We start from the raw sequence: 115,343 nt of genomic DNA on the forward strand, positions 1-115,343 counted from the left end.
AGCAGTAATCGGGGCATGGCAAACTCGTGTTGGATCGGTGTGAAAACCTTAACAATACGAGTTTGCCTTTCTTTTTCAAAGGCTTACGTTCAAACGTCAACAGACCCTAATATCTGTGAACGATGAGAAAAAATTTCATCTGTTTTGATTCCAACTCATTCTCAAAGTAATCCGATTATTTTCAGTGAATTTTTCAGTTCTTTTATATTTCCCTGTTCCGGCCAGCCGGTAACCTTGCTGCTGAGCTTTCCATTTTTAAAAAAATAAAAAGTCGGCGTTCCCCAATGGTCAATGTCTTTCCATTCCTGCCTTTGATAAACCATGGTCATTTGAAAGTTGGGAAAAGAACGATTCCACTTTTGGATGTCGTGAAAGTAACTGTGGCGCATTTGCGGAACCAGCCATTTTCCATGTTCGCGAAACACCGTCATCAAGGCGGGATCTTGCGAAATATCGCGTACCGCATTTCTGGAAAAAGGACATCCTGGGCTGGATACCACAATAATTTTTGAGCCCTGATTGATGTCAACATTTCTTCGTAATAAAGATAAGCTGTTTGCTTAGATCAGCCACTCCGTTGGCATCTGAGCGGATAAATCAGGTGCTTCCCGATGCGGAGGCAAAGCATCATTCACTAATAGCCTGTGCTGTGCCAGAAGCGCGTCTGCCTCTTTCAACATTCTGACCTGCAAGAGCGCGAAATATAACTGTGTATAGTGTTCTTCAGTGATCAGTTTGCGCTCTTCTAGTACATCGGAAATACGCTGCAGATATTTAACATATTTCGTTTCCTCGGTATAAAAAGCGGTCATGTCTGTCGCGCGAAAAAGAATTTTTAAATCAGATGGCGTGGTTAATTTGATTTTTTCTGCATCCAGGAACGGAAGCATAAGGCGATCGAACGCATTTGCCACTGCGACTGTTTTAATCGATGTTGTTTCCGCCGCAGCATTTGCAATGTTATCCAGTTCGGTGGATTGCTGTTCCAGCGTTTGCGAATACGCACCGCTCGTACTGAGTATCGCCATTAAAAATAGGAGCATCAGCTTGTATAGGAATGAAAACAAATATTGCGTCATAAAATATTGGAAAAAAAATTACTCAACAGTGAAAAGGGAATGCTAGAAAATGATCCGGCAACGATGCTCAGATTTGAGCCTGATTTTGCGTAGCGTAGTGATCAACAGATTTATTCTGGTTGACTAAAGAATATCTGACACGAATAAATTTGTTAACTTTAATTCTCTTTTTTTGGTCGAGCCTTTATCACAAAATTCTTCTTACAGATCGAAAACGAAATAAACGCGTATATCGTGGTTTCTTGCGCACGGGGATGCGGTTAAGATGTGGTTAAATATGTTTTCAGCATTCATTGCCACAGATAAACTTCAGGTATGAAGAAACAAGCGTTTTTCTTTTTTGGATGGTTTTTTGCCTCCCAGGTATTTGCGACGGATTTACGTGTCGCGATATGGGAAAGTGCGGCACCGTACAATGTGAAAACTGAAAGCGGCTGGAAGGGACCATGCATTGATGTTTATCATGCGATAGAGGCGATTGATCCTCAGCTCCATTTTGTGATCGACGATGAGCCTATGCCGATTCGCCGTATCGAATATGAGCTCAGTGCAGGGCGGCGTGACATTATCTGTGGCGCCAGAAAGAATGCATCGCGTGAAGCTGCCGGCATGCAGTTTCTGAAACAGGGTTTACACACGACGGGTTACCGGCTGGCAGTCAGAGCCGGTGATGAAGTTGTTGTGAATAACTGGAATGACGTGAAAAAACTGGGTAAGGCTGGCAAAGTGCTGATCATGCAGGGGCATGCAGAGATAGAACGTTTACAGCAGTTAGGTGTGATCCTCGATAGCGGCACACCGACAGCTGAACAAAATCTGATCAAACTGGAAGCAGGTCGCGGCAGATTTTTTTATCACCGCGATTCTTTTTTTAAGAGCGGAGCCTACTCACCGAAAAATCATCCGAATATCCGGTTACTGCCGGTCGTACTAGACCCCAGCCCGGCGTATATTGCGGGTGGAAAAATGGTTCCGAAAGAAGTGATGGCACAGATTGACAATGCCTTCAGCAAGCTGGTGCGTAACGGCGAATTAAACTGCATCATCAAAGCAAACGCTCTCGATTAAATTTCATTCGCAAACTTGCTGAACGCGTTATCCTGCGCTGATTTTTTCAATGCTCTCCCATATAAATCACACGTGGGCAGGGCGATTGTGGTGATTTCTGCGGGCACCAGAATGACACCGTGATCGACCAGCGCCGACAAGAAATTTCAACCAGATCCGCTGTGCCGCCCATGCCCATATTGCAGGTCGATTGCAATGCTGCATCAAGCGATTTCGCCTGAAAATATCCGTAGGTGCTGATTGTTTGTATTGCTTCCGTTGCGCGTTGCGGTGGCACTGTTCCTGGTCGCACAATCAGCTTACGCGCTTTCAGTGGCACGATTGTTTCCACCTCTGCCGCGCCACAACTCCATTGTTTCCCATCTCGCCCGCATTGGGCAACGTAATATAAAGGCTGGGTCTTGAGTTGCACATGCGGACGGCATTTCACGTCGGCATAATTTGCCTTGTCCGCCTGAGCGCTGAAAGCGCGCGCATCAATCTCGGCAACGCCGACACCGAATGGTTCGCCGCAGACCATTTTTTCTAACAACAGATGTTCGTTGCGACTGAGCCTGACCGGAAAGGTTTGCTCATCTGCGTTTGCATAGGCGTTTGCGGTCAGCATTGTGGCCGATGCCAGTAAAAACAAAAGCATCATCCGACGCCGCCAGCCCGCTGTGTTCATGCGTTTTGTGGCGCAAAAGAGGCCAGACAAGCGCATGAATACGGGGACTTTTTCTTTGAGTGGCATGTAATGACAGAAGCAGGTGCCATCGTCAGATTCGCGCCTGCGCAGCCGGTATCAGCGATAAAACGGCTCGACCTGACCTTTAACTTTGATCATCAGCGGATTACCTTTACGGTCACGCGCCTTGCCTGCCGGCACGCTGATCCAGCCTTCGCTGATGCAATATTCTTCGACGTCCAGACGTTCTTTGCCGTTGAGCCGGATGCCTACTTCGTGTTCAAACACGGCGGCGACGTAATAAGGGCTGCGTGGATCAACCGACAGGCGATCCGGTAATGGGGGGAGTTGTGTAGTATCGTTCATAGCCCGAATTATCCATCAGATGCGCTCTCTGTTCAATGCTGCTGTCGATTTTGCTGACAGCGGCGGATATCTCACGCCAGCTTTATCATGCCATCAGACCTGTGGCGTTGATGCTGACGCCGCCGCCAATGCGCGTAAGCGCTGATGGAATTCGTCTTCCCAGTCCACCTTCAATTGCTGTTTAGCGCGCAGATAATGTTCGCTGAAGACATCCAGATACGCTTCCAGCGTTTGCGCGGCGAATACATCGCCCGCCAGTTGCAGGCATAAACCTGCGACCTCCGATGTGCACAAATGTTCGTCGCGGCGCGAGCGGCGCAGGCGATAGCGCGATAATTGTTCCGGCAGCAGACTTAACACCGGAAACTGTTCCAGATACGGGCTTTTTTTGAATATCTTGCGCGCTTCCGGCCAGGTTGCATCGAGCAGAATAAACAGTGGCCGTTTTTTTGTGCTTGCGGCTGTGGGTTCGTTGGCATCTGCGCCGTCTTGTTCTGGCAGCAGTTGCGTAATCACCCGCTCTGGCGCAACAAATTCACCGGGAAACACCACATACGGTTGCCATTGCGGGTCGGCCAGCACAGCCAGCAAGGCGGGGTCCACTTCGGTACGCGCCCAGCCAAATGCCATCGTATCCGGCACTACATCCGCGATCAGCCAGCCTGTGTTGCTGGGTTTGAGCGCTTCATGTTCTGCCATGATCAGACACACACCGGCACGCGTCGGCACCACAGGACGCAAGGCACAGATGCAATGGCTGAGTATCAGGCGGCAGCCGCCGCAACGTTCACCATGCGGCCCGCCGCGCGCCAGAAAAGGACGCGTGCTGCGAGCCAGACGGGCCGTACGTAAGCGGGAGACAGCATGCGGCGGGTAAGTGGTATTCATTCAGGAAACTCAGACGTGACAGATGATTGTCGCACTATGCATCATTCAGACAGGGCGCGTATCTTGGCATGCCCCACGCGACATTGCAAACCCCGCGTCAAATGGACTTCTGCGGGGTGATGCCGCCAGCAGCGAGTATTCATGAGGAGATGCAGGGGGGGTATCCTGAAACCCGCATCAATACTGGAAGCATTTTTGAGCAAATCTGCCGAAAAGACGTTTTTCCGATAAAAAAAAGCCACGCGGGCTTTGCAGCCGCATGGCACTTTTTTGTTGTACATAGCGCTGATTACATGCCTAAGGAACGCAACAGTTCATCGCTATCATCATTACCTGCCGGCGCAACTGCTAAAGGTTCTGTTTTTGTCTGATCTGCCTGCTGCATATCCAGCAAGGCATCCGGATCGATGATTTCAGTCGTATCGAAATCATGCAATTTGATGAATTCGGTGCGATCGATCGCGAGTTCGAGATAAAAAATATTATTGTTCTCAGTGAAAAACGACACGCGGCGGATTTCAGGGCGATCCAGCGGTGTATCGACACTCAGCATCACTTGCTTATTGAGTACCAGCATTTTTGGCTGGTTCTGGGTGATGTTGGTTTGCAGCTCGCGGCGTATCTTACCGGTGAAATCACCGACGATCTGATTCATCAGTTCGCCCAGTATATTTGCCACTTCATCCGAGCTGAACGACGAGGCCAGTTCAGATTTTGGCATGCCCATGCTGAGCATATATTTTTCATAAATTTCCAGTGCAGCGTTGCCCGCGAAATTCAGCACCACCAGTCCGGAAAATCCACCGTCAAATAAAACAAAACAACCAATATCCGGCTTCAGACCGATTTTGGTGATTCTTTGTACCATCGCAGAGTAATGAATCTTGCTTTGCGTCGCGACGTTCAGCACGCGTGTGACCGAATTACACAAACTGGTCAGCAGATCTTCGGTTCCGTAGACGACGGTTTTTTCTTCTTCACTCATGAACAACTCCTGAAATATATTTCTTGAACATTCTTTTTATCTTATTCGCCGGGTGTGCCATGCCTGATTGTCTGTACTTCAATTTTCCCGGATCACAGTGATTGGTTGGCTGCCATCGTTCGCGGGAGTGCACCTCGTGAGCGGACGAGGATGTGGCAGACAGCGCATAGCCTCTCGCAATATCAGGCATCGTTTCCGCGCATCGCTGTGTGGTGATGAGATGAATCCGGCCATGATTTTCCCCTTTGCATGGCAGTATTGCCTTCCACCAGAGCGGTGCCTGCCTGTATGCTCAGGCAACTTGTCTCATGGAAATACCTAAGAATATTCAATGGTACACGCTGCGTCCAGATGTTTCACGTTTTCTGTGCAATTTGCTACGTTCTGATGTCAGCTTTCATGCAGTTACCAGCAGCAGATCATCGTGCCAGCACAGGTTTTTTGGCTAATACTGTCAGTTGCGCGCCGATAACACGCGCTGTGGAGACAGAATGGCGATGATAATAAGGTTTCCCGTCAACCAACTCTTTTGTCTATACGTTAAGATGCGGAGTGGTTACCATCCACCACTTCACACCGCAGCCGAACAGCAGAACACGCGGATCTGGCTGCTAAACCTCCGGCTTTATAACAAATGAGAGTGAGACGATGAAAAAAATCCTGTATATCCTGAGCCTTGGCATGATCACCACCAGTTTAAGCGCCTGTATTTCTGTCAGCGAAAGCACCGTTGAAGCTGGTAAACAGATCAGCGTGATGTCGCAACAGGCAGTTGCCACCTGTGGTCAGGGCAATGTCGATAAAGTCACTACCACCAGTTTCACTTGCAAACAAAACAGCCGCTGAATAAAGCTCAGCGCGATTAAAAAAGCCGGTATTGCTACCGGCTTTTTTATTATATGGATATGAAATCAGATATGGCATTGTATGGCTGAATCTCTGTGCGCCTGCTGGCAGCAATTTAGCCGGCAGGCCTCATCAGCACTCAGTCCTACATTTTTCGCGGTCTGATTTTTGCTATGTTTTCGTCAGTTGCCGTATTAGCTGGCAAACTTTGCGTAATACGCCTGCACCGCAGGCAAGGCCGCGATGCGCTGATTATGCGCATTCAGCGCCGGTGCCACTTGCGCCACCAGATCGGTCGGCACATGATCCAGACGACCGGCATTCAAACTGCGGATATCCACAAACACCTTCAGATCGGCGATCGTCAGGCGACCATCCGCAAAATATTCACCGCCTTGCGCCAGCAAACGCTGCTCCAGCCAGCGCAGATACACCGGCATAGAACCATTCACCAAAGCCAGACGCGCTGCCTTTTGCTCTTCCCCCGTCATGCGGAAAGTCGGCCCCATTTTGATGCCCGCTTCTTCCACTACAAAGCTCACCTCGTCGCAGTACAAAGCCTGCAAAGGATCTTGCGGATACAGCCCCGCCAGCTTGCCCGCATAACGCAGGATCGCATCACACTGAGTCAGCTGCATACCATCCACCTCCAGAACCGGCACCTGCCCGAACGGCGTCGCTTTGCGCACGTCGGCAAATTCAGGATAACTGAAACGATGATCCTCAAACGCCACCCCACCCAGCGCCAACGCAAGTCGTATCGGCTCACCACGGCCACCATGAAAATCGAAATAGGTCAGTTTAAGTTGCGGCATGCTGTCTCCTGAAAGCGAATAAAAGCGGAACTAAAAAATTGTCAGCTTTGGGTGCGTGATGAACCCAAAACCCGCGCCATCATAGCAGGGTCTGTAAGGGTTGGCAGAATGCCGGATTGTATGTATGTGCATCTGGCGCGTTTGAAACAGGACTCGGATATTGATGCTGTCAGACTGACTAATTCAGTCAGAATGAAATGAGACTCATCGTCCGTAGACCTATAAGTCACATCTCTCCATGATTGCTTACCTGATAACGCGAGGTCAAGCGATGGAGAATCAAGACTTAATTCAATTTGGACTACGTCTCAAAAATTTAAGGATGGAGAGGGGATTAAGCCAAGAGCAACTTGGATTAATTGCGGAACTTGATCGAACCTATATCAGCGGAATAGAGCGTGGAATACGAAATGTTGGCTTAATCAATATATTTCGAATCGCAAGAGCACTGAATATATTGCCTGCTCAGTTATTCTCAATAGAAGAGAAATAGTCATGTCAAATCGAGCGTTTTATGCGGAGAGTTTGACAGCGTTCATAGCAGAGTCGCCGGATGCGATTGTCGGCAAAATCACACAAAACCATACCCAAGAATTGGTATATCAACAAACTGGCGCGTGGATTACTCAGATCGAAATTTTACAAACGGCCCTGTGTGGTTTTGGTGAAGGATATTTATTTTTTGAATTTCAAATACCACGTATGGGTAAACGTGCCGATGTCCTTTTGATATACAAAAACCTTATTTTCATTTTGGAATTTAAAGTTGGTGCGCAAGACTACGCAGCGCAAGATATGCGCCAAGCCCATGGCTATGCGATCGATCTGCATCATTTTCATGAAGGTAGTCATGAAAAAATTCTCATACCAATTTTGGTTGCCACCGCGGCGCCACCTAAGAATAATACTTTGACAGACTGCACTGACGGTGTGTATGAACCACTGCGTGCCAATAGCAATAATCTGGCGAGCGTAATTCAGTATTGTGTTGATGAAATCAATCAACCTTCAGTTATCGAATTACAAGCTTGGCTAAATTCTTCCTACAAACCAACGCCAACCATTATTGAAGCAGCGCAAGCGCTATACGCCGATCACGATGTGAATGATATTGCTCGCAATGATGCGGGTGCACAGAATCTGCATGTGACATCGCAAGCATTGCAAGAAATCATTCACCAAGCACGGTTGCAACGACGTAAAACCATCTGCTTTGTCACGGGAGTTCCTGGAGCGGGTAAGACCTTAGTCGGGTTAAATATTGCCACCAATGTTGGTGCAGATAAAGAAGAGCAAGCTGTTTTTTTATCGGGTAACGGCCCGTTGGTAGAAGTATTAACCGAAGCGTTAGCGCGTGACTCAGTACAACGACATGCACACAAGAACAAAGCCACCGCACTTCGCGCTGCATCTGCATCGATTCAAAATATTCATAAGTTCCGTGATGAATACATTAAAGACTTGTCGGCGCCAAACGAGCATGTCGTTATATTTGATGAAGCACAACGAGCATGGGATCAAGAGAATACGTCAAAGTTTATGGCGATCAAACGTGGTCAAAAAAACTTTGCGCAATCTGAGCCCGAGTTTCTCATTAGTGTTATGGATAGGCACGAGGATTGGTGTGTGATCATTGCCCTCATTGGTGGCGGGCAAGAGATCAATACTGGCGAGGCCGGCTTACAAGAATGGGCTGATTCACTGGAGTTGCACTTTCCAAACTGGGATGTGTACTACTCGGATAAACTCATACAAGTTGAATATGCCGGGCGCGATGTGAGTTTTGATCAGGTCTCTAATGCGCAAGCTGTATCTAGTTTGCATTTGGCGATATCGATGCGTTCCTTCCGTGCGGAGAAACTGTCGCACATGGTCCATCACGTCATTCACAATAATCCGCAAGCAGCCATTGAAATTTATCACACGTTTAAAGACAAATTTCCTATCGTCGCCACTCGCGATTTACAAGCAGCTAAGGCTTGGATCAAACAACGTGGTCGTGCGAACGAAACCAAAGGAGTCATCGCATCTTCAGGTGCAGTACGTCTCAAACCCGAAGGTATCTTCGTTAAAAATCGACTATCCGCGGCAGATTGGTTTTTGAATGAGCAAGACGATATACGTTCATGCCATTTTTTAGAAGATGTGGCGACAGAATTTGATATTCAGGGGCTAGAGCTTGATTGGTGTTTAGTCGGCTGGGACGCAGATTATCGTTATAACAATGGACAATTTGAACATTGGAAATTCACAGGCACAACATGGAAACGCCGGCAGCAAGAAGACCAACAACGTTATCTTGAAAATGCTTACCGTGTTTTGCTCACCCGAGCAAGACAAGGCATGGTAATTTTTGTGCCGCGCGGTGACATACATGATGAAACTCGGCAGCCTGGATATTTTGATAAAACTTTTGAGTATTTACTTCATTGTGGAGTTGAGATTTTAGAGTAAGAGCTTTCAAAGTCACTAGATAATCAGATAAAAAAATTAATCGGAGGTGATACCAAAGATGAACCACGCAATTTTTTACTTGAACTTGACTCTATGACTTTGAACAATTTCACGAAACGCTGGACTCAGCGTCGCCCAATCCACCACATCCACCTTGAACGGCAAATTTGATTCGGAGAAATCGTGTTCGATTGTGGCGAGCAGACTGAGTGTCAACGGGGTATCGCCGATGATGGCGAGATCCAGATCGGAGTACGGTTTTTCTGTGTGGGTTGCTCTTGAACCAAAAGCCCAAACTTCGTTCTCTGGTACGTGTTTTTGTAATATGGCGGAGACGATCAGCCATTGCTCTGGCGTGATGGCGATGTTTGGTTGTGTGTTTGCAGGATTTGTCATCACGTGTTTCACGTCGGAGGCGTACCGCGTTTTTTCAGTTCTGCTAGTAATGCTTGCCCCTCAAGCAGAAAATCCGGCACGATTTGCATGACTTCGATGGCTTTGGATTCGTCATAGGTGTGGCTGGTGATACTCCGTGCTTTACGGTAATCTTTCCAACGATCCCAGCCGTTGCGCAGTAAGCCTTGTTCGCTGCCGGTTCTGATTAAGTCTGCGAATGGTAGTTCATCGATTTCAACCGGATTAGCCGCAGCAAGTTCGAGATAACGCTTGAGCATTTTGTGCGAAAGCTCGTAGCAGAATTCAAAGCGTTGAATACAAGCGTCGCGATAAAGTGAATTGTGTGCATCAGCAGCGTAGGCTTGTAATGCTTCGCTCAGACGTTGCAAGGCATTTTCTAATGAACTTAGATCGAGTCGAATAGCCATGATTTCTCCGCTGGTATTCTGATAAAGAAAAATCTTAATTCAGTGCGGCCTTGTCGCGCAATGTCTATGCGCCTTGCAGGGGCGAATGACTGGAAGTGCGCGTGAATGATATGTGTCTGGCCTTACTGGTTTATATTTTCTCATTCAACAAAAAAGCCCAACCAAATGGCAGGGCTTTTTGTTGTTCGATGTTACTGTAGCATGAGCCATAACCTGAGATTTCTTTTCATTATAAATCAAAACCTTACGACCACACGGAAGCATTTAATGAGATTTTGGGACGAGTAACTTGAGACTTGTCCATTCCGGTGATTAGCTACCTGGTTGTTGAATATCAATGCGACGATGCTGTCCCATTACCTAGTGCATTAGTGGCTATCCCGCACAACAGTTCATGCGTACTCCAACCTTAGCTGTCCAGTGGATGCGAAAACCGCTCTCTTTGATTAAGACCGTTGATATAAAAGAGTACATTGCCGAGCGCGTGCAGGAGGTGGCAAAGTCGACTGTCGACCGTGAGCTCGATTCTCTGCGTTCGGTGTTCACCGTCGCGATAAATATCTGGGAATATCCCCTGACACAAGTTTTTGTAGCGGGATCCATATCCTGAGATTTTTCGCTCGGTCGCGCAAGGCTTTGCGGATAGTGGAGGCATCTCGTAAGATTTTGGGAAACATAACGTTAGAGGTTTCATCTAGCGGTAGTAGTCACTTAATCGCTGAATGCCATACTGATAATCACCACCCATCACCATCGCGTATCCCAAAGCAGGAACTGCAGCGACAAGCCCATCGAGTGGATGCCAATTCTGAAGGAGCTCTTTGCACCCATCCTGACGTCGGCATAGTCTTGTCCACGAGCTAAGTGCGCGTAAAACCTTTTGGATTGGTAAATAAATAGCTTAGCACGAGCGGAGTGTCTTGCAGGAGATTTAACCTAGATTTTGCTTTCGGTTGAGTTGCCCTCGGTTTTTATAGCTACCGTGTACGGTTCATGTGACTGCCGGTAAAATTTGACCAATAGTATAATTTAGCTATTCTAGGATTGCGGAGGCAGCGTGGGTTCTTCTGACATAGCCATAGGTTCGGATTTGGGCTCACGCAACCAGAACGCTGAGAGGTTGGCTCGACTAGTCGGTGAGTTGAATTATGCAATAGCTCGTACCGAACAAGAACACTTGGCGCAGTGGGCCTCAGCCACTGGGAAAAACTTCCTCCAATTTGGCTGGAATCGACTTACTCGAACAGGCAGTCTGGCCAAATTGGGGGTGGCCGGCGTCTACAAGGAGGGACAGGACTTTTTCCGCGCATGGCGGGAAGAGCGCTTGATGGGCCATGTGCAGAACCGCTATAGCGCGTTCTCGGTCGGTACCGTTAACGCGTACCTCGCCACAAAGGAGACCTTTAGCGTTCTGGGCCGTCAGCTTGCAGAGAGTCCACGGCAAGCCGGCGCACGCATCCTCACTATGGTGCTGGCGTCGGTTATTGTGTCTGGCGGTTCGGATGCCGATGGCGGGGCGCCGGACCTAGACCTGATGTTCGGCATAGGAGCTCATCGCTCCATTTTTAGCCATTCCATCATTATGGGTACGTTACTGGAAACCGGCATTGCGGCTACCTTCCAACTTATCGAGGTCATATATAAAAACCTTCCACCAGAACACGACGTGTTTTGGGATGCTGCCATCGAACAGATGGATAGCATCATCGAGCATGCTCGTATAGGCAGTAGCATTGGGATGGCATACCATCTCCTGATAGACGGCACCGCGCAGGCCGCTGCATACAAGGACTTGCCAATTTCGTTGCCCATAGAAGCACACCAATCCATTCTGGTAGCAAATGCCGCAATGGAAGCTGTGAACGCCAAAGCGATTGCAAATACGGTCACGGGCACCTCTTCCCCAATTGCCTTACCTTCTCGACCAGTCATGGCGACGACTTGCACAGCAGGGAATACTGCAACTGAGGAAATTAGCCACGATGTGTCCTTGAAACGCTTTTCGCGGTTCTTTGAAACGCGAAAAGAGGCTGAACGCTTCCGGCTGTTTGTGGAAAAACAAGGGGCAGCGTCGGTTATCTTCGAAGAAATGCCGCCGTACTTAGGCGTACATTACCAAACCACTTCGGAACGACCATTGTGGGGCCACCGCAGTAATTCTCGTTACTCCGAAGCCGAAGTTAAGTTCATGCGTAAGAATTATCTTCTTTGGGTTCCATTGGCTGATATTGCGCGCGCCATCGACCGCAAGGAAGGAAGCGTGCGCAGCCGGTTCAATGAAGCCGGCTGGCATTTTCCAAGTGTTCGCCCAGACTATCGAAGAGGGCAGCTCTTTTCCAGGGACTCCAAGGCTTTGTTTGACGAAATGTACGAGGGGTATGTGAGCCAGACTCACGTTAGCCAGCTGCAAACGATTGGCATCCTTACGACTGAATCCCTGCCGTCTTTGAACTCCAGCGGTGACTATTCGTTAAGGTATTTTCCTGCTGAACAGTTGCAGCGACTGCGCGCGTTCGCAATTGAATATGACCGGACGGATGCTGCTTCGTCCATAGCTCTGTTGCAGGAAGATTTTCAAAACGCTTTTTTCCTGGCAAGGCAAGCGGAAGATATGCCGGCAGCCTTAGCGGCGCTCGATAGGCTCGACTCGCCGCCGCTTTACCTTGCTCGTGTGCGGGAAGTCACGCGGCATTACCTCCGCATGCAGTTTCTTGAACTGCTTCCATCGTTTCTTGAAGAGTGGGTAGAATTGGCCGCATTTCGAAAAAACGATTTCTCTTTTGGTTTGGAATATGAAAGTGAGCGTATTGAGGATTCGCGCATTCTGGCAGGAATGTTAAAGGCCTGCTTGGCTAGCGAGCCAATAACTTGGCCTCCAATCATTCGAGCTTTCTATTACGCGATGTCTCGTACTTGCGCCCCCTCTTACGACGAAGCCTTCCCGAAAGAATTACAGGCTTGGGTTTATGCAGACGCCTACCGCCATGCGATGGCGGATGTCGTTGACCGGGTGTCGGAAACAGATGCCGCCGAACAAGCGATGCTGTTGCTTTCCTGTTTTGCTGCATGCATTGCCAATACCAATGACATCTCAGGCAGTGCGCCATTCAAGGTTGATACGGTTGTTGAATCTTTTAAGATGGCCCTACCTTACGATGAACAAGCGGCCACGCTTGTCAAGACGGCCAGATGGGAGGCGTTGACCTTCAAGCTGAAGTTTGACGCTAACGCCTGAAACGCATTTGCGGTAATCCGGACTCGCGCAGGGCAATGGTGAAGACAGCATTGCATATTATGAAATGAAAGATAATATGGCCGCTGCTAACCGATGTAGTGGTATTGCTAAAAGAGCAGCGAGCCATCGGACCGATATGACTTCAACGAAAGACGTATAAATTTACATCCGGTCGGAAAGTCCGGATGGCTGCCTTGGTTCCCATCGTCCTTTCCTCAGTGTCGATTTTTTCTCGGTGTAGACCCCAATGTGCTGCGCTAGGTTTTCGCCCGCGTCATACCATTCGCCCAGCTCATCCGACGTTAAACCAGCAAAGTATTGGTTGCCGACTTTGTGCAGCAAAGCAGGAACTTCGAATTTGAATTTGCAAGAAAGCCAGCTTGCTCCTCCCGCGAGAACTTGTTTCGCACAGCATGTTTATTGGTTATGGGCGGCCTCGTGCTGGTCAAGAAAGTTATGCTGCCGGCACGAACAGGTCTTCTCCTGCCCTCGCTCCAAGGACGGCAAGCCATCCGAGGTCGGCGATTCGAATCAGCCCGCCGCGCATGGCACCATCTGGCAGCTGTTTCGCACCGACCAGCTCAATCCTTGGCAATGAGCGTGACAACGCTGACGCTTTCTTGCCCATGGCCCGTGCCAGGTCTGCCAGTGGAATATAGCTTTGGCGGAACGCGAGCAGCTGATGTGGCAACACGACGCGGCAGCGCTGGCCACGAAGTTGAATCGTCTCGGACGCGAGCAGCCCTTCGTCCATCCAGTGCGAGATAGACTCCCATTTCCAGCCAGTCGCTTTGGCCAGTTGCTGAATCGACATACCGGCCTCGAGCATTGGCGTGCCGAAATACTGTGCCACGTCAGACCTCAGGAAAGACATTTCGCCCAGGGTTCGAGCACGTGAGACGGCTTTCACATCGCCGTTCGCAATGGCCTTCATCAGCGACTCGATGGCCTGCTTCTCACCCATGCGGCGGCTGGTCAGTTCTGCCCAAGTGAGTGTCGCATCTTCGGCTACTGCAGCGGGTTCAGCCCACCGGTTCACACGCTCATATAAATCCAGCATTGATTGGTGCCCGACCGGACCGCCTTTGAGGAGGTCTTCGCGCCAACGGATGTCTGACTGGATAACGCCGATCGCTTTCATTCGTTCGAGCACGACGGGTGGGATCCTTGCCAGCTCGCAGGCGATGGTGTCGGAAATCCACCCTGCACGTTGTTGTTTGATGCGCTCAACTTCAGTGCACGGAATTTCATACATTTGGCCACGGGTTCCAGTACGTCGCGTGCGGTGCTTGCATTCTCCAGCAAAAATCGAGTCGTGCAAACGTGAGACGCTCACACCGATGACTTTGGCTGCATCCGGCGCTCGCATGTATCCAGTCGCATCCTCGGCCATGGCCTTAGCGGAATCCAAACCTAATACGCAATCTGACTTTTCCGCCGCGACGTCGATGATGACTTGCAGGATTGGCTCTAATGTTGTTCCCTGGCAGAGCTTGCGCAGGCTGATGTACCAATCGCCCAATAACGTATTGAGCGTGCGAGCATCCTTACGGCCGGCGGCAATCCGTTGCTCAACATGTGCCCGAAATCCCGTTGGCCAGTCAGTCAAAAAAGCTTCGAGTGGTGCAAGGAATTCGACCGCTTCAGCCACGGATTTTGGCAAGGCGGAGCGGCGCGGCAACCCTGGCTGTTTCGGGTTCGCATGCAGACAAAGAGTCCGAATAACCTTCACCAGCACGTTGACATCAACGTCATGCAGAACCGGCTTCATGCTTCCAGATTGTTGGCCATTGCTCTCAATTAGCGTTGATAGCCATTGCTGTGCTGGGGGGGCAGGAACACGCGGGAGGCTGCTCAGGTCATGGCCGCACGAGCACAAACCGATATAAAGCCGCTCCGGTGACAAGTGTTTTCCGCAGGCGTCGCACTGGCCGACTAGCTGTATTTGGTGCTGCGGACATGCGGTGACATAGCCGTGTTCCCAATGCTGCCGCAAGTAAGGAGATTCGGCCAGACACGCAGGGCACACAGCATCAGATTTCGTACGATGCAGTTGCCCCCATTCATTACAGAGGTCTTCTTTCTGTTTAGCAGATTCAGTCCACTCCGGCTCTAGACCAAGATTACGTGCTACATCGTTCGTGCGCATGAGCAATGCGCGGCGACTACGTTCGACACCTGCTGTATCCGTCAGGTTACGCCAGCTAAAAAGTGCATTATCGGCGGAAAGTCGACGATAGTATCCCATTCCGGACTCATCGTCCCGAGGTGCATAGGTGATGATGATACTCATTGCTTAACTCCTGATTTTTTATGGACCGGTACGGACGCTGTGTTGCTGGTCAAAACATGAACATATGCCTGCCTCAGGGCCATCGGTTCGACGTCCACGTCTTCGATGCCGGAATCGAGGAAAGCTAATCTGTGAGGTGAGCCCGCGTGGCTGACATCTTCAATTGCCTTCTGGCAGTCCGCGTATGTGATGGCGCGTGGGGTCTGGTTTGCCATCAGGCTGGCCAGCTCACGCATGAAATCGGCAAGTACCCCAATCAGTCCACCGGTGAGCAAATAGCTTTGCTGAGTTAGTACCCGGGGGCGCACGTTAATGGGATAACCAGCTGCTTCGAACAGGCGAGCATAATTTATGACGCATGAGTTGTATGCCGCCATTTGCTGAGGATCGCTTGCGTCATATGGCAAGAAATTGCGCGCAGGACAAGCACGGCGACGCAGCTGCTCATTCGCTGAGAATAGACGTTCGAGCCGCGGAATACCGAAGAGGATCAGCGTAATGTCGAGTGAATCGGCCAGAGTCTTCAGCCAGTCACTAGCAGCACGCGGTGGCACCCGCGACCCTTCATCGACGAGATGCGATATTTCGTCAAAAATCACCACGCGTGTGCCCGCCAGGCGGAGCTGCGTCACCATCAAATCGAACATTGCTCCCGCCGTCATGCTGCCGGGGACTTGGATGCCTAAAGCGAGAAGTACACTTTTAGGAAGCAGCTTGGCCGTTGCGGCTTGGGGCACCTCCACGACCAATACAGATACATGGCGCCGTCCGTCGATACGGGTTTCAGGGTAGGCTCGCGACAGTGTGGCTATGAGTGAAGATTTTCCCACGCCGCTCGGACCTGGGACACGAACGATTTTTGGTGCAAAGCCAGCAAGGGCGTCATCGATGCGCCGTTTGAGCGTATTAAGATGCTCCAAGAACATCGGATGCGGCAGTTCGCAGGTTTCGATGTCACGGCGTAATTGTTGGGCCGGGGTCACAGCAGTTTTTCTCCAGTAGTTCTGTTAACAATGGTCATCAGCGGCACCTCGTCGTACGAAACGACGGTCGGCTGAACGTCTTCAGTGGGCAATAATGGGTTGGTCGAAGGAGCCGGGCCAAATGGTGCAGTCGACGATAGTGGCCGGTCGATAGTGCGCTGGATGGCCGAGTGTTCTTTGGTTCGGCGTACCGTTTCCTTATTTTCTTCACGTTTGCCGCGCGGTTTGGTTTTTCGTGACTTCCCATTTCCGGTGACCGCTTCATCTAGGTCGTCCAGGAACCGTACTTTGTCGTCCGGAACCGTCCAGTCATTCATTCCCGAATCGAAGCGGGCTTTGGCTTCTGCAAAAGTCCATGCCGGTGTTTGCGGACGGACGTGTTCGTGCGTTAGCGTGACGAGCGGAAGGGAATCGTCCTCGTACACGTACGCCTGGCGGAAATCGTCAGGGTTGTAGACCACATGGAGCTGCGCGTGGTCACCATACTTGGCCAGCAGGTATGACATAGCTTCACCCTTGTAACGGAAGCCGTGCTCAAGCGTGATGCCTGTTTTGGCACTCAGTGTGCACATTTTGTGCTCGAAGAGCGCAGCCATCCATTGCTGACGTGGTGGCGGCATGGTGATGGGATGTCCCATCTCTTCGATTAGGTAATTCAGGCGATCAAGCGGCGTCTTACCCTTGACCGAATCGACCAATAACTCGTCCCATCGCAAGCGGTCGAGCGGAGTGTTGACCCAGTCCTGGTAAAGCCACCTGACAACCCACTTTTCAAGAGCGGCAACGGTCATCAGCTCATCGCCCAGTGCCTCCGGATCACGCATACCATCTTTTCCCTCGAAGCGAGTGCATCCCGGTAGACGCTGCAACGCCTCCTTGAGCGCTCTGTTCAGGCGCTCAATAAACGGCTTGCCTTGGGCTTCCTTCGCCTTGCAATGCTTAACATCCATTTCCAGCAGCTCAAGGCGAACAATTCGTCCACCTTTGGTCTCCGGGCCATTGTCAAAAATGACCTGGGCAGGCGTGCCATATATATTCTGTGCATGGGTTATGCCCAGCTCCTTGAAGCGGGTCGCTTTGGCGGCCGTCAGATACATTTCAAGGCACAGCAGTGAATCCATCTCGCGTGGTGCACCAATGACCAAGTGCCATCCCACCGGATACCCGGTACAAACGTCAATTGCCAGTACCAGATAGACGGTTCTGGCGATACCGTGGGGTGTGCGCACGACGAATGGCAGATGCACCGCATCTTGCTCAATGCGGGCGAACGGAAATGCTGCCCGGATACGTTTCTTTGCAAACGATTTCCCGGCGACACGGTTGAGCGGGTCCATGCGGTCGTATTCCGCATCGACAGTAAGGCCATGAATTGTGGCGACTACGAATTTGCGGCTGATAGCGTGCTTGGCAACATGTAGGTTACGACGGCGGGCTTCACGATTGATGTATGTCGTCAGGTCCAAGAGCGTCCACTTCGATTCCGTAGATAAGAACTCGTCCACGATGACCCCTTCGATAAATTCCACGAGGTCCTTCGAATACCTTGCGGTCTGATTGCCTTTGTTTTTGTCGCCTATGAGAACCGGCAGGCCGAGTTGTTGTTTCTGGCGAGCCCGGAACAGGGTTGCGCGAGATGGAAACGCGCAGACTGTCAGATCATTTGCGTGTTCCTTCATGAAAGCTTCTCGTGCCAACGGTATCGCTGCGTCAAACGACAGGCCTCGTTGTGCTTGGAAGGTATCGATTCGTCGCAGTGCGTCATGCAGCAATCGAACTTTGGCGTGGAGTGCCGGGTTGTCATACTGTGCGACGATACCGACGCGCGGCATCCCCTTCCGAAGCAGAACCAGGCTACCGGCGGAAATCCCGGCGCGGATGACGGCTTCATCTACATACCGATCCTCGCGTTTCTCGGAATCGAAAATATGGATGGTACCGGCATGAATACGACCGTCCAGCACCTCGATGTAGCTGTCCGGCTTGCCGGGCAGCACCAATTTGTCTCCCACACGTAAGTCGGTCATCACGACTGCAGCTCCTCAATAAGGCAGAGGTGGTTTAGGTCGCCATATGCGGCCGACAGCTCGAGCGAGGCACAGATGTGCTGATGCGCTATGTCAGCGTGCAGAACACCTTTAGCCAACAGCGGGGGAATTAGTCCCGACGGAATCTGGAGGTCGTTACATAGTGTCCGCAGAGATACAGGCCCGGACTCGCAGTAGCGCTCGACATGCTCGATGATGTCTGGCGTCAGGTATTCGTGGGCGCGTGCTATTGCTGGTTTTAGCAGTTGGGCATTGAATAAGACTGGGTGCTGTTCGTCTTGCGGCACAAGCACTGTGTACAGCGGATAGCAGTAAGCCGCCATGATTTCCCTGGCGCGCTCGACTTTTGACCAATAACGGTCGTCGCCCTCGTAGCCCTGAAGTTTGACTTCATATGCGCGTTGAAGTCCATCAAGCTGTACTGTGGCGAAATCTGGAGTGTATTCCACGTCTCCGGTGCGGTGGCCGCGCATCCTGCGTGCCTCTGAAACTTCTTCACGCGTGAACAGCAGCCGTTCGCCGACAAGGTCGACGGTGAAAGGTTGTGGCTTAAACGAGCGTACGCGCGGGTCAACACTTAGTATGTGCGCCACCAGGCGTTCTGCGTCGGAGTCAACAGTGATGTGCCCAGTGGCCTTTTCAGTATATGTACCAATGCGTGCTTTGCCGTAAGTCCTAGCAGTGAGTCGGACGCCTGCATTCGCCGCCGTCCGGCGGCTGCGGGTGCCATAGGATGGTGCGGTTCTCATTTCCAACCTCCAATATTCCGTAAGTGCGCGCTGGCATAGTCAGTTATAAGAAACATAACGACCAGCGGTTGAGCAGGAAGGGGCGTATCTAAAGCTTTTCTCAGCAATTTGTCCTCACAAAAATATGTTGCTGAGGACGTATATCGTTGGTGGTTTGGTGTCAGTCGTATGCGACTGAAAATAGTCGTGCGAAAATACTGGTATGAGACGAGCAGAGGCCTTTTGAGGGCTGAGGGATAGTGATGAATAGATTGCCAAGCAAAAGCTGCAAACAGCCTAATCCTTATGAGGCTTGGGAGCAGACTGCAAAGGAATTGATTGAGATAGAGATGATGCGACGTGGTATTCGTTATAAGCAGCTTGCGCGATTGCTGGAAGAACAGGGTATCAACGAGTCGCCCGACCAGATAAACCGCAAAGTCAACCGCAAGAGATTCAGCGCGGCATTTATGGTTGCTTGTTTGCGCGCAATGGGGGTGGACACCCTCCCGCTTAAATAGAGGCAGAGTCGCCCGAGGTGGGCGGGATACACCCCGTCCCAACGTATTCGACCATAGCCAGACTGCTATCATTGCCGTCTCCCGCATTCGTACCCTCTCATAAATAGGGGAACGACCGAGCAGGCGGTCAGTAACGCAAATACTGGCTCATCGTAGTATTACTGCATGCCGGCGTTGCACCGACAGAGTTTTAACAGTAGGCAGTATTGGCGAGATTTTCAAGCACAACACAGTCGCTGGCCGCCTCGTCGAAGGACTCCTTCTCGACCTTATAGGTTTTGTTGATTTCCAGCCGCTGGTTCTCGATGGTCTGGTAGGCGGTGGATACGCGGTAATAGGCAATGACGGACATGCAGGCTCTTACTTGGCTCACAACATGGCTCAAATATAGAGAGTGGCTCAGAAAGTGCCAATCACGATTTCTGAGCCAAGCCTTGGGCGCTGATTCCGAATGGCTATCAAGGGAGGCCTTCTGAGTCACGCCCAGAAACGACAAAGGCCCCGAAGGGCCTTTGTTTGTCACAGGTGGTCCAGCAATTTCATCAAGTCCGCTGGGTGCTTCATCAGGTGGCAGGTCCACCGTCCGAAGCGACCATCGCGGTTCACCGCCTCGCACCATCTTTTCGCGGCAGCCTCTTTGATAAGCGCGTCGTCGATGACCTGCCCCTTGATTTCGACGACCAGCTTTTCGCCGCTGACCAACTCGACGATGAAGTCAGGCAGGTAGCTCCGCTTGGTGCCGTCCTTGCGGTAGGGAACCATGAAGCCAAGATGGTCGTTCTTCACCCACGCCCGGACCTGTACATGGGTGTCGAGGCAGTAGGCTGCGCTCTGCTCCCATTTCTTGGTATCGGCGACCAAGGCATTCAAATGGCATCGGTTTGCAGGCCAAAGGTCTCGCCCGGTGGCGAACTCAACATACCGGGTGGACCGGATACCCGCCGAGCCGGGCGCGATGATGGGCCGCTCTTGAGCCTGACCACTTTCATCAACAGCCTGCAGGTTGTCGATGATGCATCCCACTGCCTTGCCGAAATAGGGATTCAGGGCCACGTCTTGCGGAGCGCGATTGCCCATCAAAACCAACTTGGTTACAAGGAACTGCTGTGCGTAGCTCAGCAACTGAGGGAACAGTCGGTGCGTCGGGATGCTGTCGCCCTTGTCTCGCTGCCACTGTTTCACCAGCGTGGTCGCCATCGTGAACGCCACCTGCTGTACACGGACCCGTTCACGCCATGCCTCCAGCGTAACGAGTTCGGCTGCGCCGGGGCCATAGGCAGCAAGTGCACCATCAGCACCTGCTAATCCTTTCATCAGGGTGCTGTCCGGTACCTCCATGGGGTCCAGCGTCAGGCTTGGAACCTTGGCCCAGTCGAGCGTGACGCGTGTGATGCCGGGGTCGGCATAGCCCTCGACAACCGGGAAGGTAATTTCGAAATCAACCTTGGCCGGGTCTGCGTAAATCTGGTTCGATGGCGGCGTTGGAGGCGGAGCACTACCTCCTTCGACCTTGAAGGGAATCAGTTCGAACGGGACGCCAAAGACCTTGGCAGTCTCTTCACGGAAGAAGCCTGTCTTCTCATCGACCGCATAAGAAGTTCGACGCAGCGCACGGCCCACCACTTGCTCGCAAAGCAACTGTGAACCAAAGGGACGCAGGCCCACGATGTGGGTGACCGTTGTGCAGTCCCATCCTTCAGAGAGCATGGCGACGCTGATAATGCAGCGCACGTCGCGTCCGGGCGGGATGCTGGCATCGATGGTGACCAGCCCTGAGTCCTCATCGTCCAGAGCCTTGCGGTTGTGCTTCTCGACCAACGCTTCGTACTCTTCCGGGATATACCCACCGGGCCATGCTGTCTTGCCCACGGTCTCAAGCACGAAGCGCAGACGACGGGCTTCATCACTGCCGCTGGCACCTGATGCAATGTCTTCCGCAATCTTACTATCCACCCGGATGGTATTTTCCTGACCGGGCCGGTTGCGGAACTCTTCGGGCGACTGCCCGTAGTCGGACTTTCCATTCGCCAGCCACTCGTACAGTTCCTTCGCGAGCGCGGTGTCCCGGCATACGATGATGAACACGGGCGGCACATCGCTTTTGCGGAACCCTTCTGCGAACTGTGACTTCCACGCCGCCAGCGTCTTGCGCCACTCATCCGCAAGCTGAGTGACCGGTGTGGTGGCATAGCGCATCACCATGTCAGGGGTCAGCTTGGCCTTCCCGCCACCGTCTTGTTCGATGCGTTCCTGTACCCAGCGCCAGACGTTGAAGTAGGCCGGCGTCTCGTTGCCGGAGATATCCTGCGTGGGTAGTTGCGGAATCTTCACAAGACCGGCCTCGATACCCTCCAGAAGACTGAAGTCCGAGACCACCCACGGGAAGGGCTTGCCAACCTCGTTACCAGACCCTTGGATGTAAAACGGTGTCGCCGAAACATCAACGCACAGACGGATGCCGTTCTTAGTGCCGTTCAGGGCCTTATTGATGCGGTCGAGTCCTTCAACCCATACCGTGGCTTCGCGGGCGTCGGCATCGGCCGTTACCTCGTCGAGGGCGTAGTCATCGTCCTCGCTGACCTTGCCGCGCCGGTACGCATGGTGGGCCTCGTCGTTCATCACCATGATGGCGGAACTGCGTCCCTTGCGATTGCCTAGTACACGGCGCAGGAAGGCCGTATCGCTCTCGTAATACTTGGTCTCTCTGACATCGAAGGCGGTCAAGGTGCCATGGCGGTCTTTCACCTCGCCGATGATTTCGAACGCGCCGGTCAGGGCCTGCTGCCGGACGTCGGCCTCGGTGAGGTTATCCTTGCCGCCCAGCTTCACGGTGCGTCGCTTCTCGATGGGCATGCCCCGCTTCACGACACGGGCCGAAGTGCCGTTGACATCCGTCATCTCACGACGTTCGAGGTTGTGCCAGTTTGTCACGAACACCTCGCCGCGACGCAGGTCAGTCATCCGGTGCAGCGGCACCAGTTCGCGGGTCCGATATAGGCTGATTTCGTCCTGTGCCGGGTCTAGTTCACGCAGCCGGTCCCGGATGGTGACGTTGGGACAGACGATGAGGATGGTGTCCGCGTAGAGCGGGTTCGTGCTGTCGGCCACCTTGTTCAGAATGGACCACGCAGCCAGCATGCCCATGACCGTGGATTTGCCAGACCCGGTACACATCTTTACTGCGTATCGGATGAACGCCTTGTACCCAGCAGCTTTGGCATCCTCACCCGGCTCGTCGGTCGGGATGCGAATTCCTTGCTTCAGGTCTTCGGCCCCCTCGACGAGGAATAGGACCGTCTCCACGGCCTCCAACTGGGCGAAGAACAGGCGCTGCTTGCGGTCAGGTGAATTCCAAAGCGCCAGCAGTTCCCTGGTGACCTTGGTGGCGCCACTGTAGTCGCGGTCATGCCATTCCTTCAGCCGCTGACGGATGAGATTGGCAGTGTCCAGCAGGTACTCATTACCCTTTTCGGCGCTCTCGAACAGCGCTGACTGTTTCTTCGCCTTCTTGCCGCGTCCAGCACTCTCCGGGATACGGAAAAAGTAGCTGGCAGGGCGGCGCCCGTTCCGCTTCTCAGGTTGCTTTCCTTCGGCGATGTGCCAGTGGAACTTGGGTTCTTCGAAAGGGGAATTGATGATGGGGGCTTCGACGGCATTGATTTGACTCATGCTCCGCCCCCCAACTTTACTACTGCCATTTCTGGGTTGACCGTTCGGCTGCAAATCTCCCAGATGCGCTGTGCGCGGCGGTCGCGGAAGTCGCGGTAGGTCGCCACATCAAAAGCCAGCTTGTCGGTGTCGGCGGCAAAGTCGTCCAACAGGAGGTGTTTCTCTACGGGAGTCCCGGCCGCCTTGAGGCGCCCGAAGTAGCTCGCCGGAAGCTCAGCTCGCTTACGGATGTTGTCCGTCGCACCAACGAACCGATAGTTGCCCAGTGTGTTGATTTCCCCCCCTGCCAAGCCTAGCTTGGTAGACAGCGCGTGACGGGGGTAGATGTGGTCGATATGGGGCTCGTTTCCCTTGGACTTCACGTCGAAGGGTGAGGCGCCCATCTGGTCCACATAGACCAAGTTGAGCAGCAGGAAGCGCAACCGCGTCTGCTCCAAGTGACCCTTCTGCAGGTCGGTCGGATAGCCGCGTCCGACGAAGTAGTCCTTGATTTCTTGCATCGGGAAGCCACCCGGACAAGCCTGACCGACTGCCGAGTGCAGGCCATTGATGACCTTGTCGGTGCCCTGCGAGTACCAGCCGAACAACTGCGCCTTGTAGTAGTAGCCGCGCATAAGAGCACGGCTGCGTTCATTTGGCCTGGGGTTGAAGTAGAGGTAGTCGAAGAGAGGGATGAAGCTGTTGTGGCTACGGACAACCTTTTCAGCATAGACCTTTAAGTCGGTCTTCAGGAAGTCGCGCAACTCTTGGAAGGCTGCTTCTGCGCGGTCCCATCCATCCTTCATTTCAGCCAAAAGTTTGGCGCCGCCTGAGCCGGAAAACTTCTCAGGGGAAGCTTCCGCGCCACGACCGTGAACGACCAGTAAGCATTTCAGAGGGAAGGTCTTATCGAAGCCGATGTTAGTGCTGTTTAACAGCTCAGTCGTTTCCTCAATGGCCTCTTCGATTTCGTCCCAGCCTTCTTTCATCGCAGCGAACATCAGGTCCGAGGCGTCGAGCTTGGTACCGCCAGAGTTCACGCGAACAAAGATGTCCAGAACGGTCGCGTAGCTGAAGTTGTTTGCGACGCCATCAAGTTCCTGAATCCAGAAATGCTTGTCTTCTCGCAGCAAAGAAACCAATTGACCAAAGTTGCGGCGCACTCTCTTTTGGCGTGATCGTTGGTCAGCCGCGGTGGGGCGTTGTTCCGCTTGCAGGGCATCCTCGACCGTATCAAGATGGTCGTTCATCTCATCAGCCAGTTCCTCAGCGTTGCGCTGAGCATCCTTGCCGACGAGGTCTGCAATCCGGTACCAAGGGTGCGGCAATGCACTGGTTGAAAACTTCATAGCATATAGAAGTCCGTCATCCGAGAGGACATCGCCACCTGTCACGTCGAAGTAGGCTTCTGCCCGACTGCCGTCAGTAGCCTTGACCGCCCCAGCGAACGTTGCAAAGAGGGTCTGCAGACGCTGCTGCCCGTCGAGCACGAAGACCTTCTCGCAACCCGCCTTGCTGATGTTCGGCTCGTAGAAGTCGCTCAGGTCGGGGTCCCATTCGACCTCTTCCATGAACTTGCGAGCCTTAATTTCGTCTTTGGTCTTCCAAAACAGCAAGGTTTGAATTGGGTAGTTGCGCATCAAGCTGTCGAACAGCTTGCGCATTTGGTCCTCCTCCCAGACGAACGGCCGCTGGATGTGCGGCAGGAACAGCCCTTTGTTGACGGTCTGGATGAGGTTGAAGAGTGAACTTGGCTTGTAGCTCATGCCTGCACCTCCAGCACCCGCATCAGCTCGTTACCGCGCTCGTCAATGACCTTGACCGCGACACGGCGACGCTCGCCCACCACGAAGGGTTCGCTGCTGGTTCCGGCCAGATGGGACCAGACCGATTCGTCGAAAGTGGCCTTCAACGACTTCTGGAGGTTGTCCCATGCGCTGGTCTTGGGGAAGAACACCTGTGTGGCATGGAAGGAACCGGACGGGTCATAGTCGGTGTCCAGCATCCAGCACGGTAGGTTCTCACTCGCAACCGACTCTTGTTCCATGTTGGCTGGGTTGAAGATGTCCAGCCCACGCACCTCAACTTGATACAGCGGCTCACCGGCCGCGCTCTTGTCCTTGAGCTTCTTGATGCGGGCATCGGGTAGGCCCGTGACCGAGAAGATTTCCGATGCACGGGTGGTCTTGAGCAAGTCGCTCATCGCCACGTCCGGAGTCACGGCCACATAGGTGCAATGGATGCGCAGCTTGGGGTTGCCGTCCTTGTTCCGTTCTTCGATGAGTTCGCGGGCCTTGGCTTGGATAGCAAACGCGAAGAAGTACAGGTGGTCGTAGCGCAGGAAGTGGGCTTCACGGGCCGCTTCGAACACCATATCGGCCGACACCGCGCCAGCTTCTGGGCCGAACACGATGGCAATGCGTTTGCCATCGGCGTCAGCCGCTTCGGCATGTAGGATGTCGCCATCGCCGTTGCGTCGAATCTGTTCAAGCACCAGTTCGCGATTGCCGGGGAGGCGCAGGGTCTTGGACTGGCGCAGGACCTGCGTCATGCGCTCGATGTGGGTCGCCGCATCACCGTAGGTCGCCATGGTTTCCTGAACCATGCGCTGCGCACCGTCCTCATTGGCGGGCGCCGCCTCGTCGATGATCTGCGCGGGTGCGATGGTGGCTTCGACGACGAACGGACCGGCAACGCGAACCACATCCTTGCGTTCTTCCGGACGGTCAACCAGCACTTCCATAGCAGGCTGCTCGTCATTGGCAATAGACTTCAGGGTGATATGCGGCACCAAGCCGCCGACCTCTTCGCCCTTACGGTTCTGCTTGCGCTTGTAGACGAAGCCCCCAGAAGGCCCGAGCCTCTGGTCCTTGAGGTCGTAGTAGGGGAAGGTCGCAGTCAGCAGACGCTGACGGGCCAGCGCCAAAGGAACGCGCGAGGTGTCACAGGTAATCCATCGACGGCCCCATTGCTCCGCCACAAAGGCCGTCGTGCCGGAGCCGCAGGTCGGGTCGAATACGAGGTCGCCGGGGTCGGTGCACATCAGCATGCACCGCTGAATGACTTTCGGCGACGTTTGAACCACATATAGCTTTTCCGACGCGAAACCGGCTATGCCAGTATCTTGCCAAAGGTTCCCGTACTCAAATATTGGAAAATCGTCAAAGAATCTAACGTAATACAGGCCGCCAGAAGTTGCCTCAAGTCGATTTGCCTTAGCTAAGGCATCGAGACCCTTCTTGTCAGTTTTAAATGTTCCTTTTCCGGGGGTGAACTTCCTTTCCTGAAACTCATACTCTCGCAAATCTCCTTCTTGCGCGGGCCTTTGGCTGGTCAAGTTATCGATTCGGTAAATTTTTGCTCCGGCGGGCAATATGCCAAGGTCGGCTCTCTCTTCAGCCGTTAATCCTCGCTTAGTGCCATCTGGAAGCAATACCTTTCCATAGGCTGTTCCACCCTCACCGCCCACAACCTTGGATTGATAGACAGGGTGATACTTGACCCTCTCCTTGTCTTTGGCATACCAAACAATGTAATCCGTAGTCGCTGAGAGCAATTGCCCGCTGGAACTTGATGTCTTACTAAAGGAAATAATTGATACAAAGTTTCCAGCCCCAAACACTTCGTCCATGATTTCGCGGACGTGGTGAAGGTTGTCATCGGAGATTTGTACGAAGACGCTGCCGCTATCGGTCAGCAATTCCCTCGTGAGCATCAACCGGTCTCGCAGGTAGGTCAGGTATGAGTGCAGCCCAAGCTCCCACGTATCCCGATACGCCTTGACCATTTCCGGTTCACGGGTCATTTCGTCGTCGGCGCCATGCTTCACGTCGCGCTTGCGGACGAAGGGCTGGAAGTTCGAACCGAACTTGACGCCGTAGGGCGGGTCGATGAACACCATCTGAACCTGACCACCCAAGCCCTCGAACTCCAGCATGGAGTTCATGACCTGTAGGCTGTCACCCAGAATCATCCGGTTCTGCCATGGCCCCTTGTGCTCGTAGGCATCCAGCCGGTCGGTAACGTCCAGTTGCGGGTCGCCGAACAGGTCGAGGTTGGTGCCCTTGGCTTTGCGATGCTTGATGCCGTCGAGGATGGCCTTGGTGGAGTGCCGTTCGTGCACGAACAGCGGCGTGGTGGGGACGCTGAGCTGATGCCGTTCGGCCTTGCCTGCCCAGTTCAGGAAGGGGCCTGACAGGGCCTGCAGGAGGTCGGCAGCCGCCTTCAAGGACTGCACCTGCACCCCACCACCGCGCCAGACCTGCGGGGCCGCGAAGACAGTCGCTTCGCCCTCGACCGAACAACGCCCAATCAGCGCAATCAACCACTCACCCAGTTCGCGGTCGCGGTTCTCGTCCCACGACATTGCGGGGTCCAAGCTGGAGTCATAGCTGTACAGACGGTTCGGCTTCTTGACCGTGAACTGGTCCTGCACACCGACATCGGGTCGCTGGACGGCTTCCTGCTTGTGCTTGTACTGCTCGGCGGAGTTGTCACTCACTGGGTTTCCTCTCTGATTTGATGGTTCTTATTCGGCCAGCACCGGTTGCTGGGGGTCGGCGGCAAGGCTAATGTGGTCGAGCCGCCAACGCTTCAATTGCTTGAACTGCTGGTAGGTCAGCACGGATTCTGAGACGGCATCACAGGAACCGAGTTCGATGTGCTGCCATGTCTTAGTGGGCTTGAAGAGCTTGTCCTCGAACGCGGTCTGAATGGCCTTGGCTGCTTCGATGGCAGCCTTCTCGGCAGCATCGAAGTCCGGGTCGGCGGCGTGCAGGATGGTGATGTCGAGGGTGTAGGTGTCGCCGGGGCCGTCCCGTGTGACCTCGACGCCCCCATCCACGTCGAAGAAGACGCCCGCAATGAGTTCCCCATGCGGCTTCACCGCCTTGGCAATCTTTTCATGCAGCTTGTATTCTTTCGAGGTCAGCCGACGTTCGAACTCGTCAGGGAAGGCCGCACGACGGTAGCGGCTCGCCAGCCACATCTGAAAGATAGCGTGGTTCTCAGGGGTCAGGTGGGCGTCGGTACGCGGCCCAAAGTCGTTCAGCGCGAGCTTGTCGATGACGACCTTGGATGTCGCCTCGAATTCGGCCCAGCAAGCAGAAACGCCCACAAACTCGACATGAAGCTTGCGGGCGTTTTTCGCGTGGGTGCAGTTGCCGTCCTTGTTCGTCACCAGACGACCGACGACAACCTCGATGCGGGGTTCCCCATCAGGGGCTTGTGCGAGGTCGCAGTCGTGGCTGGCGACGATGACAAGGGTGTTCTCAGGGTCGGTGGTGTGACCCAGCCCCAAGGCCGCGATGGCATCGCTGCCTAGCAGATGTCCTTGGCGCCACGGGGTATCACGGTTCCACTCGGCCACGTTTCACCCTCAAGCATCGTCGCTGGCCGAAGGGAGGTCGAAGTCGGCACTGGCTGGCGTCTTCGCACGGTTCGCGAACCGGGCCGCCATGCGTTCACGCTGCGCGGCCTCGCGCTTGTGGATGTGAACCAGTTGCAGCGCAGCATCCCGTGCCGACTCACCGGCTTGGGCCACCTGCAGCAGCGTCCGAGCATTGGCGAACTTGCGCTTCAGCAGTGCAGCGTTGACGGTGATGCCCTCATGGTCCAACACGTCGGCAGCTTGGGCGAGGTCCTGCAGCTTGGCGGCATTATCTTCCGCGACCGGCTCTCCGTTGAGCCAGTTGTAGACAGACTGACGCGAAACGCCGAAGGTGGTCGCAAGGTCGGAGATAGCGGGCTTCAGCACCTCTCGGATGCGAGACAGGTCTTGAGCTGGAGTGCGGACAGGCGCCACGTCGGCCACGACCACGGGCGCCATGTGGTGCATCTCATGAGCAGTGCGCTGCAGGTGCTCAATCGACAGTTCACCGCCAGTACCGATGCCGGTCAGTGTGGCACCGGCCGCAACCATCCACCCTGCCAAGCGAACAACGGTGGACGAGACACCCGTTGCGGCAGGTCGGTCGGTCACCCAACCGCCATAAGTCATTGTAGTGCTCATGATGTTCCCCTGTTAGGCCCAAGAGGTTCGTGCGTGGTCGGTGACCGTGGCATTGAAGGATTTTACGATATCGTCGTGCAGCGCTGTCAGACGTGCACCCACCTTGGCGAGTTCAAACGCTTCTCGGTAGGCGATGGACGCGTCCGTATCTACGATGGCATGAAGGCTCTTGCGCTGGGTGAATCGCGGGTCGATGGTGGGAGCCAAACTGCCCAGCTCCATCGGAAGCCCAATGTGGTCATCGCGGATGAGTACACGCGACACAAGCTGACCCGATGCAGTCAGGACGCTAGTTTCGCTGACCGAATGCTGAAGATGGCCTTGCTCACGCTGAGAATGGCCCAGCACTTCAGGCACGAGGAAGTCACGCAGCGTTTCACCCTCCTTCGAAGGCTGGACTGCATCCAAGTACCGCAGGCCAATGCGCTCCACGAAGTCGAGGCGAAGCGCGTCATGAAGGACTCCGAGGCCTTTTAGTAGGGTCTCGGAGAAAGTTTCGAAGGTGTCGTAGCGGGTGGTCTGGAACGACAGCGTGTTCGTTTCCAACAGGAACAACGAACGTCCGTCGATGTCACCGAACAGATAGCGAGCCTGCGGCGTTACAGTTGGCGCAGCCATCTGGCCCTGCTCCGCATTACCGAAGGGCACCACAAGTCGCTGGAAGACTTCCTTCTTGTAGTCTGGGAAGTGCGCCTCGCGCATCTTCGACTGAATGGCAGGAATGTAGCCATCCAAGTCCAATACCGGATTGAACTGTACCTGCGCAACCGTGTAATAGACAGGCGCGTTGTTCAGTTTGGTTCCCATAGTATCCTCGACAGTTGACTTGACGCTTAAGTTGACACTTTACATCATGGTTGACAGTGAGGGCAAGAAAAAAGTTTTACTGAGCGAGTTCTGCATCTCGCAGAATTCATACAAACAAGCCCAAATTTGGAGTGTGCCTGTTGGACATTTTCGTGCTGTTTGCTTGTGATTTTGTGCGTCATAGGAGCCCCGTGCTTGCTGACTTAATCCAGCACCTTGAACAGGCTTGTAATAGCAAACGCTTCTGCGTTACTTGTACGATTTGAATAAACACGGGCGTTCCAAATATCGGACTATCAAGAAGTTAGTATTAACCCCTTATCTTTGCTTACTCTCGTGAAAGTGTCGCAGTCCCAAGGTTCTTAGTTGTAGATTCACGGACACCCTTGGCTGCTTTGTAGTAGTTTCGAGCTAAATGCTTAAGGAGACCATGAAATTAGCTATTAAGGAGCACCCACCGATAAATGTCTCAAGGGGTGCTTCACAAAGTCTCAGTTTATGGTTCCCGCTACAGTTACATCAAACGTCAATATTCCCCGCTCTTAGCGCATTCCCTTCAATAAACGCACGTCGTGGTTCCACATCGTCGCCCATCAATGTCGTAAAGATCTGGTCGGCGGCGATGGCGTCTTCGATCTGCACTTTCAGCAGGCGGCGTACGGTCGGGTCCATGGTGGTTTCCCACAGTTGTTCCGGATTCATTTCGCCCAGACCTTTATAGCGCTGTTTAGAGACGCCGCGTTCGGCTTCTTCGCGCAGCCACAGCATGGCGTGGTGGAAATCTTGCACGGCAATTTCTTTGACGCGTTCGCCTTCGCCACGGCGGATGAAGGCGCCTTCGCTCAATAAGCCTTTGAATGTGGCCGCTGCGTTTGCCAACACTTTGTAATCGGCGCTGACAACGAAATCAGATTCGATATTGCTGACTTTGATGTTGCCATGATGCAGGCGTTCTACACGCAGGCTGCGGGCACCGTTGGCATCGTCGATGACGGCGACGACTTTGACAGCCGGATCATTGATGGCGGCAGTCATCAGTCGGGCAGTTTCTTCGGTGCTTGCTACGCTTTCAAAATTCAGGGTGACACCGGTCATGATTGCTGTCAGCGCGGCGCGATCGATCAGGCGTGTCAGGCGGGTCATGATGGCGTTGGCCAGATTGTATTGGCGTACTAATTCGGCCAGCGCGTCACCGGTAATCGGCGCTGCGCCTGTGCTTGGTATCAGCGATGCATTGGTCAGCGCCACGGTCATCATGTATTGCGCTTCTTCGGCATCGTCTTTGAGGTAGCGTTCATCGCGACCTGCTTTGACTTTGTAGAGTGGTGGTTGCGCGATGTAGATGTGGCCACGTTCGACCAGTTGCGGCATCTGGCGATAGAACAGGGTCAGCAGCAGTGTGCGGATGTGGGCACCGTCAACGTCGGCATCGGTCATGATGATGATGCGGTGATAGCGTAATTTATCGGCATTGAATTCGTCAGGGCCGATGGATGTGCCGAGGGTGGCGATCAGGGTAGTGATCTGTTCGCTCGACAGCATTTTTTCAAAGCGGGCTTTTTCTACGTTCAGCACTTTACCGCGCAGTGGCAGAATCGCCTGGAATTTACGATCGCGGCCTTGTTTGGCCGAGCCGCCCGCAGAGTCACCTTCGACGATATACAGTTCGCTCAGTGCAGGGTCTTTTTCCTGGCAGTCAGCGAGTTTAGAAGACAAGCCTAAACCATCCATCACACCTTTACGACGGGTCAGTTCGCGGGCTTTGCGAGCCGCTTCGCGGGCGCGTGAGGCTTCCACGATTTTGCTGCAAATGATTTTGGCATCGTTTGGTTTTTCAGCCAGATAATCCGTCAACGTTTTTGTGACGATTTCTTCGACAGGACCGCGCACTTCTGAGGAGACTAATTTGTCTTTTGTCTGCGAGCTGAATTTTGGTTCCGGCACTTTGACGGACAAGACGCAGGTGAGGCCTTCGCGCATGTCATCACCGGTGACTTCGACTTTGGCTTTCTTCGCGTATTCGTGTTCGTCGATATATTTATTGATGACGCGGGTCATCGCTGCGCGCAAACCGGTCAGATGCGTACCGCCATCGCGCTGTGGAATATTGTTGGTGAAGCACAGCACTTGTTCGTTGTAGGCATCGTTCCATTGCATGGAAACGTCCACGGTGATGTTGGTACCCTGATCTGACATTTTTTCGCCAGTTGCCTGGAAAATAGTCGGATGCAAAACGGATTTATTTTTGTTGATGTATTCAACGAAACCGCGCGTGCCACCTTCGAACGCAAATAATTCTTCTTTGCCGGTGCGGTGGTCATTCAGTTTGATGCGCACACCATTGTTCAGGAAAGACAGTTCGCGGATACGTTTTGCCAGAATTTCGTAATGGAATTCTACGTGCGTGAAGATTTCTTCATCGGCCCAGAAATGCACTTCGGTGCCGCGTTTGTCTGTTTCGCCGATCACTTTAATCGGTGATGTCAGCACGCCATCCACGGTTTCGAGTTCGCGGTTCTGTACTACACCTTTGGCAAATTCCATGGTGTGCACTTTGCCATCGCGACGTATCGTGAGTTTCAGTAATTTTGACAGGCCATTTACGCAGGAAACACCCACACCGTGCAGACCGCCGGATACTTTGTAGGAGTTCTGATCGAATTTACCGCCCGCATGCAATTCTGTCATGACGATTTCAGCGGCGCTGCGTTTTGGTTCGTGTTTATCGTCCCATTTGATGCCGGTAGGAATACCGCGCCCGTTATCGGTAATCGAGATGGAATTGTCGGTATGGATCGTGACGTTGATTTCGGTACAGTGACCCGCCAGCGATTCGTCAATCGAGTTATCTAAAACTTCGAATACCAGATGATGTAAGCCGGTGCCGTCCGATGTATCGCCAATGTACATGCCGGGGCGCTTACGCACGGCTTCCAGGCCTTCCAGAATCTGGATGGAGGATGCGCCGTATTGCGCTGAACTGGCGGCTTGGGCTGGAGTATTGTCTTGGTTGTTATCGGACATGGCTACCTTCTGTTGTGTTTACTGCGTGTTCAAGGGTGTTAATACCCTCTTGCGTAACCGTAAGAGGGGTAGTGAAGGGCGTGTTCTTTTCAGATCGTAGTCGCAACCGGGGCAGAGAATGCCTGATTGGTGGCGGAATGACGCTGGCTTCACTCCATCCCGTTTTCTGCAAACAGAAAACGGGGTAAAGCATATTAGATCCGCATTGGCATGACGACGTATTTAAAGTCAGCGTTATCAGGAATCGTAATCAGCGCAGATGAATTGGAATCACCTAAAGCAATGTTCACTTGCTCGCACTTCAGGTTATTCAACACATCCAGCAGATAACTGACATTGAAACCGATATCGACGTTATCGCCACCGTAGTCGATTTCAATTTCTTCCATCGCTTCTTCCTGATCGGCATTCGTTGACAGGATTTGCATGCTGCCAGGCGCGATGACACAACGCACACCTTTAAACTTGTCGCTGGTCATGATGGCCGCACGTTGCAGCGAACGCAGTAACTGTTCGCGACCAAGCGTGAAATTGTTTTTGTAACCTTTAGGAATCACGCGGTTGAAGTCGGGGAATTTGCCTTCGACCAGTTTGGAAATCAATTCGATATCAGCAAAGGTCAGTTTGACCTGGTTATTCGCGATGTCGATCTGCACAGGATCATCTTTGTCTTCCAGCAAGCGCTGCAATTCAATGATAGTTTTACGCGGGATGATGACTTCGTGGCGTGGAAATTCCTGTTCGACCTCGACCTGGCAATACGCCAGACGGTGACCATCAGTGGCAACCGCGATGACGTTCTTGCCATCGACCACCAGCAACAGGCCATTCAGATAATAACGAATATCTTGTTGCGCCATGGAGAAATGCACCATGTTGAACAAGTGTTTCAGGGTCTTTTGTGGCAGATTCACGCTGGCATTGAAGTGCTCAGCCTGAGCGACGGTGGGAAATTCTTCCGCCGCCAGTGTCTGCAATGAGAAACGGGATTTGCCCGATTGCACACTCATGCGCTTGTTATCCAGTTTCAAGACAACATCATTGTCATCCGGCAGGGCGCGCAGAATGTCGAGCAATTTACGTGCAGCGACGGTAGTAGCGACGTTGTCACCGCCAGAGCCGATTTCTGCTTTGGTCGTGATCTGCACCTCAATGTCCGTTGAGAGGAACGACACTTGTTCGCCATCTTTGCGAATGAGGATATTGGCCAAAATCGGCAATGTGTGCCGACGCTCGACAATACCACTCACAATTTGCAAAGGCCGGAGCAGGGTATCCCGGTGGGTTTTAACCAATTGCATTTGAATATCCTCACTTATGTTGTTGATAAGGAACCTGATTTGTGGGCGCCTCAGTTAAGCTCACAGGCAGTTGCATCTCACTTGCTGCTGCCCGTGACTTTATCTGTTTCGTCTCTTATTACTTTTTATGTACTGCCTGACTACTTAAAAACTCAAGCCTGACCGGAAAAACGGGCGAGGCCTTTATACTTTGATTGCTGCTGTCACTTCTGCATCCTGATGGTTCGGTTATTTTAGCCCGACCAGACTTTCAAGCTTCAGCGATCAGCCCTTGAGCGTTTGTTCCAACACATGCAGCTCATGGTTGCACTCAGGGTTTTTCGCGCGATCAGCCGTGATCTTGCGTACCGCATGCAAGACCGTGGTGTGATCGCGTCCGCCAAATAATTCACCAATCTCAGGCAAACTCTTTTGCGTCAGTTCTTTTGCCAGATACATCGCAATCTGGCGCGGTCTGGCGATATTAGCCGGACGTTTTTTCGAATACATATCGGCGACTTTGATATTGAAAAAGTCAGCCACGGTTTTCTGGATGTTCTCTACCGAAATCTGGCGGTTTTGTACTGACAATAAATCTTTCAGCGCTTCTTTCACGACATCAATCGTGATGTCTTTGCCGTGGAAGCGGGAGTAAGCAAGAATCTTGCGCAGTGCGCCTTCCAACTCACGCACATTTGAGCGCAGATGCTTGGCGACGAAAAACGCGACGTCGTCTGAAAAATGCACACCTTCGGAATGCGCTTTTTTGAGCAGAATCGCGACCCGCATTTCCAGCTCCGGTGGTTCAATGGCGACGGTTAAACCAGAGTCAAAACGGGAAATCAGGCGGTCATCCATGCCCGTGATTTCTTTTGGATAAGTATCACTGGTGATGATGATCTGTTTTTTCGCGGCGATCAGCGCTTCAAACGCATAGAAAAATTCTTCCTGTGTACGGCTTTTACCACCAAAGAATTGAATATCATCGATCAGCAACAGATCGAGCGAATGGTAATAGCGTTTGAATTCATCAAAACCCTTGCGCTGATATGCCGTGACAACGTCGCGTACATATTGCTCAGCGTGGATGTAGCGGATTTTCGCGTTCGGGTTGTCCACCAGAATCTGGTTACCGATGGCATGAATCAAGTGCGTTTTACCGAGTCCGACGCCGCCATACAAAAACAGCGGGTTGTAAGACACACCCGGATTATTCGCCACCTGTATCGCCGCAGCACGTGCCAGTTGGTTGGCCTTACCCGTTACAAAGCTGTCAAAAGTCAGTTCGACATTGATGCGGCTCAGGTCGCGCCGTGGCGATGCCTCAGGTGCAGCCACCGTTTCCTGGACAATTTCGACATTGGCCGTGGAATGATCACCATCACTGCCGTTGCTGCGAGGGGTTGGTACAGCAGGCTTTTTGCCACCACGCGGATCGAGTACAAACTGCACTTCGACTTCATCATCCCAATATTGATTAGCTAATTCTGAAATGCGGTTAGCGAACTGGGCTTTGACCCAGTCGAGTTTAAAACGGTTAGGCGCAGCAATGCGCAGCTTGCCTTCTTCGAAGTCGAGCGGTACGAGAGGTTTGATCCAGGCGCTGTATTGTTGCGGTGGAAGCTCTTGCTCAAGTTGGGACGAACAGGCTTGCCAGAAATTTTCCATGTATGACTTTAATCTATTAAATGCAAATGCGCGGTGCCGAATCTATGAAGCGATTGCGAAATCGGTTCGCCATCCGGAAGCCGGAACGGCGCGTGTAGTTGAGTGAACACAGACGAATTTCGCAACAGTTTCTATTATCCTTTTTGAACTCATTGTATCTGAGTCAGATCAAAAAAGTTGCCTTAAAGGCATAAACCGGTGCCGCGCTAATCCTCTATTTTAACCTCGACTGCAAGAGTTATCCACAGCCTTGCGATTAAATTTATTCTTCCCGGTGCTACGATGAGCGTAAACGGACCTTGATTAAATTTTGTGCTAAGTGATTGACACGTAAGCTAAAAATGGTGTCTAATTCAGGGTTCCCTACCCTCTTTTATTGGATGGTGCATCGTTTTCACGACGTGCAGCAAGCCATGAGCAGCGGTTTTGGGGCAGTAAAGGTGAAAAGCCTGACGTCAATTGAACGCAAGCCTTTACCCGTAATTCCGATTTTTTTTATTGCTCAAATAGCGAGACCAACATGAAACGTACTTACCAACCTTCCGTCGTTCGCCGCAAGCGCACCCACGGTTTCCGCGCACGTATGGCAACCCGCGGTGGCCGCGCTGTTCTGAACGCACGCCGTGCCAAAGGCCGTAAACGCCTGGCAGCTTGATTGTAAATCGTTGGTCTGCGGCAGCTCTGGCTGACATCGCATGATCAATCATTTAACTGACCAAGTTCAGGCAGATGCGGGCGGCGCAGATTTTGCCCGCGTTCGTCGCATCGTTAAAACGGATGAGTTTTCATCCGTTTTTCGTTTGCGCCCCGTGCAAAAAACGCCGCATTTTGTGCTGTATGCCCGAAGTAATGATTTGCCGCATGCTCGTCTGGGCGTTGTCGCAGCCAAGCGCTTTGCGCCCCGTGCAGTGACACGCAACACGATTAAGCGCGTCACGCGCGAGATTTTCAGGCGTTCAGCGTTGCAAAACGTGGATTGTATTGTGCGCTTATCCAGACCAGTGAACAGCAAAGATGGTCCTGCGACAACTGCCCGGCTCAAACGTGAGCTGCGGGCGGAAATCGTGCGTCTGTTCGCTGCGCCTGCTTGTAAGGCTGGCTGACATGAAAACACTGCTGCTCCTGTTGCTACGCTTTTATAAGTATGCAATCAGTCCTATGCTGGGGCAGAATTGTCGTTTTTACCCCAGTTGTTCCGAGTATGCAGCAGAGGCGATTCAGCTGCATGGCGCCGTTAAGGGAAGTTATTTAGCTGGCAAACGCCTGTGCAAATGTCATCCCTGGCATCCTGGTGGCGTGGATAATGTTCCACCTGCCGGTGAAAAAAATAAGACCGTCCCCACATCCGACAAGTGTTGCCACGATCATACTGGCGACACTGGTCATTCCTCACACCTTTCCTGACATACACAAATGGATATCAAACGTACCGTCCTGTGGGTTATTTTCTCTATGTCGCTGTTGCTCCTGTGGGATAACTGGATGCGCCACAACGGCAAATCATCCATGTTTTTTCCTTCCGCGACCACGCAGCAAAGTAAAAATGCCAGTGCCTCGGCTTCTGCCTCCGCTGTGGCCGCACCAACACCGGCAGTCAGTGCAAATGGCGCTCCGGTTTCTGCGAATAACCCTGCCGTTGCTCCTGTCAAGAGCGAGATCATCACGATCACGACTGACGTGATGAAAGCCGATATCGACACGCTGGGTGGTGAGGTTCGACGTCTTGAATTGTTGAAATACAAAGAAGACGCCAAACACGAGCATTTCTACACACCGTTTCTGGAAGCCGTTGGCCTGAAACAAAAAACAGAAAATCATAAAAACGTGGTTCTGTTTGATGCAGGTGAAAAGCGGATCTATCTGGCGCAGACAGGCCTGATCAATGGTGCGTTTCCTAACCATAAATCTGTGTTCGTTGCGAAACCGGGTAAGCGTACGCTGGATGCAGATAGCAGCGTTCAATTGGTGCTTGAGTCAGAACAGAATGGCGTGAAACTGACTAAAACCTTTACCTTCAAAAAAGGTGATTACGCAGTTGGTGTTCAACATACGGTCAGCAACAACAGCACTGCGGCGATTACACCATCGCTGTACTTGCAGTTAATTCACGACGGCACGAAACCAGAGGGTGGCTCTATGTTCACCGGCCCAAGTGAATTTTATGCACCTGCAATCTATACCGATGCTGAAAAATTCCAGAAACTGGATTTTGAAAAAATTCATAAAGCCGAAAAAGAACTGGCTGGCAGCAGCAACAACAGCCATGCGAAATCAGCCGATAACGGCTGGGTTGCAGTGATACAGCATTTCTTTGTTTCCGCATTTGTACCGCAAGACAAGGGCACACGTGAGTTCCGCACGGAACAAGTGAAAGAAAATGTCTTCTCAGTCAGCACCGTATTGCCGCTGGGTAGTATCGCTCCGGGTGCAAGCAAATCCAGTGATGCCGTTTTATATTCTGGTCCGCAATCGACTGCCACATTGGAAAAAATTGCCCCAGGTTTAGAGCTGGTGAAAGACTACGGCATCCTGGCAATTATCGCTAAACCATTGTTTGGTCTGATGGAGTTGATACACGGTCTGATCGGTAACTGGGGCTGGACTATCGTTGCCTTCACTATTGCCATCAAACTGGCTTTGTTCCCGTTGTCGGCTGCCGGTTATCGTAGCATGGCTAAAATGAAAGTCGTCACACCGAAGATGCAGGCAGTGCGCGAGCGTTATAAAAACGATCCGCAAAAAATGAATCAGGCGATGATGGAGTTGTACAAAACTGAGAAGATCAATCCGCTTGGTGGCTGCTTCCCTATCCTGATCCAGATGCCGATTTTCCTGGCCTTGTACTGGGTATTGCAAGCCAGCGTGGAAATGCGCGGCGCGCCGTGGATGGGCTGGATCACAGATCTGACCGCACCTGATCCGTTGTTCATTTTGCCCGTGATTTACGCGATCTCGATGTACATCACAACCAAGCTCAATCCGGCACCGGCAGATCCTATGCAAGCGAAGATGATGATGTTCATGCCGTTAGCGTTTTCCGTCATGTTCTTCTTCTTCCCATCTGGTCTGGTATTGTACTGGGTCGTGAATAATATTCTGTCGATAGGTCAGCAATGGGTGATCAACAATAAATTGATTCCACCAGAGCACAAGGCTTAACGTCACACCAGAAAAAAGCCCGCGTTGCGCGGGCTTTTTTTTATCGCTGCAACGATGTTCAGGCAGCAAGGTGTACTCTCAGCCTGTCGCATTTCAGTCACAGCTATTCAGACAATTCTGCACTTGATCAGTGCAAGCACAGATAAAATTTCAACATGACTTACGATCCTATTCCCATCGCCGCCATTGCCACTGCCCCCGGACGCGGAGGCATCGGCGTGGTGCGGATTTCTGGCAGAAATCTGGCTGCCGTGATGACAGCGCTGTTTGGCAGCACCCAGTTAAAGCCTCGTCACGCAACCTATCTGCCTTTCACACAAGCCGATGGCACGGTCATCGATCAGGGCATCGCCTTATATTTCAAAGCGCCGCATTCATATACCGGCGAAGACGTGATTGAGTTACAAGGGCATGGTGGTCCGGTCGTCATGCAAATGTTGCTGAGTCGCTGTCTGGAAGCCGGTAAAGAATCTGGTCTGCGCCTGGCAGAGCCGGGTGAATTCACACAACGCGCGTTTTTGAATGACAAACTCGATCTGGCACAGGCAGAGGCGGTTTCCGATCTGATCGAAGCATCGACCGAAGCTGCCGCAAAATCGGCTTCGCAATCTTTGTCCGGCGCGTTTTCTAAAGTGATCCATGCATTGGTGGAGAAGGTCGTGCATCTGCGTATGCTGGTCGAAGCAACACTGGATTTTCCTGAGGAAGAAATCGATTTTCTCGAAAAGTCGAATGCGCGGGGCCAGCTATCGCAGATCCAGACTGCTTTGCAAAACGTGTTCGAGCAGGCAGCGCAGGGCGCTTTACTGCGTCAGGGCCTGAATGTCGTGCTGGCTGGTCAGCCCAATGTCGGTAAATCGTCTTTACTGAATGCGCTGGCAGGTGATGATGTGGCCATCGTCACACCGATTGCCGGTACGACACGCGATAAAGTGACGGAAACCATCCACATCGAAGGCATACCGCTGAACATCATTGATACCGCAGGCATACGTCATGAACATGACGATACTGAGCCGGGTGGCATCGTGAATGCGATTGATACCGTTGAGCGTATTGGCATTGAGCGCACCTGGGCTGAGGTTGAAAAGGCGGATGTGATTTTGCATCTGCTGGACGCCAGCCGTGGCCCTACCCGTGCCGACGAAGCGATCGTTGCGCGTTTTCCTGATGGTGTTCCGGTGATTCGCGTCTGGAACAAAATCGATCTCTCCGGTCATCATGCCAGCGTTGATCCCATGGAAGATGCAACGCATATTTACCTGTCCGCCTCTGAGCATATCGGCATCGATCTGTTGCGCAAGGAATTATTGCGTATTGCGGGCTGGCAGCAAACAGGTGAGTCCTTATATCTGGCTCGTGAACGGCATCTGATTGCGTTGAAGCAAGCACATGAACATCTGCAAAATGCCGCTGAATACGCCGCGCAAAATGATCAGTCGCTGGATTTATTCGCCGAAGAACTGCGCCTGACTCAGGATCGTCTCAACAGCATCACAGGTGAATTCACATCGGACGATTTGCTGGGTGTGATTTTCTCGCGTTTTTGTATAGGCAAATAAGCTGTCTCCTAGCTACTGCAAAGGTTGCCCATTAATTTTCAATTTTCACTAAGAAAAACAAGTAGTTAGTACAAAGTTTGCCCATAGTTAGCAATTGACAGCAACAAGTTTTTAGTACACAGTTTAGTACACAAAGTTAACAACATTATGAATTGTGTACTAACGATGCCTAAAGCCGCCACTCCCCTATCTGACACTAAGATCAAATCCCTGCAACCGAAGGGGAGCCGCTACACCGTTTCTGATGGGGCGGGGTTGTCGCTTGAGGTTATGACTTCAGGGTCAAAGATATGGCGGTATCGTTATTCACTTCACGGTAAGCAGCAGCCACCCTTATCACTGGGCGAGTATCCAGCGGTAGGATTGAAGGACGCAAGAAAGCTGGCTGCAAAATATGCCGAGATCGTTGCGAAAGGCGTTTCCCCAGTAGCGGATATTCAAAAAGATCGGGGAAGCGCCAAAGCGTTGAATACGCTACGCACGTTTGGCGATTACTGGTTTCTTTCCGAGATTCAAGATAAATCACTTGCATACAGAACCCAGACGCGCAGGGCGTTGGACAAAGACATTTATCCTGCGATTGGTAACAAGGCATTGACTGAAGTTAATGCAGGTGACGTGCTGACCATTTGCGACAAGATCAAAAGCAGAGGCTCACCACAATCCGCACTGTTCGCCAGAAACACATTAAAGCGCATGTTCTCGTTTGCTATTTCACGTCAAGCCACATTAACAAACCCCGCGCAGCAACTCATCGCCCGATATATTGCGACACCACAAAGCAGAACCCGTGTTCTTTCCCCAGATGAGCTTGGCACTATGCTGAGAAAAATTTATGCGTCAGACATGGCGCGACCTTCCAAGCTGGCGCTGCATCTGCTGGTTATTACGATGGTGCGCAAATCTGAAATGATCGAGGCGGAATGGTCAGAGATTGATTTTGATGCTGGCATTTGGCGTATTCCAGCAGAGCGCATGAAAAAAGATAAAGAGCACTGGGTTTATCTGCCAAGACAAGCAATCAGCATGTTTGCAGAGTTAAAAGAGTTATCTCACAGCCAGCGGTTTGTTTTTCCGATGCGCAGAGGGAACGAAGATAAGCCTATTCACAAATCAACTCTGAATGTCGCCGTTCGCGCAATGGACGCAGGGATACAGCATTTTGTGATTCATGATTTCCGGCGCACAGCATCTACTCATTTGCATGAAATGGGGCAATCATCAGACGCAATAGAAAAGGCGCTGGCGCATAGTATCAAGGGCATCAAGGGCGTATATAACCGCGCAGAATATGCCGATGAGCGCAAGAAGATCATGCAGCTATGGGCGGATTTTGTGGATGCTCAGATAGAGGAAGGCCGCAAAGTAGTGATCGGTAATTTTGGTAAAACAGCAGCATAAACAGAGCTTCACCTAGCCTGACGGCATCAGGCGGTTAATTCAGATAGCGCGACAATTGAGAGAAGGCGGTTAAAGATGATGAACGCAAATAATTTTACGCAAGCACGCCAGCATCAAAAAGTTACACAAATAAGGTATGACGATGAGTGTATTTATATTTCTTTTGATGATGAAAAACTGCCATCCCTAGAGGTAGGGATAGAGGAATTTAAAGACAAACACATGGACATTTACGCCAAGTTTCCAAAGCACAGGCAATTGCAGTTTGAAGCATCGCTATCCAACTTTTACAAGTTTGGTTCCTGTATTTGAAATAACCAGTTTAACCATGCCTACCGCGACGGCGGGAAAACAAGCATTGCCCCTTTGCTTGCTGGCATGGTTTCCGTTTTTTAGGGGGATGGGGGTGACGTATGAGCGGTATTGACAAATTACCTGATCTATCGGATTGGTTGATTGTGGAGGTATGGACGATTGAAGAAGCGGCCTTACTTTGGGCAGGTATAAATCCACTTGATGCGGCAGGGTATGACATTGGGTTTGGGGATGCCGTAAATAGATGTGCTGCAAATATTCGCCAGAGGGACAAGGCAAAGGTGCTTCTGAGGGCGCTTAAAGAGGCTGTATCTAATGGTACGTTGCCTTTTGTAAAGTCCTATGAAATGCGAGATGACTATAGCAATGGAGCATACGAAATTGAAATTGGACACCCTAATACCCCAGATGCGGATCTAATGATAACTAGCAGAACAAGAGTTCAACAGGCCGCAGTTATCAAGTGGGCAAAAACAAAAAATGTTCTGTCATATCGAGAAGAAGTTAGGCGTGCTGATGCTATTGCAAAAAATAAAAGGTTTGCTGATTCACTTAACGAGACCCCACAGAAGGAAATCGACGCAACTCGTTTATGTCTTCCTCCACCCCCTTTACTCACAGAAAACCATCCGTTAGCACCAGCAGAACTACTTGCTGCTACAAAAGTATGGGAAACCGTAGTGACTGATGAAGCCCTTCGTTCAAATGGAAAAACATTTAAAAAGAACGCGCTCCGAATTTTAAATCAAGACGAAAACTACAAGGCATATAGCAATGAGGCAAAAGAAAGAATTGCAGTCGTGGTAAATCCAGTTAAAAAGGGCGGAGCACCAAAAACGCCATAATACCCCCCTATGAGACCCGCATGGATAAAGGGTTTGCGTAACCTACCCACCTATTAAAACCTATTACCTACCCACCTATTCCATTTAATGGCTAGGTGGGTTTTCTTAACTTACCCAGCTATTTAACGTCATTGCCAACACCTATCTTTGCATCACCCCGCCACATTGAGGCGGCAACAAGCAAAGATAGGCAATCATGAGCAATCAACCAAACCCAGCACCACAAAGCAAAGCCCTTCCAGCCGATGGCATGAGCCGTTGGAATCAAATAGCCCCATTCTCGCCATTCTGCCGCGAAAAATTCCGCCAGTTAGTCAAGGCAGGTAAAGCACCGCAGCCAGTCAGATTTTCCGAACGCTGCACGGCATACCCTAACCGAGAGCTTCACAAGTTCTTTGCAGACCCTCTGAATTACCGCGCAAAGGTGAGCAAATGAGCGACCGCATATTGTCCACCTGCATACTGCTGGAAATCATCCCAGACCTTGCGCCCTTGGCTGTCCTTGCCTTGTGTTTTGCGATAAGGGGAAGCGTATGAACCTCCCTCAAAAACAAAATGCCTCCGGTCAGGGAGGCAAATACTTCACTAAGCTGGCAGGCGGTGTGAAATTAAAAAGCAATATCTTTCGATGTGGCGTTCAGCATATCAGCAAACTCCGGCAAGAACTAGAAGCTAATAATCTGGGGCTGAAATCAGCATCCGGTGAAGCGCAAATAACGACCTTACTTCAGGTTTTAATGTATCTAGGTGATCGCGGCATCAACACCAAAGAGGGTGAAGGCTGTGGCTATTTCAGGATCGCCACACGCATACAAGAACTGAAGGAAATGGGGTATTGCATCTTGTCAAAGAGAGAGAGAATCATTGGCGCTGACGGCCTGATACATCACGGCATCGCCCGCTACGTTTTACTTCGGGAAAGAGATATTAAAAGTCCTCAAGGTGAACTGGATTTAGGGGGCGTCTATGACCACTAATTCTTGGTTAGATCAGCTACATTTCCTGCTGGAGAGGTTTTCCTATTTGGGGATAGGTGATGACTTGGCATCGATGGATTTAATCGAGCTATGGGGCGTTTATCACTATTTGCGCCGATTGGCAGAGGGATAGCATGAGCCGATTAAAAGACCGTGCGTTAAAGGCCGCAAAGGAGGCACGCGGCGGCGGGCAATTTCTCCCGCTGCCGGTTGGTGTACTCCAAAGCCAAGCCCTCGCTAATCTCTCACCCTATGCGTGTAAGTTGTTGCTTGATATTGCCAGTCAATGGCGGTTAGGCTGGAATGGTGACTCAAGCACAGCATTTGAAAAAGTCTTACGTGTTCGCGGCTGGCGTTCTAAAACGACGTTGCATAAGGCATTACGGGAGTTGCTGGCGTCTGGCCTGATCGTGCAGACACGTCTAGGCTCACTCCATCAATGCAGCTTATTTGCGCTGGGCTGGCTGGCAATCGATACCTGTGGCGGCAAACTCGACATACAAGCAACGACCCGCCCCATGAACAATTGGCTAGACCCGATCAAACCGAAAGAAAATAAAGTTCCCAGTACAGCACGTGTACCGATACAACGCAAAAACACAGATTTAGGTACAGCACGTGTACTAGACGGATAGGCAGAAATGCCTTTTAAGTACAGGAGGTGTACCTAAACGGGTATTTTTATGCCACCGTAGTGTTCAGCACGTGTACACCTCTATAGATTTACCATCTCTATACGAGAATGAGAAGTGAGGGGAAAAAGGAATAGCCGCATGACGCACAATATCGAAAATCACAAAAAGCATGTTGGCGCTGGCAACATTCACCCATTGAAAGCAAAGCCGGAGAATACAAGTATGGATGCTGTCACCTTTAAAGAGCTGGCGCGACCGCTGATAAAGGTTCGCTACAGCATCAGGAAGGCGGTGCAATCGTTGAATGCAAGCCGTGATGAGGCATATCAGCATGGAAGGAGAGCGAGGCAGCTAAAAGCCTATAGCAGCCCATTCTATGCTGGCAGAATCGCAGAGTTAGAGCAGGCAGCCAGCGCCATTCACAAAGGGACGGAAAGCCTCAGGGGGAAATTAAAGGCATGGGGCTATTTGCTCACAGACATAGCCCATGTACTGGATAGCTGCACTACGCTGGCGCAGAGGTGCGACCTGTTGAACGTGAACATTGCCGACCGTGGCGACCTGACAGAATCTGATGGACTGGTTCAGATCATCTTTGCGCATGGCTTGGAAGATTCAGCAGAACACCGAGGAAAAGACTTTAAAGAGGGGGCGATGTTTGAGGCTTTGCGATTGGTTTTCATGGACTTCCTGACCAATACCGACGAAGGGAAAGCATTAGGTGATTCGCTATTTGAGGAAGTCGGGCTATTTGAGTCCATAGCGACCTACACAAAAGACAATGACGGCAATCTGAAGCCCACGCCACCAAAGCTAAGTCTGGTGAAGCCTACCTACCATTAGCACCAGCGCCAGCCATGTACTAACCCTGTGCCAGCCCCGTGCTGGCTTTTTCATTGGTTCGCATTGGCAAGGTGCGCAAACGAAGGTACGCAGAAGGTACGCAGCCCTAAGCGGATATTCCCGAGCCAGAAGCAGCCAGCCTCATAGAGGAAGCCAGCACAGACGGAAAAATATAGTTCCGCCCTTCACTCAGATAAGTGCGCAATGAGGTACGCAGCCTGTCACATTGTCCTCAGGTGCGGACTCGCTGCGGACTAGTGCGCAATGAGGTACGCAGCCTGTCACCTATTCAGACTTTTCCGAGGCCATAAAAAAGGACGCGCAAGCATCTTTTAGAAACAACCCCATGAAAGCGAATGTCAACTTACCGATGTGGCGGAGGCTCCTGAAGGTCTGATTTAGTTCGAGGGGGCGCAGAGGCTCGGACACAGACACTTTTTGCGATGGAAATACTTGATAGCCTATCGGATAGAACGAAATGATATTTAAATATTATGATGTGCTGATCTGATTAATTATTAAGCAAACCGATTGCGAGGTGTGACGGATGGCGATTACGCTTAGTAAGCATGGGGTACATTTTGTTTTTAGTACACAAGTTAGTACACAAAACGTATCGTAATTTTGAAAACCCTTACTGGGATTAGCTTTTAAGACCCTCTCTAGCTTCTGTATAGATAAGCAGGGCGCTTTATCTTAGCCGTTATCGCGAGAAACGTCGCGAGACTGTATTGCTGAAACCACTGATATGTTACCTGTTGACACCAGGCTGACTATCTCAGACTGAATATCCATCACCGGGGAGCATAAACAAGTTCGCCTATGTTAAGGTGTGCGGATACCGAATTTTTCTGTTTGCATCATGTGTCAATTACTAGGAATGAACTGCAATACCCCGACCGACATCGTGTTCAGTTTCACGGGTTTTGCGACGCGCGGCGGACGTACCGACGAGCATAAGGATGGCTGGGGCATCGCTTTTTTTGAGGGTAATGGCGTACGTCATTTTGTCGATCATCAACCCGCAGTCAGCTCACCGGTGGCTGATCTGATCAAGCGCTTACCGATACAGTCAAAAAATGTGATTGCACATATCCGTAAGGCGACACAAGGTGAAGTCATGCTGGAAAATTGCCATCCGTTTGTACGTGAATGCTGGGGACGTTACTGGGTATTTGCCCATAATGGCGACCTGAAAGAATTTGCGCCCGAACTCGATGGTAGTTTTTTACCGGTGGGGACGACCGATAGCGAACGCGCTTTTTGCTACATTCTGCAGCAAATGCGTCAGCGGTTCGGGCGAACTTTACCGGCATTGCCCGAGCTGACTTCTTTTCTGCGCGGCATTGTCAGCGAAATCGCCGCTTACGGCACATTCAATATGATGCTGTCGAATGGAGAGGCCTTATTCACTCACTGTTCGACCAAATTACATTACATCATCCGGCAGTATCCGTTCACGACAGCAAATTTATCTGATGAACAGGTGACGGTCGATTTTGCAGAAGTCACCACACCGGATGACAGAGTGGCGGTGATCGTTACAGAACCACTGACCAGCGACGAAATCTGGACCCAGTTTGCTCCGGGTGAAATGAAAGTGTTTGTTGATGGCAAAGTGCTGGCGGAGTTACCGGCATGAGTGCGCGTCCGGTCGATCAGCTTGATGCGAATCTGCTGCGGGTGCTGCATACCTTGCTGAGTGAACGCAGCGTCACGCGTACTGCAATGAAGCTGGGGCAATCGCAGCCCGCAATCAGCAATATGCTTAAACGCTTGCGCGATATCACTGGCGACGCGATTTTGGTCCGCGGTAAAAACGGCATGACACCGACTGAACGCGGGCAGGAGTTACTGGTGCTGGCAGGTCGGGGGCTGAGTCTGCTGGAAAGTATCGCCAGTCCGCCGCCAGCATTTGTCGCCGCAACCAGCGAACGGGTATTTCATCTTGGTGCGCCCGATTACCTCAGTGTTTTACTTATTCCTCTGGTCATGGAAAAAGTGCGGGAACTCGCGCCCAACGCAGTTCTGGTTGTGCATGCACTGAATGCCGGTTTTGATTATGCCGCCGCGCTGGAAAGCGGCGAGCTCGATTGCGTGATCGGTAACTGGCCGGATTTGCCGCCGCATTTGCATATCGCACAGTTGTTTGAAGACGATGTCGTGTGCATGGTGAATCGCAAGCATCCTGTTGTCAGCAAAGGATTGTCACTGAAATACTATCTTGAAATGGCACATCTGGCACCAACGCCTTACATGATGGGACATCGCAGCATTATCGATACCGCACTGGCAGAACAGGGGCTGAAACGTAAGATACAGATGACGATACCGTATTTCGGTATGGTGCCGTATATTTTGTCGAAAACAGATTTGATTTTCACTACCAGTCGCAGTTTTGCCGTTCAGTGTGCGAAAGACTGGCCGATAGAAATATTAGCGATGCCGATTGCGATGCCGAAGATGCAGTTCTTCATGTTATGGCACGAGCGGGTACATGCGGCAACTGAGGTGCAATGGCTGCGTCGCATCGTGGCGGAGGCCGCTGGCGAAGTCTATGCCTGAGTTCGGGCACAGATAAAAAAACGTCGCCTGGTGTACTACCGGGCGACGTTTTTTTTTGACTATGTGAGCGGAAGCAGATCAGCCTGGCACTTTGCCATCCACGCCTTCAACATAGAATTTGATTTCGTGCAGGAATTTGTCGTCAGCAACGACATCTTTACCCAGCACTTCTTTACCTGTGTTGTCTTTGATCGGACCTTTCCAGATTGGTGCTGTGCCATCAATTACACCCTGGCGTTTTTCTGCGATGAGTTTTTTAATATCATCAGATAAATTCGCGTTGAATGCTTTCAGGTCTATCATGTTTTCTTTCAGACCCCACCAGGTGGTTTCTGATTTCCATTTGCCTTCCATTGCTTCGCCAACGCGTTTGATGTAGTAGCCGCTCCAGTCGATTACCGACGCTGCCGCATGCGCTTTCGGGCCAAATTTGGTCATGTCGCTATCCCAACCGAATGCGACCACGCCTTTTTCTTCTGCTGTCTGTACAACTGCTGCGGAATCCGTGTTTTGCATCAAGACGTCAACACCCTGACCAACCAGTGTTGTTGCTGCTTCGCGTTCTTTGCCCGGATCAAACCATTTGTTGACCCATACAACTTTGGTTGTTGCTTTAGGATTCACGCTGCGCGCGCCGAGAGTAAAGGCATTGATGTTACGCAGCACTTCCGGAATTGGTACGGAAGCGACCACGCCCAGTTTGCCGGATTTAGTTAATTTACCGGCAGCGATACCCGCCAGATAAGCGCCTTCATAAGTACGGACATCGTATTGCGCCAGATTGTCTGCCGTTTTGTAGCCTGTTGCGTGTTCAAATTTCACATCAGGAAAGTCTTTCGCCACTTTCAGCATCGCTTCCATGTAACCGAAGGTGGTGCCGAAAATCACTTTGTTACCTTGTGTCGCCAGATCGCGAATCACGCGTTCCGCATCAGCGGCACTTTCCGGTACGTTTTCGACAAATGTCGTTTTCACTTTGTCGCCGAATTTGGCTTCAACCTGTTTGCGCGCTGCATCGTGCGCATATGTCCAGCCTGCGTCGCCAACCGGGCCAACATAGATGAAGCCGACTTTCAAAGGCTCAGCTGCCGCTGTTGCGGCAACCGCGCTCGCAGCTGCGGCTTCTGGCTTTGCTTCTTCTTTTTTACCGCAAGCAGCAAGGCCAAAGACGGCCAGTGACATTGCTGCCACCAGTGTTTTTCTACGGGAAATTTTCATAATGAGCTTCCTTCGGTGAATAAAAAATCAGGTTTTCAGAAAACGGTACAGCGTGAACCATCTGCCCGGTTCATGGGCGGAAAGGTTTTCCCAGAGATGCAGGCATATTCAGGCGTATCCAATCCGGATTGCGCGAAATGAGTACCAACACAAGTATTGTGGCTGCATACGGCAGCATCGATAAAATTTGTGAAGGAACCGCAATACCGATCGCCTGAAAATGAAACTGCAGGATAGTCACGCTGCCAAACAGTAAGGAACCCAGCAAGACGCGTGCCGGACGCCAGGTAGCGAATGTCGTCAGTGCGAGGGCAATCCAGCCGCGTCCAGCGACCAGACCTTCCACCCACATCGGTGTATAGACGACCGACAGATAGGCGCCTGCAATACCGCAACAGGCACCACTAAACAGTAATGCAGCGTAGCGGATTTTTCTGACGGGATAACCGAGAGCATGCGCAGATTCCGGCGATTCACCAACGGCGCGCAACACCAGGCCGGCGCGGGTGCGATATAAGAACCAGATAATGCCGACACATAACAACAGGCTGAAATACACAGCCCAGTGCTGGTCAAAGAACGCCTTACCGAGAAACGGCAATTCCGATAAAAATGGAATACCATGCGCGCCCGCTGGTAAGGATTGACCGACGAAAGATTGCCCGATAAACGCCGATAGTCCGGCACCAAAAATCGATAATGCCAGACCCGTCGCTACCTGATTGGTGGTCAGTACCAGTGTCAGCCATGCAAACAGGCTGGACATCAGCATGCCTGCGAGCGCACCTGCGACAAAACCAAGAGCAGGAACATGGGTCTGATGAGCCACCGCAAAGCCGACAATCGCAGCGACCAGCATCATGCCTTCGGCACCAAGATTGAGCACGCCTGCACGTTCATTGATCAGTAAACCCAGGGCAGCGATCAGCAGAGGCGTACCAGAATTGATTGACGCAGCAATCAGAGCAGCAAAATTTTCCATGCTTATTTCTTCCAGCGCAGGCGGTAATTGATTAAGGTGTCACAGGCCAGCAACATGAATAACAGCATGCCCTGAAACAAGCCGGTAATCGCCGAAGGCAGACCGAGACGCGACTGTGCCATTTCTCCACCAAGGTAAAACAGAGACAGCACCAGTCCGCCGAAAATGGTGCCGATAGGATTTAAGCGACCGATAAAGGCAACGATAATGGCAGCAAAGCCATATCCGGGCGAAATCGACGGCAACACCTGACCGATAGGTCCTGCGACTTCAAATGCGCCAGCCATGCCCGCGAAGCCGCCGGAAATCAACAGCGAAGTCCATAAAGCCTTGCGACTGGAAAAACCCGCATAACGGGCGGCCAGTGGTGCTAGCCCACCGACGGTCAGGCGAAAGCCAGCAAAGCTGCGATAGATAAAAAGCGCCATGCCACCGCTGGCGGCCAGCATCACGAGAAAGCCGATGTGCAGGCGGCTGCCGTGGAAGATATGGGGCAATAGAAATTCGCTGGAAAAAACTTTTGATTGCGGAAAGTTCATCCCATTCGGATCTTTCAGCGGACCATTGACGGCATACATCAGCAATAACTGCGCGATATACGTCAGCATCAGCGATACCAGAATTTCATTGGCGTTAAAACGGTCGCGCAATAAGGCCGTGACAGATGCCCATGCGGCGCCACCGGCGATACCCGCCAGTGTTGCCAGTAATAACACCAGACCGCCCGGAATATTCGACATGCCAGGTGTACCCTGGTCGAAAAAAAGTATGGTCGTTCCGGCAGCGAGGCCGCCTGCAATCAACTGACCTTCAGCACCGATGTTCCAGATATTTGCTCGGTAGCAGACCGACAGTCCCAGCGCGCATAGCACCAGTGGCGTGGTTTTCAGCAATAAATCGGCGATGGTTGAAGCGTTACGTAAAGGTTCCAGCAAAAATACCTGCAACGCAGTCAGCGGATTTTTACCAAGTGCGAGAAACAGCAGACCACCAAAAAAAACCGTCAGCATCAGAGCGAATACTGGCGAAAAATAAGCCATCACCCGTGATGAGGCCGGACGTAATTCCAGTTTAAACATGACCGGCCTCTTGCATTGATGTCACCGGATCTTCCCATAAACCACTCATCCATAATCCTATCTGTTCTCTACTGGCGTCAGCCGTAGCCACTGAGGGAGACAAGCGTCCTTTGGCAATGACATACATGCGATCGCACAACTCAAATAATTCATCTAATTCTTCGGAAATCACCAGCACTGCGCAGCCTGCCTGTTTCAACTGACGGATTTCACCGTGAATCTGAGCGGCAGCGCCGACATCCACACCCCACGTAGGTTGTGCCACGATGAACACATCGGGATGTCGCATGATTTCGCGACCCACAATAAATTTCTGCAAATTCCCACCGGATAAGCTGCGTGCGGCTGCCGCAGGCCCTGAGGCTTTCACGCGAAAACGGCCGATGAGGTCGCTGGCGGCTTGTATCGTATGTTTAAAATTGATCATGCCGTGGCGTATAAATGGTGCTTTTTGTTGCGACAACAGCATGTTGTCGGTCAGGCTGAGCTCAGGTACTGCGCCACGTCCCAGGCGTTCCTCCGGCACCAGACTTTGTCCCAGTTCGCGCCGTGCTTCCGGGCCGTAGCGGCCGATAGCTTTGCCTTTGAGCTGTATCATCTGTGCCGCCGGACGACGGTCTTCACCGGACAGGGCTGCCAGCAATTCCTGCTGACCATTACCGGAGACGCCGGCAATGCCAACAATCTCACCACCAAATAAACTCAGATCAATCTGCTCTAATGCCGTCGCAAATGCATGCGCTTTCGGCAGGCTGAGTCGCTCTATCTGCAGTCGCAATGGTCCTTTTTGTATGCTTGCATCATGCGGGTGGTGCTGAACGGCGTCGCCGATCATCATGCGCGACAGGCTGGCTGCGGTTTCCTCGCGTGGATCGCAATGGCCGGTGACTTTGCCCATGCGCATCACGGTCGCCGAATGGCACAGTTCACGGATTTCATCGAGCTTATGGCTGATATATAAAATGCTGCAGCCTTCTGCTGCAATTTTGCGCAGGGTGACAAATAATTTTTGTACCGCTTGCGGCGTCAGGACTGAGGTTGGTTCATCCAGAATTAATAACTGCGGGTGTGTCAGCAGGGCGCGCACAATTTCCACACGCTGACGTTCACCGACGGATAAAGTGTGAACATGCCGTTGTGGTTCCAGCTCCAGTCCGTAATTTTCACCAGTCTGACGGATTTGCTCTGCCAGTTGCGCCATATCCGTCGCAGCATCAAGGCCGAGCGCGATATTTTCTGTCACTGTCAAAGTATCAAACAGGGAGAAATGCTGAAACACCATCGAAATGCCGAGTTTGCGCGCATCTTGCGGCGTTGCTATTTTTACTTCCTGACCATTCCACAGCACCTTGCCAGAGTCTGGTTTGACAGCGCCGAAAATAATTTTCATCAGCGTCGATTTTCCGGCACCGTTTTCGCCCAGTACTGCATGAATTTCGCCGGGAGCAACGCTGAGATTAATATGATCGTTGGCGATGACCGAAGGATAGCTTTTACAGATATCGGACAGTGCTAACCTCGGCGATAGCGGTGCTGCGATAGAAGTCACAATGACCTTTCTATGGAAAAAACGGTTGGGGCGCTGGTGAACATGGACGTCGTTTTTATAAATCCTGCACGAATGATGGATGACGAGACCAGCCGGTGTCGTATTGTCATCGATAGCACGACGTTATTGATTCACCATCCTCTGCGCCATTCGCTACATCAGGAATGCTTCATGAATACTCTTTTTAAGCAAGAACAATGCCCTCAGATTAAGAGGCTTGTTGTGCAGGAATTATCATGAAAACCGCATGTTGAGTATTCGGCCGACATTATAAATGCGACTGACACATTCACAAAACCAAAATTACCCGGAAATCATTGACATTCGTGCGAGTCGGTCCGCTGACGATCAAATCTCCCAGAGCCGAAAAATAGCCATAGCCATCATTATTTTCCAGCATGTGTTTTGGCGATAAATTGAGTGCCATTGCCCTTTGTGCAGATGCAGGTTCGTAGTAGGCGCCGGCGTTGTCTTCCGAGCCATCAATGCCATCAGTGTCGCAGGCCAGTGCGTAAATATTCGGATAGCTGTTGAGTGCAACGGCCAGACTGAGTAAAAATTCTGCGTTACGGCCACCGCGACCATTACCGCGTACGGTTACCGTGGTTTCACCACCGGACAAAATGACGCAAGGCTTGGGGAAGGGCTGGCTTTTACGGGCGACCTGCAATGCCAGCGCGGCGTGCATGAGGCCGATATCCCGCGCTTCACCTTCAATGCCATCCGATAAGATATGCGCTGCGATGCCCATAGTTCTGGCCTGATACGCCGCAGCATCCAGCGCATGCTGGGCAGTAGCGATGATGTGGTGTTCGTGGCGGGCGAAACGTGGGGCGCTGGATTTCGGTGTTTCTCCCTGCCCGGACTGCAGATGGGTTTCGATATTGTCAGGAATCGCAATCGCGTATTTGCGCAAAATAGCGAGCGCATCGGCACAGGTGGTGTCATCCGGCAGCGTCGGGCCACTGGCGATAATACTGGCGTCATCACCTGGCACATCTGAAATCATCAAGGTGATCACTCTTGCCGGTGCACAGGCTAATCCTAATCTGCCGCCTTTGATTGCGGACAAATGTTTGCGTACGCAATTCATTTCGCTGATGGCGGCACCGCTTTTCAACAGCGCATTGTTGATCGCTTGTTTTTGTTCCAGTGTGATGCCTTCTGCTGGCAGAGCCAGTAAAGCAGAACCTCCGCCGGAAATCAGACACAGCACCAGATCGTCTTTTGTTAAACCCTGAACCATGTCTAAAATCCGCGCCGCTGCTTGCTGTCCGGCGCTATCGGGGACGGGATGTGCGGCTTCGATGACCTCAATTTTCTCGCACGGTACACCGTGCCCATAACGCGTCACGACCAGTCCCGATAATTCGCCTTTCCAGTGTTGTTCAACCGTGTGTGCCATCGCTGCCGCGCCTTTGCCTGCGCCGATCACAATGGTGCGGCCATGCCGTGGCGGCTCTGGCAGAAAGGCCGGCAGACATTTGTCTGCACTGACGGCGTCGACCGCTGCCTGATACAGGGAATTCAGAAATTCGCGTGGAGATGAGATGGGCATAGTGTTGAGTAGTAAGATGGCGGTTCGACGCAAACAGCACTTCGGATTACAACTCGCAAGTGCCACTGAACAAAATACATAAAACAGAAAAATCATCATAAACGATATGGCTTACGATTTCGGTGAAGTAAATTCAACAATGCAGCAATATGTGGACCGCCAGATACTGGCGGGGGTATCAACGGCGGTGCTGGTGGGGCGTGATCTGGTGCATGAACACCACGCCGGTTGGGCGGACATTGAGAACCAAATTCCCTTGCGTGGTGATCATTTGTTCCGGGTTTTTTCGAATACCAAGCTGATCACCTCGATGGCCATCATGCTGTTAATCGAGGATGGAAAAATCGCCCTCGACGATCCGCTGGAAAATTACTTGCCGCAGTTAGGCAAGCGTCGCGTGTTGAAGGCTGGCGCGAACAGCCTTGACGATACGGAACCAGCACGTTCATCGATCACTATCCGTCATTTGCTGAACCATACGTCCGGGTTGAGCTATGGGTTGCTGGATCACGGCAGCCTGATGTACAAAGCCTATAACGAACGTAAAGTGTTGAATGCTTTCCAGACGCTGGCGGAAATGATCGATATTCTGGAGGAATTGCCTCTGAGTTTTCATCCCGGTGAAGCCTGGCAGTATTCGATCGCCACCGACGTGTTATCACGCGTGGTCGAAGTGGTCAGCGGCAGAAATTTTGATCAGTTCCTGCGCTTGCGGATACTTAATCCACTGGGCATGGATGACACCGGCTTCTATGTTCCGGAAAATAAACTGCACAGACTGACCGCTTATTACGGCGGCGCTGATCCTGCAAATGTGTTGCAGCGCGGTTTGCGCCGACTGGATAAATCGCCGTATCCCGGTGCGTTTACCAAGCCGGTGCCGCGTTTTTCCGGCGGCGGTGGTCTGGTATCGAGCATGCACGATATGCTGGCGCTGATGCGCAGCTTTATGCCCGATGGCGATCATTTGCTGAAGCCGGAAACGTTGCATCTGATGATGCAGAATCAGTTACCAGCCGGCACCGGCATCAGTTTTCCTGGCGTTGGTGATGTGCCCGGCAAGGGTTTTGGATTCGGTGGCGCAGTGACTTTACGGCCGTCGTCGATAGATCCGGCCGGATCCGAAGCTGAGTTTGAATGGGGCGGCATCGCAGGTACTCACTGGTGGATCAACCCTCGTCACAATATTGCTGGGATACTGATGACGCAAAGATTAATGAGCTTCTGGCATCCGTTTTCATTTGATTTCAAGCGCCTCGCGTATGCGGCAATCGGCGTGAAATAAATAGTTGTCGCGCCCAGAAAAAGCAATTCATATTGCCGACACATCCTTCGCTTAGCATAGTCATCGTTAACAAATACTGTGAGGAAAAATGTATATTTGTTCAATTCGTTCTTTATTGTCGTCGGTGCTGCCTTTCGCAACCGTTCTGACCTTGTCCGCCTGTAACACCGCACCCAGACTGTCTGCGCAACAGGATGGCATACAACAAGCATGGACTGTGCTTGGTGAACAGGGGCAAGGAGTCGCACGCGTGGTCACCACGGACAATGTTTGCCCGGTATTAATGCAGGACGGTAAAGAGCAGGTGATGACCGTACGCGCCTTTGCCGGGACAGTGGCGCAACGCAAAACGGCGAGCAGCCCGGATAACTCAAAGCCATCAGCTTTTCCGGTGCTGACCTGTGAGGCGACATTATCTCCAACGACCAGAGTGGCAAGCATTGGTGCGCGCAAGTTGCCATTACCGCAGCCAGTCGCAAAAAAAATTGTCGTGATTGGCGATACCGGTTGCCGTCTGAAACTGGCGGATAACTATTTTCAGTCATGTAGCGATAGCGAGAAATGGGCATTCAGATCGATGGTGGAAGCTGCCGCCAAAACAAAGCCGGATCTGGTGATTCATGTCGGTGATTATCATTACCGCGAGAATGCTTGCCCGGAAGGGAATAAAGACTGCGCTGGCAGCCCTTGGGGTTATGGCTGGGATACCTGGAAAGCGGATTTTTTCGACCCGGCGCAGGCATTATTGAAAGCCGCACCGTGGGTGATGGTGCGTGGCAACCATGAAACCTGCACCCGCGCCGGGCAAGGCTGGTGGCGCTTCCTCGATCCCCGTCCTCTGCAAAGCGGACGTGATTGTAATGCTGAACGCGACGATGCCAGTGGTGATTACAGTCCGCCTTACGCGGTACCGTTAGGGCGCGTCGGGCAAGAAGCTGCGCAACTGATCGTGTTTGATTCGTCTAAAGTACCGAATAAAACACTAGGTAAAAATGATGTGCCGTATCAGGTTTACATGGAACAATTCAAGACGGTGAATCAGTTGTCTGACGCAGCCGACTTTAATATCTTCATCAATCATCATCCTATTCTTGGTCTGGGTGCGGGAAGGAATAAAGAGGGTGGATTAACGATCTGGCCCGGCAACGCCGCCTTGCAGGGAGTGATGCATGAGGTTAATTCGACGCGTCTGTTTCCTTCCAAAGTACAGGCAACTCTGGCAGGGCATGTTCATTTGTTCGAGGCGCTGACATTTAACACTGATCATCCGGTGCAGTTTGTTTCAGGCAATGGCGGTTCCTCGCTTGATTCGCCGCTGCCAGCAGTTTTACCAGCGGGAACCACACCTTATGCCGCAGCAGAAATAGCGCATTTCAGTAATTCCAATGACGTTGGTTTCATGGTGATGGAACGTGAATCGCAATCCTGGAAAATGCAGGCATGGAATAAGAACGGTAAGCTGATGACCGAATGCCGTACACAGGGCAAGAAAACCCAGTGCCAATCTTTCCAATAACACCACCGTTCAGCGCATCGGGAAAAGACGGTATCAATAAAAACGGAATATAAAATGGAATATAAAGCCTGATACCGTCATTCTGTTGTCATGTCATCTGACTGTCAGCTAAATTCATCCTGACGTCATACCGCCTGCCTAGACTTGTGAGTTTTCTACCCACCAAGTTCAATGGAAGGCAAGATGATGTCCCGGAAATCGCAACAAATTAAGCAGCAATCCCAGCAGCAATCCCGACCACAATTGAGAAGCAAACGGATGTCAGCCCAGGTCGTGTTCGCCATCACGCTGATGGTTGCGCACCACGCTCAGGCGCAGTCAATGACAAAGACTGACAGCAGTGTTGAATCTGATTCAGCGCTGGACGCGGAAGCGATCAAATCAAGGGTTGTGATCAGTGGTTCGAGTGTCGGCAATCGTGCTCCGGTACAAAGCTCACTGAAAGCGACGCAGCCACAATCAATTATCACTGCGACGTTTATTGAACAGTCGGTGACTGATCTGGCTGATTTCAATACCGTTGCGCGGATTGCGCCGAGTGTGGGTTCCGGCGTGTCTGCCAATGGCCCTGGTCTTGCCGAATCCAAAGTCACGTTACGTGGTTTTCAGGATGGTGAATACAACATGACGTATGACGGTATCCCTTTTGGTGATACGAATAATCCTACGCATCATTCCACGTCTTATTTCCCGGCACGCATCATCGGCGGCATGGTGATCGAGCGCGGCCCGGGCAATGCCAGCAATCTGGGGCAAGCCACTTTCGGCGGTTCTATTAATTTGTTCTCTAAAGAATTGTCGGCGGATTTTAATTTCACACCGTATTCAACATTTGGCTCTTGGAACACCCGCATGTATGGTGCGCAGATCGACAGCGGGATGTTGTCGAACTTTGGCAATGCACAGATGATGTTCAATGCTTCACGTCTGACATCCGACGGTTACCTGACTTACAGCAGCGTCACCGAAGACAATTACCAGTTCAAATTCCAGCGCAATCTTGCTCAGGATACCGTGCTGACTGTGTTTTCCACCTATAACAAGATCAACAGCTATGTTCCGGATAAAGGTGGTGTGACCTTGAGTCAGGTTGCCCAGTTTGGTAAAAACTATGCCCTGAACAATGATCCGGCGAGCCAGAATTATTACGGTTATAACTTCAACTACAAAACGACGGATTTTGACTATATCCGCCTGCAATCGAAGTTAGCTGGCTGGAATATCGACAATACTCTGTACACCTATTCGTATAACAACGATACCTATTCCGGTCAGGATGCCAGTGGTGCAACCGCCAATGGTACCAAAGCCGGTGCTGCCGGGAACAAGAATGTTCCTGGCTACAACAAACTCAATGCATATCGTGTTAACGGCGATATTTTCAAAGCCACCAATCAGTTTGAAGCAGGCTTACTGCGTGCCGGTGTCTGGCTGGAAAGTTCAAATACCAACCGTCATACCTATGATCTCGACTGGACCTTAGGGGTGCCGAATCCTAAAGAATCAAGTGCACCGAAAAGCGTATCTTACGAACAGCGTTCTTCATGGAAGCAGTATCAACCGTTTGTAGAGTTTGAATGGAATGCTGCGCCCGATTTAACGATTACGCCGGGTATCAAGTATCTGCACTTCAAACGCGAAATCGATGCGCCTGTGAATCAGGGTACACGGATTGCAACGACTGCAGAGCAAACCTACACATCGACTTTGCCATTCCTGACAGCGAATTACAGTGTGAATAAAGAATGGTCTGCGTATGCGCAGATTGCCAAAGGTTTTCTGGTGCCTGATCTGTCCATGTTTTATGTGAACAACCCGAATCTGAGCACGCCGAAAGCGCAGACATCAACGAATTATCAGTTGGGTACTGTGCATCAGTCGCGTAACCTGACGCTGGATGCCGATATTTATTACATCGACTTTGATAATAAGATCGCGTCCACCGGCAGTGGTAATGATCTGGTGTATTACAACCAGGGTGGTGTTGTCTATAAAGGTATTGAGGCGGCTGCCACTTATTACATCGGTAGTGGCTTCTCTGTTCACGCGAATGCGTCTGTCAACAGTGCTAAAGCCAAAGACACCGGCCTGCAGGTAGCAAAAGCGCCGGAGAGCACCAGTGCGCTTGGACTCTTGTATAAAGCAAACGGTTTGTATGGTTCGCTGATTGCAAAAAATGTCGGCACGCAATATGCGAAAGACGGTGAGCCAGCTGCTTACAAAATACCGTCTTACCTGACGACAGATCTGACGATAGGTTATCGCTGGAAGGCCGTTGGCTCATTGGTCAAAAACGTCAAGGCGCAGTTAGGAATCAATAATCTGTTTGATCAACAGGATGTGACTGCTGTCTCAGCTAATAGCAAAGGCGTCGCTTTCGATCAGTACACTTTCCAGCCTGCCCGTAGCTGGAGCTTGTCTGTCAGCGCTGACTTCTGATTCTCATTCGGGGTCGTATTTATTTTCCAAATCCGTCGCTTATTTCTTGTTTTTCATGTATGGAATAAGCAACGGATTTGTTAGAAATCGTCAAATGGATGCTCCACTCTAAGCCATTTTTCTGATTCTGCAGCGGCCTGTTGAAAGAATCCGAACTACTCTGCATCATAGGAGAGAAATCTATATTTTCGATTTTTCCTCGTCAGAATTGCACGAAATTGGTGCAATATTTGCCCTGATTTCATCCGTTTTGCTTCTTTGTGGAAATAATTCTGAGGGCTCAAATTATTCCATTACTAGGAGGAAATATGAAATTAAAAACTTTAACGGCCTTAACGGCAATGTCGCTCGCAGCATCCGCTGTCTGGGCTGACGACAGTTCCAATGTATCGATCAGCGGTTTCGGTACTGCTGCCCTGACACGCACGAATACATCCGATGCGGAATTCGCGCGTCCGAATCAGGCCGCAGGTGTGACGACGGATGCGAAAACCGGCGTTGATTCCAATTTTGGTATCCAGGTCACGGCAAAAGCAACTGACTGGTTGTCTTTCACCGGTCAGGGTCTGGTGCGTAAAAATGTCACAGATAATTTTGGCGCGGAACTGACATGGGCGTTTGCCAAAGCGAAAGTGAATGATCAATTGAGTGTGCGCGTTGGTCGTATGGGCTTACCTGTGTACATGATTTCTGATTACCGCAATGTTGGTTATGCAAACACGATGTTGCGTCCGCCAGTCGAGATGTACACACAGGTTATTCTCGAAAGTATCGACGGTATTGATGGTACTTATCAGACATCGGTTGGCGAAACGAATGTGACTGCGCAACTGGCATATGGCGTGACAGAGAGCGAAAGTCCTGGCTACAAAGCGAAATTTAAAAAGCTTTCCAGCTTCAACATAGCACTGGAAAACGGCCCGTTCACGGTGCGTTTGGGTCGTGTTGATACCAACTTGTCTGTTGATAATTCTGTCAACCTGAACACACTGGTCAGCGGCCTGAATAAATATGGCTACACCAGTGCCGCGAATGCGATTGCGGTGCAGGACACTAAAGCGTCGTTTACTTCTCTGGGCTTAGGCGTGGATTGGAAAAACGTCGTGGTGCAGGCGGAATACGGTAAGCGTAAATCCGGCAGTCTGGCTGTTGCTGACACGACTTCGTGGTACACCATGTTTGGTTACCGTACAGGCAGTTTCCTGCCGTATTTTGTGCATGCTTCTGCAAAACAGGATAGCGCCAGAACGGTTGCCGGAACACCGACATCCGGTCCTTTGCTGGCTTACACAGCAGGTGCCAATGCACTGGCTTCAGCTTCTCCGATTCAGACCAGCAATAGCATAGGCGTACGCTGGGACTTCCATAAATCGGCTGCATTAAAAGTGCAATTTGATCGCATGTCTCCAGATAACGGCAATGGCGTATTTATCAACGCCAAACCTGGCTTTAAAGGCCCGGTAAACGTGTTTGCTGCTGCGGTTGATTTTGTATTCTGAGGAGATGGCGATGACAACATTTTTGAAAAAAGTCATGCTCGCCGCAGCGTTTGCCTCTGTTGCAGCGAGTGCGAGTGCCTCCGATATCGTCGTGATCGTGAATCCGGCGAACCCGGCGACTGCGATGACGGCAGCACAGGCATCACAATTCTTTCTGGGAAAATCACCGATGTTTACACCGGTTGATCTGCCAGAAAATTCACCGGTACGTGCTGAGTTTTATAAAAAAGTAGCCGGTAAAGATTTATCTGAAGTGAAATCGATTTGGTCCAAGCTGGTGTTTACGGGTAAGGCCGCTGCACCAAAAGAGTACCCGTCTGCGGCTGAAGTGAAAAAAGCGATTGCGGCTAATCCTACCGGAATTGGCTATATCGAAAAATCGGCGGTCGATTCCACGGTCAAGGTTATTACTACTTTGCAATAATCGTCGTCTGAACTGAAAAAGGGGAAAAGCATAGTTGCTTTTCCCCTTTTGCTTTTTTAGTCGCTAACAGTTAGTCTCTTTTCTGTGTGTTGAAAAAGCGCTGGAGCGTATCGCGTTCTTTTTATTCCGTCGCTATTTCTTCCAAATTTCACACAAAGTTTTTTCAATATTTGTCGCAATTTTGATGTCTGATCCTGTTCCGGAGCTTCACATGAAATTGTCCCGCAACACAAATATGTTCCACCGATGTGCCAGGCGAAAAGCTGTGTTTTTCGTCTGCCGTTCATCTGCCGTTGCCGCATCTGACCTGCATTTTCCGTTGTACTGATTCATCGCAGCAGATGCATTCCGCATTTGCTGCGTGCCATATCAACATTACTTCCGGAGTAAGCTATGTCGTTTTTTTATGATCTGAAAATATCTGTCAAGCTCTTAATCAGTTCGCTCTGTTTGTTGTTGATCACAATTTTCATCGGCATTTTTTCTGTGACTGAACTTGCTCAGGTCAACACAGCAGCCAGAGATCTCGGTGAGAACTGGATGCCCAGCGTCAAAGCGGCGATGGGCATCAAGGAACGTGTCTCACGCATACGCTCGCAAGAGGCGCAAATGGTGTTTGCGGAAAGTCCCGAGGAAGTTGAAAAATACGTGACCAGAACAAAGGAAGCGATTAGCGGATTGCGCGAGATCGAAGCGGATTACAGCCGCATGATGACGAATGCGGCAGAGAAAGCGAATTACGATGAATATGCAAAGCTGATGGCGGACTATTTGCAGATCACCGATAAGATGATTGCCGCCGCCAAAGCCGGTAATTCGACGGAAGCCGTCAGCCTGCTACGCACCACCTCGTCAAAAGTGAATACGCGGTTGCGCGACCATGTCGATAAGATGGTGAAAATTCAGTCTGATGGCGGGATCGCTGCCTATGAACATAGCACGCAGGTTTATGAAACGGCGCGTTCGCTGATTTTAGTGGCGCTGGCAATCTGTGTTGTGCTGGGGCTGGCATTGTCTTTCTGGATTGCCCGTCTGGTATCACGGCCACTGATGAATGCGGTAAAAGTCGCGCAGACGGTAGCGTCCGGTGATCTGACCAGTCACATTGAAGCCAGCAGTAAAGACGAAACCGGCATGCTGTTGCAAGCTTTGAAAGACATGAACGATAACTTGCTGAAGGTGGTCAGCGAAGTGCGGCAGGGGACGGATCACATCACCATTGCGGCGACAGAAATCGCGCAAGGTAATCTTGATCTGTCGGGGCGCACTGAAAGTCAGGCAAGTTCGCTCGAAGAAACCGCGTCCTCGATGGAAGAAATCACTTCAACAATTCATCACAATGCAGACAATGCGCGCCAGGCGAATCAGTTATCGGATTCTGCCTCGGCAGTGGCGCAAAGAGGCGGCGACGTGGTTTCGCAAGTGGTGCAGACGATGGGCTCGATCAACGAATCTTCACGCAAGATCGTTGACATCATCGGTGTGATTGATGGCATCGCATTCCAGACAAATATTCTGGCGCTCAATGCTGCGGTGGAGGCGGCGCGCGCCGGTGAGCAGGGACGCGGCTTTGCGGTGGTCGCGTCGGAAGTGCGGAATCTGGCGCAACGGTCTGCCAGTGCGGCGAAAGAAATCAAAGAGCTGATCAACGATTCTGTCGATAAAGTCGCACAAGGCACGCGGCTGGTGGATCAGGCGGGCGACACGATGAGCGAAGTGGTAGCCAGCGTGCGGCGCGTCAGCGACATGATCAACGAGATTACGGCCGCCGGTCAGGAGCAAAGCGCTGGTATTGCGCAGATCAATGATGCGATTACCAATATGGATACGCTGACGCAGCAAAATGCAGCTCTGGTCGAAGAAGCCGCTGCCGCCGCTGCCGGATTGCAGGGGCAGGCAGAAAAACTCAGCAGCGTCGTCAGCGTGTTCAAATTAGATCAGAGCCAGACGGCAGCGCCGAACGCATCTGCAATGCTGGTGAATCGCAATACTGCTGACGCGACAAAAAAGACGATGGCAAAGCCGGGCAAAAAGGAAACGAACAGCACGGCAATCAAATCTGCGTCATCCAGTGTCCGGCAAAGTCCGCAGCGAGCAGCGAAAGCAGTTGAAAAAGCAGGCGACACCGCAGACTGGGAAGAGTTTTGATGTTGCTTAGTCTTGTACTGGCAGGCATAGCCATGGCGTAAAAAAAGCAGGGCGGAGCATATACTCCCCCTGCTTTTTTAGTATTCACCGCTCATGTCCTTATATTTAAAGGGCTTCAAAATATACTGGGGGGAGTATATTTACCCCCGAATTAAGCCCTGAAATGCAGGAATCAGGATGAATGGCAATTAAGCGATGTCGCTCTGTTTGATGATGGTGCGTGAAATCAGACCATATTCCAGCGCTTCTTCTGCGCTCATCCAGTAATCGCGGTCGATATCATTCGTCACGCGCTCCAGCGTCTGACCGGATTCGCGCGCGATCAATGCCGAGATACGTTCACGCACTTTGACGATTTCGCGCGCCTGAATCGCAATGTCCGTTGCCTGACCACCGCAGCCGCCGCTGGGTTGATGGATCAGGAAACGTGTGTTCGGCAGGCAGACACGGCGCTCTTTCGGTACCGAGAGAAAGACGCTGACAGCAGCGCTGCCTACCCAACCGGTACCGACCATATTCACCGGCACATCGATGAATTTGATCATGTCGTGAATGACGTCACCCGATTCAACATGACCGCCTGGCGAAGAAACCAGCATAGTGATCGGATCTTTTGACTCGGCCGCCAGCGCGATCAGGCGCTTGCTGACATCCGCTGCGAGTTTATCGTTGATGGTGCCGAAAACCAGCACGGTGCGGGATTTAAATGCTTTCTCTTCGAGGAAAGGGCTGCGTTGTACGTCGTTATTGTCTTTTTCGTCTGCCATGTGAAATCGTGTCCGGTTATGAAGGTTGAAATTGTAGCTTGTCTGCTGTCTCAGATGGCTGCGTCGGTGGCTTTTTTCAAGTAGGTTTCTGCCAGCCTGACCCAGTAAGTCGCGCCAATCGGCAGCAAATCATCATTGAAGTCGTAACTGGGATTATGCAGATTACAGGGACCCAGACCATGACCGGCATCGCGATGATCACCTTCGCCGTTGCCGATGAAGACATAGCAGCCCGGTTTCGCTTGCAGCATGAATGCAAAATCTTCCGCGCCCATGGTCGGTTCGGTCTGCGCATTCACGCGCTCGTCACCGACCATAGAACGTAACACTTCCGCTGCAAACGCAGTTTCCACCGGATGGTTAATCAGTGGCGGATAATTGCGCCGGAATTCAAAATCAATCTCGGCATCAAACGCCGCAGCAGTGTGTGTGGCAATTGCCCGCATGCGTTGTTCGACCAGATCGATCATGTCATTGCTGAAGGCCCGCACGGTGCCGACCAGCTGCGCATCGTCGGGAATCACATTGGTGGCGCTGCCTGCGTGAATCTGCGTGACTGACAACACTACCGATTCCAGCGGGCTGGCATTACGACTGACGATAGTTTGCCAGCTTTGCGCAATCTGTATCGCGATCATGATCGGATCGATACCTTTGTGCGGCTGCGCTGCGTGAGCGCCTTTGCCTTTGATGGTGACAAAAAATTCATTTGAAGAGGCCATCATCGGCCCCGGCGTCAGCCCGAATGAACCCGCCGGAATGCCTGGCCAGTTATGCATGCCGAACACCGCTTCCATAGGGTATTTTTCAAACAGACCGTCGTTGATCATCGCCGACGCGCCACCGCCACCTTCTTCTGCGGGTTGAAAAATCAGATATACCGTGCCATCGAAATTGCGGTGTTGCGCCAGATAATGCGCGGCACCCAACAGCATCGCGGTATGCCCGTCATGCCCGCAGGCATGCATTTTTCCTTCATGCTGCGAGCGGTGTGGGAAGCTGTTGATTTCCTGCATAGGTAAGGCATCCATATCGGCGCGCAAACCAATCGCCCGCGTGCTGTTACCATTTTTAATGATGCCCAGGACGCCAGTGCCGCCTAAACCCGAAACAACAGGAATGCCCCACTGTTGCAACTGGCGCGTAATGACGTTTGCGGTGCGGTGTTCTTCGTAACAAAGCTCAGGGTGAGCGTGAATATCACGGCGGATTTGTTGAATTTCTGCCTGGAATTGAACAATAGGATCTATTAGTTTCATACGAGTCTCCGGATTGCGTTGCAGATGTGCTGGCTGGTATCGGGATGGATAGTGAGCCGCAGCAGGACGCAATTTATTTTTTCGACGTGAAGTCGCTGCATCCTCTGCAGCAAGCACATCAGAGAGAACGATACCAGATTCCACAGAGGCGGGCATCAGCACTGACGTGGAATTTGAATAAAAACAAGGAAAGTGTTCCTGAGTCGTTCAGACGCCAAGGCCACTGCCTGATCTTGAGCCGTGGAAGGTCGTGTTGCGCTGATTTTTTCATTCACCCGCATGCGTAGTCGGTATAAGAAAACATCTTCAACAGACATTCGCAGAGCATGGTGCGCAGATATTCTTTGCGGTGATGATTGATATATCGAAAATAAAGCAGACATGTTTGCTGCACTGCAGTAAAGTTGCACCTGTCTCCTCCAACACCTCCTAAGGTTTGGATTTAACCCGCAACCGCAAGGTCGCGGGTTTTTTTTCTCCTTTTTCCGGTAAGCACTAAAAAATTCAATAGAAACGATAAAAATTTGAAATAAGATTTCTTCTAGGTAATTTTTTATCGTTTTCAGATATCTGATTTGTGAATGTTTGATATGCAAAAATAGTTGTTTGCGTATTTGTTGCGGTGCGATATAGTTACACCTGTCTCCTCCAACACCTCCTAAGGTTTGGATTTAAGCCCGCTCTTAGCGGGCTATTTTTTTGCCTGCGTTTTTGTTTGTACCTTCCATCTGATACGCGAAAAGAATAGCGCAGGGGCTTGCGAATGTTGATTTAATGCGCAGTGTGTGAAATGTTCAGGCGAGTACCCAACTGCCATCCAGCGTGATTTCATCGCAGTTGTGACCGTGGCCGATGCGATCCATGACGATGAAGTCGCTGATTTTATGCAGGGCGATCAGCGGATGATGCCAGACGCCTTTAGCGTAATTCACGCCTTGCAAGCCTTTGCACAAAAAAGCCTGCATCTTGTTTTCATCAAATTCTCCCGCCGGTGCAACCACCACCAGATATTCGTCTGCCTCATCTTGTGTCAGCGGGACAAAGGCCTGACTGCCGAGCGGGTGTCTTTCCATGATGGTGATTGGCAGCGGTAACTGACGTGGCTGCGCGCGAAACAGGCTGAGTATGGTCTGTCCGTTTTCACTGTGCGTATCAGCGCAGGCGAGGGCATGAAAACGTTCGGTTGTGCCCTGATTAATCGGGTAATGGCGCGCGCCATCCGTCATGATCACTTCGCCAAACGGCGCAAACGCCGTCCGTGTCAGTGGTGAAATGCTCAGTTTTTTCATATCGTTGGCAATATGATTCTGTGAAAGTTTTCAGGCGATTTTACTGAACAGGCGCAAGCGCGAGACGCCGCCATCCGGGAAAATATTCAGACGAATATGCGTGATTGGCCCCAGCGACTGCAGCTCTTCTGAAAAATAATGCTGATGATCCATTTGCAGCTTTTGTTGTGGTAACAGCGTAGGCCAGAACATCGATTGCGTGATCAGCGAAGTGTCCGTGCCGCCCGCCATGGATGCGGCCTGTATCGAACAGCTGTCGGGATAGTTGCCTTTGAAATGGCAGGTATCCACCTCAATTTTTTGCACGGTACCGGCGTGTGCCAGCGCGATGATGCACCAGTCATTACCAGGCTCGCGGCGTCGTCGCGTTTCCCAGCCGTCGCCCATATTCACGCCGCGTCCCGGCATCAGCAGATTGGATGCCAGCCCGAAATGCTGGTTGTTCGTTGCCACAATATAGCCGCCATTTTCCATCGCAATCAGATCGTGCAGCGCATGCGGATCAGCATTAGCCCAATCGTTTGCCGGTTGTGCATACACGCGCAAACGGGCGACGCCGCCGTCCGGATAAATGTTCAGGCGCAAGTGTGTAAAAACTTGCGTACTGCTGATCTCGTGGTAATGATGGCTGTTGCCTTGCAGGTTCACCGATGGCAGCACTTCCTGCCAAACGGTCTGGTCATCCGGTTCGCCACTGGCGAGAAATGCGCCTTCAATTGCGGCGGCTGGCGGATAATTGCCGGTGAAATGGCTGGTATCGATATCGACACCTTTAAGTATCCCGGCGCGACCAAGTTTCAACACGCACCAGTCATGACCATTCACTCGTTTGCGACGGGATTCCCAGCCATCCATCCATTTGCCATTGGTATCGTACTTGCCGGGAATGAAGACAGCGGGTTCAGGATTGAGCATGCGCGCCATCTCGGCAAAAAAATCATCGCTGCAGGCCAGTGTTCTGGCGCCCAGGCGTGGGTCAGCGAGATTCGGATAGCGGCGGGTAAATTCAGGAGCATTCGGGTCGAGCGTGATGATGGCCATAGTATGTCTTTCTCGATTACTTTCTTGATTATTTTGTGCCAGCCATATTGGCCGTATCGTTTTCTACCCAGCGCGCGATGACAGCGCGTTCTTCGTCGGTGATATGCGTCAGATTCCCCAGCGGCATCAGCTTTTGTTGCACCACTTGTTGATAAATTAGTTGCGATGCCGCCTGGATCTGCTCAGGTTTATCCAGCATCAGTCCTTTGGCGGGAAATTCCATCAGTGTCGGATGTTCTGCATGACATTGTATGCAGCGTGCCTGCACCACTTGCTGAACCTGGGCAAACTGCGCTGCCGGCGATTCCTTTGTGCTGCTGACAGACGCAGCTTTGGGGGCCATCCACGCAGCCAGCGCAGCGAGGATGACGATCGCCAGCAGCGGATAAATAGGGCTGGTTTTACCTTTATGGCGCAGGATAAAAAACTGTCGTACCAGAACGCCGACGACCATGATGAATACCAGCACCAGCCAGTTCTGTGCGTGGTTATACGTCATGCTGTAATGATTCGACAGCATCGCAAACAGCACCGGCAGTGTGAAGTAGGTGTTGTGTACGCTGCGTTGTTTGCCGCGCTGACCGTGTACCGGGTCAACCGGAGTTCCTGCTTTCATCGCCGCCACCACTTTGCGCTGTCCCGGAATAATCCAGAAAAACACGTTCGCACTCATGATGGTCGCGATCATCGCGCCTGTAATCAGAAACGCAGCACGACCGGAAAATAAATGGCAGGCAGCCCAGGCGGCGGCGATGACGTAAGCGATAATCAATGCTGACAACAGCTTTTCATTCTTGCCGAATAAGCGGCACAACAAGTCATACACCAGCCAGCCGAGTGCCAGAAAACCTAAGGCCGCCGCGATTGCAACGGCAGGCGTGAGATTGGCAACAGACGGGTCGATCAGATAAGTGCGGGCATTAAAAATATACACCAGCAAAAACAGGCTGAACCCCGATAGCCAGGTGCTGTAAGACTCCCAGTAAAACCAGTGCAGATGTTCCGGCAATTTCGGTGGGGCACCCAGATATTTTTGCGGATTGTAAAAGCCGCCGCCATGCACCGCCCATAATTCACCGCCGACGCCTTGTGCCTTGAGTTGCGGATCACTTGGCGCAGTCAGATGGTTATCCAGCCAGACGAAATAAAAAGATGAACCTATCCAGGCAATCGCAACGATGACATGCAGCCAACGCAGCAACAGATTGGCCCAGTCGAATAAATATGCTTCCATTTTATGTCCAGATTATTTTTTTAGATGCAGGGTCAGCATTACACGAAATTTATTGCGTTTTGTGCCTTAATCGCCACCTTCACTACCACCTCAGCTGCCGCGATAAGTCGAGTAACTCCACGGTGTTGCGACCAGGGGTACGTGGTAATGCGCCTCTGGATCGGCAACAGAAAAGCGCAAAGTCACGATGCTCAGAAACGGCGGTTGCGGCAGATCGGGTACCAGTCTGGCGAAATAAGTGCCGATGTTGAAATCAAGTTCATAGGTGCCGACTTCCATCGCATCGCCGTCGAGTAAAGGCTGATCGCAGCGGCCATCGGCATTGGTGACACGTTCGCAAAGCAGGCTGCGTTGCTGTGGGCTGACACGATACAGCGCAATGTTGATACCTCGCCCGGGCTTGCCGTGGGCGGTGTCGAGTATATGTGTGGTCAAACGTCCCATGTGTTCCTTATTTCATAGGACTGACGCAAAGTAGCCCCGGCTTTGTTGCTATGCCTTGCCGGGACAAATTGCGTCAGTCTTGTTTGATTGATTTGAAAATATTGTCGACAATCTTAATTGCCATAATTTAAGCCTGTCAAATGAAAATAAATAAAATCGAATAAAAACAGCTATTTATGTAAATTATTTCGTAAAGAACACTGCGGTATATTTAATATTGTCGACAATCGTGATTAAATATGCCTCAATATTTTTATTCTTCACTCAGCATGAATTCATCTGAAACACGCCGTACATCGACACTGGCAGAGAAGGAAGAGCACATGTATCGTGATATTTATGATGCGATCATGGATCATCGTTTGCCGGCGCGGACTAAATTGACTGAGCAATCTCTGAGCCAGATTTATCAGATGGCCAGACACGGGGTACGTAAAGTATTAAGCCAGCTGGCCGCAGACGGGCTGGTCGATCTGGAGCCCAACCGTGGTGCGTTTATTGCCAGCCCGGGCGAAAAAGAGGCGCAGGACATGTTTGAATTGCGCCAGACGCTGGAACAGATGGCGCTGGAAAAAGTTTTGCAGCACGCTGATGCCAGCGCGATTGCTGAACTGCGGCGCATGGTCGAGCGTGAACGGGACGCCTATGAAAGTGGCGACCGGCCACAATGGATACGTCTGTCGGCCGATTTTCATATCGCACTCGCGCGTCTGAGCGGCAATGATTTATTGGTCGATATGCTGCGCCGCCTCGTTTCGCGCACGACGCTGATGATTTCGAATAAGGAAGTGGTAACGACGCGCCCCTGTTCATTTGATGAGCATTTTCAGGTGTTGGCAGCATTGGAGCGTCAGGATAAAAAAGCAGCCTTGCACGCAATGGCACAACATTTGCATCAGTGTGCCTGTCGCACGCCGAAAAATGCTGGCAAGGGTTTTGATTTAAAAGCCGTTCTCGGGCATTCACGGAGTAACTAATTTATGAGTATGACAGCAGCTTATCCACGCGACCTGATTGGCTACGGAGCGCAGGTACCACATGCGCAATGGCAGGGTCAGGCCAGAATTGCGGTGCAATTTGTTCTGAATTACGAAGAAGGCGGTGAAAACTGCGTGCTGCATGGCGACAAGGCATCCGAACAGTTTTTATCAGAAATCGTCGGTGCGGCGGCATATGAAGCGCGGCACATGTCGATGGAGTCGATTTACGAATACGGTTCGCGCGCTGGTGTCTGGCGGATTTTGCGCGAGTTTGAAAAACGCGGATTGCCGCTGACGGTATTCGGCGTGGCGATGGCTTTGCAGCGGCATCCTGAACTGACGCAGGCATTTAGCGCGCTCGGACATGAAATCGCCTGTCATGGTTTGCGCTGGATACATTACCAGAATCTGGACGAGGCAATCGAACGTGAGCATATGCAACAGGCAGTGCAGATCATGCGCGAGCTGACAGGTACTGCGCCGCTGGGATGGTATACCGGGCGTGATTCGCCGAATACGCGGCGTTTGCTGGTTGAACATGGCGGCTTCATTTATGACGCCGATTACTATGGCGATGATTTGCCATTCTGGACTGAAGTCAGCACCAGCACGGGCGAGCAGCAACCGCATCTGGTGGTGCCGTATACGCTGGACAGTAATGACATGCGTTTTGCCACGCCGCAGGGATTTAATACGGCCGAGCATTTTTATACGTATTTAAAAGATAGTTTTGATGTGTTGTATGCAGAAGGTGATCCGGATGGCGATAACGCGCCGAAAATGCTCTCGGTCGGCATGCACTGCCGCTTGCTGGGTCGGCCCGGGCGATTCCGCGCTTTGCAACGTTTTCTGGATTACATACAGTCACACGATAAGGTCTGGATTTGCCGTCGCATTGATATCGCGCAGCACTGGATGACGACGCATCCTTACCAGCCACAAGCTGCAGGAGCTGCAGGAGCTGTAGGAACAGATGGAGCCGCAGCATGAGCAAGACTTACAGTTTTGATGAATTGAACCTTTGTTCTGCGCAGGCGTTTGTCGATGTTCTGGGCGGTATTTTTGAACATTCGCCGTGGGTGGCCGAGGCAGTTGTCGCGCAGCGACCATTTGCCAGTACGGCGGCCTTACACCAGGCGATGGCGGATGCCGTCAGAACTGCGGCGGAAAGTGCGCAACTGAAGCTGATCCGCGCCCATCCTGAATTAGCGGGAAAAGCAGCGATACGTGGCGAGCTGACGGCAGAGTCCAGTCGTGAACAAAGTGGCGCAGGTCTGACACAGTGCAGCGCGGAAGAATTTGCGCAGTTACAACGTTTAAATGCCGAATATAAGGAAAAATTCGGTTTTCCGTTCATCATCGCTGTACGCAATCATGACCGGCAAAGTATTATCCGCAACTTCACGCAACGTCTGGCTGCCAGTCGCGCCGACGAAATGCGGGAATGCATAGAACAGATTATCCGTATCGGGGAATTCCGGCTGGCTGATCTCATCAGCACCTGAATACACAGCAGACACACTGTACAAGACGCGACGCTGATTGCCGGTAACCGCATACGAAACAATTTTTTTATCACATCAATCAAGGAAAACCGATGAAATTTCAATTGAAAAGTATGGTGTTGGCAGTGTCTTGTCTGCTTGCTGGCGGTGCATCTGCACAATCACAGGTGTCCGTCGAAGGTTTGCTCGACGTGACTCTGGGTTCCGTTAAATACAGTGGCGACAGCGGTCGTCAGGCTGTCGTTAACAGTGGCGGTATGACGACATCGTGGGTCGGTTTCAAAGGTGTTGAAGATCTGGGCGGCGGTTTGAAAGCTGATTTTGCATTAACCAGTTTCTTGCAGGCAGATACCGGCGCCTCTGGCCGTTTCAGCGGCGACACCATGTTTTCGCGCGATGCGAACGTTGGTTTGTCCGGCTCTTTCGGTAAAGTGTCGCTGGGTCGCGGTCTGGCACCAAGTTTTTTGCCAACCGTGATTTTCAATCCGTTCGGTGATTCTTTCAGCTTCTCGCCATTGGTATTACACACCTGGGTTTCCAGCGGTAATTATGCTGCCCGCACCTGGGCCAATTCCGCCGCAGGTGACTCTGGCTGGAGTAACGAGATCGTTTACACGACACCGAATTTTGATGGTCTGAGTGCGAATGTGCATTACCAGTTCGGTGAAAAAGCAGGCAGTACCGGTACTAAAAACGTCGGTATCAATGCCTTGTATTTCAATGGTCCACTCGCTCTGGGCGCTTACTATCATCAGGTGCAGGTCAGCAATCCGCTCAGTGGTGGCGCGATTGTGGATGCAACAGCAGCGCCTGTGAATTATGCGTCGATCAATAATCAGAAAACTTACTTTGTTGCCGGTAGCTATGACCTGACAGTAGCAAAACTGTTTGCGACATATTCTTCGAGCAAAGATGACACGACCAGCCCGAAATCACTGGATGACAAAACTTACAGTCTGGGTGTGAAAGCACCGGCTGGCGGTGGCGACATTTTGCTGGCATTTGCGAATACTAAACGCACAGGCAGCCTGGTTGGTGCGGATCTGAAGCGTGATACCTTCTCCGCAGGCTACGACTACAATCTGTCGAAACGTACTGACGTCTACGCGTTAGTGATGAGCGACAAACTCAACACGGCTGACCGTGCAACCAGCGTTGCTGCCGGTATCCGTCACCGTTTCTGATCATCAGTCACTCAGCAATAAAACAAAAAACCGCATGAATCATGCGGTTTTTTTTTATGGTGATGCGATTGTGCAGCGAGCCTGCTGCGCGCTTTGTTTAACCCGGGCTTTGATAAATCACTTTATCGAGTTCCGGCAAACCGTACACATCTTCATTGCTTAAAAAATCATCAAACGGGCCGACCTTGCTGACCTGGTTGCCGTGTTTGAAAACGATCTGCAAACCGTCTTCCTGATTCCAGTCGCAATCACATTCGAATAACACATACACCGCGCGGTCACCATTGCTGCGGCGGCAAACCAGCGCTTCATTGCCGAACTGAATGTGCTGCCAGATACCAGCTGGTTCGCTGATTTCCACACAGGGCAGACCTTCCGCTTTCGCCAGACGTGCCCAGTCGAGATAGTAGTTAAAGACCGGCGTTTCTGCTGCTTTCAGCGCGCTGCTGCTGAGCGTGATGAAATTGCTGATCGCGTCGGAAAAATCCTGCGGGTGCGGATCGGCTTCGTAGCCTTCGATCAGAAATTCACATGGCGTATTGTTAAAAGCGGCGATGTTGAACGCGTCGCTGATCAGCCAGTCATTTTCTTCATCTTTGATCAACGTGCCGAGTGGGGGGATTTGCATAGGGATTCCATAAAAACAGGCGTGAGGTGCAGCGTCCACAGATGCCGTGGCGCTGTCTCAGAAAAGCATGCGGACATCGGTCCGGGCGACGCATTTTATCAATATATCCACCCGGACGGTGAGCTAATTCGCGTGGTGTTGATGCAGGCCAGCCTTGTCGGACTGAAAGGAGAACACCGCTTTTGCTAGCTAAAACTATTTGTCCGGGCACGCAATGCGAGTCGGAAATAATGGTTTGGAGGCGTTCATGGCTCTAAATATACTCCCACCAGTATATTTAAAAGCCCTTTGTTTATAAGGAGATAAAGGCATTTTTTACACATACTCCCCATTTTTTACTATTTTTTGGCGTTTTCAGGCGATTTTTAAGCGTTTTCCAAATAGGCATCGAGTGCGTCGTACCAGATTTGTTTCTGTGCATCAGATACGAAGGATGCTTCAAAACTATTCCGCGCCAGTTGCACCAGTTCTTCGCGGCTCAACGCCAGCGCATCGGCGGTGGCGATGAAATTCGCGTTCATATAGCCGCCGAAATAGGCCGGGTCATCTGAATTGATCGTCACACACAAGCCATCACGCAGCATGCGCGCCAGATTGTGCTCGCGCATATCCTTCACGACGCATAATTTGAGATTCGACAGCGGGCAGACCGTCAGCGGGATGCGGCTGGCTTTTAAACGCTGCATCAGCGCCGGGTCTTCTTCTGCTCGTACGCCGTGGTCGATACGTTCGACTTCCAGCACATCCAGCGCGCTGTGGATATACGCTGGCGGGCCTTCTTCACCAGCATGGGCGACCAGCCGGAAACCCATCGCCTGGGCGATCGTGAACACATGGGCGAATTTTTCTGGTGGATTACCGACTTCGGCCGAATCGAGACCAACACCGGTCCACACGTCGGCATAGGCTTCACGCAGAGGCAGTGCGGCTTCCAGCGTCGCCAGCGCGCTTTCTTCACTCAGATGACGCAGGAAACACAGTATCATGCTGCCGGAAAAACCGTCCGCCGCTTTCGCTTCACGCAAGGCGCGGGCAATACCGGCAAACACGGTTGCTATCGCGATGCCGCGTTCGGTGTGGGTTTGTGGGTCGAAGAATAATTCGACGTGGCAGACATGATCGGCACGGGCGCGCTGTATGTAAGCATGGGTCAGATCGAAGAAATCCTGTTCGGTTTGCAAGACTGCGGCACCGGCGTAATACAGGTTCAGAAATGATTGCAGGTCTTCAAAGTCGTAGGCGGCACGGACTTCTTCGACGCTGGCATACGGCAGGCTGACGCCGTTTTTCCGGGCAAGCTCGAACATCATTTCCGGCTCCAGCGAGCCTTCGATGTGTAAATGGAGTTCGGCTTTCGGCAAGCCGCGGATAAAGTCGTGTAAAGAGTTACTCATGCTGTTTATCCCGCTGTGTGAGTGATAGAGGCGAAGTCCGGCAGTGTAGGTGTCTTCGTCCAGAGTTGCAATAACTGTGCCGCGACGGCAATCGCGATGACACCGGGTTCTTTGCCAGTGATGCCGGAAATACCGACCGGACAGACCATCGTCGCCAGCTGCGCAGACGTGATCTGGCGCTCGCGCAAACGGTGCTCAAAGCGGGCGCGTTTCGTTTGTGAGCCGATCAGACCGAACCACGCGACATCATTCTTATGCAGGATATGTTCACTCAGCAGCAGATCAAGACCGTGGTGATGGGTCATGACGAGAAAGTAAGCGCCTGCTTCGGCATGAACAACGACAGCTTCGGGGCAGTCAGTGGCTTCCGTTTGCACCGATAGTGGTAAATGCGCTGGAAACAAATGATCGCGCTCATCGACCCAGGTGATGCGGCAAGGGGTTTGCTGTAATACATTCACCAGCGCGCTACCGACATGACCGGCACCGAACAGGTACAGATGCGGTAATTGCGCTTGCTGTTGTTGAAATTCGGCATAGCGCGCCAGCTTTTGTTCGGTAGTCCAGCTATCGGTACGTTCGAGCATGATGCTGACCACGCCGCCACAACATTGACCGAGACTGGGGCCAAGCGCCAGATCGAGATGCCGGGCTGCGGCGTTATGCTCAGCGCTTTCCGCCAGCCACAGACGGGCATGCGCAATGGCTTTCCATTCGAGATGACCGCCGCCTATCGTGTCGTACTGGTGCTGCGCCGTGACCAGCATGCGCGTGCCAGTGCCACGCGGTGTCGAGCCTTTGGCAGCAGTGACCGTGATCAGGATCGCAGGCGTATTCTCTGGCAGAGCTTGCAGACTTTCCAGCCAGCTTGTATGAGAGTTAATAGGCATGACCAGGTTATTGAGTGGCGCTGAACAGCAAAAACAGCAAAACAGCAAGATAGCAGCTTGCCGTAGTATGGATATACACGGCAACTGATGCCGTGTATTGGTGGGTGGATATTACGGTGGGTCAGTGCAGCAGAACGCTTTGCCGCATATAGCCATCAAACTGACCTAGAAAATCGTCGATCTCTTCTATGCTCGGTTCGCTTGCGATCAGCTCGGTGACGCCATGCCGGAAACTCAGTGCCTGCGGACCACCGATAAACCATTCACGACGTACTGCTTTGTCGGTAATTTCGTAGCCGCCAAAACGCAGAGCCTCGTGCTCGGCATCTTCGCTGTATTCAACGACACTGTAGTTTTCGCTGTTATAAATAAGATTCATTTTGCATCCTTTCTGGCTGGAGAAATGACTTCCTCATATAGACCGGACATGGTGCTGTTAGCAGCAAATTTCAAGTTAGGACTTGCGCAAAGTCGCCCCAGCGGTGTTATGGCTCCTAGCCGTACATTCGTACTGCCTTCGTCGCCACGCCGTGCCGGGACAAATTGCGTCAGTCCTGCAAGTAAGCAAAAAACGTGCTGCCTGACAGAGGTTACGGTGCCGCGATGAATAGCTTTAGTTTATTCTGAAAATTTACAGAGAAACAGATTCTTCTGTTGTCAGTAACTGGTCGTAAGGTGCTTGTTGTAAAGTCAGCCTGAGATTGTCGAGATGTTCACTACTGGCAACGCCGAGATAAACGCGTTGTGGCCGTTGCCGGAGTGCCCGGTTGAGGCTGACCCGCATGGTCAGATTGCCGATACAGCAAAAACAGCCGGGGGCAATTCTTTGCAAATGGAGTTGAACGCTGTTGTTCAGCAGCAGATCGCCCTCTGGCAAGCCTTCCAGCAGAACGGCGATGCAGGCAGAGCTGGTATTGCTTGCCTGATCACGGGCAATGCGGGCGGCGATGTGGGCTTCCCGCTGGCGATAGCTGCCACCGCTGACGAGCGTCAGCGGCACGGCAGTTTGCAGATTATTCGCCGCGTTTGGCGTATTTGACAGACTCGACACCGAGTTGTTTGAGTTTGCGGTAAAGGTGGGTGCGTTCAAGGCCGGTTTTTTCGGCAACGCGCGTCATGCTGCCGCCTTCACGGTTTAAATGATATTCAAAATAAATCCGTTCAAACGCGTCCCGGGCTTCGCGCAAAGGTAAATCAAACGACAGACTGGCGAATTGATTTGCAGGCGCACTCGCTGCTGCCGGAGTGGCATTGAACTGGCGAGACTCAAAGGCGCCGCCACTAGCTTGTACGCCGCCCTGAGTCAGGCTGGGATGGTTGTGATCGCTGCTGATGACGCGCAATGCTGGCGCTGCCGGACGTACAGGCTCAGGTGTACGGGTCAGCCCTTGTTGCACGGCTTTGAGCAGTTTTTGCAGAGCAATGGGTTTTTCCAGAAAGTTCAGCGCACCGATACGGGTTGCTTCGACCGCGGTGTCGATAGTTGCATGACCCGACATCATGATGACCGGCATGGTCAGCAAACCATCGCGCTGCCACTCTTTGAGTAAGGTGACGCCGTCGGTATCGGGCATCCAGATATCCAACAACACCAGATCGGGTTTTGCTTCCTGTCGGGCCAGTCGTGCCTGCTGCGCGTTTTCCGCGAGTTGCACCACATGTCCCTCATCTCCCAGAATTTCCGAGAGTAATTCCCGGATACCCATTTCATCATCTACGACCAGAATATTTGCCATAAATCTACCCTATTACTGCCCTTGTGGTTTTGTCTTTCTTATTTCCGCATTAATCTTCGTTAATGTCGAATGGAAATCAGCCTGTTCATGCTGTTTTTGAGTCCGGTGCTAACTTTAACAGCAAAATCGCTACTTTTGCACCGTTTGTATCACTGCGATTCTGAATATCGATACGACCACCGTGTTCATCGATGATTTTTTTCACCATGGCAAGTCCTAACCCGGTTCCACGTGGTTTCGACGTCGCATAAGGCTCAAAAGCGCGCGCCAGAATTTTGCTGGAAAATCCGGGTCCGTTATCGATAATCGACAGTTTCACTGCGCTGCAGACGTCCTGCGCTTTGCTATTGTAATGAACGACTTCGGTGATCACATCAATGCGAGCCGGCTCTTCGGATTGAGGGCGGTCAGCAACGGCATCCTGCGCATTTTGCAGCAGGTTATGGATGACCTGACGCAGTTGCGTTGCATCGCCCATAATTTTTGGCAAATCCGGTGCCAGATGCAGGCGGATGATATCGCGGTCATCGCCCGCCAGATACAGATGCAGCACTTCATCGATCAGTTCACCGAGATCAAGTTGCGACAAGACTGCCGGCGGGGTTTTTGCATAATCGCGAAAGTCGTCAACCATGCGCTTCATCGACGACACCTGATTCACGATTGTCGTTGTACTCTTATTCAGAATGGCAGCGTCGGTTTCATTCAGCTTATCCTGCAATTTCATCTGCAGACGTTCTGCGGAGAGTTGTATCGGCGTCAGGGGATTTTTGATTTCGTGCGCCAGTCGTCGCGCGACCTCGCCCCAGGCGATGGAGCGCTGCGCCGAGATGATATTGCTGATGTCATCGAACACGATGACGTAACCATTGCCGGCGCCGACCGGTAAATGCGAACCGCGGGCGAGCAGGGTAATGCTCTGTTTGTCGTCATTTGGCATCGCATCGGACGCTGGCTCTGTGGTTTTGACAGCATCAGGACGCGGCACTTCGATTTGTTGTTGCCAGTGTTCCTGCTGTTCTTTGCCACCGGCTGCCGATTGTGCATGCTGTTCTGAAAAGGCTTTGTCGATGGCATCGGCAAATTCATGCATGCCATTGATATCCGTCAGCGGCCGGCCGATCTCAGCTTCCAGCGGTCGTTGCAGTATGCGTTCGACGGATTCATTACAGGTAACCAGATGGCCGGCCTGGTCCAGCACCATCACACCGGCTGACATATTGGCCAGCACCGATTCCAGATAGGCCTTGGCATTTTCCAGTTCACTGCGGTTTTTTTCGACGGCGGCACGGGCATCGAATAACTGGCGTGTCATAGTGTTAAACGATTTCGTCAGGCTGCCGAGTTCATCCGTGCTGGTGACGATAGGGCGTGGTGAAAAATCACCTTCGGTGACTGCTTTCGTTCCTTCTGCGAGTAACAGCAAGGGGCGCGCGAGTTCGCCGGAAATCAGAAAGGCACTGGTAATGGCGGCAAAAATAGCCAGTAACAGGGTCAGCGTCAGCGTGAAAATATACATTGTTTTCAGACTGCCACGGCCGAGCGAACGCAACTGATATTCGGTCGATGCATTGCGCAGGGCCTCGGCATGCGCTGCCAGATTTGCGGGAACCGGTTGTATCAGTTGCAGGAAATAGGTCTCCCGCTGCAATGACAGTGCCATATCGCTGGCCTGCAATTGTACAACCACGCGTGAACGCAGGGTTTTATTGCTTTCCTGAGGAAGAATCGGCCGCTTTGTATCGTTCAGTCCGGTGTTTTTACTTATTTCGGCGGCCTCCGGTGCATTAATTTTTTCATCGATGGCGGCAAAGATGCGCGAATTACGTGCCTGCCGCAGCATGTCTGCTGTCGGTAATTCCGGTACCAGGTGTCCGAAATTCTGGCTGGCGGTGGCTACCAGTCTGCCGCGGCTGTTAACGATTGTGGCTTCCTGCACCAGTGCCCGTTCACGCAGACGCGATAATTTGATAGATAAAGGAGTATCTGACGGTGTTGATAACTCACTCGCCATTTCACGTGCTTTCGCCTGCAGATCAGCCAGCAGAAAATCAAGCGCAGCCAGACCGAGGTTTTTACCAGAATCCAGCGCCGATTCGACTTTAACGTCAAACCAGGATTCTATTGAGCGCGATACGAAGGTGACGGACACCGCGTAGATGACCGAGCCCGGCAGTATGCCCACCAGTGCAAACAGCAGCACCAGTCTGGTCATCAGTTTGGAACCGAATTCACGACTGCGGAAACGGCTGAATAAACGCCAGACCAGCGCTGAAATCAACAGCAGTAAAGCGGAAGCGACGACCGCATTGGCGCCGAGCAGCCAGCCATAGTAAGGCTCAAAATTGGCGGAATTCTCAGAGGCGGTAGTCAGTAAAAACAGCAGGATACTCATCAGAGCACCGCCGATAATCAAGGCATACCGCAAAAATCTGGTCACTTGTCTTCAACCTTGAAGGTAAAGCGTTTCCAGTCTGAAGAGAAGCGCCAGTCGCTGTTGTTGAGCGAGGTAATCAGGAAAGTCTTGGGCAAATAACTCAGATCGAGTTTCAGTTTTACCGCGACGTTATAGACTGCACCGGCCGTCAGCGTCCCTTTATCGGCGACGACCCAGCGCCGAGGCCGCAATACCAGCGCGAGCGCTTCTTCTAGGGTTGCAAAATTCTGTTGCAAGCCCTGATTGATCGTGGCGGTGTATTGACGCGTCCAGGGGTTATAGCCTATCCGAACCGTCTGTATTGCACGTATCGTTTTTTCATCGAACCAGTACCAGCGGGGGCGGGTCAGCTCGACTTCGGTGGTGAATGAGATGGGAATTTCTTTAGCGATCGCATCGGTCAGCGCATGGCTGAGCTCGAACGAAAAGCTGGCTGCCAGGCGGTAGCCTTCATCGCTCGCTTCGATTCTGGCTGAGGTGACTTCAGCTTCCGCCGCATGCACAGCCGGAACGATGAGCAACGCCAATAGCGCTAACACAAGTGTCAGCGCTAAGCGGCGTAGGTGATTGTTCAGACGAAGGAGCATGCAATCAGGAAATAAAAAACTGAGCCCCAATGATAACGTGAAGCTCGTGTTTTCCGTTAGCTTTGCCCGGGTTTTTGAAACAAGGCATAGAACAAACCGTCATGTTCGTTGTTTGCATCGGACGGATTGGCCATGGTTGGCAATAATTGCCCCGGTGCATCAAGACGGATGGCACCATGCCGGGCAGCAAAGGCGGCTGCCTGTGCTTCTGATTCGGCAGGCCAGATCGAGCAGGTGACCATCAGCATTTTGCCGCCGGGAGCCAGCATGCGCCACAAATTATCGAGGATGCGCGACGATAAAGCAGCGAGCTGCGCAGTATCGGTTTTGCGGCGTAACCAGCGGCTATCCGGATGACGGCGTACGACGCCCGAGGCTGTGCAAGGGACATCGGCAAGTATCCGGTCAAACGGCTTGTTATCCCACCAGCCGGAACGACTGGCATCACCTTCTTTGATGGTGGCAGATAATTTCAATCTGGTCAGATTTTCCTGTATGCGTTTGACGCGCAAAGGGTCGATATCCAGTGCCAGCAGGTTGATATCGGCAAGTTCCAGCAAGTGGCAGGTTTTTCCGCCCGGCGCCGCACAGGCATCGAGTACTCGCATCCCGTCCTGTACGTCTAACAGCGGTGCTGCGAGTTGTGCCGCCGCATCCTGCACCGACACCATGCCAGCGTCAAAGCCAGGAATACTGCTGACCGGCATTGGCTTGGACAGACGTACCGCAAACGGCCCGATTTGTGAGGCCTCAATCTGCTGTTCTGCTAATAGCTGCAAATAGGCGGCCGTAGTGATGAGACGGCGATTCACGCGCAAGGTCAGCGGCGGTGCATGATTGCCGGCCGTTAAGATCGCTTGCCAGGCATCCGGATAGGCTGCTTTCGTCTGATCCACCCACCACTGCGGATAATTCCAGACCGCCGCCGGTTGTTTCATGACAAGCTTGAGTAATTCTTCTTTTTCACGCAGATAACGGCGTAACACTGCATTTACCATGCCTTTGGCAAATACCATGTGAGCATTGGCGCTGGCAGCAGTCACCGCCTGATCAACCACCACAAATTCTTCATACGGCGCGTCTTCTCCCTCATTTCTTACCAGCAAAGTCAGTGCGCAGCAGAGCAAACCGTACAACAGCGCCGGTTCCGGTGTCTTGTTCGTCATGGCTTTGAGCAAAGCATCCACACGTCCGACCTGACGCATCGTCCGGTAAGAAATATCCTGAATTGCACCACGCGCCTGCGGCAATGCATTGTTTTGCTGAAAAACCTTGGCCAGTGCCTGTGGCAATGCCGTTCCTTCGAGCACATAGGCGACTGCCTGCGCTGCACCGGAAAGGCTGAAAGCCAGTGAATCCGGCTTCAGCTCCAGCAGTGGCGCTGGTGGCTGAGCTTCAGTTGCAGCAGCGACTGTACGAGCCGGTTTGATGGCAGGTTTGCCGAGGATTTTTCTTGGTTGTTCGTGCATATTATTGTTTGGTGAGTAGCAATTTGATTCCCAGACCGACAAATGCTGTTCCGACAAAGCGCTCCAGCCAGAGTTTGTAGCGGGGATTCTGACTTGCGCGGCGCGCTAGTGTACCAGCCAGAAAGGCCGTGCCGCTATTCCACAGCGTGCTCATTAGTACAAAGGTTGCACCCAGCAGCAGAAATGCAGAGGTTTTGTGATTTGCATCAGTTGAGACAAATTGCGGGAAAAACGACAGAAAAAACAGCACGACTTTCGGGTTGAGGATATTGGTGAGTACCGCTTGCCAAAAAATTTTCTGCAGCGGGCGCCGTTCAGGTTCGGTTGAGCGCGCAATCAAGACGGCCGGTTTGCTGAATAACATTCTGACACCAAGATAAATCAGATAGGCACCGCCGGCCAGTTTAATGAGGGTGAAGGCGAGCGCCGAGGTGGCAATGATTGCGGTCAGCCCGAATGCAGATGCGAATGCGTGAAACAGACAGCCAACCGAGATACCGAGCGCAGAAATGAGGCCGGCAGTGCGACCCTGAGCGATGCTGCGACCGACGATATAGGCGGTATCAGGCCCGGGTGTTGCATTGAGCAACATCACAGCCAGACAAAACAAGCCGAAATGAATGATGCCGAATTGTTCCATACTGATTCCTTGGTGATGCTGAGACTCAGGTTCCGCTGTGATAGCTTATTGCAGTGGGTGGTGCGAGATGTTGTTCCTCCAGCCATGTGCGCAGATCGTCAAAGACAGGGGTCGCATCAAGTTCATTAAAAATTTCGTGATAAAAACCCGCGTAATAATGCGCGGTCATCAGTGCCGGTGCGACACCTTTTTCAAAGCGGCGGCTGCCGTCCGGATCGACCAGATGATCATCTTCAGCGACCAGCAGCAGCACCGGTACGGCAATATCTCTGACGTGCTGATGGGTGAACGCCATGGCTGCCTGCATACTGCGCAGCAGACGGGCACTGATTTTAGGGTGTACCAGCGCGTCATTCTGATAGGCCTGAATGACTTCGGCATCATGCGACAGATAGCGGGTTTTCAGACCATTCGGTAACCCGGTTCCAGGAAACAGCGCTAACGCCACTTTGGCAAGTTGCCGTTCAAAGCCGGACATGCGGATTGCTAATGCGGGGGACGACAGTATCAGCGCTTTGAGCGGCGCCAGGTTGGAGGCGGCAAAACGGGCTGCGAACAAGCCTCCCATGCTGTGCCCCAGCAGAATAGGCGGTCCTGCCAGTTGCCGGCTGAAATCCTGAATGATGGTCTGTGCGTCTCTGAGTATTGCCTCGTCGTCAGGCACGTCTCCGGCACCGCCGGAAGACTTGCCGTGACCACGGTGGTCGTAGGTACGGACGGCAAAACCGAGGGCGTTAAAAAAGCGGGCCAGATGCGCATAGCGGCCACAGTGTTCACCCAGACCGTGCATCAGCAGCACACCTGGCGGCGGCTGGTCGCCGTTGGTAGCGAGTGGCCAGTCGCGTACAAACAGACGGGCGCCGTCTTGCATCAGTAAATCAAATTCCTTCGTGTTTTCGATGTGAGCAGTCATGAATCAGACACCCCACACGACGTCTTTTTGCATTTTCTGGGCAGCCTGCAGCATCTCAAGTACCGGAAATGCCCGTGTGGCGAATGACACCGTCACCGACTTTTCATGTTCATTGTCATCTTCGGTCGCATTGTGGTGCATATCGACGTCATGGACGACTTCCGTGGACGCAGGGTGAATTTTGCTCTCGGCAATCGCGGCTTGTATGCTGGCGATCGCTGCGGGTAATTCTGCAGTTGTGATGATGCCTTGCTCGACGTCTTTGTGCAGCAGATCCAGAATGCGCTTTGCATGTTCTTTGTACATGACGATTTCTGCCGCTGCTTTTGATTTGAATGTGATCAGCATAGTGGTCTCCTTATTGGAGTATCAGAGAATAGTTGTCAGATAATTGAGTACAGGTATGCGCTGATATTACCGTGTAAAACGACGCCATGACTACGATGGCAGAGCATAGAGAATCTGATGGAGGCTATCATAATCGGAATTATCTGTGATTGGTGCTTTACTCGGTGCTGAAAGAGCTCATGTAAGTGTCGATGATGTCCTGTTTCAATTGTCGTGCCGGCCCGATCACAATCACCTGATAGACACGCGGTCCTTTTATGATGAAACGCGCCGCCATCGTAACGGCTTCACCGCCAGGTAATTTCCCCTGTACTTCCACCACACCGTCAGGGCTGTCTGCCGTTTTCGTAATCTGTCCCTGTACATTTTTCAGCATTCCGTCTTTCATTGCTTCCGCAACAATGCCAGCTTTGCCGGGCTCATCCAGTCTGACGCTGCCGACAGCAAAATTGACGCCTGCCGCGTCCGCGGCGGTCATCTGCATGTTCAGCTTCAGTCCGGCGAGTTGCACCTCTCGGCTGAAGCTGGCCGTTTTTGCCGGCATCAGCACACGGAAAGGCACATCGCTGCCGCGGACTTCGCGCCAGTCGAACTGCGGACTGCATGCCAGCAGCATCAGTATTGCGGCAGTGCTCAGAATTTTTTTTGTTAACATAGTTTCACTGGCAGACAGTAGAAATAGGGGGAGTATCACTCCTGCTTAATCTGAAACCCGCGTAAAGCAAAGGCGACACCAAGACAAAGTAATAATACTCCCATGAGTATCTGCGGTGCCGGGAGTGTCTGGCGCAAAATGAATGCGTACAACAGAGCCGCCAGAGTTTCAAATACAATCAACTGACCGCTGAGGCTGGTGGCTAATTTCTGACTTGCCCGATTCCACAGCAGCGTACCCAGCCATGATGCCAGTAATCCCAGTGTCAGCATACCCGCAATAAATTTCCCCGGGCTGCTGCCGAACGGGAAAACATAGACCGGTGCCGGCTGCATCATCTGTACTAATCCATACAACAGAAAGCCGCACAGGGCGAGTGGCAGGGTTGCCAAGCCTTGTGCTGTGGCCCAGGTGCCGGAGGTAATTTCCGGGTGATTTTTCAGATAACGGCTGTTCATGATCGGATACCAGGTCCATGCAGCGACGGCAATCAGGGCTAGACCTGTCCCTGTTACATAATCGCTGATGGAACGCTTGCCATCAAGATGGCGTAGCTCTTCACTGTTGACCAGCATGATGCCGCAAAAAATCAGTAACAGCGGCAGCACGAGTTTTTTCCACGCGATAGATTCGGAAGGATGATGCGGTGACCAGTTAGCAAAGACGGCAATCATGACCGGCAAAGTGCCGATGAGCATGGTCGGCAGCGGCGCATCGGCAAGCTGAATCGCACTGGCTAATGCGGCGTAATAAATGATATTGCCGACCGCAGCCAGTTTCAGTGCGCTGCGCCAGTCGGTTTTGCTGAGGGCAAGAATGCGCCGGCGGTCAAACCATGCCGGAATCAGGGCGATCAGACCAAACGCCAGATAGCGGCCAAATGAAAGCACCACGCCGGGATAATCCGGCAATAACAAGGGCGTGATAAATACCAGTCCCCACAATAAACCTGCACCCAGAGCAGCGAGAACGCCGCCTAACATCTTGCCACACTCATTAAAGATCTCTGTTATTGAATCAAGCTGACATCATAGTGGGTTTGATATTGTGAAAGGAAGTTGCGTCACAAAAACAACAACGGGTGTGCCTTTTGCTAACTGATTCAGCGCTATGGGCTTCTTATGCCAGTGGAGTATCATAGAGAACGATAAAACGGCTTCATCTGATCCGGGTGAGGCTGACGAATTTTTCCTCTTTTTTTCATTGGTGCTGCGATGTCGCTTCGTCATTCCGTCCTGCTGGTTGTGTGTCCTTTATTGTTGCTGAGCGCATGTGAACGTCTGGGTATCGCAGATCCGGCGAAGGAAGCGGCACAAAAAGAATCCGATGCGCGGGCAACCGGCAGTGCCTGCCGTCATGCCGGACGCGCGATAGAGGATTGCTACGCGCTCAATCCCGATGCCGCCCGTTCGGCCGTCTATGCCGGATGGAAAGAGATGAACGACTACATGCGCGAAAACAAGATAGAGAATGTGAAACCGGAAATTGCACCGAATGCGCCACCAGTCAAAGAGGAAGAAGCCAGTGCCTCTGAATCCGCATCGGCTTCTGAGTCTGCGTCTGCCAAGTCAAAAAAATAAGCCTGTACCGGTATGTCAGTACATATTCGTCTGATGCGTGAGCAGGATATTCCAGCTGTGTTCCGGGTTCAGACGCAGGCTTACGTGAGTGCAATGGTCGAAGCTGAGAGTATCTTCCGCAAGCGGCTGGCGGCTGCACCTGCGACCTGCTGGGTTGCAGAAGATGCGTCAGCTGGCGTCTGCGCCTACCTGATGGCTTATCCGTCAACCAGCGGGAAGATTTCATCTCTGGGCAGTGATTTTCATCCTGCAACCGAGGCGGATAGTTTGTATCTGCACGATCTGGCTGTCGGTACTGCGATGCATGGACGCGGCGTAGGCGTACAACTGGTCAGACACGCGGAGGCTTACGCGACAAGTGCAGGCTGGACGACACTGCATCTGGTTTCGGTACAAAGTACGAAAGCGTTCTGGCAAAAGCAGGATTTCGTTGAAGTGACGGCCTTATCGCCAGAGCAGGCATCAGCACTGATGACATACTCCGGCCCGGCTTATTACTGTATGAAACAGTTATAGATGAATCGAAGAGAAGGTTTATTCTTCGGTTTTTTTCTTGGCTTTCTGTTTCTGGTAAATGATTTTTTTGCTGCCACCTTCACAGACCCCGACGACGCGCAGCTTGGTTTCGGTATCTTTTGGTACGACTTTGAGAGCGTAATCACTGACACCTTTGCCCTCTAACTTGGCATTGATTTTGTCCATGATTGCTTCGCATGGCGTGACGGCTGCCCAGCTTGAAGCGCTGCACAGCAGTAAGCCAGATACCAGACTCTTAGTAAAAATGGGATTCCTCATTTTGTCTTCTCCTTTTCCATGGATGATTTGCTGTTATAAGAACTCATTTCATCAATCGGGGTGAGATGCGTTTGTCTTATAACGTGGGCTGACAAGGCGGACGAGGCAGTCAATAGCGGGTCTATTGACAACGAGTCCAACGCAGTCCGGCACGCGTTATGAGGCAAACCCTCCGTGAGCGGGCGATTCGGGCGCATTGCTACGTTGCGCCGCTTGCTAAGGCGCCAGCCTTAGCTGCACGTCACGCCTTGCACTGCATCCCGAATCACCTTGCTCGCACTCATCCCTATTGCTGAAATGAGTTCTGGTTAAAAGCTGGTGATAAAACCGTACCATTTCCAGGTAGTTTTTAACAGAGATGCGTTCATTTGTTCCATGAAAACGTGGTAAATCCTCACTAGTTGCCCGGACGGGTGAAAATTTAAATATGTTCGGGCTCAGTTTTTCGAAATGCCGTGAGTCTGTTGCGCCCAGCATCAGACCCGGGGCGACGATGGTATTCGCGAAGACTTCACGTATGGTCTTGTGCAATGTCCGGTAAGCTTCAGAGTCAACCGGCGATACTCTGGATGGTTCAGAATTACCGTTGAGAGAGTTGATACGGATCGCATCATTACCGATCGTGGTTTTGATATGTTCCATCACGCTGGCCTGAGTGTCGCCTGGCAAGGTACGGAAATTCACGGTTGCCTGAATATGTCCCGGCAGGACGTTATCTTTATTCCCCGCATGAATCATCGTCAGTGCCGTGGTCGTTCTCAGCGTTGCGTTGGTACTGGCGCTTTTTTCAAGCTCATGTTGTACCAACGGCGCAAATAACCACAGATTCGATAACAAAACACGGTTCAGACCGTGCATTTCGGGCGCAATGGTTTCAAACATATCGAGCGCAACACCACGGATATTAGCTGGTAACTGATGTTGTTCAAGTTTGCTCAGCGCGCTGCTCATCATACCTATCGCTGTTTTTTGTGGCGGCATAGACGAATGACCAGGCGTGGCATCCAGACTGAGCTGCATGCTGGCATAGCCTTTTTCGGCAACACCGATCAATGCTGCAGACTGGTCGAGTCCTTTTAAAATACCTTCCGTGACCAGCATTCCTTCATCCAGTATGAAATCAAAGCGGATATTCCGGTGTTCTAACAATGCTGCAATCGCTTTCGCACCGTGCAGACCGCCGGATTCTTCGTCATGCCCAAAGGCGAGATAAATTGTCTGGCGCGGTTGAAATCCTGTGGCAAGCGCGGTTTCTATGGCTTCCATGATGGCAAATAAATTGCCCTTATCGTCCCACGCACCGCGTCCCCAGATATAGCCATCTTTGACCTCGCCTCCAAACGGCGCTTCCTGCCACAAGTGCTCTGTACCGGGAGCAACCGGTACGACATCTTGGTGTGCCATCAGCAATATCGGTTTGGCATTAGTGTCCGTGCCTTGCCAGCGATACAGCAAGCTATACTGGGCGACGATATCGCGCTGCAATTTTGCGTGAACCAAGGGAAACGACTTTTCCAGTAAGGTGTGTAATGCAGTAAATGCTGCTGCATGTACCTGCTCCTTGTCCGCCCCCGAGATTGTTTGCAGACGCAGTGCACTTGCCAGACGTTGTGCCGCCCCTTGCTCATCCAGTTGAATGATCGCTGCCGCTTGCACCGGTATTTGTCTGGAAGACTGGCGCAGCGTGTTGGCGCCAATGATCAGAACTAAACTCAGTAAAGTAATGGAGAGAAATAAAAAAATCCGCCTGATCATGGTACTTTCTCATTGAATAGGATAAATTGCCAATTTAGACAGCCTATCATTTCACAAATTTCAGATTCCAGGTGAGTTACGCATCGTATGAATAAACGTTTTTTTAACGCACCCATTGCAGTGCTGGATACACCCGGGCTGAAATTCGATTTTTGATTAAGACTGATTTTCAACATGATACAAACGGGACTCCACACCAGCCGGATTGCCAAAACATTTGCAATCAGTCTGGTCGTGGCTATTTTTTTTGCTGCCGGCATATTTGTCTGGACGCTGCGTTTGCAGGAAATACATAAATGGGAAAAGCAGACTGAAACCTTCAGTGTGGTGGTAGCAGAGAACACCAGTCAGCAAATGGACTTTGCTTATACCGCGCTCGGCAATATCGCTGAACGGATACAAGATCGCTGGAGTATTAGCGCCGAATACCTGTCGTCCAAACTGGGTACTTACGACTTTCATCAGTTTCTGAAAGAGAAAGTCGCTTTATTCCCGGCGATTGAAGTGATTTCGATAATCGACGTCAACGGGAATGTCATCAGTACGTCCAGAAACTTTCCTTCGCCCACCTATAACCTTGCTGATCGCGACTATTTTCAGATGCAGCGCGATCATCCGGCGCAGGGTATTTATCTCAGTAATCCGGTACGTAGCAAAACGACCGGAGACTGGATATTTTTTCTGAGTCACCGCCTGACTGGCAGTGACGGTGAGTTTATCGGGGTTGCCGTCATCGGCATATCACCCAGGTTTTATACCCGGTTTTATGAAAAACTGCATGTTGATGGCCATGTTTCAATCTCACTGCTGAGAGATGATTTTACTTACCTCGCCCGCTGGCCGGATAATGATGCGGCGATGGGGGGGAAACATGATGGTGCTGAACTTCGCCAGCGGATCAAAGATGCCGGAGATAAAAAGTCACTGGTAGTTACCTCAGATACTTCCGCTTTTGAATATGGTAATTCTCATATCACGGCGATTCAGCATATCGAAAAATATCCGTTAATTGTTTACTTTTCTGTGGACGATAAGCTGTATTTATCCGACTGGCGTGCGATCAGTCTGGCGGTTGCCATCGTCACTGCCGCTGCGATTGCTGCTGTTATCGCCGCATTCCGCGTGCTGATACAGTTATTCACACAAAAAGAAAGTGATATGCAGGTGATGACGGAGCTCAAGTTTGAAGCTGATGTCATTAACCGGAATCAGACCAGACTGTTACAAAATCTGACGGAACAACAGAAAGCCTTAAAAGAATCCTCGGATCGCCTGCAGGCGATTTTCCAGAATGCCGCCGATGGTATCGTCATGACTGATGACGCCGGTATTGTCGAGGCCATTAATCCTGCTGCGGTTGCGATCTACGGTTATTCTTCAGAGGAGGTGGTGGGTAAGCCAAATCATCTGTTCGCGCCGGAAGGCAAGCTCGATATGCTGGAAATCGCGATCAATAACGACGATTTTCTGGAAACGCGACGTTTGCGGATAGAAACGGAACGCTTGCGCAAAGACGGCAGTCTGTTTCCGGCGGAATTGTCGATCAGTGAATACAGCCTGGCCGGAAAACGCAAGCTGATTACCATCGTCCGCGATATCTCAGAGCGGCGCAAAATAGACCGGATGAAGAATGAATTTATTTCCACCGTCAGCCATGAATTACGCACACCGTTAACCGCAATTCGTGGCGCACTCGGATTGCTTGTCGGAGGTGCTGCGGGCGGGATACCGGAAAAACTCCAGCCTCTGATTCTGATGGCGCATAAAAACAGTGAAAGCCTGACCCGTCTGATCAACGATTTACTCGATATTCAGAAAATTGAAGCTGGAAAAATGGATTTCACATTTGAGCGCCTGAATTTACTCAGCTTGCTCGAACTTGCTGTGCAACAAAATCAAAGTATTGCAGAGGAGCTCGGAGTCCGGCTGGAAATCGATTTGGACGTCGCAAGGATACAGCCAATTGAAATTAATGTGGATCAGGGACGTTTCCAGCAGGTACTCGCCAATCTGATCTCGAATGCCTGCAAATACTCCCCGCAAGGAGGTGTCGTACGCATCATTGCATTGGTCGTCAGCGCTTGTTCAGTACGTGTGCTTGTCACTGATCAGGGTGGCGGTGTTCCGGAAAATTTCAGGGACAGGATCTTTAAGAAATTTTCTCAGGCGGACTCGTCTGATACGCGGGCAAAAGGCGGAACCGGTCTGGGATTGGCGATTTCCAAAGTCCTTATTGAGCAAATGCACGGTGAAATAGGTTTTTATAATCTCCCCCCGGAACAAGGTGGCGGTGCCCATTTTTACATCGATTTACCGATGACGGCAGCAACGCCATCCCTTATATCAAACCTAAGTCCAGTCCTTTAACACCATGAAAAACGCTGTCGAGTTGTTGCGGAGAGAGGCCATAGATGCGGCTGAACAGACCGCCAAGCACGGCACGATATTCATTCAATACCGGATAGTCGCGATTTTGAAATAATTTGCCGGGTGTCAGAGGTATCTGTTCACCGGAAATCTGGCCGCCACGAATGCCACCACCGAGCACCCAGTAGACGCTACCATGCCCATGATCGGTGCCACGTTTTCCATTTTCGCGGAATGTACGGCCGAATTCACTGATGACAACGACAGTCGTGTTACGCCACTGGTCGCCCATGGCATTTTTGTAGGCAAGCAGACCGCGTCCGAGTTCCTCGAACTTATTTGCCAGCACGCCTGTTTCTGCACCCTGATTCACATGGGTATCCCAGCCACCGACATCAATGAATCCGAGCGCGTATTTTTCCCGCATCATTCTGGCGATACGTTGCGCTTCCAGCTCAAATCCTTTAGTGCTGATCGCATTGCGGTTCGCGGCGTTCATTTCTTCCTGCATTTCTTTGACCACTTCCTGACGAACAGCGAAACCTTCATTGACTTGCTGCGCCAGCGCGGTTTTCCGATACATTTGTTCTATCAGTTGATTCTGGCGTTCGTTGACGCCGGATTTTGCTATGTTCTTTAAGGCAGTGTTTCCGACCTGCGCATTGCCTTGCAGGATCAGCGGAAGTTGGTCGGTAAATGCCATTGCAGGTGTGGACAGGGCGCTATTTTTCCCTCCATTTAATACGGCGGTCAGACGGTTCAAAAAGCCTGAATGGAAATTCCGGCTGGTATTGAGTGCTTGCCCGAGTTCTATGCTGTCCTGTGTTTCAAAATGACTACGGGACAGATCGTCAATCCCGGCAAAAGGAATAAAGGCGATTTCTTTATTCTGATACATAGGGAAGAGCGTGTCGCGCAAGGCCGGATGCAAACCCCAGTCTGCATTCAGGGAAATTGCACCGCCAGGTTCGTTGCCGGGACGTCTGATTGCAATAGTCGGACGGGATTCATAATAAAAATCACTGGCCGTCGGCACCAGAAAATTGCTGGCATCGTAAGCGCCACGTAAAAATACCAGCAACAGACGGTTTTGCGTAGCTGGTGCCGCAAGTAACTGACTACTGTAAGTAATACCCGGCAACGCAGCCATACTGGCCAGGCACTGTAATAATTGGCGACGATTCATGTTGATTTTCATCCGGTCTGCTTGTTCATCATATGCTCAGTTGTCGATCGCTGTACCCGCGCTTATTTGCTAACGGCGCATCATTTCCGGCGAAGCGAGAAATAAGGTACTCCACTCTGCGGGTGTGGCTGCCTGTTGTAATGTCTGTTGTGTATCCTTGCTGAATGTCTGTACCCAGTTTTTGACATACTGGGAGCTTGCAATGGCTGGCGTACGTGGTTTTTCTGTTGAAATCTGCTGATCTGTTTTGAAGAGTGCAGGCGTGCCATAGGAGATACTGCGGGCGACATCAAAGCGGACTGTCATTTGTCCGGGGCTCGCCCAGGCGCTTTCTGTCATGGCGTATCCGTCAGGCGTCTGTCTGCCATTCAATGGCTGCCCCATCATATTGAGCCAGTTGAGTAGTGGCGTCGCGTTGACGATGCAGCTTCCATCATACGCGAGTCGCATGGAAGACACTGCGTAATGCACAGGGTCTTTGAACTTATGCCCCAGCGAGGCAATAAATTCCTGCGAGTCAAACATCGTACGCAAGGTGACAGGAATATCGCCGTCGCTCTGCAGAAAGCTGTCAGCCATTGCTTGTATCAGGTTTTCTGACGGCGTGTCAGAGACGAAATACGTCGCCAGTTTCCGGCTGATAAAACGCGCTGTCGCTGGTTGCCGGCTCAGCAGTGTCAGCGTTTCCTCAACTTCACTGATACCGCGACCTTTGATGTTGTTACCTAATATTTGCTTGTTGCCAAAGTCGTGTCGCTGCGGATTGAATTCAAACAAACCCTTGCGCACATAAAATTTACTTAATTCAGCCTTCATTCGAGGTGTGTCCGTACCCAGATTGACGCCGACCCCAGTCAGCACCCGTGCCAGTTCCTGCACATCTTTCTGGGTATAGCCACTATTGACGCCCATCGTGTGTAATTCCATTAATTCACGGGCATAGTTTTCGTTAATGCGGCCATTGGCATTATGTTCGTTATCCAGATAGCGCAACATCGCCGGGTGATACACGGTGGCTTTGAGTAATTCGCGGAAATTACCCAGAGCATGCGGGCGTATCGCGTGTTCCTCAAAATCACCGACCATGGCCCTCAGATTATGTTTGCCCGCGTGAATGTTGAAATGATTCATCCAGAACCATGTCATTTGTTCCTGCAACTGATTCGGTGAATAGATGTCGCGTAAAAGCGAGCGCGTCGCCGCTTCTTTGGCCAGACGGTTCAACTCTTGCTGATACTCTTTCCGCAGGCTGTCATCGGTGCCTTTTTGCTGTTCGGCGACGATGCGCTTGTGTTCCAGTTCTCTGACGATATTCTCTATCGGTTGCTGTGAAATCGTCAGCGCGCTGATTTGCGCCTGCACTGTTGGCGGTACGACGCTGGTCCGTCCACGCAGCTGCTGATCGAGGAACTTGTCCATGCCAACCGCTTGCAATTGTTGATAAGCAGAGAAGTTATTACCCCAGGTCAACCGATTGAGCAGCAGCTCTGGCTGGACGTTTGCTTTAGTAAAAGTATTACCGCTCGGAGGAAGAAAGCGGGATGGGCCTGCGTCAGTCACCCGGTTTGTCGTGGGTGACGTGGTACATCCCGACATCGCAAAAACAAGAATCAGCAGCGGGCATAACACCAGCAGGCGCTGTAAAGGTGAGTCGCTCATCATGAAAGTCACTTCTCCGGATCCTATCGATGTGTATCAGCATACAACGGATTGTCCGGTGATTGGATGACTGGTAAGTGACGAAATGCAACCGAGTGTGGCGTTACATCAGGAAACGTCACAGATCATACGATGTTGTCACTCTCGTCCGGCAGACTTTCCAGCGGCGAGCTGTCAGTCTGATCCTGATCAAAATAGCCGGGGAGCAGGCCGCCGTCAGCATTGTTGAGATTGGCCGTTGAGGAGTTGTCTGCGATGGCCTGATGCGAATTACCATTTATCAGATGACTGATGCCCTGAAATAAAAAAGCGCCGGCAGCGACACTCGCGGCTGTTGCGGCGACGGTTCCCAGCATACTGCCACCGGTATTACCGAAAAAACTGCTTGCAGGCGCTGTTGCAACGGCAGTTGGCTGGTTGACAGGTGCGGCTGCCATCGCCGGATAGGCCGCTAACGGTGCACCAGTGACAGAAGTCGTGGTATTGGATGGGATGTTTAACGGGCGGCTGCTGGCGCTATTACCCCAGCCGCTGGCGGCAGGATCGAGAAACTGTGTAGGTGCCGCCTGATTATGTGTGGCGTTGAGCGCCTGTTGCTCGCGCAAATCTGCCTGCAGGCTGGCGATCTGGCTGTTCGCATTTGCCAGTGCCTGTTCCAGTAATAGTGCACGTTGCACTAAAAGGTAGCTTGCGTCGGTTTGCTTGCTGACTGCCTCATTGATCAGGCTGGCAGCTTGCGGGTCTTTGACCACGCCTTGTACCTGAACCAGCTGGGCGAGAAAGTTCTGCAGAATCTGCATTTCCTGAGGTGACATATTTTTCTCCTGAAAAAGCACTATGTGCACTATCTGGTTATGACATGGCTTTTTTCAATGCACGCAATGATTCAATGCTCACGCAGCGCGCGCCGGTATTGTATTGCCTCTGCGACATGGGCAGAACTGATCTGATCTGCAGCAGCCAGATCAGCAATCGTACGGGCGACTTTCAGCACACGGTGATAGGCGCGCGCCGACCAGTTAAATTTGCTCATGGCATTTTTCAGTAACTGATCTGCATTCCCATCAGGGCGGCAGTAGGTATCAATTTCTGTGGTGGAAAGTAAATTATTGACCTTACCTTGCCGCCGTTGCTGGCGTTCAAATGCGGCATCTACCCGCTGCGCCACGATTGCGCTGGATTCTCCGCTTGCTTGTTTCAGCAGATCCTCATGCGGTAGTGCCGCTACCTGAATCTGTAAATCGATACGATCCAGCAAAGGGCCGGAAATTTTATCCTGATAACGGGCAATACTGTCTGGCGTGCAGCGGCATTTGCCATTACTATGGCCGAAGTAGCCGCAAGGACATGGATTCATTGCAGCAATTAGCTGAAAACGTGCCGGAAAATCGGCTTGCCGCGCCGCGCGGGAAATGGTGATGTGCCCGGATTCCAGCGGTTCCCGCAACACTTCCAGAACACGTCGGTCAAACTCTGGAAGTTCATCAAGAAATAAAACGCCCTGATGCGCCAGTGATATTTCACCCGGACGCGGCGTACCGCCACCGCCAACCAGTGCCACGGCAGAAGCAGTATGGTGCGGAGCACGGTAAGGGCGCGATTTCCACTTATCGATAGAGAAACCTGACGTCAGGGATTGTACCGCCGCCGATTCCAGTGCCTCTTGGTCTTTCATTGATGGCAGTATTCCCGGAAAGCGGGCAGCCAGCATGGATTTTCCTGTCCCGGGTGGGCCGACCATCAGTACAGAATGACTACCGGCAGCGGCAACCTCAAGCGCACGTTTTGCCTGTAACTGGCCTTTGACTTCGGAAAAATCAGGATAGGCGCGACTTTGCATCACAGCCTGCGGACGATGCCTCTGCAACTTGTTTTCTTCGGCAATCGCAGCGAAGTGTGCACAAACCTGGAGCAGGGAGTCGGCAGGATAAATTGCCGCGTCCGTTACCAAAGCAGCTTCATCGGCATTAGCTCTGGGTAAAATAAACGCGGGTTCTGTCTGTCCTGCTGTCGTGCTTTTACAAATCGCAAAGGTCATTGCCAGTGCACCGCGGATGGGGCGCAATTCACCTGACAGTGATAATTCACCTGCAAATTCGTATTGTTCCAGTGCATCTGCGGGAATTTGCCCGGATGCTGCAAGTATGCCCAGTGCAATAGGTAAATCGAAACGACCGGATTCTTTAGGTAAATCTGCCGGTGCCAGATTGACAGTGATTCTTTTTGCCGGGAATTCAAAGCGGGCATTTTGTAATGCGGCTCTGACGCGGTCCTTCGACTCTTTGACTTCTGTCTCAGGGAGCCCAACGATAGTAAAAGCAGGTAAACCATTGGCCAGATGGACCTCCACCGTGACTTGCGGAGCATCCATCCCATTGAGTGCGCGACTTTTAAGAACCGCCAGCGACATATCCCGAGCGCCCTGTTATTCCGTTATCTGTGCTTCTAATGCGGCGACACGTGCTTCCAGCGCTTCCAGCTTGCTGCGGGTCTTTGCCAGCACTTGTGCCTGTATATCAAATTCTTCCCGCGTGACCAGATCCAGTTTGGAGAAGCCCTGAGTCATGATGGCTTTGACATTTTTTTCTATGTCTTTGGCCGGCGAGTTTTCCAGAGCCTGACTGATTTTTGCCTGTACATCACTGAAGAAATTTTGCTTATCCATAATATTCCTGCCTGTATTTTTGTGTGAGATTGTTGTTGCACTCTGCTAGTGCGAAAAAAAGTACAGCGATAAAACACATCGCTTGCCCCGCGTCAAAACAGTGCGGCGGGCAGTAGCCAGCATGTTATGCGGCTTGTTTGCATGCAGCGGAAATCATAACGTAAAGCCGGTGCCATGCCCACCAGAGCGTTCTTCTCATTGTATTCCTATAGCGGATTGTTATGCCCTTATTCCATTAATGCGAACGGGCTGTACACGAAAAATTACAGTTGGCACGACTTCTGCTAATAGTGAAGCGTTCGTAACTTTCCGAAGTTCATTTCCTGCAAAGCCACGAACGATCTTCTGGCTTTGCGTACCACCGGTGGTTGATGAAGTGAGTTCAGTTCAGTTTTTTTATTTAAATCGATGTTGACTATATACAAGGGGAAGCATAATGAAAAAATCAGTACTCGCCGCTGCAGTGACCGCAACTTTGTTAAGCAGTTTTGCATACGCAGATGAACCAAAACCAGACAATGAACTGAGTTTTAACATTGGCGTTGCCAGTGAATATCGTTATCGTGGTATTGCGCAGACACGTCTGGAGCCGGCATTACAAGGCGGTGCGGATTACACCCACAATCCTAGTGGCTTTTACGCCGGTACATGGTTATCGACCATTAAATGGGTGAAAGACGCCGGTGGCAGTGGCGATGTCGAATGGGATATTTACGCTGGTAAGAAAGGCGAGATCACGAAGGATGTCAGCTATGACGCCGGTGTTCTGACTTATGTCTATCTGTCAAACGGTCTCGACAAGGTTCCGGGGTTTGTTGATGCGAATACGACTGAAATTTACGGTCAGATCGGCACTGGACCTGTGTACGCAAAGTATTCTCACTCTGTGACGAATCTGTTTGGCTTCGTCAATAGTAAGAACAGTGGCTACCTGGATCTGGGTGCAAACATTGAGTTGCCGGATGCGTATACCCTGAATTTGCATGTCGGTCGCCAGATGATAAAAAACAATTCAGCGTCTTCGTATACCGACTGGAAGGTGGGCGTTACAAAAGAATTCTTTGGTGTGAATTTCAGTCTGGCCGCAGTTGGCACCAATGCTGACAAAAAACTGTATGTCACGCCAGCAGGCAAATTTACCGGCAAGACCACTTTGTTGTTGACTGCTGTAAAAACTTTCTGAAATGAGAGAACAACATGAAACTGATTACTGCCATTATTAAACCGTTTAAGCTCGACGAAGTCCGCGAAGCTTTATCAGAAATGGGTGTGCAAGGAATTACCGTGACTGAGGTCAAAGGTTTCGGTCGTCAGAAAGGACATACCGAGTTGTACCGTGGTGCTGAGTATGTCGTCGATTTTTTGCCGAAAACAAAAATTGAAGCGGCTGTCGATGATGCGATTGTGGATCGCGCGATTGAGGCGATTGAAAGCGCTGCACGTACCGGAAAAATCGGTGACGGCAAGATTTTCGTCTATGACCTGCAACAGGTTGTGCGTATTCGTACCGGCGAAACCGGCAACGACGCACTCTGATTGGCACACTAGGGAGTTCATATGAAAAAAGTACTGAAGAGTATGCTGGTTGCGGGCGCATTTCTCGCATCCATAGGAATGACAGCGATGGCATGGGCTGACGATGCTCCGGCCAATGCAGATGCGATTGCCGCATCTGCGGTTGCCACCAGTGCCTCGACACCCGCAGTGACGGAGGCGGCGACTGCTTCGGCGGCGGCAACTGCGCCAGCGGTGGCTCCGGCTGCAGCGACCGCATCAGCAGCAGAGGCAGCGGCGACACCAGCGCCTGTTCCGAATAAAGGTGACACTGCATGGATGCTGGTTGCGACGTTGCTGGTGATTCTGATGACATTGCCGGGTCTGGCATTGTTCTATGGTGGTCTGGTTCGCTCTAAAAACATGTTATCGATTCTGGTGCAGGTATTCATGATCTTTGCCGTGATCGTCGTGTTATGGTGCATCTATGGTTATTCACTGACCTTTACTGAGGGCGGCAAATTTATCGGTTCGTTTGACCGTCTGTTCCTCAACGGTATCTGGGACCCAGCCAAGGCGTCATTCTCGACTGCCGCAACGTTCAGTAAAGGCGTCGTGATTCCTGAGTTTGTCTATGTCGCGTTCCAGGCTACTTTTGCCGCAATCACTTGTGCGCTGATCATCGGTGCATTTGCGGAACGTGCAAAATTCGTCGCAGTATTGTTATTCGTGGTCTTATGGTTCACCTTCAGCTATCTGCCAGTCGCGCACATGGTCTGGTTCTGGACTGGTCCAGATGCGATTAAAGATGCTGCAACGCTGGCCACAGAAACAGCCAAAGCCGGTTTCCTGTTCCAGAAGGGGGCACTCGATTTTGCCGGTGGCACAGTGGTTCACATTAATGCTGCAGTAGCAGGTCTGGTGGGTGCTTTCATGATTGGCAAACGTGTCGGTTACGGTAAAGAATCGATGGCGCCACACTCCCTGACGATGACCATGATCGGAGCTTCCTTGTTGTGGGTGGGCTGGTTTGGTTTCAATGCTGGTTCAGCGTTAGAAGCGGGTGATATTGCAGCGCTGGCATTCATCAATACTTTGCTGGCAACGGCAGCAGCGACAGTGTCATGGGTCTTCGGTGAATGGATGTCCAAAGGTAAGCCATCTATGTTGGGTGGTGCATCCGGTGCAGTTGCTGGTCTGGTTGCGATTACACCAGCATGTGGCTTCGTCGGACCTATGGGGGCATTAATCATCGGTCTGCTGGCAGGTATCGTCTGCCTGTGGGGTGTGAATGGTTTGAAACGTCTGATCGGTGCGGATGATTCTCTGGATGTCTTCGGTGTGCACGGCGTCGGCGGTATTCTCGGTGCGCTGCTGACTGGCGTATTTGCTTCGCCATCCTTGGGCGGTCAGGGTATTGTTGATTACGTTGCGAATAAGATGTCTGCTGATCCGTACTCCATCATCGATCAGGTGATCACACAGGCAACAGCGGTCGGCGTCACGATTCTGTGGTCGGCGGTGGTTTCCGTGATCGCGTACAAACTGGTTGATCTGGTTGTAGGTCTGCGTGTACCGGAAGATGAAGAACGTGAAGGTCTCGACATTACCAGCCACGGTGAGTCTGCCTACCACTCTTAATGCAGGAATGAAATTGTTGTAGTAACGCTAGTATCCTCAGTGCATGAAACAGAGCGCATGCGACTGATTTACAAGCGGTTTGGCCACACAGCCAGACCGCTTTTTTTTATTTGGACTGGCGCTGACGGTATGCCGGCAAGCATAAAAAAACACCGGCAACGATGCCGGTGCTTTGGATGCAGCCTGAAAAAAAGCTTATTGAAAACGCTTATTTTGTTTCAGCAGGGCGAACGTATGTCCAGAGGCGCGCAAGGTCGGCCGCGCCATCCGTACCCTGAATGGATTTAAACACTTCCAGTGCTTTGTCGCGATTGCCCGATTGCAGGTAAGCCATACCGAGGTGAAGTTTTGCCTCATCGACCGATTTCAGCCCGCCTTTGGCAATTCCCTGTTCCATCAGTGCAATGCCTTTTTCTGCCTGCGCATTGATCACGTAGTTATAACCAATGTTCACCAGACCGGTACCGGTTTTTGCATTTTTAGCAGAAGTCTCACCGGCATCGAGTGTTTTGATATCTTCCGCCGCTTGTTTGTAGACGCGATCACGCAGCTGCTTATGTTTGGCGGCTTCTTTTCCTGTTCCCAGCAAACCGGAAGCATAGCCAGCGTCGATCGCTGTTTTAGCTTCTGCCGGCAAGCCTGCGAGCAGTGCCAGTTCTGCCATTTCTACATATTGTCCGGCATCGTCGATATTTTTTGTGACCAGCAGCAGGCGGTACAAGTCCAGACGAAGGCGGTCAGAGAAACCTGGTTTGTGTTCGGTACGATAAATCAGATCGCCCCAGTATTCTCTGGTCGGATAGTGCTGTACCACGCGCTCTAACACCGCTGCGTAACCGGCGTTGTCTTTCAGTTGCTGGTAGCTGCTGGCCAGCAGGCGCAGATTTTCCTCGGAAGGAACGCGTTTTGCACTCTCATCTTCGGCCAGCATCATGTTAAGTTGTTTGATCGCGCTGTTGAAATCGTTTTTCAGATAGTAGGCGCGGGCAACCATATTTTTGACCTGCGCGTTGCTGTTATCTTTTTCGAGATAACGTTTTGCCCACAGGATGGCCTGATCATATTTTTTCTCGTTGTAGTAAGTACCGGCGAGGCCTTCGATCAGGCGCAGTTTTTCATTATCCTTCAGAAATTCTGAACCGATCATGCCTTCAAATGCGGTGGCCAGTTGCTCGGTGTTATTGGTGCCTGAAGCAATCACTGCGTTCAGACGATGCAGTGCAAAGCTTTCGTAGGGTGTCTTTTTCTCAAGCGCATTGAGTTCATTCACTTTGTCCTGTGCTTCTTTGTACTGTTTTTTATCGAGCAATTCCTGAATTTCAGTTAAAGGACGCACCATTTCTTTGCGAACAACAGATTTTTTGGCCAGCTCCGCAGCTTTGTCGGCTGCTTCATCTGCGTGCGCTACGCCAGCGGTGACTGGGGCAATGCCTGTGCCGAGTGCTGCAAACATCATCGCAGCGAACAGAAAAGAGATTTTTTTCATGGAATATCCGGTAAAAAATGAACATGACCGCATGGACACGGTTCTTACTTAGCGTCACACTCAGCCAAGCATTCTGCCCTGGCTGGGGATGGGGCGAAGAGCGAATTATAACTGAGCCGGCGAGCGCGTTCACCAGTTGCAGCCGGTATCGACAACTGTGCTGACGGCGAGTGGAATAATGGCCAGCAAACCTGCGCCAGAGTATGCTTTCAGGCAGTCTTTGCGTTCCGCTTTTTTGGTGCCATCCGCCAGTTTTTTTTCAAACCCGTCATCACGCCGGTGACTTTGCTGGATTTTCTCTATGGTTCCGGGCTGGCGCTGTTTGTCTATCGCCAGCGCTGAGCGCTTTAATTCATCCAGATTCAGGCGTGGCTCTTCTGCGCTGGTGACGGCTGGCGTAATGACGCTAGCATTACTCTCCGCGACAGGATTCAACGTGATCGCGTTGGCTTTTTCGGGCTTGTTATTGAGCGGTGTGGGATTGTTGCGTTTCGGTGCTGTTGGCAGATTTTTTTCTGGCGGCACGGAACTGACCTCAGGAACTGGCGGAGGGTGGATATCTGTCAACTGCAGATAATGGATGACGCTTGCATCAGCGCGGCTGCTGACGCCATGTTGCTGCTGCCAGGCGAGCCACAAGAGTCCGTGTACTAATAATACCAGCACTGACGCCAGCGCTCGGCGGGTATAGGGCAGTGGTTGTTGCAGCTGAAATTGCATAGCATTTCCTGTTGCATTGAGTATGGCACTCAGACCGGGAGCTTTTATTTAAAGTTCAACATATTCATATACTGGGAGGGAGTATCCGTAGTTATATTGCTGAAAACATTTAAAAATAAGGGGGATTTTCTGAATATCAGTCATACTCCCCCATTTTCTTAAGATGCCCGGTGTTGCACCAGCATCCACGGCTTGACCACCACGGTCCAGAGTTGCAGATCATTTTCCAGCCAGGCTCTGGCTTGTTCGTCACTGACTTTATACAATCGCCCTGCACTCAGGAGAGTCTGAATTTCGGCAGCATTATCGTTTGCCATGTGTACAGCAACTTCTACCAGATCAAGATCCGGGGCAATAGCAAGCACATTGCCGGAGGCAAAATGTTTGAGCAGTTCGCTCCAGGGAAAACGTGCTGTTTCCTGATTGATTTTGGTACGCAGAAGGTCGTTAGCAGAAGACATAAAAACGGAAAATGATAAGAATGATTCGGAGGTGTGTCTCAACAGTGCGGTATCAGTTGGTGCATCATGATACCTAAACTGTGGCCGCGCCGGTTCTTTGCCAGAGCGCTTGTGTCAGGAAAGAATTTCAACCCGGCCTTTGAGTAGTTCGGAAAGCTCGTCCAGAAACGGGCTGAGCTGTTTTTCTTTCATACTGAGTTGCATTTGCGCTGATTCCGTGTAGCTGACGGCTATCACTTGTGCCTGATATTTCTCAATCAGGCGCCGGACCTGAGATTCATCGGCAAATGCGATCCGGAACATGATGTCAGCCATCGTTTCAACGGCGATCAGGCTGGCGGTTTTAAATGCATCGGAGATCGCCTGTCCATAGGCGCGCGTCAATCCGCCGGCGCCTAATTTCGTGCCGCCCCAGTAACGGACAACCACCGCAAGAACGTTGGTCACATCTTTGTGTACTAATACGTTGTACATCGGTTTGGCGGCGGTGCCTGAAGGTTCGCCATCGTCGTCGAGGCCTGAGTCGCCAGCACAAATCAGCGCCCAGCAGACATGCACGGCTCCCGGATGCTGCGCGCGTATCTCTGTCAGGCGCGCACGCGCTTCAGCGCGCGTATGCAGCGGGTACAACTGACCCAGAAAGCGGCTTTTTTTTATCTCTATTTCCGCGAATGCGGGTGCTGCCAGTTGATACATGGAATCGAGGATGAAATGGGGAACAGCAGACCCGGAAAATCTGCTGAGGAAATAGTCGGTACAGCTTGCGTGTATCCGTTTATTGGATCACAAAATTAACAAAGAAAATATCCGTGACACCGTCACGCTCTTTGACATCGAGTACACGATTGATTCTTTCTTTGATTTCATCGATCAATTCATTTTTACCTTCGGCAGTCTGAATCTGTGTCGATTCTTTGCCACTCAGCAGCATGATCAGGGAATGACGCACGACCGGCATCATTAATTTAACTTTTTCTGCCACTTCCGGTTTTGCTAATTGCAGGGTGATACCGATTTGCAGATAACGGTCAAAGCTCGACAGGTTGACGATAATCGGCTCCAACGGAGCAGTCGGAGCACCGGCAGACGCACTGGCTTCTTTACCGCCGGAATTGGCCATCACATGACCGGATAACAGCGTGAAAATACAGAAAATACTGGTGAAAATCGCTTTTATTAAAGAAAGGGAGCGCCTGTGAATAAACATAATGAAATTCCGGAAATCTTGTTTTTATTAAGAGGGCGGCAATACGATGTTGGCAGCCCTCTGGTGCGGTTACACCGTCAGCGGTTTGTAGCGGATACGCTTAGGTTTGGCTCCTTCTTCACCGAGACGTTTTTTCTTGTCCGCTTCATATTCCTGGTAGTTACCATCGAAGAAAACAACCTGGGAATCACCTTCAAACGCGAGGATGTGGGTCGCAATACGATCGAGGAACCAGCGGTCATGCGAGATCACCATCACGCTGCCTGCAAATTCCAGCAAGGCATCTTCCAGTGCACGCAGGGTTTCTACGTCCAGATCATTCGATGGTTCATCCAACAGCAAGACATTACCGCCCTGCAGTAGAGTTTTTGCCAGATGCAGACGACCACGTTCACCACCGGACAGATTACCGACGATCTTTTGCTGATCACCGCCTTTGAAGTTGAAGCGGCCAAGATAGGCGCGTGACGGCATTTCAAAACGACCGACAGTCAGAATATCGGCGCCGTTGGCGACGTCTTCAAACACGGTTTTGGTATTGCTGAGATCTTCACGCGACTGATCCACCAGCGAGATTTTGGCAGTTTGACCGAGCACTACTTCACCGCTGTCCGGCTGTTCCAGTCCCTTGATCATTTTGAACAGCGTCGATTTACCGGCGCCGTTGGGGCCAATAATGCCGACGATCGCGCCCGGTGGGATTCTGAAACTCAGGTTATCGATCAGCAGACGGTCGCCAAACGCTTTGGAGACATTCTTGAACTCGATGACTTCATTACCCAGACGCTCAGCGACCGGGATAAAGATCTCCTGAGTTTCATTGCGTTTCTGGTATTCGTGCTCGCTCATCTCATTGAAACGGGCCAGACGTGCCTTACTCTTGGCCTGACGTGCTTTCGGATTCTGACGTGACCACTCCAGCTCTTTCTGCAGTGCTTTCTGGCGCGCTGATTCGGTCGCTTCTTCCTGCTTCAGACGGGCTTGTTTCTGATCCAGCCAGGAAGAGTAATTGCCTTTCCATGGAATGCCAGCACCACGATCCAGCTCCAATATCCATTCTGCAGCGTTATCAAGGAAGTAGCGGTCATGCGTGATCGCCACCACGGTGCCGGGGAAGCGCAACAGGAATTGCTCGAGCCAGTCAACAGATTCTGCATCCAGATGGTTGGTTGGTTCATCAAGCAGCAACATGTCGGGTTTTGACAACAATAAACGACACAAGGCAACGCGGCGTTTTTCACCACCGGACAGCACACCGATTTTGGCATCCCATGGTGGCAGGCGCAGCGCGTCAGCAGCCATTTCCAGTTGTAATTCAACATTATCGCCCGCAGAAGCGGAGATGATCGCTTCCAGTCGCGCCTGTTCTTCCGCTAAGGCATCGAAATCGGCATTTTCCTCGGCGTAGGCGGCATACACTTCTTCCAGCCTTGCCTTTGCTGCAAATACCTCACCGAGTGCAGATTCGACTGCTTCGCGGACGGTTTGTTCAGGGGCCAGCTGAGGTTCCTGTGGCAGATACCCGATGTTCAGATTCGGCATAGGTACGGCTTCGCCCTGAATATCGGTATCCAGTCCCGCCATAATTTTCAGCAAAGATGATTTACCTGAACCATTCAGACCAAGCACGCCAATTTTGGCGCCGGGAAAGAAGGAAAGTGAAATATCTTTCAGGATTTGACGTTTCGGCGGAACAATTTTTCCGACACGATTCATGGTGTAAACGTAATTAGCCATTATTTCTTTGTTGTTAAATGTAGACAATGCCCGCAAGGATACCTCATGCGCGCTGGGACAAACGTATTTTGCCAAATTTCACATAAATTTGTGCCTCGCATCAAATTTGATGTAGCGCAAATTGCAAGGTGTATCGCAGAACTACACTTCATTCATCAACTTAGACAACCGAGGAAAACAAAATGAAAAAGATCGTTATCGCTCTCTCTTTAGCTGCAATGGGTTTAACAGCAACGCAAGCTATGGCTCAGCAAAGTCCATGGCAAGTACGTGCCCGTGCAGTCAACATCAGCCCAGATAACAAGTCTGATGCTATCGCAGGTCTGGCACCGGCAGATGCTATCCACGTCAGCAACAAAACTATTGCTGAAGTCGATATCACTTATTTCGTTACACCAAACTGGTCTGCAGAACTGATCCTGACTTACCCACAAAAACATGATGTGTCACTGAACGGTACTAACATCGGTACATTCAAACATCTGCCACCAACACTGACAGCGCAATACCACTTCGCTCCAGAAGCGCAAGTAAGCCCATACCTCGGTGCTGGCGTGAACTACACACGTATTTCTGACGTGAACCTGCTCGGCGGTAAAGCTGATCTGGACAACAACAGCTTTGGTTTCGCACTGCAAGCTGGTGTGGATTTCAAACTGGATAAAAACTGGTCTCTGAATCTGGATGTGAAAAAAGTACAGATTCGCAGCGATGTCACTTTGGGTGGCGCAAAAATCAGTAACGTGAAGGTTGATCCATGGCTGGTAGGCGTAGGCGTAGGCTATCGCTTCTAATCAATAACAAGTTCGTCTTGTGAAAAAAGCCGGTCATCAGACCGGCTTTTTTATTTCCAGCCGTATTGCTTTTAGTATTCGGGAAGTAGAGTAAAGGTATATCTTGCCTGTTTCCGTACGGATCTGTTGCCGGTAAGACCGCAGTTACGCTGACCGGTATCGCAAATCAATGCAGATGTTGTGGATGCCTTTTATGGCATACATACACGGAATATCTGCCGGGCCTATAATCAGCGCGCTTGATCAGCTTTGATTTCACGCGTTTTTTCAGCCATTCACGGAGAACCCCAATATGACGATTTCTATGTATACCGCATCAGTGCCCGTATTCACCCAAATGCTGGATAGTCTCAGCGATGTTCTGAAGAAAGCTGAAGAGCACGCTGTTGCAAAAAATATCGCACCAGAAGTTTTCTTGCAGGCGCGTTTGTTTCCTGACATGTTTGCGCTGATACGTCAGGTACAGATTGCCGCTGATTTCGCCAAAAGCGTCGCAGGCCGTCTGGCAGAAACTGACTTACCTGTATACGAAGACAATGAGCAGACGTTTGCCGATTTACAGGCACGTATCGCAAAAACGAAAGCATTTATCACGTCTTTAGACTTAGCGAGATTTATCGGCAGCGAAGAGCGTGACATTATTTTGCGTCCTGGCACTCCTAAAGAGAAAAAGCTGAACGGCCAGACTTATTTGCTGCAATACGGTTTGCCGCAGTTCTTTTTCCACGTTACAACGACTTATGCGATATTGCGTCACAACGGTGTCGTGCTTGGTAAAAAAGACTTCATGGGTGCTTATTAATTACGCAGTAAAGTAAAACTTACGGTTGGGTGTTGTTTTTTCCCCGAAAAATCATTTGTTTTGATGCGCATTGATGTTGGGGCTGGCGCAAATGTTATCCATATTTCTCGTGCAGTCTGACACGGGCATCAGCTTCATTTTCGGACAACAATATCCCGTTTCATTGGCGCTAGCCTGGCGATCAGCTTGTTTTGGGCCGAAGAGGAAATATTCAGATTTTCCATTGCTAATTGAATATCTTCCGCCAGGGCATTGAACTGGGCGCTGCTGACATTCTGCCCCTCGTGTGTGAGTTTCATATCGTCGCCGCTATAACGACAGGGGCCGCCGCTGATCTCGCAGAATTGTTCCTTCAGCAATCCGGCCAGCCGTTTGATGTTGGTATCTTTAAACGCTGCTTTTATTCGCGGGTCTTGCAAGACAAGGAGCAGGGTGTCGTCAACAATGCGGCTGATGCCAGCGTCGCCGCCCAGTTCCTCATACAAGCTTGCGGTCTGCGCCATGCTGGTGTTGCTATGGCTGCTCAGTACTATCGTCAGCATGATCGCCGCAGAGCAGAAGACAGAATGTAGTCGTCGCATGTTTAATTCCCGACCTGAACAGAGACATACCAGCCGCGCTGGCTTTTGGGGTTGAAAACCGTAATATCACCGAGATTTGCGTAAGCAAGTGTCAGCGACGTGGTCTTATTCGGAAACCAGGCGACAAATGCATCGTAATACGCTTTCTCGTTGTCGATACTCAGATTGTTTGGCTTCCGTCGATATTCTAGGCCGGCAACCAACTTACGATTCAGCAAATAGGCTACGGATGCTTCCGGCATGACCTGATACTGGTCTTTTTTGTCTCCGCCAAAACCCAGCAAGCCCATCTGGTTCGCCTTGGTCATCCTGAGTGTCCCATTGACGAGCAAGCTTTGCGCCAGAAATAGTTTGCTCGCGGATGCATAGTAATCAACACCGGTATCACTCTTGGCGCCGAGTTGCCTGACATTGCTGACGCCTAGCGCATCCAGCCCTTGAACCCCCTGATGATGTTTGAGCATAGCACCGATGGCAAGCTGAGGGTTCCAGTTATCCTGATCGGCAATGAGATCACCGGATATTCTGAGTTTGATCCCCGCGATGTCCTGTTGCAGCGTGAGTTTATCCAATGGCACCTTGCTGCCGGTGAATTCCTGCTTCCCCAGAGACAATTCGAGTTTGTCAAAAAGTCCGACGGCGACGCCATAGCTCTTGAGGCGGTAGTCCTGAGTTGAGAGCATAGTCAGATAGGCATTGGCGCCGTAACTGTCCTCTGTGCCATAACTGGTAATTAATGCCCATGGCACCACGCCGCCGCCGCCCGCGCCTTCCACTTGTCTGACGCCCGCGGTCGCCAGAAATTTGCCACTGTCTGGCGCCGCGATCTGTGCATAGGCATTTTGCTGCGCAAACAATAGCAGTACGCTGGCGATGACGGGAAAATTGATCTTGGCTGGCATGAATATCCCTCCCCCGAGAAATGAAAAAGCAAAAATGAAAGCGATAATCTCGCTTCTGATATCTTCTGAACTGATCAGTGCAAAAAGGAAACAGTAATCTGTCGCTTTACAACAAGAATATCCTACCACCTGCCACGCAGTATGTTTTTCCGGTTCATCGTTTCTCTATCATTCCATGATGATATGTTCCTGAACAGAGCAGACAACCGCGCTCATTTTGTCTGAAAATCTCTAAAACAAACTTGTGGCAATGACTGGCCTTCTGTATTTCGTGGATCACGGCAATAAAATTTTTCGACCTGTTTTCCGAGTAAGTGCTCTATCGGCACCCACATAGTTCATAGTATGCTGCACCACTTCTGTGTTTCCTAGATTGCTCCTTTGTAATACGATAGTGACATATACGAGTGCATGCGATCAGATTGCGCCGCCGCCTGTTGTTTCTCCCTATTTTTGTTGTTTAGCCTGAATCTGATATGAGTCATTCGTCGCTACGCCGCCAACTCGTCATTCCGATTACCTTACTGGTGATCGGTGTTTCGGCAGCGATCGGCTGGATATCCATAAAAGCCGGAACAGATGCGGTGCATACGCTGACGCAACGCATGCTGGTCGATATGGTCAACCGTATCAATCTCTCTACCGAGAGGCATCTTGAAGGTGCGCTGATTGCGCTTGAATCCGTAGCGCCCAGTGCTGACCGCATGCCGAAAGAGCATGATTTTTCCACTGACATGCGTATCCTCGAAGATAAATTCTGGGCTGCCAGCGGTTTATTCATGGATGTGAATAATTACGTCTATTTTGGCGGAAAAGACGGGCGTTTTGTCGGTGTTTACCGTATCTCCAAGCGGGACGTACAACTGTTCTGGCGTGAACCCGATGGCAAGCGTCGTGATGTGTATCATGTGACTGGTATCGGTGACCGTTCTGAACTGATACGTAGCGATGATTTTGACCCCCGCAAGCGCCCCTGGTATCAGACGGCAATGCGTTCTGATAAACCGGTGTGGTCGAAGATTTACAACAATTTTTCGTTTAACTTCCCGACCATTACGCTGGCGAAGGCTGTATTTCAGAAAAATCACGAGTTTGCCGGCGTGTTGGCGACGGATGTGACCTTGATTGAGTTATCGAATTTTTTACGCAAACTCGACATCAGCAAAAATAGCGTGGCTTACATCGTTGATGCGGACGGCTATATCGTCGCCACATCGGGCGAGGAAATTCCGCAACGTACCGTCAACGGCGTACCTGAGCGTATACGTGCAGTCGATATGAAAACGGCTTTAATCAGCGGCACATTTTCGAATATCGGTAAGTCAAAAACGACAGAGCCGGAAGTCGTGTCGATGGAACTCAGCAGCGGCACAGTGGATGTCGCGATTTCTCCCCTCGGTGGCAGGCAAGGTTTGAACTGGCAGACGATCGTGGTGGTACCGCGTGCCGACTTCATGCGTGAGATCAATCAGGGGTTCATGCAAAGTATGGTGATCGCTATTGCATGTATTATTTTTGCCCTGACGATAGCGCTGACGATTGTTGAGAGGGTGGTCCGCGATATCCGGAAGCTTACTTCAGCAGCAGAAAAATTCGGTAACGGCGAGCCTATGCCCAAGCTGCACATCCATCGTCAGGATGAGATAGGCTTACTGACGCAAACCTTTGTTGAAATGGAGAAGAAGCTGCGTTTTGACAAACTGACGCAAGTCGCTAATCGCGAGTCCTTGTTCGCAAAAATCACTTACCTGCAAAAAAATTCGAAAGAAAATCCGGACCAGGAAAACGGCTTTACTTTACTGTTTGTTGATCTCGATCGTTTTAAACAGGTGAACGACAGCTATGGTCACGATGCCGGTGATCAGGTGCTGATGATTACTGCCGCACGTCTCTTATCCGCGATCCGTGATACTGATGATGTTGCCCGTTACGGTGGCGATGAATTTGTGCTGCTGCTGAGAGACACCAAAAATTCTATTGACATTCATAATATGGTGGAGAAGATTTCATCTCTGGTCGAACAGCCCATCGCGTTGGATAATGCAGTGGTTGACATTGGTGCGTCGATAGGCTGGGCTTCCTTCCCCGAAGATGGCGACGATTATGTACAACTGATCAAGATTGCCGACAGCCGTATGTACAATTCCAAGCGCGACCGCAAGTCAGGGCAACTGATTCATATTGTCTGATAATCTTGCCGGGTCAGCAGCCATGGCTGCAATTCACTTGCTGGCATCGGTCTGCTGATGTAGTAACCTTGTCCCTGATCGCATCCCAGTTCTTTTAATAAGTTCATTACTTCCGTATTTTCTATACCTTCGGCGACAACCCTCAACCCCATGTTGTGTCCCAGATCGATAGTGGATTTGACTATTTTCGTGTCGTCAATATCCTGTTCCATTTTTAATACGAATGATTTATCAATCTTCAGTTCATTCACTGGCAGCCGTTTCAGATAAGCCAGAGATGAATAACCGGTTCCGAAATCATCGATCGATAACTCCATTCCCATTGCATGTAATTTATCCAGCGTCAGATGGGCGCGTACAGGGTCATCCATGATGGCGCTTTCCGTAATTTCCAGACAAAAATCGGCGGCCTGTACCTGATGCAGCGCCAGAATTTTTGCAAATTTCTCCGGTAGTTCCTGATCCATCAGATCCCGCGTCGAAATATTGACTGATATTTTCAGACGAATTCCGGCATTTTTCCATTCACGGCAAGCTTGGGCTGAAGCGTTCATCATCCAGTGTGTCAGCTGACGGATGAAGCCTGTCTGCTCAGCAAAGGGAATGAACTGATCCGGGTAGATAAAATTGCGCTCCGGATGTAACCATCGGACTAAAGCTTCGACCGCGACGACCTCACCAGTCATCAGCGAGACTTTGGGTTGTACGTAGAGACGGAAATCGTTGCGTTCAAGCGCGGTGCGCATTTCGCTCAGCAGCGATAAACTTTGCTGGCTGGATTTGTCGATGTCCGGCGAGTAAATCACCGCACCATTCTTCGCCTGCTTGGCTGCATACATGGCGACCTCAACCCGGCTTAACAGCGTGGCGGCATCGGCGGCATGCGCTGGGTAGCCTGCAATGCCTATGCTGGCACCGATATCGACGGTCTGATCTTCTATCGATATCGGATGTTCCAGTGCATGCAGTATCTTTTCTGCGATCTGCAGTGCGGCGTCTTCTTTAGTTTCTGGCATCAGCACAGCAAATTCATCGCCGCCGAGACGGGCAGGTTGAATATTGCCTGCACCTAGTTCCACTTTCAGACGATTGGCGACTTCTTGCAGCAAAATATCGCCGAAGCTGTGCCCCATGACGTCATTGACGTGTTTGAATCTGTCCAGATCCATCATCAGCACATAGCATGTGCTGGCACGGCTTCTAGCTTGCGTGATCGCCTCGTCCAGCATATCTCTGAATAAGGCGCGGTTCGGCAAGGCAGTCAGCGTATCCCAGTAAGCGAGACGGCTGATTTCCTGTTCACGTGAAGCGATGGCGTCACGCATATGTGAAAAGCTATTTGCCAGATCACCGATTTCATCTTTTCTTTCGACCTTGATCGGCGTCAGATAATCACCAGCGCCAAGGCGACGGGCGGTATCGGCCAGCTGTCGGACGGGTTCGATGACACGCCGTGCAGTGACTGCGCTGATGACGCTGGCAACAATACATCCGAGCACGGTCAGTATCAGCAGATTTCTCTGTAATTTTTTATAGGGGGCGACAGCTTGGTCTATTGACAATTGAAGCACCGCGACGGCTCTGTTATTGCCGTTGCTGGCCAGTGGCAATACATTTGTACGGTAACGATTGTCACCGATTTCCATATCGCGCATGAGGCCGGCGCCAGCCTCGTTTTTTGACAAAGTACTTACCAGTTGCAAGGCGTCTTGCTGCTCCAGCGTGGAGACATTCATTTTCCACGGCGAACGGTTTTGCGAGGTGAGCAAGCTGATTTGCATCGTCGATAATTCACGCATATCGCTGACCAGCGTCTGATCCAGTGGAATCGCCATGACAACCCAACTGATAGTGACAGGAGCCTGTACTGGAACCATCACCATCTGATAGGGCTTACCGTCAACGATATCAATATTACCGGCGCTGCCTTTTTCAGTGGCGGTCTTGATCATGGAGGAAACCGATTGCTGCAAACCATGCGCCAGTGTGTCGCTGCTGGCTGCTGTGATTTTTCCATCCAGATCAACCAGCATGGTCAAATCTGCGCCTAAGCGCTGACCATGATTCAATAAGGTGGAGACGATGGTTTCTGTGTCATGCGTGCCGATGGCTTCACGAAACGCATAATCTTTCGACAGTAGCGTCGCACCTTGTATCAGTTTTTGTGCATTCTGATCGAGTAAGCGTGAAAAAACTTTTGTGCTGATCTTCAGTTCAGATTCAATGGCGCTGCGTGCATTGGTATCAATGGCGTTTCCAATCGCAAAATAGGCGACCAGTTGCAAGGTCAGAAGCAAGCTGATGAATAAGACGACAACCCGGCTTTCCAAACTGTGAAAACGCATTTTCTATTTTCCTTTTACTTCGTTTTCGACCATTTTCTTCAACTGCACAGGCAGCGGCTTTGTTGAATTCAATTCTGTTTTTCGTTTAGCTGGCTTTGACATTCAGACGTATGGTCAGTGGTGTATTTTCTGTTCCGGTCTGTAAACTTTGTTCTTTAATTTCTGTTCCGGGAGCCTGTAGATAATGCCAGACCTTGAGTGTGTATTTTCCCGTCGGAAGATTGCTTAGTCTGGCCGTACCTTTTGCATCTGTCTTGGCAAAATACGGCGTGTTCACCACATGAATATAGGCCACCATCTGATCGTGAATATTGCAGCCGACGACCACCGTACCTGGCTTATCGAACAACACAGGTGCCGATGGCTTTCCCGAATACAGCTTCAATTCAAACTGCTTTGGTGCTGAAAATGAATAGGCGTGATGTTTTACCTTGTCGTTGTTCGGAAACGCAACCGAAGTACCGGTTTGTATTACTGACACCAGCGGAATAAATTTTTTATCTTTTTGTTCGATTTCAGCGCTGCCGGGTTTGCTCGTATTGGTAAGGCCGGGCGCTTCTGCATATACAACGGCATTTTCCAAAGGATTGCCGGTACTGTCGACAACATGAATGATGTGATCGGCAGCGCTCACCTGACCGGCAAGCAATATGCTGACAAGAGCGACCGGAAAAATAGATAAGCCCATACAGACTTCCTCGCACAGTTGGTGGCGACACAAGCAGCAGTCGCCGAGGGAGACTTAGCTTAACATTTTTCGACAGGGAGTATGAAAAGCAGCATGGCAGACGGTGTTAGTTATCGTTTCAAACCGATGCCTGTTGTGGATACTGTGCTGTGAGAGCATGAGCTTATAAGGAGTGTGCACTCCTTTATTTGCTGGTCTGACGTGCCGTGGTCAGTAACACCACGCTGCCGAGTATCACTGCCATGGCCAGCATAGCTTTGGCTGACAGATGTTCACCGCCAAACAAGACACCGAGAGTGACCGCAATGACAGGATTCACATAAGCGTAGCTGGCGGCAAGCCCGGCGGATACTTTCGACAGTAAATACATATACGCAGTGAATGCCAGTAAAGAACCTGCGATCACCAGATAAGCCCAGGCAGCGAGTGCGTCAACAGTGACTGGCCCTGTCATGCTTTCTCCTTTTAACAGGCTGACGATGACCAGAAACAAGCCACCGATCAGCATTTCACTCGCAAAGCCCATGCCGCCCGCCGCCATTTTCAGTTTTTTCTGCGACAGAACGGAGCCGACATCCCAGCACAAGATTGCACCAAGCAGAAACAGCACACCGACTGGTTTTGCCGCGAAATCACCGTCGGATGCGAGCAAC

Annotated in this window: 106 protein-coding genes and 1 pseudogene (1 of these 107 running past the window's edge); 41 read left to right on the forward strand and 66 right to left on the reverse strand. The window is 51.4% G+C overall.

The window, feature by feature from the left end:
- Positions 1-161 precede the first annotated feature (161 nt).
- Complete coding sequence (locus tag ACOTSW_RS00005) at positions 162-500, reverse strand: hypothetical protein (protein WP_423680301.1); 339 nt, start codon at positions 498-500, stop codon at positions 162-164.
- A 60-nt stretch (positions 501-560) separates the two neighbouring features.
- Complete coding sequence (locus tag ACOTSW_RS00010) at positions 561-1,043, reverse strand: hypothetical protein (protein WP_423680302.1); 483 nt, start codon at positions 1,041-1,043, stop codon at positions 561-563.
- Between the two features lie 351 nt (positions 1,044-1,394).
- On the opposite strand from ACOTSW_RS00010, the gene ACOTSW_RS00015 reads away from it, so the two are divergent.
- Positions 1,395-2,147: a substrate-binding periplasmic protein gene (locus ACOTSW_RS00015; protein ID WP_423680303.1), complete on the forward strand. Its 753-nt coding sequence runs from the start codon at positions 1,395-1,397 to the stop codon at positions 2,145-2,147.
- A 46-nt stretch (positions 2,148-2,193) separates the two neighbouring features.
- On the opposite strand, the gene ACOTSW_RS00020 is transcribed toward ACOTSW_RS00015, so the two are convergent.
- The 4 genes from ACOTSW_RS00020 to ACOTSW_RS00035 all read right to left on the reverse strand — a co-directional run bounded on the left by ACOTSW_RS00020 (position 2,194) and on the right by ACOTSW_RS00035 (position 5,053).
- Positions 2,194-2,784: a hypothetical protein gene (locus ACOTSW_RS00020; RefSeq protein WP_423680304.1), complete on the reverse strand. Its 591-nt coding sequence runs from the start codon at positions 2,782-2,784 to the stop codon at positions 2,194-2,196.
- A gap of 147 nt (positions 2,785-2,931) precedes the next feature.
- A complete protein-coding gene (locus ACOTSW_RS00025; RefSeq protein ID WP_423680305.1) occupies positions 2,932-3,180 on the reverse strand; it encodes a DUF3297 family protein in 249 nt (82 codons plus the stop codon).
- Positions 3,181-3,273: 93 nt separating this feature from the next.
- Positions 3,274-4,068 carry a tRNA-uridine aminocarboxypropyltransferase gene (locus tag ACOTSW_RS00030; protein ID WP_423680307.1) on the reverse strand — a complete coding sequence of 265 codons (795 nt, stop codon included), beginning with the start codon at positions 4,066-4,068 and terminating at the stop codon, positions 3,274-3,276.
- Positions 4,069-4,357: 289 nt separating this feature from the next.
- A complete protein-coding gene (locus ACOTSW_RS00035; RefSeq protein WP_423680308.1) occupies positions 4,358-5,053 on the reverse strand; it encodes a DUF3334 family protein in 696 nt (231 codons plus the stop codon).
- A 648-nt stretch (positions 5,054-5,701) separates the two neighbouring features.
- Between ACOTSW_RS00035 and ACOTSW_RS00040 the strand changes: the two genes are divergently transcribed.
- Positions 5,702-5,899, forward strand: coding sequence for a hypothetical protein (locus tag ACOTSW_RS00040; protein WP_423680309.1), 198 nt, complete (start codon positions 5,702-5,704; stop codon positions 5,897-5,899).
- A gap of 194 nt (positions 5,900-6,093) precedes the next feature.
- Here ACOTSW_RS00040 and ACOTSW_RS00045 read toward each other — a convergent pair whose 3' ends face one another.
- Positions 6,094-6,714: a glutathione S-transferase gene (locus ACOTSW_RS00045; RefSeq protein ID WP_423680310.1), complete on the reverse strand. Its 621-nt coding sequence runs from the start codon at positions 6,712-6,714 to the stop codon at positions 6,094-6,096.
- A 271-nt stretch (positions 6,715-6,985) separates the two neighbouring features.
- Here ACOTSW_RS00045 and ACOTSW_RS00050 point away from each other — a divergent pair, with 271 nt between their 5' ends.
- Both ACOTSW_RS00050 and ACOTSW_RS00055 read left to right on the forward strand, forming a co-directional pair.
- A complete protein-coding gene (locus ACOTSW_RS00050) occupies positions 6,986-7,207 on the forward strand; it encodes a helix-turn-helix domain-containing protein (RefSeq protein ID WP_423680312.1) in 222 nt (73 codons plus the stop codon).
- A 2-nt stretch (positions 7,208-7,209) separates the two neighbouring features.
- Positions 7,210-9,168, forward strand: coding sequence for a DUF2075 domain-containing protein (locus ACOTSW_RS00055; protein WP_423680314.1), 1,959 nt, complete (start codon positions 7,210-7,212; stop codon positions 9,166-9,168).
- Between the two features lie 75 nt (positions 9,169-9,243).
- On the opposite strand, the gene ACOTSW_RS00060 is transcribed toward ACOTSW_RS00055, so the two are convergent.
- The gene (locus ACOTSW_RS00060) at positions 9,244-9,564 is read right to left on the reverse strand and encodes a nucleotidyltransferase family protein (RefSeq protein WP_423680315.1); all 321 of its coding nucleotides are present in this window, start codon (positions 9,562-9,564) and stop codon (positions 9,244-9,246) included.
- 8 nt (positions 9,565-9,572) lie between these two features.
- Positions 9,573-9,992, reverse strand: a complete 420-nt coding sequence (locus tag ACOTSW_RS00065; RefSeq protein ID WP_423680316.1) for a nucleotidyltransferase substrate binding protein — start codon at positions 9,990-9,992, stop codon at positions 9,573-9,575.
- A gap of 394 nt (positions 9,993-10,386) precedes the next feature.
- Here ACOTSW_RS00065 and ACOTSW_RS00070 point away from each other — a divergent pair, with 394 nt between their 5' ends.
- Positions 10,387-10,602 (forward strand): hypothetical protein, encoded by a 216-nt coding sequence (locus ACOTSW_RS00070; RefSeq protein ID WP_423680317.1) that lies wholly within the window; start codon positions 10,387-10,389, stop codon positions 10,600-10,602.
- 447 nt (positions 10,603-11,049) lie between these two features.
- The gene (locus ACOTSW_RS00075) at positions 11,050-13,227 is read left to right on the forward strand and encodes a hypothetical protein (protein WP_423680318.1); all 2,178 of its coding nucleotides are present in this window, start codon (positions 11,050-11,052) and stop codon (positions 13,225-13,227) included.
- 454 nt (positions 13,228-13,681) lie between these two features.
- On the opposite strand, the gene ACOTSW_RS00080 is transcribed toward ACOTSW_RS00075, so the two are convergent.
- From ACOTSW_RS00080 to ACOTSW_RS00095, 4 genes are read right to left on the reverse strand one after another with little or no spacing between them, the layout of a single operon-like run.
- Positions 13,682-15,520, reverse strand: coding sequence for a TniQ family protein (locus ACOTSW_RS00080; protein ID WP_423680319.1), 1,839 nt, complete (start codon positions 15,518-15,520; stop codon positions 13,682-13,684).
- The gene (locus ACOTSW_RS00085; RefSeq protein ID WP_423680320.1) at positions 15,517-16,503 is read right to left on the reverse strand and encodes a TniB family NTP-binding protein; all 987 of its coding nucleotides are present in this window, start codon (positions 16,501-16,503) and stop codon (positions 15,517-15,519) included. The genes ACOTSW_RS00080 and ACOTSW_RS00085 overlap by 4 nt, the downstream gene beginning before the upstream one ends.
- Positions 16,500-18,530: an integrase catalytic domain-containing protein gene (locus tag ACOTSW_RS00090; RefSeq protein WP_423680321.1), complete on the reverse strand. Its 2,031-nt coding sequence runs from the start codon at positions 18,528-18,530 to the stop codon at positions 16,500-16,502. The genes ACOTSW_RS00085 and ACOTSW_RS00090 overlap by 4 nt, the downstream gene beginning before the upstream one ends.
- Entirely contained in the window at positions 18,530-19,300 is a 771-nt protein-coding gene (locus ACOTSW_RS00095; protein WP_423680322.1) for a hypothetical protein, read from the reverse strand. Before ACOTSW_RS00095 ends, ACOTSW_RS00090 begins: the two co-directional genes overlap by 1 nt.
- A 242-nt stretch (positions 19,301-19,542) precedes the next feature.
- On the opposite strand from ACOTSW_RS00095, the gene ACOTSW_RS00100 reads away from it, so the two are divergent.
- Positions 19,543-19,800: a DUF6471 domain-containing protein gene (locus ACOTSW_RS00100; protein WP_423680323.1), complete on the forward strand. Its 258-nt coding sequence runs from the start codon at positions 19,543-19,545 to the stop codon at positions 19,798-19,800.
- Positions 19,801-19,990: 190 nt separating this feature from the next.
- On the opposite strand, the gene ACOTSW_RS00105 is transcribed toward ACOTSW_RS00100, so the two are convergent.
- The 10 genes and pseudogenes from ACOTSW_RS00105 to dnaA all read right to left on the reverse strand — a co-directional run bounded on the left by ACOTSW_RS00105 (position 19,991) and on the right by dnaA (position 36,237).
- Positions 19,991-20,152 carry a hypothetical protein gene (locus ACOTSW_RS00105; protein WP_423680324.1) on the reverse strand — a complete coding sequence of 54 codons (162 nt, stop codon included), beginning with the start codon at positions 20,150-20,152 and terminating at the stop codon, positions 19,991-19,993.
- Positions 20,153-20,319: 167 nt separating this feature from the next.
- A complete protein-coding gene (locus tag ACOTSW_RS00110; RefSeq protein ID WP_423680326.1) occupies positions 20,320-23,469 on the reverse strand; it encodes a BPTD_3080 family restriction endonuclease in 3,150 nt (1,049 codons plus the stop codon).
- Positions 23,466-25,214 carry a GmrSD restriction endonuclease domain-containing protein gene (locus ACOTSW_RS00115; RefSeq protein WP_423680327.1) on the reverse strand — a complete coding sequence of 583 codons (1,749 nt, stop codon included), beginning with the start codon at positions 25,212-25,214 and terminating at the stop codon, positions 23,466-23,468. Before ACOTSW_RS00115 ends, ACOTSW_RS00110 begins: the two co-directional genes overlap by 4 nt.
- A gap of 1,178 nt (positions 25,215-26,392) precedes the next feature.
- Positions 26,393-27,814, reverse strand: a pseudogene (locus ACOTSW_RS00120) (site-specific DNA-methyltransferase); the annotation flags it as partial.
- A 162-nt stretch (positions 27,815-27,976) separates the two neighbouring features.
- Positions 27,977-28,816: a hypothetical protein gene (locus tag ACOTSW_RS00125; RefSeq protein ID WP_423680329.1), complete on the reverse strand. Its 840-nt coding sequence runs from the start codon at positions 28,814-28,816 to the stop codon at positions 27,977-27,979.
- A gap of 9 nt (positions 28,817-28,825) precedes the next feature.
- Complete coding sequence (locus tag ACOTSW_RS00130) at positions 28,826-29,458, reverse strand: hypothetical protein (protein ID WP_423680331.1); 633 nt, start codon at positions 29,456-29,458, stop codon at positions 28,826-28,828.
- A 12-nt stretch (positions 29,459-29,470) separates the two neighbouring features.
- Positions 29,471-30,265, reverse strand: coding sequence for a TIGR04255 family protein (locus tag ACOTSW_RS00135; protein ID WP_423680332.1), 795 nt, complete (start codon positions 30,263-30,265; stop codon positions 29,471-29,473).
- A 519-nt stretch (positions 30,266-30,784) separates the two neighbouring features.
- Positions 30,785-33,289, reverse strand: coding sequence for a DNA topoisomerase (ATP-hydrolyzing) subunit B (gene gyrB / locus ACOTSW_RS00140; protein ID WP_423680333.1), 2,505 nt, complete (start codon positions 33,287-33,289; stop codon positions 30,785-30,787).
- A gap of 194 nt (positions 33,290-33,483) precedes the next feature.
- Entirely contained in the window at positions 33,484-34,590 is a 1,107-nt protein-coding gene (gene dnaN / locus ACOTSW_RS00145; protein ID WP_423680334.1) for a DNA polymerase III subunit beta, read from the reverse strand.
- Between the two features lie 264 nt (positions 34,591-34,854).
- A complete protein-coding gene (gene dnaA, locus ACOTSW_RS00150; protein WP_423680335.1) occupies positions 34,855-36,237 on the reverse strand; it encodes a chromosomal replication initiator protein DnaA in 1,383 nt (460 codons plus the stop codon).
- A 520-nt stretch (positions 36,238-36,757) separates the two neighbouring features.
- Here dnaA and rpmH point away from each other — a divergent pair.
- From rpmH to ACOTSW_RS00220, 14 genes are all read left to right on the forward strand, one after another.
- A complete protein-coding gene (gene rpmH / locus ACOTSW_RS00155) occupies positions 36,758-36,892 on the forward strand; it encodes a 50S ribosomal protein L34 (protein ID WP_061535510.1) in 135 nt (44 codons plus the stop codon).
- A gap of 40 nt (positions 36,893-36,932) precedes the next feature.
- Positions 36,933-37,340 carry a ribonuclease P protein component gene (gene rnpA / locus ACOTSW_RS00160; protein WP_423680336.1) on the forward strand — a complete coding sequence of 136 codons (408 nt, stop codon included), beginning with the start codon at positions 36,933-36,935 and terminating at the stop codon, positions 37,338-37,340.
- Position 37,341: 1 nt separating this feature from the next.
- Positions 37,342-37,641 carry a membrane protein insertion efficiency factor YidD gene (gene yidD / locus ACOTSW_RS00165; RefSeq protein WP_186896068.1) on the forward strand — a complete coding sequence of 100 codons (300 nt, stop codon included), beginning with the start codon at positions 37,342-37,344 and terminating at the stop codon, positions 37,639-37,641.
- Between the two features lie 9 nt (positions 37,642-37,650).
- Positions 37,651-39,396, forward strand: a complete 1,746-nt coding sequence (gene yidC / locus ACOTSW_RS00170) for a membrane protein insertase YidC (protein ID WP_423680337.1) — start codon at positions 37,651-37,653, stop codon at positions 39,394-39,396.
- Positions 39,397-39,551: 155 nt separating this feature from the next.
- Positions 39,552-40,958 (forward strand): tRNA uridine-5-carboxymethylaminomethyl(34) synthesis GTPase MnmE, encoded by a 1,407-nt coding sequence (mnmE, locus tag ACOTSW_RS00175; RefSeq protein WP_423680339.1) that lies wholly within the window; start codon positions 39,552-39,554, stop codon positions 40,956-40,958.
- A gap of 165 nt (positions 40,959-41,123) precedes the next feature.
- Positions 41,124-42,359: a tyrosine-type recombinase/integrase gene (locus ACOTSW_RS00180; protein WP_423680341.1), complete on the forward strand. Its 1,236-nt coding sequence runs from the start codon at positions 41,124-41,126 to the stop codon at positions 42,357-42,359.
- Between the two features lie 75 nt (positions 42,360-42,434).
- Complete coding sequence (locus ACOTSW_RS00185; RefSeq protein ID WP_423680342.1) at positions 42,435-42,671, forward strand: hypothetical protein; 237 nt, start codon at positions 42,435-42,437, stop codon at positions 42,669-42,671.
- Between the two features lie 101 nt (positions 42,672-42,772).
- The gene (locus tag ACOTSW_RS00190) at positions 42,773-43,519 is read left to right on the forward strand and encodes a hypothetical protein (RefSeq protein ID WP_423680343.1); all 747 of its coding nucleotides are present in this window, start codon (positions 42,773-42,775) and stop codon (positions 43,517-43,519) included.
- Between the two features lie 196 nt (positions 43,520-43,715).
- Entirely contained in the window at positions 43,716-43,955 is a 240-nt protein-coding gene (locus ACOTSW_RS00195) for a helix-turn-helix transcriptional regulator (RefSeq protein WP_423680344.1), read from the forward strand.
- A gap of 97 nt (positions 43,956-44,052) precedes the next feature.
- Complete coding sequence (locus ACOTSW_RS00200; protein ID WP_423680345.1) at positions 44,053-44,496, forward strand: hypothetical protein; 444 nt, start codon at positions 44,053-44,055, stop codon at positions 44,494-44,496.
- Between the two features lie 134 nt (positions 44,497-44,630).
- The gene (locus ACOTSW_RS00205; protein WP_423680346.1) at positions 44,631-45,131 is read left to right on the forward strand and encodes a hypothetical protein; all 501 of its coding nucleotides are present in this window, start codon (positions 44,631-44,633) and stop codon (positions 45,129-45,131) included.
- A gap of 138 nt (positions 45,132-45,269) precedes the next feature.
- Positions 45,270-45,974 (forward strand): hypothetical protein, encoded by a 705-nt coding sequence (locus tag ACOTSW_RS00210; RefSeq protein ID WP_423680348.1) that lies wholly within the window; start codon positions 45,270-45,272, stop codon positions 45,972-45,974.
- A gap of 862 nt (positions 45,975-46,836) precedes the next feature.
- Positions 46,837-47,616, forward strand: coding sequence for a class II glutamine amidotransferase (locus tag ACOTSW_RS00215; protein WP_423680350.1), 780 nt, complete (start codon positions 46,837-46,839; stop codon positions 47,614-47,616).
- Positions 47,613-48,539, forward strand: coding sequence for a LysR family transcriptional regulator (locus tag ACOTSW_RS00220; RefSeq protein WP_423680351.1), 927 nt, complete (start codon positions 47,613-47,615; stop codon positions 48,537-48,539). The genes ACOTSW_RS00215 and ACOTSW_RS00220 overlap by 4 nt, the downstream gene beginning before the upstream one ends.
- A gap of 78 nt (positions 48,540-48,617) precedes the next feature.
- Here ACOTSW_RS00220 and ACOTSW_RS00225 read toward each other — a convergent pair whose 3' ends face one another.
- The 4 genes from ACOTSW_RS00225 to ACOTSW_RS00240 all read right to left on the reverse strand — a co-directional run bounded on the left by ACOTSW_RS00225 (position 48,618) and on the right by ACOTSW_RS00240 (position 53,358).
- The gene (locus tag ACOTSW_RS00225) at positions 48,618-49,757 is read right to left on the reverse strand and encodes a BMP family ABC transporter substrate-binding protein (RefSeq protein ID WP_423680353.1); all 1,140 of its coding nucleotides are present in this window, start codon (positions 49,755-49,757) and stop codon (positions 48,618-48,620) included.
- 70 nt (positions 49,758-49,827) lie between these two features.
- On the reverse strand, positions 49,828-50,739 hold the full coding sequence (locus tag ACOTSW_RS00230) for an ABC transporter permease (RefSeq protein ID WP_423680354.1): 912 nt from the start codon (positions 50,737-50,739) through the stop codon (positions 49,828-49,830).
- A 2-nt stretch (positions 50,740-50,741) separates the two neighbouring features.
- Positions 50,742-51,818: an ABC transporter permease gene (locus ACOTSW_RS00235; protein WP_423680356.1), complete on the reverse strand. Its 1,077-nt coding sequence runs from the start codon at positions 51,816-51,818 to the stop codon at positions 50,742-50,744.
- The gene (locus tag ACOTSW_RS00240; protein WP_423682370.1) at positions 51,811-53,358 is read right to left on the reverse strand and encodes an ABC transporter ATP-binding protein; all 1,548 of its coding nucleotides are present in this window, start codon (positions 53,356-53,358) and stop codon (positions 51,811-51,813) included. The genes ACOTSW_RS00235 and ACOTSW_RS00240 overlap by 8 nt, the downstream gene beginning before the upstream one ends.
- 21 nt (positions 53,359-53,379) lie before the next feature.
- Here ACOTSW_RS00240 and ACOTSW_RS00245 point away from each other — a divergent pair, with 21 nt between their 5' ends.
- On the forward strand, positions 53,380-53,607 hold the full coding sequence (locus ACOTSW_RS00245; protein WP_423680357.1) for a hypothetical protein: 228 nt from the start codon (positions 53,380-53,382) through the stop codon (positions 53,605-53,607).
- Between the two features lie 49 nt (positions 53,608-53,656).
- Here the strand turns inward: ACOTSW_RS00245 and ACOTSW_RS00250 are convergent, their stop codons facing one another.
- Positions 53,657-54,925, reverse strand: coding sequence for a glycerate kinase type-2 family protein (locus ACOTSW_RS00250; protein WP_423680358.1), 1,269 nt, complete (start codon positions 54,923-54,925; stop codon positions 53,657-53,659).
- Between the two features lie 106 nt (positions 54,926-55,031).
- Between ACOTSW_RS00250 and ACOTSW_RS00255 the strand changes: the two genes are divergently transcribed.
- From ACOTSW_RS00255 to ACOTSW_RS00280, 6 genes are all read left to right on the forward strand, one after another.
- Complete coding sequence (locus ACOTSW_RS00255) at positions 55,032-56,210, forward strand: serine hydrolase domain-containing protein (protein WP_423680360.1); 1,179 nt, start codon at positions 55,032-55,034, stop codon at positions 56,208-56,210.
- A gap of 88 nt (positions 56,211-56,298) precedes the next feature.
- Positions 56,299-57,726: a metallophosphoesterase family protein gene (locus tag ACOTSW_RS00260; protein ID WP_423680361.1), complete on the forward strand. Its 1,428-nt coding sequence runs from the start codon at positions 56,299-56,301 to the stop codon at positions 57,724-57,726.
- 258 nt (positions 57,727-57,984) lie between these two features.
- Complete coding sequence (locus tag ACOTSW_RS00265) at positions 57,985-60,165, forward strand: TonB-dependent receptor (protein ID WP_423680362.1); 2,181 nt, start codon at positions 57,985-57,987, stop codon at positions 60,163-60,165.
- 308 nt (positions 60,166-60,473) lie between these two features.
- Complete coding sequence (locus ACOTSW_RS00270; protein ID WP_423680363.1) at positions 60,474-61,664, forward strand: hypothetical protein; 1,191 nt, start codon at positions 60,474-60,476, stop codon at positions 61,662-61,664.
- Positions 61,665-61,674: 10 nt separating this feature from the next.
- Positions 61,675-62,088: a hypothetical protein gene (locus ACOTSW_RS00275; RefSeq protein ID WP_423680364.1), complete on the forward strand. Its 414-nt coding sequence runs from the start codon at positions 61,675-61,677 to the stop codon at positions 62,086-62,088.
- Between the two features lie 393 nt (positions 62,089-62,481).
- Positions 62,482-64,236 carry a methyl-accepting chemotaxis protein gene (locus ACOTSW_RS00280; RefSeq protein ID WP_423680365.1) on the forward strand — a complete coding sequence of 585 codons (1,755 nt, stop codon included), beginning with the start codon at positions 62,482-62,484 and terminating at the stop codon, positions 64,234-64,236.
- Between the two features lie 188 nt (positions 64,237-64,424).
- Here the strand turns inward: ACOTSW_RS00280 and ACOTSW_RS00285 are convergent, their stop codons facing one another.
- From ACOTSW_RS00285 to uraH, 6 genes are all read right to left on the reverse strand, one after another.
- Positions 64,425-65,003: an ATP-dependent Clp protease proteolytic subunit gene (locus ACOTSW_RS00285; RefSeq protein WP_190476761.1), complete on the reverse strand. Its 579-nt coding sequence runs from the start codon at positions 65,001-65,003 to the stop codon at positions 64,425-64,427.
- 50 nt (positions 65,004-65,053) lie between these two features.
- Entirely contained in the window at positions 65,054-66,262 is a 1,209-nt protein-coding gene (locus tag ACOTSW_RS00290) for a M20 aminoacylase family protein (RefSeq protein WP_423680367.1), read from the reverse strand.
- Between the two features lie 794 nt (positions 66,263-67,056).
- Entirely contained in the window at positions 67,057-67,551 is a 495-nt protein-coding gene (locus ACOTSW_RS00295; protein WP_423680368.1) for an ureidoglycolate lyase, read from the reverse strand.
- 30 nt (positions 67,552-67,581) lie between these two features.
- Positions 67,582-68,592 (reverse strand): allantoicase, encoded by a 1,011-nt coding sequence (gene alc / locus ACOTSW_RS00300; RefSeq protein ID WP_423680369.1) that lies wholly within the window; start codon positions 68,590-68,592, stop codon positions 67,582-67,584.
- Between the two features lie 28 nt (positions 68,593-68,620).
- Positions 68,621-69,826 carry a urate hydroxylase PuuD gene (locus tag ACOTSW_RS00305; RefSeq protein WP_423680370.1) on the reverse strand — a complete coding sequence of 402 codons (1,206 nt, stop codon included), beginning with the start codon at positions 69,824-69,826 and terminating at the stop codon, positions 68,621-68,623.
- Between the two features lie 90 nt (positions 69,827-69,916).
- Complete coding sequence (uraH, locus tag ACOTSW_RS00310; protein WP_423680372.1) at positions 69,917-70,270, reverse strand: hydroxyisourate hydrolase; 354 nt, start codon at positions 70,268-70,270, stop codon at positions 69,917-69,919.
- A 269-nt stretch (positions 70,271-70,539) separates the two neighbouring features.
- Here uraH and ACOTSW_RS00315 point away from each other — a divergent pair, with 269 nt between their 5' ends.
- The 4 genes from ACOTSW_RS00315 (at position 70,540) to ACOTSW_RS00330 (ending at position 73,939) form a co-directional block, all read left to right on the forward strand.
- Entirely contained in the window at positions 70,540-71,247 is a 708-nt protein-coding gene (locus ACOTSW_RS00315; protein WP_423680374.1) for a GntR family transcriptional regulator, read from the forward strand.
- 3 nt (positions 71,248-71,250) lie between these two features.
- Complete coding sequence (gene puuE, locus ACOTSW_RS00320; protein WP_423680376.1) at positions 71,251-72,240, forward strand: allantoinase PuuE; 990 nt, start codon at positions 71,251-71,253, stop codon at positions 72,238-72,240.
- Positions 72,237-72,755: a 2-oxo-4-hydroxy-4-carboxy-5-ureidoimidazoline decarboxylase gene (gene uraD, locus ACOTSW_RS00325; RefSeq protein WP_423680377.1), complete on the forward strand. Its 519-nt coding sequence runs from the start codon at positions 72,237-72,239 to the stop codon at positions 72,753-72,755. Before puuE ends, uraD begins: the two co-directional genes overlap by 4 nt.
- 92 nt (positions 72,756-72,847) lie before the next feature.
- Complete coding sequence (locus ACOTSW_RS00330; RefSeq protein WP_186883968.1) at positions 72,848-73,939, forward strand: porin; 1,092 nt, start codon at positions 72,848-72,850, stop codon at positions 73,937-73,939.
- 97 nt (positions 73,940-74,036) lie between these two features.
- Here ACOTSW_RS00330 and ACOTSW_RS00335 read toward each other — a convergent pair whose 3' ends face one another.
- The 14 genes from ACOTSW_RS00335 to ACOTSW_RS00400 form a co-directional block, all read right to left on the reverse strand.
- Positions 74,037-74,567 carry a DUF6985 domain-containing protein gene (locus ACOTSW_RS00335; protein ID WP_423680378.1) on the reverse strand — a complete coding sequence of 177 codons (531 nt, stop codon included), beginning with the start codon at positions 74,565-74,567 and terminating at the stop codon, positions 74,037-74,039.
- A gap of 365 nt (positions 74,568-74,932) precedes the next feature.
- Complete coding sequence (locus tag ACOTSW_RS00340) at positions 74,933-75,961, reverse strand: adenosine deaminase (protein WP_186896091.1); 1,029 nt, start codon at positions 75,959-75,961, stop codon at positions 74,933-74,935.
- A 5-nt stretch (positions 75,962-75,966) separates the two neighbouring features.
- A complete protein-coding gene (xdhC, locus tag ACOTSW_RS00345; protein WP_423680379.1) occupies positions 75,967-76,851 on the reverse strand; it encodes a xanthine dehydrogenase accessory protein XdhC in 885 nt (294 codons plus the stop codon).
- A gap of 121 nt (positions 76,852-76,972) precedes the next feature.
- Complete coding sequence (locus tag ACOTSW_RS00350) at positions 76,973-77,230, reverse strand: BTH_I0359 family protein (RefSeq protein WP_423680380.1); 258 nt, start codon at positions 77,228-77,230, stop codon at positions 76,973-76,975.
- A 252-nt stretch (positions 77,231-77,482) separates the two neighbouring features.
- Positions 77,483-77,902, reverse strand: coding sequence for a GTPase (locus ACOTSW_RS00355; RefSeq protein WP_423680381.1), 420 nt, complete (start codon positions 77,900-77,902; stop codon positions 77,483-77,485).
- Complete coding sequence (locus ACOTSW_RS00360; protein ID WP_423680383.1) at positions 77,865-78,587, reverse strand: response regulator; 723 nt, start codon at positions 78,585-78,587, stop codon at positions 77,865-77,867. The genes ACOTSW_RS00355 and ACOTSW_RS00360 overlap by 38 nt, the downstream gene beginning before the upstream one ends.
- Before the next feature lie 85 nt (positions 78,588-78,672).
- On the reverse strand, positions 78,673-81,027 hold the full coding sequence (locus ACOTSW_RS00365) for an ATP-binding protein (RefSeq protein WP_423680384.1): 2,355 nt from the start codon (positions 81,025-81,027) through the stop codon (positions 78,673-78,675).
- Positions 81,024-81,611, reverse strand: coding sequence for a DUF4390 domain-containing protein (locus ACOTSW_RS00370; protein WP_423680386.1), 588 nt, complete (start codon positions 81,609-81,611; stop codon positions 81,024-81,026). Before ACOTSW_RS00370 ends, ACOTSW_RS00365 begins: the two co-directional genes overlap by 4 nt.
- A gap of 56 nt (positions 81,612-81,667) precedes the next feature.
- Positions 81,668-83,080, reverse strand: coding sequence for a 16S rRNA (cytosine(967)-C(5))-methyltransferase RsmB (rsmB, locus tag ACOTSW_RS00375; protein WP_423680387.1), 1,413 nt, complete (start codon positions 83,078-83,080; stop codon positions 81,668-81,670).
- 1 nt (position 83,081) lies between these two features.
- Positions 83,082-83,720, reverse strand: a complete 639-nt coding sequence (locus tag ACOTSW_RS00380; protein ID WP_423680388.1) for a LysE family translocator — start codon at positions 83,718-83,720, stop codon at positions 83,082-83,084.
- Positions 83,721-83,745: 25 nt separating this feature from the next.
- Entirely contained in the window at positions 83,746-84,633 is an 888-nt protein-coding gene (locus ACOTSW_RS00385; protein WP_423680389.1) for a lysophospholipase, read from the reverse strand.
- 3 nt (positions 84,634-84,636) lie between these two features.
- Positions 84,637-84,981, reverse strand: a complete 345-nt coding sequence (locus ACOTSW_RS00390; protein ID WP_423680390.1) for a DUF1840 domain-containing protein — start codon at positions 84,979-84,981, stop codon at positions 84,637-84,639.
- Between the two features lie 157 nt (positions 84,982-85,138).
- Complete coding sequence (locus tag ACOTSW_RS00395) at positions 85,139-85,636, reverse strand: hypothetical protein (RefSeq protein ID WP_423680391.1); 498 nt, start codon at positions 85,634-85,636, stop codon at positions 85,139-85,141.
- Between the two features lie 35 nt (positions 85,637-85,671).
- Positions 85,672-86,619, reverse strand: a complete 948-nt coding sequence (locus ACOTSW_RS00400) for a DMT family transporter (RefSeq protein ID WP_423680392.1) — start codon at positions 86,617-86,619, stop codon at positions 85,672-85,674.
- A 231-nt stretch (positions 86,620-86,850) separates the two neighbouring features.
- On the opposite strand from ACOTSW_RS00400, the gene ACOTSW_RS00405 reads away from it, so the two are divergent.
- Positions 86,851-87,216 (forward strand): hypothetical protein, encoded by a 366-nt coding sequence (locus ACOTSW_RS00405; RefSeq protein WP_423680393.1) that lies wholly within the window; start codon positions 86,851-86,853, stop codon positions 87,214-87,216.
- 12 nt (positions 87,217-87,228) lie between these two features.
- Positions 87,229-87,732 carry a GNAT family N-acetyltransferase gene (locus ACOTSW_RS00410; protein ID WP_423680394.1) on the forward strand — a complete coding sequence of 168 codons (504 nt, stop codon included), beginning with the start codon at positions 87,229-87,231 and terminating at the stop codon, positions 87,730-87,732.
- An 18-nt stretch (positions 87,733-87,750) separates the two neighbouring features.
- Here the strand turns inward: ACOTSW_RS00410 and ACOTSW_RS00415 are convergent, their stop codons facing one another.
- Both ACOTSW_RS00415 and ACOTSW_RS00420 read right to left on the reverse strand, forming a co-directional pair.
- Positions 87,751-88,011 (reverse strand): DUF1161 domain-containing protein, encoded by a 261-nt coding sequence (locus tag ACOTSW_RS00415; RefSeq protein WP_186896101.1) that lies wholly within the window; start codon positions 88,009-88,011, stop codon positions 87,751-87,753.
- A 216-nt stretch (positions 88,012-88,227) separates the two neighbouring features.
- Positions 88,228-89,766 carry a M20 family peptidase gene (locus ACOTSW_RS00420; protein WP_423680395.1) on the reverse strand — a complete coding sequence of 513 codons (1,539 nt, stop codon included), beginning with the start codon at positions 89,764-89,766 and terminating at the stop codon, positions 88,228-88,230.
- Between the two features lie 174 nt (positions 89,767-89,940).
- On the opposite strand from ACOTSW_RS00420, the gene ACOTSW_RS00425 reads away from it, so the two are divergent.
- A complete protein-coding gene (locus ACOTSW_RS00425) occupies positions 89,941-92,133 on the forward strand; it encodes a PAS domain S-box protein (protein ID WP_423680396.1) in 2,193 nt (730 codons plus the stop codon).
- On the opposite strand, the gene ACOTSW_RS00430 is transcribed toward ACOTSW_RS00425, so the two are convergent.
- The 5 genes from ACOTSW_RS00430 to ACOTSW_RS00450 form a co-directional block, all read right to left on the reverse strand.
- Entirely contained in the window at positions 92,105-93,319 is a 1,215-nt protein-coding gene (locus tag ACOTSW_RS00430) for a DUF1501 domain-containing protein (protein ID WP_423680397.1), read from the reverse strand. The two genes, ACOTSW_RS00425 and ACOTSW_RS00430, sit on opposite strands and share 29 nt — an antisense overlap.
- Positions 93,320-93,388: 69 nt before the next feature.
- A complete protein-coding gene (locus ACOTSW_RS00435) occupies positions 93,389-94,978 on the reverse strand; it encodes a DUF1800 domain-containing protein (protein ID WP_423680398.1) in 1,590 nt (529 codons plus the stop codon).
- A gap of 125 nt (positions 94,979-95,103) precedes the next feature.
- A complete protein-coding gene (locus tag ACOTSW_RS00440) occupies positions 95,104-95,793 on the reverse strand; it encodes a DUF2076 family protein (protein WP_423680399.1) in 690 nt (229 codons plus the stop codon).
- Positions 95,794-95,864: 71 nt separating this feature from the next.
- Positions 95,865-97,388 carry a YifB family Mg chelatase-like AAA ATPase gene (locus ACOTSW_RS00445; protein WP_423680400.1) on the reverse strand — a complete coding sequence of 508 codons (1,524 nt, stop codon included), beginning with the start codon at positions 97,386-97,388 and terminating at the stop codon, positions 95,865-95,867.
- A gap of 15 nt (positions 97,389-97,403) precedes the next feature.
- Entirely contained in the window at positions 97,404-97,643 is a 240-nt protein-coding gene (locus ACOTSW_RS00450; RefSeq protein ID WP_186884197.1) for an accessory factor UbiK family protein, read from the reverse strand.
- Between the two features lie 436 nt (positions 97,644-98,079).
- On the opposite strand from ACOTSW_RS00450, the gene ACOTSW_RS00455 reads away from it, so the two are divergent.
- The 3 genes from ACOTSW_RS00455 to ACOTSW_RS00465 are packed head-to-tail and all read left to right on the forward strand — an operon-like array spanning position 98,080 to position 100,778.
- Positions 98,080-98,826 carry a TorF family putative porin gene (locus tag ACOTSW_RS00455; RefSeq protein WP_423680401.1) on the forward strand — a complete coding sequence of 249 codons (747 nt, stop codon included), beginning with the start codon at positions 98,080-98,082 and terminating at the stop codon, positions 98,824-98,826.
- A 14-nt stretch (positions 98,827-98,840) separates the two neighbouring features.
- Positions 98,841-99,179, forward strand: coding sequence for a P-II family nitrogen regulator (locus ACOTSW_RS00460; RefSeq protein ID WP_186883931.1), 339 nt, complete (start codon positions 98,841-98,843; stop codon positions 99,177-99,179).
- A 21-nt stretch (positions 99,180-99,200) separates the two neighbouring features.
- A complete protein-coding gene (locus tag ACOTSW_RS00465) occupies positions 99,201-100,778 on the forward strand; it encodes an ammonium transporter (RefSeq protein ID WP_423680402.1) in 1,578 nt (525 codons plus the stop codon).
- Positions 100,779-100,986: 208 nt separating this feature from the next.
- Here the strand turns inward: ACOTSW_RS00465 and ACOTSW_RS00470 are convergent, their stop codons facing one another.
- From ACOTSW_RS00470 to ettA, 6 genes are all read right to left on the reverse strand, one after another.
- Positions 100,987-102,264, reverse strand: coding sequence for a tetratricopeptide repeat protein (locus ACOTSW_RS00470; RefSeq protein WP_423680404.1), 1,278 nt, complete (start codon positions 102,262-102,264; stop codon positions 100,987-100,989).
- 129 nt (positions 102,265-102,393) lie between these two features.
- Entirely contained in the window at positions 102,394-102,984 is a 591-nt protein-coding gene (locus tag ACOTSW_RS00475; RefSeq protein WP_423680405.1) for a hypothetical protein, read from the reverse strand.
- A gap of 158 nt (positions 102,985-103,142) precedes the next feature.
- The gene (locus tag ACOTSW_RS00480; RefSeq protein WP_423680406.1) at positions 103,143-103,445 is read right to left on the reverse strand and encodes a DUF2288 domain-containing protein; all 303 of its coding nucleotides are present in this window, start codon (positions 103,443-103,445) and stop codon (positions 103,143-103,145) included.
- A 114-nt stretch (positions 103,446-103,559) separates the two neighbouring features.
- A complete protein-coding gene (locus ACOTSW_RS00485) occupies positions 103,560-104,141 on the reverse strand; it encodes an IMPACT family protein (protein WP_423680407.1) in 582 nt (193 codons plus the stop codon).
- A 79-nt stretch (positions 104,142-104,220) separates the two neighbouring features.
- Entirely contained in the window at positions 104,221-104,652 is a 432-nt protein-coding gene (locus ACOTSW_RS00490) for a flagellar basal body-associated FliL family protein (RefSeq protein WP_423680408.1), read from the reverse strand.
- 69 nt (positions 104,653-104,721) lie between these two features.
- Entirely contained in the window at positions 104,722-106,389 is a 1,668-nt protein-coding gene (gene ettA, locus ACOTSW_RS00495) for an energy-dependent translational throttle protein EttA (protein ID WP_423680409.1), read from the reverse strand.
- 182 nt (positions 106,390-106,571) lie between these two features.
- On the opposite strand from ettA, the gene ACOTSW_RS00500 reads away from it, so the two are divergent.
- Positions 106,572-107,183 (forward strand): OmpW/AlkL family protein, encoded by a 612-nt coding sequence (locus ACOTSW_RS00500; RefSeq protein WP_423680410.1) that lies wholly within the window; start codon positions 106,572-106,574, stop codon positions 107,181-107,183.
- Between the two features lie 292 nt (positions 107,184-107,475).
- Positions 107,476-107,985: a DUF1993 domain-containing protein gene (locus tag ACOTSW_RS00505; protein WP_423680411.1), complete on the forward strand. Its 510-nt coding sequence runs from the start codon at positions 107,476-107,478 to the stop codon at positions 107,983-107,985.
- Between the two features lie 134 nt (positions 107,986-108,119).
- On the opposite strand, the gene ACOTSW_RS00510 is transcribed toward ACOTSW_RS00505, so the two are convergent.
- Both ACOTSW_RS00510 and ACOTSW_RS00515 read right to left on the reverse strand, forming a co-directional pair.
- The gene (locus tag ACOTSW_RS00510; protein ID WP_423680412.1) at positions 108,120-108,566 is read right to left on the reverse strand and encodes a group I truncated hemoglobin; all 447 of its coding nucleotides are present in this window, start codon (positions 108,564-108,566) and stop codon (positions 108,120-108,122) included.
- 2 nt (positions 108,567-108,568) lie between these two features.
- Entirely contained in the window at positions 108,569-109,468 is a 900-nt protein-coding gene (locus ACOTSW_RS00515) for a DUF3034 family protein (protein ID WP_423680414.1), read from the reverse strand.
- Positions 109,469-109,944: 476 nt separating this feature from the next.
- Between ACOTSW_RS00515 and ACOTSW_RS00520 the strand changes: the two genes are divergently transcribed.
- Positions 109,945-111,657 carry a diguanylate cyclase domain-containing protein gene (locus ACOTSW_RS00520; protein ID WP_423680415.1) on the forward strand — a complete coding sequence of 571 codons (1,713 nt, stop codon included), beginning with the start codon at positions 109,945-109,947 and terminating at the stop codon, positions 111,655-111,657.
- Here ACOTSW_RS00520 and ACOTSW_RS00525 read toward each other — a convergent pair.
- The 3 genes from ACOTSW_RS00525 to yedA all read right to left on the reverse strand — a co-directional run.
- Positions 111,645-114,002, reverse strand: coding sequence for an EAL domain-containing protein (locus ACOTSW_RS00525; protein WP_423680417.1), 2,358 nt, complete (start codon positions 114,000-114,002; stop codon positions 111,645-111,647). The genes ACOTSW_RS00520 and ACOTSW_RS00525 overlap by 13 nt on opposite strands.
- Positions 114,003-114,087: 85 nt before the next feature.
- Positions 114,088-114,690, reverse strand: a complete 603-nt coding sequence (locus ACOTSW_RS00530; RefSeq protein ID WP_423680418.1) for a methylamine utilization protein — start codon at positions 114,688-114,690, stop codon at positions 114,088-114,090.
- A 184-nt stretch (positions 114,691-114,874) separates the two neighbouring features.
- Positions 114,875-115,343: the 3' portion of a drug/metabolite exporter YedA gene (gene yedA / locus ACOTSW_RS00535; RefSeq protein ID WP_423680419.1), read on the reverse strand. The gene runs 404 nt beyond the window's last position; only the last 469 of its 873 coding nucleotides appear in the window; its start codon lies off the right edge, out of view; its stop codon occupies positions 114,875-114,877.

It is taken from the genome of Undibacterium sp. WLHG33 (genome assembly GCF_049544815.1).
Taxonomy (GTDB): Bacteria; Pseudomonadota; Gammaproteobacteria; order Burkholderiales; family Burkholderiaceae_D; genus Undibacterium.

Coding starts and splice junctions, on each gene's coding strand:
- ACOTSW_RS00100 (WP_423680323.1), top strand. CDS start 19,543: ATGAATAGATTGCCAAGCAAAAGCTGCAAACAGCCTAATCCTTATGAG.
- ACOTSW_RS00515 (WP_423680414.1), bottom strand. CDS start 109,468: ATGCCAGCCAAGATCAATTTTCCCGTCATCGCCAGCGTACTGCTATTG.
- ACOTSW_RS00405 (WP_423680393.1), top strand. CDS start 86,851: ATGTCGCTTCGTCATTCCGTCCTGCTGGTTGTGTGTCCTTTATTGTTG.
- mnmE (WP_423680339.1), top strand. CDS start 39,552: ATGACTTACGATCCTATTCCCATCGCCGCCATTGCCACTGCCCCCGGA.
- ACOTSW_RS00290 (WP_423680367.1), bottom strand. CDS start 66,262: ATGAAACTAATAGATCCTATTGTTCAATTCCAGGCAGAAATTCAACAA.
- ACOTSW_RS00185 (WP_423680342.1), top strand. CDS start 42,435: ATGATGAACGCAAATAATTTTACGCAAGCACGCCAGCATCAAAAAGTT.
- ACOTSW_RS00190 (WP_423680343.1), top strand. CDS start 42,773: ATGAGCGGTATTGACAAATTACCTGATCTATCGGATTGGTTGATTGTG.
- ACOTSW_RS00335 (WP_423680378.1), bottom strand. CDS start 74,567: ATGCAAATCCCCCCACTCGGCACGTTGATCAAAGATGAAGAAAATGAC.
- rnpA (WP_423680336.1), top strand. CDS start 36,933: ATGATCAATCATTTAACTGACCAAGTTCAGGCAGATGCGGGCGGCGCA.
- ACOTSW_RS00420 (WP_423680395.1), bottom strand. CDS start 89,766: ATGATCAGGCGGATTTTTTTATTTCTCTCCATTACTTTACTGAGTTTA.
- ACOTSW_RS00195 (WP_423680344.1), top strand. CDS start 43,716: ATGAGCAATCAACCAAACCCAGCACCACAAAGCAAAGCCCTTCCAGCC.
- ACOTSW_RS00315 (WP_423680374.1), top strand. CDS start 70,540: ATGAATTCATCTGAAACACGCCGTACATCGACACTGGCAGAGAAGGAA.
- ACOTSW_RS00130 (WP_423680331.1), bottom strand. CDS start 29,458: ATGAGCACTACAATGACTTATGGCGGTTGGGTGACCGACCGACCTGCC.
- ACOTSW_RS00080 (WP_423680319.1), bottom strand. CDS start 15,520: ATGAGTATCATCATCACCTATGCACCTCGGGACGATGAGTCCGGAATG.
- dnaN (WP_423680334.1), bottom strand. CDS start 34,590: ATGCAATTGGTTAAAACCCACCGGGATACCCTGCTCCGGCCTTTGCAA.
- ACOTSW_RS00360 (WP_423680383.1), bottom strand. CDS start 78,587: ATGGCAAATATTCTGGTCGTAGATGATGAAATGGGTATCCGGGAATTA.
- ACOTSW_RS00465 (WP_423680402.1), top strand. CDS start 99,201: ATGAAAAAAGTACTGAAGAGTATGCTGGTTGCGGGCGCATTTCTCGCA.
- ACOTSW_RS00340 (WP_186896091.1), bottom strand. CDS start 75,961: ATGAGTAACTCTTTACACGACTTTATCCGCGGCTTGCCGAAAGCCGAA.
- ACOTSW_RS00490 (WP_423680408.1), bottom strand. CDS start 104,652: ATGTTTATTCACAGGCGCTCCCTTTCTTTAATAAAAGCGATTTTCACC.
- ACOTSW_RS00235 (WP_423680356.1), bottom strand. CDS start 51,818: ATGTTTAAACTGGAATTACGTCCGGCCTCATCACGGGTGATGGCTTAT.
- ACOTSW_RS00385 (WP_423680389.1), bottom strand. CDS start 84,633: ATGACTGCTCACATCGAAAACACGAAGGAATTTGATTTACTGATGCAA.
- ACOTSW_RS00015 (WP_423680303.1), top strand. CDS start 1,395: ATGAAGAAACAAGCGTTTTTCTTTTTTGGATGGTTTTTTGCCTCCCAG.
- dnaA (WP_423680335.1), bottom strand. CDS start 36,237: ATGGAAAATTTCTGGCAAGCCTGTTCGTCCCAACTTGAGCAAGAGCTT.
- puuE (WP_423680376.1), top strand. CDS start 71,251: ATGAGTATGACAGCAGCTTATCCACGCGACCTGATTGGCTACGGAGCG.
- ACOTSW_RS00475 (WP_423680405.1), bottom strand. CDS start 102,984: ATGCAATTTCAGCTGCAACAACCACTGCCCTATACCCGCCGAGCGCTG.
- ACOTSW_RS00215 (WP_423680350.1), top strand. CDS start 46,837: ATGTGTCAATTACTAGGAATGAACTGCAATACCCCGACCGACATCGTG.
- ACOTSW_RS00485 (WP_423680407.1), bottom strand. CDS start 104,141: ATGTATCAACTGGCAGCACCCGCATTCGCGGAAATAGAGATAAAAAAA.
- ACOTSW_RS00205 (WP_423680346.1), top strand. CDS start 44,631: ATGAGCCGATTAAAAGACCGTGCGTTAAAGGCCGCAAAGGAGGCACGC.
- ACOTSW_RS00095 (WP_423680322.1), bottom strand. CDS start 19,300: ATGAGAACCGCACCATCCTATGGCACCCGCAGCCGCCGGACGGCGGCG.
- ACOTSW_RS00040 (WP_423680309.1), top strand. CDS start 5,702: ATGAAAAAAATCCTGTATATCCTGAGCCTTGGCATGATCACCACCAGT.
- yidC (WP_423680337.1), top strand. CDS start 37,651: ATGGATATCAAACGTACCGTCCTGTGGGTTATTTTCTCTATGTCGCTG.
- ACOTSW_RS00225 (WP_423680353.1), bottom strand. CDS start 49,757: ATGAAAATTTCCCGTAGAAAAACACTGGTGGCAGCAATGTCACTGGCC.
- uraH (WP_423680372.1), bottom strand. CDS start 70,270: ATGGGACGTTTGACCACACATATACTCGACACCGCCCACGGCAAGCCC.
- ACOTSW_RS00105 (WP_423680324.1), bottom strand. CDS start 20,152: ATGTCCGTCATTGCCTATTACCGCGTATCCACCGCCTACCAGACCATC.
- ACOTSW_RS00230 (WP_423680354.1), bottom strand. CDS start 50,739: ATGGAAAATTTTGCTGCTCTGATTGCTGCGTCAATCAATTCTGGTACG.
- ACOTSW_RS00455 (WP_423680401.1), top strand. CDS start 98,080: ATGAAAAAATCAGTACTCGCCGCTGCAGTGACCGCAACTTTGTTAAGC.
- ACOTSW_RS00210 (WP_423680348.1), top strand. CDS start 45,270: ATGACGCACAATATCGAAAATCACAAAAAGCATGTTGGCGCTGGCAAC.
- ACOTSW_RS00055 (WP_423680314.1), top strand. CDS start 7,210: ATGTCAAATCGAGCGTTTTATGCGGAGAGTTTGACAGCGTTCATAGCA.
- ACOTSW_RS00110 (WP_423680326.1), bottom strand. CDS start 23,469: ATGAGTCAAATCAATGCCGTCGAAGCCCCCATCATCAATTCCCCTTTC.
- ACOTSW_RS00430 (WP_423680397.1), bottom strand. CDS start 93,319: ATGAATCGTCGCCAATTATTACAGTGCCTGGCCAGTATGGCTGCGTTG.
- ACOTSW_RS00395 (WP_423680391.1), bottom strand. CDS start 85,636: ATGTTAACAAAAAAAATTCTGAGCACTGCCGCAATACTGATGCTGCTG.
- ACOTSW_RS00200 (WP_423680345.1), top strand. CDS start 44,053: ATGAACCTCCCTCAAAAACAAAATGCCTCCGGTCAGGGAGGCAAATAC.
- ACOTSW_RS00245 (WP_423680357.1), top strand. CDS start 53,380: ATGGAAAAAACGGTTGGGGCGCTGGTGAACATGGACGTCGTTTTTATA.
- ACOTSW_RS00530 (WP_423680418.1), bottom strand. CDS start 114,690: ATGGGCTTATCTATTTTTCCGGTCGCTCTTGTCAGCATATTGCTTGCC.
- ACOTSW_RS00275 (WP_423680364.1), top strand. CDS start 61,675: ATGACAACATTTTTGAAAAAAGTCATGCTCGCCGCAGCGTTTGCCTCT.
- ACOTSW_RS00415 (WP_186896101.1), bottom strand. CDS start 88,011: ATGAGGAATCCCATTTTTACTAAGAGTCTGGTATCTGGCTTACTGCTG.
- ACOTSW_RS00250 (WP_423680358.1), bottom strand. CDS start 54,925: ATGCCCATCTCATCTCCACGCGAATTTCTGAATTCCCTGTATCAGGCA.
- ACOTSW_RS00050 (WP_423680312.1), top strand. CDS start 6,986: ATGGAGAATCAAGACTTAATTCAATTTGGACTACGTCTCAAAAATTTA.
- ACOTSW_RS00010 (WP_423680302.1), bottom strand. CDS start 1,043: ATGCTCCTATTTTTAATGGCGATACTCAGTACGAGCGGTGCGTATTCG.
- rsmB (WP_423680387.1), bottom strand. CDS start 83,080: ATGCACGAACAACCAAGAAAAATCCTCGGCAAACCTGCCATCAAACCG.
- ACOTSW_RS00400 (WP_423680392.1), bottom strand. CDS start 86,619: ATGTTAGGCGGCGTTCTCGCTGCTCTGGGTGCAGGTTTATTGTGGGGA.
- ACOTSW_RS00305 (WP_423680370.1), bottom strand. CDS start 69,826: ATGGAAGCATATTTATTCGACTGGGCCAATCTGTTGCTGCGTTGGCTG.
- yidD (WP_186896068.1), top strand. CDS start 37,342: ATGAAAACACTGCTGCTCCTGTTGCTACGCTTTTATAAGTATGCAATC.
- ACOTSW_RS00135 (WP_423680332.1), bottom strand. CDS start 30,265: ATGGGAACCAAACTGAACAACGCGCCTGTCTATTACACGGTTGCGCAG.
- ACOTSW_RS00270 (WP_423680363.1), top strand. CDS start 60,474: ATGAAATTAAAAACTTTAACGGCCTTAACGGCAATGTCGCTCGCAGCA.
- ACOTSW_RS00470 (WP_423680404.1), bottom strand. CDS start 102,264: ATGAAAAAAATCTCTTTTCTGTTCGCTGCGATGATGTTTGCAGCACTC.
- ACOTSW_RS00350 (WP_423680380.1), bottom strand. CDS start 77,230: ATGAATCTTATTTATAACAGCGAAAACTACAGTGTCGTTGAATACAGC.
- ACOTSW_RS00020 (WP_423680304.1), bottom strand. CDS start 2,784: ATGCTTTTGTTTTTACTGGCATCGGCCACAATGCTGACCGCAAACGCC.
- ACOTSW_RS00115 (WP_423680327.1), bottom strand. CDS start 25,214: ATGAGCTACAAGCCAAGTTCACTCTTCAACCTCATCCAGACCGTCAAC.
- rpmH (WP_061535510.1), top strand. CDS start 36,758: ATGAAACGTACTTACCAACCTTCCGTCGTTCGCCGCAAGCGCACCCAC.
- ACOTSW_RS00265 (WP_423680362.1), top strand. CDS start 57,985: ATGTCAGCCCAGGTCGTGTTCGCCATCACGCTGATGGTTGCGCACCAC.
- ACOTSW_RS00500 (WP_423680410.1), top strand. CDS start 106,572: ATGAAAAAGATCGTTATCGCTCTCTCTTTAGCTGCAATGGGTTTAACA.
- ACOTSW_RS00035 (WP_423680308.1), bottom strand. CDS start 5,053: ATGAGTGAAGAAGAAAAAACCGTCGTCTACGGAACCGAAGATCTGCTG.
- ACOTSW_RS00440 (WP_423680399.1), bottom strand. CDS start 95,793: ATGTCACCTCAGGAAATGCAGATTCTGCAGAACTTTCTCGCCCAGCTG.
- ACOTSW_RS00370 (WP_423680386.1), bottom strand. CDS start 81,611: ATGCTCCTTCGTCTGAACAATCACCTACGCCGCTTAGCGCTGACACTT.
- ACOTSW_RS00090 (WP_423680321.1), bottom strand. CDS start 18,530: ATGACCGACTTACGTGTGGGAGACAAATTGGTGCTGCCCGGCAAGCCG.
- ACOTSW_RS00060 (WP_423680315.1), bottom strand. CDS start 9,564: ATGACAAATCCTGCAAACACACAACCAAACATCGCCATCACGCCAGAG.
- ACOTSW_RS00070 (WP_423680317.1), top strand. CDS start 10,387: ATGCGTACTCCAACCTTAGCTGTCCAGTGGATGCGAAAACCGCTCTCT.
- ACOTSW_RS00450 (WP_186884197.1), bottom strand. CDS start 97,643: ATGGATAAGCAAAATTTCTTCAGTGATGTACAGGCAAAAATCAGTCAG.
- ACOTSW_RS00510 (WP_423680412.1), bottom strand. CDS start 108,566: ATGCGACGACTACATTCTGTCTTCTGCTCTGCGGCGATCATGCTGACG.
- ACOTSW_RS00410 (WP_423680394.1), top strand. CDS start 87,229: ATGTCAGTACATATTCGTCTGATGCGTGAGCAGGATATTCCAGCTGTG.
- ACOTSW_RS00285 (WP_190476761.1), bottom strand. CDS start 65,003: ATGGCAGACGAAAAAGACAATAACGACGTACAACGCAGCCCTTTCCTC.
- ACOTSW_RS00330 (WP_186883968.1), top strand. CDS start 72,848: ATGAAATTTCAATTGAAAAGTATGGTGTTGGCAGTGTCTTGTCTGCTT.
- ACOTSW_RS00480 (WP_423680406.1), bottom strand. CDS start 103,445: ATGTCTTCTGCTAACGACCTTCTGCGTACCAAAATCAATCAGGAAACA.
- ACOTSW_RS00505 (WP_423680411.1), top strand. CDS start 107,476: ATGACGATTTCTATGTATACCGCATCAGTGCCCGTATTCACCCAAATG.
- ACOTSW_RS00045 (WP_423680310.1), bottom strand. CDS start 6,714: ATGCCGCAACTTAAACTGACCTATTTCGATTTTCATGGTGGCCGTGGT.
- ACOTSW_RS00520 (WP_423680415.1), top strand. CDS start 109,945: ATGAGTCATTCGTCGCTACGCCGCCAACTCGTCATTCCGATTACCTTA.
- ACOTSW_RS00445 (WP_423680400.1), bottom strand. CDS start 97,388: ATGTCGCTGGCGGTTCTTAAAAGTCGCGCACTCAATGGGATGGATGCT.
- ACOTSW_RS00380 (WP_423680388.1), bottom strand. CDS start 83,720: ATGGAACAATTCGGCATCATTCATTTCGGCTTGTTTTGTCTGGCTGTG.
- ACOTSW_RS00220 (WP_423680351.1), top strand. CDS start 47,613: ATGAGTGCGCGTCCGGTCGATCAGCTTGATGCGAATCTGCTGCGGGTG.
- ACOTSW_RS00435 (WP_423680398.1), bottom strand. CDS start 94,978: ATGAGCGACTCACCTTTACAGCGCCTGCTGGTGTTATGCCCGCTGCTG.
- ACOTSW_RS00460 (WP_186883931.1), top strand. CDS start 98,841: ATGAAACTGATTACTGCCATTATTAAACCGTTTAAGCTCGACGAAGTC.
- ACOTSW_RS00260 (WP_423680361.1), top strand. CDS start 56,299: ATGTATATTTGTTCAATTCGTTCTTTATTGTCGTCGGTGCTGCCTTTC.
- ACOTSW_RS00425 (WP_423680396.1), top strand. CDS start 89,941: ATGATACAAACGGGACTCCACACCAGCCGGATTGCCAAAACATTTGCA.
- ACOTSW_RS00065 (WP_423680316.1), bottom strand. CDS start 9,992: ATGGCTATTCGACTCGATCTAAGTTCATTAGAAAATGCCTTGCAACGT.
- ACOTSW_RS00180 (WP_423680341.1), top strand. CDS start 41,124: ATGCCTAAAGCCGCCACTCCCCTATCTGACACTAAGATCAAATCCCTG.
- ettA (WP_423680409.1), bottom strand. CDS start 106,389: ATGGCTAATTACGTTTACACCATGAATCGTGTCGGAAAAATTGTTCCG.
- ACOTSW_RS00525 (WP_423680417.1), bottom strand. CDS start 114,002: ATGCGTTTTCACAGTTTGGAAAGCCGGGTTGTCGTCTTATTCATCAGC.
- ACOTSW_RS00295 (WP_423680368.1), bottom strand. CDS start 67,551: ATGAAAAAACTGAGCATTTCACCACTGACACGGACGGCGTTTGCGCCG.
- ACOTSW_RS00030 (WP_423680307.1), bottom strand. CDS start 4,068: ATGAATACCACTTACCCGCCGCATGCTGTCTCCCGCTTACGTACGGCC.
- gyrB (WP_423680333.1), bottom strand. CDS start 33,289: ATGTCCGATAACAACCAAGACAATACTCCAGCCCAAGCCGCCAGTTCA.
- ACOTSW_RS00280 (WP_423680365.1), top strand. CDS start 62,482: ATGTCGTTTTTTTATGATCTGAAAATATCTGTCAAGCTCTTAATCAGT.
- uraD (WP_423680377.1), top strand. CDS start 72,237: ATGAGCAAGACTTACAGTTTTGATGAATTGAACCTTTGTTCTGCGCAG.
- xdhC (WP_423680379.1), bottom strand. CDS start 76,851: ATGCCTATTAACTCTCATACAAGCTGGCTGGAAAGTCTGCAAGCTCTG.
- ACOTSW_RS00255 (WP_423680360.1), top strand. CDS start 55,032: ATGGCTTACGATTTCGGTGAAGTAAATTCAACAATGCAGCAATATGTG.
- ACOTSW_RS00025 (WP_423680305.1), bottom strand. CDS start 3,180: ATGAACGATACTACACAACTCCCCCCATTACCGGATCGCCTGTCGGTT.
- alc (WP_423680369.1), bottom strand. CDS start 68,592: ATGGCCATCATCACGCTCGACCCGAATGCTCCTGAATTTACCCGCCGC.
- ACOTSW_RS00390 (WP_423680390.1), bottom strand. CDS start 84,981: ATGCTGATCACATTCAAATCAAAAGCAGCGGCAGAAATCGTCATGTAC.